The organism is Marinobacter sp. (assembly GCF_041687235.1).
Taxonomy (GTDB): domain Bacteria; phylum Pseudomonadota; class Gammaproteobacteria; order Pseudomonadales; family Oleiphilaceae; genus Marinobacter.
Genome location: NZ_JAWLCH010000001.1, coordinates 57672 through 173014, shown reverse-complemented (window position 1 = coordinate 173014; position 115343 = coordinate 57672). Strand labels below are relative to the sequence as shown.

The following is a 115343-nucleotide window of genomic DNA, read 5'->3' as shown; positions in this document are numbered from 1 at the left end:
GGGACGATGAATACGGCGGCTCTATGGAAAACCGCCTGCGTTTTGTTGTCGAGATTGTTGAGGCGGTGCGCCACCGCGTCGGGCCTGATTTTCCGATCATGCTGCGGTTCTCCCAGTGGAAGCAGCAGGATTACGAAGCCAAACTGGTTAATAACCCTGAGGAACTCGAACGGTTCCTGAAGCCACTGGTGGAAGCCGGTGTGGATATTTTTCACGCCTCCACCCGCCGTTTCTGGGAGCCGGAATTTGAGGGCTCGGACCTGAATCTCGCAGGCTGGACCCAGAAGCTATCCGGCAAGCCGACCATGTCCGTGGGCAGTGTCGGGCTGACCGAAGATTTTATCAGCGGCACCTTTGCCAGCAAGCAGGAAGCCGTTGAGAAAGCCGGAATCGATGAGCTGGTGGAGCGGATGAATAACCACGAGTTCGAGCTGATTGCCGTTGGTCGGGCCCTTCTGCAGGATCCCGAGTGGCTGATCAAGGTAAAAGAAGGCCGCCTGAACGAGGTGGAATCTTTCGCCAAGAAGTCCCTCTCCAAGCTTTATTGATCGCCCCTTCGATCGAAACCTGCCGCAGCGCCTCCGGGCCTGCGGCTTTTTTTGTTTCAGAATCCTGTCGTCTTCGTAATCGTGTCTGAACAGAGACGCGTTATGATGGGTGAAATTCACCCGAATATGAGGGATCCGTATGTCGACGATTGGTTCAATCAAAGCGCTGTCAGTGGCACTGGTCGTGGCGGCCATGGTCGGCTGTGCGACCGTCGGTAAAGACTTCGCCACCCACAATGTGGACCAGATCCAGATTGGGGAAACCACAAGGTCGGATATCCAGGAGATGTTCGGCGAGCCCTGGCGCACCGGGATCGAAGACGGTAAACGCACCTGGACCTATGGCAAGTACAAGTGGTCCGCCTTCGGCGAGGCGGAAACCACCGATCTGGTGGTGCGCTTTAACCAGGACGGAACCGTGTCGTCCTACGTGTATAACACCACCGAATAACTCCGGAAGTAATCAGGCGCGGGGCGACCTTCAGCCCCGCAAGCCTTCCTTTAGCCCCGCAAGCCTCCCACCAGCTTATCAATGCTGTCCTTGGCATCGCCGAACAGCATACGGGCGTTGTCCTTGAAGAACAGTGGATTCTCCACCCCGGAATAACCGGTGGCCATGCCCCTCTTGAGGATAACCACCTGATGGGCCTTCCAGACCTCCAGCACCGGCATGCCGGCAATCGGACTGCCCGGGTCCTCAGCGGCGGCGGGGTTCACCGTATCGTTGGCGCCGATGACCAGCACCACGTCGGTATCCGGGAAGTCGTCGTTGATCTCGTCCATTTCCAGCACGATGTCATAGGGTACGTGGGCCTCGGCCAGCAGCACATTCATGTGACCTGGCAGGCGTCCGGCTACGGGGTGGATGCCAAAACGCACGTTCACGCCCCGGTCCCGCAGTAGTTTGGTCATCTCGCTGACCCCATTCTGGGCCTGGGCGACCGCCATGCCGTAACCGGGCACAATGATCACCGACTGGGCGTTGCGCAGCTCCTCGCAGACATCATCGACACTGGATTCGTGCACCGCCTGGTCGGAATCCGCTGCGGCCGAGCTGCTGGTGGTCTGGCCGAAGCCACCCAGGATCACGCTGATGAATGAACGGTTCATGGCCTTGCACATGATGTAGCTGAGAATGGCACCGCTGCTGCCCACCAGGGCACCAACGACAATCAGCAGGTCATTGCCCAGCATGAAACCGATGGAAGCGGCTGCCCACCCGGAGTAACTGTTAAGCATGGACACCACCACCGGCATGTCGGCGCCGCCGATGGCCATGATCAAGTGAATACCGAGGACCGAGGCAATGGCGGTCATCAGGATCAGGGCAACAATACCCAGGGCCATGCTTTCAGTGCCCAGGAACCAGGCCCCCAGCACGACGCAGACAATGATGGCTGCCAGGTTCATCAGGTGCCGGCCGGGCAGGGTCAGTGCCTTGCTGTCGATCCGGCCGTCGAGCTTGCCACAGGCCACCAGCGATCCGGTGAAGGTCACCGCACCGATGAAGATGCCGACAAACACTTCCACCAGCTTGATAGTGTGCTCAGCTCCGGAGGTGGCGATCAACGGTTCGATATAACCTGAGAAACCCACTAGCACGGCCGCCAGACCCACAAAACTGTGGAGCAGGGCGACCAGTTGCGGCATCTGGGTCATTTCCACCTTGTTGGCGATGGGAATGCCAATGCCGGCACCCAGCAGCACGGCAATAACAATGGCACTGATACCACCGTCGACGCTGGCCAGGGTCGCCCCCACCGCGATGATAATGCCGGCGACGCCGTAGAGATTACCGCGCCGTGCCGATTCCTGGTGGCTGAGGCCGCCCAGGCTGAGAATGAAACAGATACTTGCGACCACGTAGGCCACGCTCACCAGTCCGGTACTCATATCGGGCGCCTCCTACTTGCGGAACATTTTGAGCATGCGGTGGGTGACCCGGAAGCCACCGCCTACGTTGATGCTGGCAATCAGCACCGCGACAAACGCCATGATGCCAACGGCAATATTCTCCGCCTGGGCCAGATGCAGAATGGCGCCGATCACGATGATGCCGCTGATAGCGTTGGTGACGCTCATCAGGGGGGTATGCAGAGAAGGGGTTACGTTCCAGATCACTTGCCAGCCAATAAAACAGGCCAGTACGAACACAGTGAAGTGTTGCAGGAAGCTTTCCGGCGCGTGCGCGCCCACTCCGTAGAGCGCCAGGGCCGTAACCACCAGAAGAACGCTTTTGCCAATCAGGCTGCGACGGTCTGCGTCCTTTTTGGCGGCCGCTTTTGCTTCGGCTGAAGGTTCCTCGGTGCCTGGTGCGGGTTTGGGGCTGACCGGCGATTCCGGTTTTGGGGGTGGCCAGGTGATGTCGTCCCCGTGCACCACCGTCAGACCACGGATGACTTCGTCTTCCATGTTCACCAGCGGCGTGCCGTCTTTCTCGGGTGTCAGCTCGGTGAGCAGATGCACCAGGTTGGTGGCGTACAGATCACTGGCCACCTTGGCCATGCGGCTGGGCAGATCGGTGTAGCCGATCAGGGTGACGCCATGATGATGTGCCACTTTGCCGGGTTCCGTCAGTTCGCAGTTACCACCCCGCTCGGAGGCCAGATCCACGATCACGCTGCCGGGCTTCATGGATTTCACCATGTCCGCGGTGATCAGTTTCGGCGCCGGTTTGCCGGGAATCAGGGCGGTGGTGATGATGATGTCCACCTCTTCCGCCTGCTCTGCGAACAGCGCCATCTCAGCCTTGATGAACTCGTCACTCATCTGCTTGGCGTAACCACCGCTGCCGCTGCCATCCTCGTCATCGAAGTCCAGAACCAGGAACTCGGCCCCCATGCTCTCGACCTGTTCCTTTACTTCGAGACGGGTATCGAAAGCCCGAACGATCGCGCCCATGCTGTTGGCGGCGCCAATGGCTGCCAGGCCAGCAACCCCGGCACCGATGACCATGATTTTCGCCGGTGGCACCTTGCCAGCAGCGGTGACTTGCCCGGTAAAGAAACGCCCGAAGTGGTTCGCCGCCTCGATCACCGCACGGTAGCCGGCGATGTTGGCCATGGCGCTGAGGGCGTCCATCTTCTGGGCGCGGCTGATGCGGGGCAGGCTGTCGATGGCGAAAGACGTGATCTTTCGGGCGGCCAGCTTTTCCAGCAATTCCGGATTCTGGGCCGGCCAGATGTAGCTGACCAGAAACGCCCCTTCCTTCATCAGATCCGCTTCGTGTTTGCCCAGTGCCGGATTCTCCATGGGCGCGCGGACCTTCAGGATAAAATCCGCCTCTTTCCACAGCGAGCTGGTATCCGCTGCGATGGCCGCGCCCACTTTTTCATAGGCGGCATCGGAGTAGTTCGCCGCCTCGCCGGCGCCGCCTTCGACGATGACGTCGTAACCCAGCCCGATTAATTTGTGAACAGAGGGTGGCGTCGCGGCCACTCGCCGCTCGTCCTCGAAGATTTCCCTGGGGATACCGATTTTCATTATTGGTTTGCCTCCGGATTTCCCGATCAATCACTCGTTCTTGTTATCTACATACTAGTGCAGGTTGCCAGATCTGCCCGGAAAGCGGACTTATCGGAGGTATATTAGCTCTGCCTCAGGGCGAGGCGTTCGACTTCCGTTTGCGACAGGTGATCAAGCATCGCACCCCGGAACTGCCGGTTGATGAAGTGTTCGGTTTCGGTCTGGATGGTTTCCCGCTGGGCGGGTTTCTCGATGTAATCCATGGCCCGGAACAGGATGTAGCAAATGGTCATGCGGGAGATTTCATGAATGGTCTCGGGTGGCACGGCGCTCACCAGTTGCCGCTCGATAATGTCTTCCGCCATTTCCCGGGCGCTGGCTTCAAGCTGCGATTCCAGGGCCCGGCGCAGTATCGGTGAGGGGCCGTGGAGTTCCCGCACGGCCACCGTCGTTGCCGCCGGATTGGCCAGGAAATAGTGGTACACAAACGCCACCGTATCCCGCGACGCCTGTTCGGAAGAATCCGCCATCTGGCGCAAGTCCCGGACTCCGGCTTTCATCTCCTCTGCAATGTAACCCAGTACCTGTAGCCCGAACTCATCCAGGCTCTTGAAGTGCCGGTAAAACGTGTTCGGATTCAGCCCCGCTTCCCGGGCAAGCTCCCGCAGTCCCAGCGACGTCAGGCTCCGGGTTTCGGTAATCAGCCGCAGTGCGGCCTGAATGAGTTTCAGCTTTCCCCCGGTTATTGCGTTCACTTTGTCCTCTGTCTTTGGTGGAGGTGCCGCGTTGGCGGGCGTTCCGAAAACCGCTGTGAATACGTCCCTGTACGCTTGCTCTCCGCCATCCATGGCTCCGAGCATTTTCGGAACGCCCACCAACACGGCCCCCGGGCAATGGCAAAGGCCTGTCAGATACAAACCAATGTTTAAGGGCGGGCTTGCATGAGTCTGCCGGTCGTTTGTGGGAAGGGCTTCCAAAACTGTCTCTCGCCATGGATGGCGAGAGCCAAGCGTCACAGGGATGTGCCGCAAGGAGCGTGTTTTGGAAGCCCTTCCCACAAATGACCAGCCCCCAGCCAGAGCCCGCCGCGGAGGCCAACGATCAGTCACCTGAGGCCAATCACCCAACCAAGAGTATACGGTTGTATACCAACCTGTGTATACATGTGTCTACCGGTCATCATGACCAACTGGACAACAACAGACAAGGCCAGGCGGGCCAACGTAGGAGTGCAGCAATGAAACAGAACACACAGATCGCCATCATCGGCACCGGCTTCTCCGGCCTGGGCATGGCCATCAAACTCAAGGAAGCCGGCTACAACGACTTCGTGATCCTGGAGCAGAGTGACGACATTGGCGGCACCTGGCACCAGAACCACTACCCGGGGTGTGCCTGTGATGTGCAGTCTGCACTCTACTCCTTCTCCTTCGAGCAGAACCCGAACTGGAGCCGGATGTACGCCCAACAGCATGAGATCAAGGCCTACCTGAAGCACTGCGCCGAGAAGTACGGGCTGATGAATCACATCCGGCTGAACACCCATGTGGCCGGAGCGCGATTTGACGAGAACCGCCAGCGGTGGACCCTTGAGACCTGTGAAAGCCCGGCGCTGTGGGCGTACATGCAGGAGAAGGGCGTGAAGCCGGGAGACCGGTTGGATCGCACCGATAATAGCCTGCCGGAATTCAACACGTTGAGGGCGGATATCCTTGTTTCCGGGATGGGAGGCTTGAGCACCCCGGCCTATCCAGAGATCAAAGGGATCCAATCCTTCACGGGCAAGCGTTTTCATTCCCAGGACTGGGACCACGACTACGACCTGCGCGGCAAGCGGGTGGCGGTGATCGGTACCGGCGCCTCGGCCATCCAGTTTGTTCCGGAGGTGGCGAAGCAGGCGGCACGGGTAGACCTGTACCAGCGCACGCCGCCGTGGATCATGCCCAAGCCGGATCGGGCCATCAGGCCGTTGGAAAAGCGGCTGTTCCGGATGTTCCCGCAAACACTCAATGCCTTCCGTCAGAGTATCTATTGGTCCCTCGAGGCGCGGGTGCTGGGCTTTGTGGGTAACCCCCGTATTCTGAAGCTTGGTGAACTGCAGGCCCGCCGGCATATTCGCAACCAGATTCCGGACAAGGCGCTGCGCAGGAAGGTCACCCCGGATTTCCACTTCGGCTGCAAGCGGGTGCTGATTTCCAACAACTACTATCCGGCGCTGGCACAGGATCATGTGGAGGTTGTGACCGAGGGTATCCGTGAGGTGCAGGGCAACACCGTGATTGATGCCCAGGGTAACGAGCGGCAGGTGGATTGCATCATCTACGGCACCGGTTTCCGGGCCCAGGACCCGATCCCCGCAGGCATGATCTTTGGGCGAAATGGTCAGGAACTGCTGGACGCCTGGAAAGACGGCGCTGAGGCCTACAAAGGCACCACCGTCAGTGGCTTTCCGAACTTCTTCATGCTGATGGGACCGAACACCGGTCTTGGCCACAGCTCCATGGTGTATATGATCGAAAGTCAGATCCAGTATGTGCTGGATGCCCTCCAACAGATGCGCCAACAGCAATGGAGCAGCATGGAAGTGAAGCCGGACGCCCAGAGCCTCTACAACGCGTCCATTCATGCCAAGCTGGGTGATTCGGTTTGGCAAACCGGTTGCAAGAGCTGGTACGTCAACGAAAACGGCAGGAACACCACCCTCTGGCCGGGTTTTACCTGGCAGTTCCGGCACCAGACACGGCGCTTCGACGCAGAGCAGTACCTGTGTAAAGGCGCCAGTGACAGCGTTGCCGAGAGTGAGCCTGCCATAGCCGTCTAGCACCGGATCAGCGGGGGCATGCAGCCGGGTTTTAACGGTGGATAAGTTGCGTTTTGCCCCGGATGGCCGATACTTGAGGTAACGGTCTTGCCGGTATCGGCCAAGGATGTCCCCCAATGAAGCTGTTTCACTGCGGCCGATGCGCCAACCTGCTGTATTTTGAAAACAGTCGTTGTACTAATTGCGGGTCTGGTCTGGGCTTTGCGCCCGATGTTATGGACTTGCTGGCTATCGAGCCAAAGGATAATGACACCTGGGCGGCCGTCGCCCAGGGAGACCTGTACCGGCTTTGTTGTAACTATCAGAACCAGCGCGCCTGCAACTGGCTGGTGACGGCTTCCGATCGACACGCCTTCTGCGTTGCTTGCCGACTCAACCGCACCATTCCCGACCTGAGCACCTTCCGGAACCACGATCTGTGGGTGCGGCTGGAGAAAGAGAAACGTCGCCTGGTCTATTCACTGCTGCGCCTGAAGCTGCCTTGCGAGCCCCGGCAGGAAGACCAATACGGCCTGAACTTCGATTTTCTGGCCGACCAGCCGGCCATGTTTGATGAGCGGGCGAAGGTAAAAACCGGCCACGCAAATGGCGTGATCACCATGAACATTTCCGAGGCCGACCCGGTGGAACGGGAGCGGATGCGAAGCCAGATGGCCGAGCCCTATCGCACTGTTTTGGGGCATTTCCGCCACGAATCCGGTCATTATTACTGGGATCTCCTGGTGCGGTCCGGGCCATGGCTTGGGCCGGTTCGGGAGATGTTTGGTGACGACACGAGGGACTACAGACAGGCTATGGACCAGCATTACCAGTACGGCCCGCCCGGTGACTGGCAGAGCTGGTACATCAGCGCCTATGCCAGCAGCCACGCCTGGGAAGACTGGGCAGAAACCTGGGCACACTACCTGCATATGGTGGATACATTAGAAACAGCCTGGCAGTTCGGGATGCGCGTGAACGCCCGACAGAGCCCGGTAATGAACAGCGAACCAGACCCTGCGTTCGATCCCTACCAGGCCGACGATTTCGATGCCCTGATCAAACACTGGTTGCCCCTGACACTTGCGCTCAACAGCCTGAACCGAAGCATGGGGCATGAGGACGCCTACCCCTTTGTGCTCGCGGCTCCGGTGGTGAAGAAGCTCCGCCTGGTACACCGAATAGCTCACGGTGGTTAACGAAAGGACCCCAAATGAAAAAGAACAAATCGATTGACTGGAAAAACTACGACCCGAATGACTTCTACGATGAATTGATTGCCGCCAAGGGGCGTCCCCGGGCGGCAGCCACTGCGATAACCGATTATCTGGGCAATTTGGGGTCCGAGGAGATCCAGGCGCGGCAGCAGGCTGCTGAATTGGCCATATTGGAGATGGGAATCAGCTTCACCATCTACAGCGAGGGCGAGAATATCGACCGAGCCTGGCCCTTCGACATCATTCCCCGGGTGATCTCGCTCCGGGAGTGGGAAACCATCGAGCAGGGCCTGGCGCAGCGCCTGACGGCCCTCAACATGTTCATCAACGACATCTATAACGACCAGAACATCGTCAAGGACAAGGTCATCCCCAAGTACGTGTTCGCCAACTCCAAGAATTTCCGCGAGCAGTGCCGGGGATTTACGCCGCCACTGGGAGTCTGGGCGCACATCTGCGGATCGGATCTGGTGCGGGACAAAGACGGCACCGTGTATGTCCTTGAGGATAACCTGCGGGTTCCCTCTGGTGTCTCCTATATGCTGGAGAACCGCCAGCTGACCAAGCGGGTATTCCCGGAGCTGTTCGATAACACCAGCATCCTGCCGGTGGATGACTACACCAACCAGCTGTTCGACATGCTGGCGTCGATTTCGCCCCGGCCACAGGACCATCCGAAAATTGCGGTGCTGACGCCCGGTATTTTCAACTCCGCCTATTTCGAGCACTCCTTCCTGGCCCAGCGGATGGGCGCCGAGCTGGTGGAGGGTGCCGATCTGGTGGTTGGTGAGGATGATTGTGTCTACATGCGCACGGTTGAGGGTCTGGAACGTGTGGATGTGATCTACCGTCGCATTGATGACGATTTCCTGGACCCGGAGGAGTTCCGCGCCGACTCTACCCTCGGCGTACCGGGCCTGATGCGGGCCTGGCGCAACGGCAAGGTTGGCCTGGCCAATGCACCTGGGGCCGGCGTGGCCGACGACAAGGTCATCTACGCGTTCGTTCCGGACATGATTCGCTATTACCTGGACGAGGAGCCCATCATCCCGAACGTGCCCACCTGGATGTGTGTGAACAAGCAGGACCAGGAGTATGTTCTCGAACACCTTGATGAACTGGTGGTCAAACCGGCGAACGAGTCCGGGGGCTACGGCATGCTGGTTGGGCCGCATTCCACCAAGAAGCAACGCACCGAGTTTGCCCGGCTGATCAAGAAGAACCCGCGCAACTACATCGCCCAACCGACCCTCAACCTGTCCGTGGCACCGACCCTGTGCGACGAGGGCCTGGCGCCCCGTCATCTGGATCTGCGGCCCTTCGTGCTGCAGGGCGTCAGAACCTACGTAACGGCCGGAGGACTTACACGGGTGGCGATGCGAAAAGGCTCCCTGGTGGTGAATTCTTCCCAGGGCGGTGGAAGCAAGGATACCTGGATCGTGGACGAGGAGAACTGATGTGCTGTCACGTGTAGCGGAACGACTGTACTGGATGGCCAGATACCTTGAACGGGCCGAGAACAACGCCCGGATGATCATGGCCTTCAATTCCCTGGCCCTGGATATGCCGCGGGAAACGCAACTGTCCTGGAAGAGTCTGGTAGCGGTTACCGGAATGGAAGCCCTGTTCGATCAGCACCATCAGAAGGCAGATGAGCGCAATTGTGTGAAGTTTCTGATGGCCGATGGTTACAACCCGAGTTCCATCGCCTCCTGCATCAAGGCGGCCCGGGAGAATGTACGCACCACCCGTGACCAGATACCGACGGACGCCTGGGAGGTGATCAACGAGCTCTACCGGTACATTCTGGAGCATATAGACCAGGGGATCGGTAAACGGGCGAGGTACGAATTTCTGAACGAGATTGTGGGCCGCTGTCAGATGCTCAATGGCCTGCTGGCCGGGTGTATGAGCCACGATGCCGGGTACGACTTTATCCGGGTCGGGCGCAACCTTGAACGGGCGGACATGGCCACGCGGCAGATCGAAGTCGGCGCCCTGCAGTTCCTGGATGGCTGGGACGGCACCGAAACCTACGGCGGGCTGTTGTGGACCAGTGTGCTGCGCTATCAGAGTGCTTTCCAGATGTACCGTCACAACGTGCGGCGCAAGGTCAGCGGGCCGCTGGTTATTCGCTTCCTGCTGCAGAACGAGCCGTTTCCACGATCGGTGCTGCACAGCCTCAGCGAAGTGGCGGGCGCCCTGGGCCGCCTGCCGAGGAACGAGATCCCGTTACGCACCGCGTTACAGGCTGTACGCCACACCCGCGAGGGCGACGTGGATGCGCTGATCCGCAAGGAAGACGTGATCCTGTTCCTGGAAAACCTGCAACTGGAAATCGGTGAGCTTCACGAAGATATTGCAGAGACCTGGTTTCCTGTCTACGAGACAGCCTGAAACTCCCAATTTTATTCGCCTGCGAGATAGGTTCCATGTCGATTCACGTTGCGCTTAGTCATACCACCCACTATCGCTACGAGCGCCCGATCACCCTGGGGCCGCAGATCGTTCGTCTGCGCCCCTGTCCGCACGCGCGAACCCGCATTCTCAGTTACTCGCTGAAGGTGGAACCAGAAGGCTATTTCCTTAACTGGCAACAGGACCCGCAGGCCAATTATCTGGCCCGTCTGGTGTTCCCTGAAAAAACGGGCGAGCTGAAGATCACGGTGGACCTTGTGGCCGAGATGGCCGTGATCAACCCGTTTGATTTCTTCCTGGAACCCCGGGCGGAGACCATTCCGTTCGACTACGAGGAATGGCAGACGGCAGAGCTTGCCCCCTATTTGCAGAAATTGCCGGAGACACCGGAGTTCCGGAAGTGGATGGCCTCCATCGACCGCACGGAAACGCCAAGTGTGGATTTCCTGGTGAGTGTGAACCAGAGCCTTGCCGACCGGATCGACTACCTGATCCGGATGGAGCCTGGTGTACAGACCCCGGAACAGACCCTGAAAAAAGGGTCCGGCTCCTGTCGGGATTCCACATGGTTGCTGGTCCAGACGCTCCGGCACCTTGGGCTGGCGGCGCGGTTCGTATCCGGTTACCTGATTCAGCTGAAAGCGGATCAGAAAGCACTGGATGGCCCGTCTGGTGCAGAGGAGGATTTTACCGATCTGCATGCCTGGTGTGAGGTCTTCCTGCCGGGTGCGGGTTGGGTCGGTCTGGACCCGACCTCTGGCCTGTTTGCCGGGGAAGGGCACATTCCGCTGGCCTGCAGTCCTGATCCGTCCTCGGCGGCGCCGATTACCGGCATGGTGGAGGAGTGTGGAGTCGAATTCGAGCACCAGATGAGCGTCCAGCGCATCTGGGAAGCACCCAGGGTGACTAAACCCTACACCGAGGAGCAGTGGCAACGCATTGTCGGGCTGGGCCATGACGTGGACCAGCGTTTGACGGATCTGGATGTACGTCTGACCCAGGGTGGTGAACCCACATTCGTGGCGAATCATGACCGGGACGAACCGGAGTGGAACACCGAGGCGATGGGCCCGACCAAGCGCAAGAAGGCCATTGAGCTCTATCACCGGATGCGGGACCGGTATGGTGCTGGCGGGCTGGTGCACTTCGGCCAGGGTAAGTGGTATCCGGGAGAGCCGCTGCCCCGTTGGTCTCTGAACTGTTTCTGGCGCAAGGATGGCGAGCCCATCTGGCACGATGAGCGCTGGCTGGCGGATGAACGCGCCGCGGGCAAGGCAACCCCGGAAGCGGCCCGCCGGTTTCTCCAGGGATTGGCGAAACAGTTGGGCGTTGATGAAGAACAGCTGTTCCCAGCATTTGAGGATGCCTTTTATTACCTGTGGCGGGAACGCCGGTTGCCGGTCAACGTCGATCCTTTTGATGCCAAACTCGAGAATGCCCTGGAGCGGAAGCAGCTCCAGCAGATTTTCAGCCGGGGTCTGGATGAGCCCGTTGGCTACGTGCTCCCTCTACGTATCTCTGAAAAGGAACAGGCGTGGGAGACGGGCCCCTGGTTCCTGCGCAGCGAGCGCTGCTACCTGATTCCGGGCGGCTCTCCCATGGGCCACCGTCTGCCCCTGGATAGCCAGCCCTGGGTGGAAGAAGCCGATTACCCCTGGATACACGAGCAGGACCCCTTCGCCCCCCGTGGCCCGTTGCCCGCCAGCGAGGAGATCCGGCAATGGAACAGCCGGGGACAGACCGGGCAGGCATCGCCGGAACTGGAGCCGCCGAAAAAAGGCAAGTCGGCACCCGAGATTGTCCGCACCGCCCTCTGTGTGGAGCCCCGGGATGGCATTCTCCGTGTTTTCATGCCGCCGCTGGAGGAGCTTGAGCCCTACCTGGCATTGGTGTCAGCCATCGAGAAAACCGCTGCCACTCTCCGGCAACCGGTCTTGCTGGAGGGCTACGAGCCACCCTCGGACCACCGGATCACCCATTTTCGGATCACCCCGGACCCGGGTGTCATTGAAGTGAATGTGCAGCCGGTGCGGACTTGGGATGAAATGGTGGAGCAGACCGAATCCCTTTACGCCGACGCCTACGAATGCCGGCTCACCTCCGAGAAATTCATGATGGACGGCCGTCATACCGGCACCGGTGGCGGCAACCATTTCGTGCTGGGCGCCCAGAAGGCAGAGGATTCGCCCTTCCTGCGACGTCCAGACCTGTTGCGAAGTCTGATCAGCTACTGGCATAACCACCCCAGCCTGTCCTACCTGTTCTCCGGCCTGTTCATCGGCCCCAGTTCCCAGGCGCCGAGAATCGATGAAGCTCGTAACGATCACGTGTTCGAGATGGAGCTGGCCTTCAGGGAAATGGAGCGGTTGTGCCCGGTGGGCAAAAAGGTCGCGCCCTGGGTGGTGGACCGGCTGCTCCGGGATCTGCTCACGGATGTGACCGGCAATACCCACCGGGCGGAGTTCTGTATCGACAAGCTTTATTCCCCGGACGGCCCCGGTGGCCGCCATGGGTTGCTGGAATTGCGGGCCTTCGAGATGCCGCCCCATGCCCGGATGAGCCTGACCCAGCAACTGCTGTTGCGTGCACTGGTGGCCCGATTCTGGGAACAACCCTACAAGCCTTCCGGACTGGTTCGCTGGGGCACCGAACTGCACGACAGGTTCCTGCTGCCGCACTACGTCTGGCAGGACTTCGAGGACGTCATCGACGATATGAAGGCCCAGGGCTACCCGCTCGAGAGCCAGTGGTTCGCGCCCCATTTTGAATTCCGTTTCCCCCGGATCGGCGACTACCAGGTCAAAGGCATAACCCTTGAGCTGCGCTCGGCCCTGGAGCCCTGGCACGTCACCGGTGAGCACGGTGCGATTGGCGGCACGGCCCGCTATGTGGATTCGTCACTGGAGCGCTTGCAGGTAAAAGTGCGTGGTGCTGCCCCGGATCGGTACCAGATCACCTGCAATAAAGTGCCTTTGCCTCTGCAGGCCACCGGAATGGTCGGGGAATTCGTTGCCGGCGTGCGCTACCGGGCCTGGCAGCCTTCCCAGTGCATGCATCCGACCATTGGTGTGGATGGCCCGCTGGTGTTCGATATCGTGGATACCTGGAACGAACGCAGCCTCGGTGGTTGCGAGTATCACGTAACCCACCCCGGTGGCCGGAATTTCGAGACGTTGCCGGTGAATTCGTTCGAGGCGGAAGGCCGGCGTATGGCGCGTTTCTTCCGGATGGGTCACAGCTCCGGACAACAACCCCTGCGGCCGGTTCCGGAGCATCGGGAGTTCCCGTTCACCCTGGATCTGCGATATCACAAATAACACGCGGGAACTTACCGTTTGATACTGGCCCGGGAGACTGCAAAGCGGCTATGCTTCCAGCTCACTGACCAATGGAGCCTGAATTCACGGTGGCGAAGCAGCATGCAGTAATTGACATCCTCCGCCAGTACCACCCGGTGCCGGATCGGTTTGATGAGCTTGGCTCCATTGGCTCCGGACCGAAGTCCCATTGGCGGCCATTGCTGCAGCAGCTCAACCTTGAGTCGGTGGACAGTCTCAATATCAGGGCTCAGGCTGTCGCCAACGCGATCGCCGAAGACGGTGTCACTTATAACGTTTATGAGGACCCTCTTGGAGATTCCCGCCCCTGGGAAGTCGATCTACTGCCGCTGGTGCTGGGCGCTGATGAGTGGCAGTGGCTGTCCAAAGCGGTGGCTCAACGGGCAGAGCTGCTGGACCGCGTTCTGGCCGATCTGTATGGCGAACAGTCGCTGCTAAAAGAAGGTTTCATGCCTCCGGCCCTGGTCTATGGGCAGGCCGGGTTCCAGTGGCCCTGCCAGGGGATTGAGCCCGCCGGCGGCCGCTTCCTTCACCTGTACGCCGTGGATCTGGCGCGGGCGCCGGACGGCGGCTGGTGGGTGATGGCGGACCGCACCCAGGCGCCTTCCGGAGCGGGCTACGCCCTGCAGAATAGGCTGGTGATTTCCCGGGCTTTTCCGGCGCCATTCCACAACCTGCCGGTGACCAACCTTGCGGAATTCTTCCAGGGATTCCAGAGCAGCCTGGCGGGCATGTCGCCAGTCGGAGCCGAGTCGCCGCTTTGTGTGCTCTTAACACCCGGCCGTTTCAATGAAACCTATTTCGAACATGTCTTCCTTGCCCGTTACCTTGGGTTGCCGTTAGTTGAAGGGCAGGATCTGACCGTACGGGACGACACGGTCTACCTGAAAACGCTCCAGGGCTTGCGTCGGGTGCACGCCATTTATCGCCGGCTGGACGATGGCTTCTGTGATCCGTTGGAGCTGCGCGCCGATTCCGTACTTGGCATTCCCGGGCTGCTGGGGGCGGTGCGGGCAGGCAAGGTGCTGATGGCGAATGCGTTGGGCTCAGGTGTGCTGGAGAGTGCCGCGTTGTTCGGTTTCCTGCCGGAGATCTCGAAGAAACTACTGGGCTCGCCACTGGTGATGCCGTCGGTAGCCTCGTGGTGGTGCGGAGAAAAACCGGCCCTGGACTACGTGTTAAAGCACCTGGACGAACTGGTCATCAAACCGGCATTCGCGAGCATGCGAATGGAGCCGGTGTTTGGCTATCAGGTGAAGGGCGCGGAGCGGGACGCCCTGATCAAGAAGATGCACGCCCATCCCCATGCCTTTGTGGGGCAGGAGCTGGTGCACCTTTCCCAGGCGCCGGTCTGGAAAGGTGAGCGGGAGCAGCCGTTGGCAACCCGGTCCATTGGCCTGCGGCTGTTCGCTGCGGCTACCCCCTCCGGCTGGCGGGTTATGCCCGGGGGGTTGACCCGGGTAGCGATGGACGAGGGTGTGGAGGTTATCTCTATGCAGCGGGGTGGCTTGTCGAAGGATACCTGGGTACAGGCCCGCTACACCGCACCTTCCACATCGCTGATCAAGAAGCGGTTGCAGGTGTCTGATCTGCTCGATGGTGAGAGAGATACGCCCTCGAGGGTTGGTGAAAACCTGTTCTGGATGGGCCGGCACTCGGAGCGGGCCGAGGGAACCGCGCGGCTATTACGGGCGGCCTTCAACCGCTTGTCGGGCCACGATCAGGCCAGTGAGGAAGCCCTGTTGGGGCTGCAGCAGGCAGCCGAGCATTTCGGGACGCTGCCGGAAACGGAAGAGGATGCGGTGCCGGAGCCGCTTCCCGGAATGTTGCTCAGGGCGGTCAGCGATCTGAAGTTTCCGGGCTCGATCGCGTCCATTCTTCAGGCCTTGTTGTTCAATGCCAGCCAGGTCCGTGACCGGCTTTCCGCCGACAACTGGCACACGCTCAATCGGGTGGGCAAGCCCCTGAGCCCGGCGCCAACCACCCCGGACCAGTCGATCCGGGCGTTGAATCTGGTGTTGCTGGACTGCATCTCGCTGGCCGGCTTTGCGATGGATGATATCACCCGGGATGCCAGCTGGGTTTTCCTGGTGATCGGTCGGCGTCTGGAGCGCCTTGCCAATCTCTGTACCCTGATCTGCGTGCCCTTGTTCAGTGACCGGTTCAGCCGTCATGCCATGCTTGAGTGGCTGCTGGAAGTGGCCAACTCGGAAGTAACCTACCGCACCCGATACCGTAGGACACCGGAGCTTCTTGGGGTACTCCATACCCTGGTGATAGACGCGAGTAACCCCCATTCGGTGATGTTCCAGCTGCGGCAGCTGCAGAAAGATCTGCCGGAGATGGGCCTGAAAACCGGACAATTGTTTCCCCCGGATCTGGGCGAGTCGCTCCAGCGGCTGCAAGCGGTTGATTTGCATCCGTTTGAGCGAAAACGCCCGGACAAAGCCTGTGAGGCATTAGCGGAGCTGTTGTGCGACATCCGTTCCGAGGCCTATCGTGTATCGGATGAAATCCAACGGCAGTCTTTTATTCACACCCGGTATTCCGACCGGCCGGTGAAACCGGATTGAGGCGTCTTTCATGACATTTGTCCGTTACCATGTGCGTCATGAGACCCTCTACCAGTACGATCAGGTGGTGGGGGAGTCCCATCATTTGCTGAGACTTACGCCACGGGAGCTTCCCTGGCAGAGGAATCTTGAGCATCACCTGGCAATCTCTCCGGAACCTTCGGCGAGGCGTTCTTTCCTCGATTGCTTTGGTAACCGGATTACCAAGATTCATTTCACCGCCGACCACGAGTACCTCGAGATCATCAGCGAGTTCTGGGTGGAGCTGCGTGATCGTCCGAAACCCTCGGCATCCGCTGCAAAAGTCCCCTGGGAAACGGTGCGCGACCGCCTGCGGTACCGGGCAGACAGGAAGTTCCCGCCGGACCATCTTCAGGCCACGGCGTTCCGGTTTGTCTCCACCAATGTGCCCATTGATTCGCAGTACGCTGCCTATGCCCGGGAGGCCTTTCTTCCCGGCCGGCCCCTGGTGGAGGCGGCGGACGCCCTGATGCGGATGATTCATCGCGACTTCCGCTTCGATGCGACGGCGACCGAAACCTTCACTCCGGTCGAGCAGGCGTTCAAAGCTCGGCGCGGGGTCTGCCAGGATTTCTCCCACATCATGATTGCCTGCCTGCGCTCGGTGGGCCTGGCCGCCCGTTACATGAGTGGCTATATCCTCACCCATCCGCCCGAGGGCAAGGAGCGATTGGTCGGAGCGGATGCCACCCATGCCTGGGTGGCTGTGTTCGTGCCGGATTTTGGCTGGCTGGAGCTGGATCCCACCAATGCCCTGAGGCCGGATCTGGAACACATCACCCTTGGCTGGGGCAGGGACTTCTCCGATATCACGCCGATGCGGGGCGTGCTGCTCGGCGGTGGCGATCATGAACCGGAGATTGCGGTCACCGTGGTGCCCGAGGAGGAGTTCGCCTCGCTCTACGCCGATGGCGAAACCTACCTGGAAGAACTCTCACCAGGATGACCGCGGCTTTCTGCTAAGGCATCACGCCCGGCCCAGACCTTGCAACACCGTTTCCATGACCATGGGACTTGAGAGAATCCGATGATGGCCAAGACCACTGGTGCGCAGAAGATCTGCCTTGGCCCAGGTGTCAGCCACACGTTGGCTCTCTTCCGGTAAAATGGACGTGTCGGTGTCGTCAATGGCAACCAGGCCGGACTGGTTCAGCCCGCGGCACAGGGTCTCGAGATTCAGCTTCTCCCAAATGGAGGGGCCGAACCGGTCTTCCATGAGTTCCAGGTGAACGGCCAGTACTTCAGGGCTGAGGGCCAGCTGCCTGCCAAGGTTCTCCATAGCGGCCTTCAGGCTGACCGGTGGTGCCAGCATGGCCAGGTAGCCGGTGTGAAGCCCGTTGGTGATGGCCCGCGCTGCTGCGATACATCCGAGGGAATGCGCCAGTACACCTCGGACACCGCCCACGCTGGCAGACACGTGAGCTGTCACGTCTGCCATTTCGAGCAGATCTGTGCTCTCCCCCTGGGCCCGGCCATGGGCCGGGGCATCGAAGAGAACCACCCGGTAACCGGCTTCAACCAGCGGTTCAATCCAGGCGCCGAACTGAACGCCCGCACCTCCCCAGCCATGGACCCCCAGAATCACCGGGCCTTCTCCCCAGGAATAGACGGGGATGGTTCGGGCGCCGTGTTGAAGCTGGGTATAGCCGTCGGTGTTGTCCAGCCAGTGCTCGTAGCGAACGGGCAGAGACAGACGGGACGGCCTGAAGGCCATACGGTTCACCAGTTTTCCGGCCTTTTGCGGTGATACCCGGGCATAGAGTTGCAGCGCCAGACGAGTCGCGGAAAGCCCCGCAGTGGCGGGTTTCCCGGATTGGCTTGAGTGGCGTGGAATTTGTGTCTGTGTATTCAGTTGTGAGGTCATGGAGAAAGTCCTTCTTCGTGCTGTGGTGGATGACAGTTTCAGGTTAGGGCTTGCCGGCTGTCAGCAGGAGTGTCATATTTGACATATAAAGTGCGGAAAGGGCCATTTCCCCATGATGAATATTGCCATCGTTGCCTTGCCTGACTGCCATGCTTCCGGTGTACACGGTGTGATGGATTTCTTCACAGTGGCGAACTATTGCGCTCGCTTACCCGGCGTCCGCAGTGATCCCCTGTTCAACTGTCAGGTGGTGACCGTAGATAATCAGCCGGTCCGTGGTTACAGCGGTGCTCTGGTAACGCCAACGGTCTGTCGTGAAAGCTTCCGGCCAGACCTGATTGTGGTTGGCTCGTCCGTAGAAGCTGCTGTCAGCGCGGAGCTTTTGGAACGAACCCTGGCGCCAGCCATACCTCTGTATGGCTGGCTAAGGGAGGCCTTTGAGCAGGGTGTTGTGGTGGCAAGCGTGTGCACGGGCAGTTTTGTGCTTGCGGAGGCTGGCTTGCTGGGCGATCAGGTGGCCACCACACACTGGCGGGCAGCACCGCTTTTTCGCGGCCGTTACCCGGATATTCGGCTGGATGAAGATCAACTGCTGGTGGATAACGGCCAGATTATCTGTGCCGGTGGTGCGACGGCGTTTGTGGATCTGTGCCTTTACCTGGTGGAACGTTTTGCCTCTCCTTCCGTCGCCCTGGCCTGTAGCAAGATGCTGGTTCTGGATGGTCGCCGGGTGGAACAGACACCGTATATGGCCTTCTATAGCCGGAAGGCTCACCAGGATGATGCCATACGCAAGGCTCAAACCTGGCTGGAACATCATTACTCCGACCCGGTCAGCATTGATGATGTTGCCGATGTCGCCGGCTTGGGTACGCGTACCTTCAAGCGCCGGTTCAAGGAGGCGACCGGGGAAACGCCCATCGGCTATCTCCAGCATCTGCGAATTGAAGCCGCCAAACACAAACTGGAATCCAGCCGTGAGCAGACCGCCCGCATTATCTGGAGCGTGGGCTATGAGGATGCCAGCTCGTTCCGGCGTTTATTCAAGCGAACGGTGGGCTGCACAATGGAACAGTATCGTAAGCGCTTCAGTTATGTGACACCGTTGGCCGTGTGATTCGAAGAGCCGTCATACGTCCACTTCCTTACGGCAGAAAACGTGGTAGCAAGCTATGCTTGCCCGCTTTCATTGACCGCTGGACTACCCGGAATGCTTGAAACCTTTTTCTCCACCTACATCAGCAGCACCATTCGCTTCTTGTTCCTTTTGGCGCCGTTTTTCGTGGTGACCATGTTCCTGGCGCTGACCCGAGGCCTGCCGGCAACCGAGAAGACATCAATTATCCGCCGTGCCTGTGTTTCGGCGTTTATGATGGGCGTGATTCTGTTCTTTGCCGGCCCGCTGCTGTTCAGTGCCATTGGAATCACGCTTAATTCTTTCAGGATCGGTGCCGGTAGTCTGCTGTTTCTGACCGCCATCAGCCTGGTAACCAGTGGCACCCGCAATCACGCCACCGGTCTGCCCGATGAAGATCGCGATGACATTGCTGTTGTGCCTCTGGCCATTCCGGTGATGATTGGCCCGGCCACCATTGGTGCGATCATGGTGTACGGTGCCGAACTCAACCGGGTATCCGAAGTGGCCGGCGGGCTCCTGGGGCTGGTATCGAGCCTGTTGATCCTGGCGGTACTGCTGCATCTGTCAGGCTACCTTGAGAAGGTGCTGGGCAAGACTGGCCTGAACATCCTGTCCAAGATCAGTGGTCTGATACTCTCGGCCATGGCGGCTGAAATCGTGCTGACGGGCATTGCGGGTTTTATTGCGTCCACCTAGAGTATTCCCCGTTCCGTTTTTGCAGCAGGGTGTCTGATGTCTGCCAATACCATTGAGCACAATCGCAAACGATACGATTTCGCCGGCGTTGAGTCGGTCTGGCTGTTTGGCTATGGTTCCCTGATCTACAAGGTCGATTTTCCCTTTCTGGAGCAGCGCCCGGCGTCGATTCGGGGCTGGGAGCGTCGGTTCTGGCAGGGTTCTCATGATCACCGGGGAACCCCCGAGTCGCCGGGCCGGGTGGTCACCCTGATAGAGAAGCCGGATGCTGTCTGCAAGGGCATGGCGTTCCGGGTGTCGCCCAGTGTGTTCGAACATCTGGATGTCCGGGAAAAGAACGGCTATCTGCGCCTGAGCACCAGGCTCACCTTCGACGATGGCAGCCATGCCGAGGGCCTGGTTTACATTGCCACCGAAGACAACGAGGCCTTCCTCGGCCATGCGCCGGATGCGGATATTGCCCGCCAGATCGCCTCTGCTTCGGGCCCCAGCGGTCCCAATGCCGAGTATCTGTTGAGGCTGGCGGAATCCCTCCGTGCGCTTGGTGCAGAGTGCCCACACACCTTTGCCATTGAATCCCACCTGAAGTCTGCCTCTGAAAACGACACGCTTGCCCGCTAGAACGTCAAGCAGACCGGGCGTTTCGTAAAGATCCTGCAAAGCCCGCTTCGGGGCGCTGACATTCTCTCCCGGTTCGATAATCTGGGTTCAGAGGCATCCGGCACTGGGTCCGGATGCGAGATCTGTCTCTGAACAGAACGGGAGAATCATCATGAAGCGATTGTTGATCGGAAGCCTGATAACGGCGTTCCTGATGGTGTCTGCTCCGGTGATGGCTGATGATGAACGCCGGGGTCAGGGTTGGCAAAAGCACCATGAACGGGGCAAAGCCTTACCTCCGGGTCATGAGAAAAAGTTCCTGCAGGCCCATTACCGCGACAGCCATTACGATCGGCGCCATCACAAGCCCCGGCACTACAAGCAGCATAAGTGGGACCGCAAGCACCACAATCGTTATGATCGCCACCGCTACCATGGTGACAAGCGCAAATGGGGCAAAAAACATAAGCGCGATGTCTATCGCGACAGGCATGACCGCCGGCGTGACTGGCATCGCCACCATTCAGGCCATTACCGCATCGAACTGGGCTATGGTGACGGATTGCCGCCGGAGACCAGGATCGGTCGGATCATCCACGACACTCACGTGCTGATTGATTCTTCCCGGCACTGAGTGAAGCGCCCCGGTTCCGGAGCACCTGTTGTTTCCGGGGCCGGATTAAAGCCCCTGGCAGGTCCCTTGCGCCGGTGCTTCAGGCCAATCAGCAGCAGGGGTACGACAATCATCAGGCTGCCGGCCAGGAACCAGAGGTCAGGCACTTCCCCGAACCAGATCCAGCCAATCCCCACGGCCCAGATCAGACCGGTGTATTCAGCGCTGGTGACCTGGTTGGCGTCCACCTGGCGGTAGGCCAGCAATACGGTGATGTTGTAGCCCAGAATGAACAGGGCCGAGCCCATGGCGCCGATCAGGATGCCCGAATCCCATTGTGCGCCTTCCCACCAGGCCAGGGCCCCGGCCGCTGGCAGAATCAGCAGGTAATTGAGGAAAAGCTTGTGCACGGTGCTCTGCTGCTTTGGCAGTTTCCGGACCAGCACGGCGTTGATGGCCAGGGCAAAGGCCGAGCCAAGGGCTGCCACGGCCGCCCAGTTGAATTCCACTGGCCGTAGAATGAGCACGATCCCGGCAAAGCCGCTGAAGACGGCGGTGACGCTCAGGGGTGTCAGCTTTTCCCGGAACAGGAATACCGAGAGCACCATCACCAGGATGGGCGCGGCATAGAAGACGGCGTTGGCGGTTGCCAGCGGCAGGTTACCCAGGGCGATCACCATGCACAGGAGGCCGGCCAGGTGGATGTGGGCCCGGAAGGTGTGGATTTTTAGTCCGGCGAACAGGTTTTTCCGGTCCAGTTGCCCGGCCAGTGGTAGCAGTAGGCCCAGGGTGATCAGGCAGCGCAGAAACGCAAACTGAAATACGGGTGCGCCGGGCTCCAGGAGTTTGATGAACACGTCAGAGATCAACGCCATGGCGTTGCCGATCACCAGCAGCAGGATGGCGCTGTTTACGGTTTTTCCTGACATGTTTTTCTCCTTTGGTTTTCAAGCTCTGGTGCAAGAGCAAATCGTGTGGCTCCCTCCGAAAACCGCTGTGAATACGTCCCTGTACGCTTGCGCTCCGCCATCCATGGCGGAGAGCATTTTCGGAGGGAGCCACACAATCTGCTCCCGTAACATGGAGGGCAGTCTAAGCGGGTGTTAATATCCGATAAAATGATCATTATTCACTACCTATTAGAAAAATAGATAATGAAACTGCCACCCCTGAAAGCCCTGCCCGTATTCGAAGCCGTTGCCCGTCTCAACAGCTTTTCCCTCGCTGCCGATGAGTTGGCGGTGAGCCAGAGCGCCGTGAGCCACCAGATCAAACAGCTGGAAACCTACCTTGGGGAGCAGCTGTTCTGGCGCAGTGGCCGGACGCTGTCGCTGACCGATGAGGGACGGCAGTACCTGGATGCGGTCAGTTCAGCGCTGTTGCAGATCGAACGGGCCAGTGAGCAGTTGTTGGGGCATGAGGAGGCCCGGCTGCGGTTGTCGGTGTTCAGTTCGTTTGCAGTGCGCTGGCTGGTGCCACGGTTGCCGTATCTGCAGCGGCTGCATCCCCAGCTGGATCTGGCGCTCGAGATGAGCAGTGGGAACCCGGTGTTGTCGGACCGGGTGGCGGATTGTTTTATTACCATTAGCACTGACGTGCCTGCTTTCAGCTATGACAAGCTGTATGAGGAGCGGCTGTTTCCGGTGTGCAGTCAGGATTACTGGAAGCGTATGCGTCGCGAGCTGGGGCGGGATGATCAGCCGGAGCAGCGGGATGAGGCGCCGTTGTCGCCGGAGGAGCTGGCCCGGTTTCCGTTGTTGTCGACCCACAGTATTTTCGACCGTGCCACCGGGGACTGGCAGGCGTGGTTTGAAGCGGCGGGCGAGCGCCTGCCGGGTGCTGTTCGGGTGCAGCATTTCAGCCATATGCTGCTGGCGCTTGAGGCGGCTCGGTTCCATCAGGGGGTGGCCCTGACCAATGACTACATGCTGAGTACGCGCCGGGATTCGGAAGATTTTGTGCGGCTTCCGACCCATTCGGTGATGACCGGTGACACCTTCTATTTTGCCTGGAAAACCAGCCGGCGGCAGGAGCGGGGGATCCAGACGCTTCGGCGCTGGTTGGTGGATGAGGCCATCAGGAGCCGGCTTTTGGCGGCGCCTTCGGGCTGAAGGCGCAGCGGTCCGGTTTTATGTCCAGTAGTGGCGTGCCGTCCAGACAGTCCAGGCCGCGCACGATCAGTGTTCCCTTTTCGACGCGAACCAGTTTGATCATGGACGTGCCAATTGGATTGGGCCGAACCGGGGAGCGCAGGGCAAAGGTGCCGAAGGTCTGGCCGTCGCTTCTGGGGCTTTGCCGGACCAGATCGCGGCGGCTCTGGTCCAGCCAGTAGAGCACTTCGATGGTGTCGTAATCTTCGAGCCCCGCCAGCGCGTCGTGCCAGACAGGATCCAGAACCAGCTGGCATTCCGGGCCGTCCAGGTCGCCCTGGCGCGGGCAATCCTTGCGATCGCGCCAAGGGGTCCGGATGGTACCGATGAAACGCAACGTGGCATCAGAGGCCGGTTCGAGTTCGACGGCCTCCTCGTTGGGGCGCAAATCGCCAGGGTCGGTCATAGGTTGAGCTGCGCCCTATTTTTCTTCTCTTGGCGGACGTTCGACCACCTTGCGCTTGCCTTTGGCGCACCGTGACAGCGCTTTCAGACCATCGGCATCGAAGGCATCCACACGAATAACATCGTAGAGAGCTTCCAGAGCTTCGAGCAGCTTGTCGCACTCCTCTTTTTTCACGATGCCCTGGTCACAGGCCCAGTCCACCAGTTCCTTGCGCTCATGGCCCATCAGCAATGCAATGCCGTCCAATTCGTCCTCATCGCGGTTGCGAATGGCCTCATGCAGCCGGCTGCGCATCTCTGCCGTTTCGTTGGCCAGCTTGTAGGCATTGAGTACCCGTCCCAGCGGATCCTCCGGATCCATGGTGGTGTAGGCACCGCGGCTGATGCGCTGGCGCACCGGGGTGTCCTTGACGATGGATTCCGCGACCTTCGCGCCCAGCTTGTCATCGGGGCCGTTGAGGCCGGTGGCTCCGAGCGGGAACACCAGCAGACGCAGGGGCCAGCGCAGGGCCGGCACCGGGAAGTTGATGATCGCCTCGCGCATGGAGCCCTGCAGGTCGTGCAGGCAGGTCTTCAGACACCATTCCACCAACGGCCGCTGGTCATCCGGGTAACCCTCTTCATGCCATTGCTTGATCACGGCTGTGGCGTAGTACAGCTGAACCAGGCAGTCGGCCATGCGGCCGGAGAGCCGTTGGCGGGCCTTCAGGCCGCCACCGACCGTGAGCAGGGTGACATCGGTCATCAGGGCGAAAGCCGCCGAGAACCGCGCCAGCTGTCGGTAACAGGGTTTGATATCGCCTTGACGTGGTACCGATTCGATCCAGCCCCGGGTAAGGCCCAGCAATAAGGCACGTAAAGCGTTGCGGGTGGTGTGGGCCAGATGGCGGTAGAAGATGGCGTCGAATTTCTTCGCTGCCTTGTCTTCATCCTCCATACCAGCCGCTTCGATCTCCTCAACAATAAACGGATGGCAGCGGATAGACCCCTGGCCGAAGATCATCAGGCTGCGGGTGAGAATGTTGGCGCCTTCCACAGTGATGCCGATGGGCACCGCCTGGTAGGCCCGGGCCAGGAAGTTACGGGGACCGGTGATGACGCCACGGCCGGCGACTACGTCCATGGCGTGGTTGATCACTTCCCGCATGAGGTCGGTATTGCGATATTTCAGCACGGCGGACGGCACCGACGGCCTTACGCCACGGTCCAGCATGCCGGAGGTCAGCAGCCGGGCAGCGTCCATCATGTAGGTATAGCCGGCAATAGGTTCGAGGGCTTCCTGTACACCCTCAAACTGGCTGATGGATCGGCCGAACTGCTCCCGGGTGTAGGCATAGGAGCCGGTAGCAAGGCTGGCCACCTTGCCAGCTCCGGTGCCCAGGGCCGGCAGGGAAATGGAGCGGCCGATGGAGAGGCACTCCAGCAGCATGGTCCAGCCCTTGCCGAGCATGTCCTGGCCACCAATGACCTGATCCATGGGGATAAAGACATCGGTGCCCCAGGTTGGCCCGTTCATGAATACCGTGTTCATGGGCAGGTGCCTGGCCCCCGCGTTGACACCCTCAGTCTCCCGCGGCACCAGCACGCAGGTCACACCGATGTCATCGGTGTCGCCCAGCAGCTTTTCGGGGTCATAGACCTTGATGGCCAGGCCGATCAGTGTCGCTACTGGCGCGAGGGTAATGTAACGCTTGTTCCAGGTGACTTTCAGGCCCAGCACTTCCTTGCCGTTCCATTCACCTTTGCAGACGATGCCCTTGTCCGGAATGGCCCCGGCGTCGGAACCGGCCACCGGGGAGGTCAGGGCGAAACAGGGAATCTCATCACCACCGGCCAGCCTTGGCAGATAGTGCTGTTTCTGCTCATCGGTGCCGTAGTGCATCAGCAACTCACCAGGGCCGAGGGAGTTGGGCACCATGACTGTGACGGCGGCAGAGACACTGCGGGTGGAAATCTTCATCACGATTTCAGAATGGGCGGTGTTGGAGAAGCCGAGGCCACCGTCTTCTTTCGGAATCACCAGGCCGAAAAAGCCGTTTTCACGGATAAACTTCCAGACCTTGTCCGGCAGGTCGTACTGCTCATGGGTGATTTTCCAGTCATCCAGCATGGCGCAGAGTTTTTCCACCGGGCCGTCCAGGAAAGCCTGTTCCTCGCTGGTAAGGTGTGCCGGTTTTGCATCCAGCAGTTTGTTCCATTCCGGTTTGCCGGAGAAGAGCTCGCCGTCCCAGTCTACCGAGCCGGATTTGAGGGCTTCGGCTTCGGTGTCTGAGAGTTTGGGCAGGCGGCTGCGAACCCAGCCAAGCAGCGGCCGGCTGAGTTTGTCCAGGCGCAGGTCGCCGGGGATAACAAGGATCAGAGCCAGCGCCAGCAGAACACCCCCGCACAGTATGCTGAGCAGATGCCATTCATCCTGGAACAGACCCACGACGGTCGCAATGGACATTACCGCAGCGGCCGTGGTGCCGCCGATGCCCAGGTAGATCAGTGCCAGGGCACTGATCAGCAGGAGAAGTACACTCATGGGGAGACCTCCGTATCGTGAATGCAATCAGTCAGAATCTGCTTTAACCATCGGTCAAAGTGCCTGCAGTTGCAAGGGATCCCGGGCCGGGATGTAAAGATTGATTGCAGTAATGAAAAGTATTGTCAAAAAAGGAGGGTATGCGGGCTATTGATTGATCCAGACTGCCACTTTCGGAGAACACATAGGTTCATTTAATAAAAGCGTCTGGAGTCTATCCATGTTTGGCCAGCTCACCGTTGCGAAACGCCTAGCCCTTGGTTTTGGTCTGATCCTGTCACTGATGATTGCCATCAGTCTGATTGGTAACCAGCGGGTCGGTTTTATCGACAGGACCCTGACCGAGGTGGGTGATGGTGCCGCCGTCAAGCAGCGCTACGCCATTAATTTCAGGGGCAGTGTCCACGACCGGGCCATCGCCATTCGCGATGCGGTGCTGGTGGAAAATGATCGCGATCTGCAACGACACCTTCAGGATATTGAGCGTCTGAAGGCGTTCTACCGGGATTCTGCCGGCCCGATGGATACGATGTTTCGGGAAGAGGGGGCGAACGACCGGGAGAAGGAACTGTTATCGGCGATAAAAGAGATAGAGCGCAGAACCCTGGCACTGACCGATGAACTCCTGGAATTGCGCCTTGCTGGTAACGTTGATCAGGCGAGGGCTTTTCTGCTCAGCGATGTATCCAGCGCGTATTCTGAATGGCTCAAACGGGTGAACGCGTTTATCGATTACCAGGAAGATGTGGTAACCCGCGGTGTTGATGACGTGCGTGAGGCTGCGAGCACATTCAACGCGCTGAACCTGTCTGTCACGGGTCTCGCGGTGGTTCTGGGGGCCCTGGTGGCCCTGGTGATAATCCGCAGGTTGAAGAGGATTCTTGGGGGTGAGCCCGAGGATGTTGCCCGGGCCATTCGTCAGCTGGCCGATGGTGAGCTGGACCAGGAACTCCAGACCAGGTACCCGGATAGCGTGATGGGTGCGCTGCAGGACACTGTGGAGCGATTGGGCGGCATTATCCGGGAAGTGAGGTCTGCCGCAGAAGAGCTCTCTACTTCCTCTTCTGAACTTGAAAGCACTTCGGATAACAACAGCCGACAGATCCGTCTCCAGGCTACCGAGGCGGAGCAGATGGCCACCGCTGTTAATCAGATGGTTGCCACGGTGAATGAGGTCGCCGGTTTCGCGGCCAGCGCCGCAACTGCAACCCAGAAAGCCGACTCCGAAGTGGAGAGCGGGAATCGCGTGGTACAGGAAACCACAGCGTCCATCGGAGAGCTGGCGGAAACCCTGGAGCAGGCAACGCAAACGGTTCATCGGGTGTCTGAAGACAGCGCCAATATCGAGAAGATCATTGAAGTGATCAACGCCATTGCCGAGCAAACCAACCTGTTGGCGCTGAATGCAGCGATCGAAGCGGCCCGGGCGGGAACTCATGGCCGAGGATTCGCCGTAGTGGCCGACGAGGTACGGTCATTGGCCTCCAGGACCCAGGATTCGACCCGTGAGATCCAGGAGATGATCGGTAACCTGCAGACTGGCGCCGGCCAGGCCACCGAGGTAATGGAAAGCAGTCGGGAGCTTGCGCGCACGACCGTGGACAAGACCAGAGAGGCGGAGGCCGCCCTGGCAAGAATCCGCAGTGAGGTAGGCGCGATCAATGATATGAACGCCCAGATTGCCAGTGCCTCTGAAGAACAGAGCTCTGTTGCGGAAGAGGTCAACCGCAATATCAGCCGCATCCATGATGCCACCGTTGAGACCTCAGCGGGGTCGGAGCAGGTGGCTGGGGCCAGCCGTGATCTCGCGGTGCTTGCCGGACAGCTTCGTTCCCGAGTGAGTGTGTTCCGGTTTAAAGGCTGAGCCCGCAGATCAATAACGCCAGGGTCGCCAACAGCACCGCGACATTGACACCGAGAACGGCATTGAGATGTCGGGGGCACTCGAGAGCGCGCGGCAGCCTGGCGCTTACCCAGACGGCTGCCGGCAACGGTGCCAGAGCGAGAGCTGCCCAGGCTGGCAGCCAGCCGATCAGAATCGCGGAGATCAGAACGCCGTAACTGCCCAGCAACAAAACGCCCACCAGACCGGCGGCAGCTGGCTGGCCCAGTGTGATCACCAGATGCCGACGGCCGACTTTCCGGTCTGCCTCGGCATCGGGGATCTGATTGATCAGCAATAACTCGCTAACCATCAGAAGTCCAATGGCGGAAACGGCGAGGGCGGTTGCATCCAGCCGGGCCCCGAGGGCTATCAGGCTGCCCAGAATCATGACCGGACCGAACCCCAGCCCTGGTGCCAACAGGCAAATCACCGGTGAGCGGGTAATCCAGCGGGTGTAAGTCAGCACTAACACAACGCCGGCGGCGCCGAGCACCAGCATGGGCAGGCCCCGAAGCCAGAGAAAGTAGAGGCCGACGGCCACAACCAGCCCCAGGGTACCTAAAGCCGCCAATAACACGTGCCTTGCGGCGGAGGGAACCTCCGGTAATGCGCCACTTCCCCCGGAAAACGGCGTGCGGCGGGTGATCAGATCCAGCCCGGAAACAAAGTCTTCGTATTCGTTAAGCAGATTGACCGCAGCATGAGCCAGCAATGCCCCGATCAGGACCAGGAGGGTGTCGAGAAGGGCTGGTGGCTCGCCCTGGTGCCAGGCCACCGCGACGCCAAGGCCGGCACACAGTGGTGCGAGTACCAGAAAATTGGGGCGGGTGGCGCGTACCACTGCAATCGTTTCAGACATCGGGTCCTTCCTCGGCTCACAGAACGGGCAACGGGGTAGCTGATCAAACGTAACCGGCAGCGAACACCAGCCCGAGCACAACCGGCATCACCACGAGACTGCCCAGATTGCTCAATAATACCAGCGAGGCGACCTTGTGTGGCTCCTGGCGGTACTGTTCTGCCACCATGTAATTCAACACGGCCGGTGGCAGGGCCGCGAATACCCACAGCGCCGCTACCTGCATCCCTGGAAGGTCGAGAAGGGCGATCATCGGCCAGGCCAGTATCAGGCCGCTGGCGGGGCAGGCGATGGCACCCAGCATGCCGAGTTTCCAGTCGCTGAAATCCACATCAAGCATACGTACGCCCAGAGCGAACAGCATCAGGGGAATGCAGACACCGCCGAGCATGTTCAGGGTCTCCAGCAGCCACTCCGGCAGGGGCACACCCCCGAGGTTGACCGAGAGCCCGGCAATACTGGCAAACACGATGGGTAGCTTGAGGCGTTTGATGATGGAGGTATGCGGGTCAAGCATGTACAGACCCACCGAAAAATGCAGCAGCATTTCCACGATAAACAGCACAATGGCTGCCGGCAGCGCCGCATCGCCAAAGGCCAGGACCAGCAGCGGTATGCCCATGTTGCCGGAATTGTTGAACATCATCGGAGGCAGGAAGGTCTTCAGGTTCAGTTTCAGAGCCTTCGCCAACGGGTAGAGGACGATCCCCGAACCGAGCACCACCACGGTGGCGGCCAGCGCGAGCCGGGCATAATCCTGCAGCGGAGCCTGCTGGTCAGCGAGTACCGCAAAAACCAGCATGGGCACAAACAGCTCCATGTTGAGAACGTTCAGTCCCTGGATGTCTGGCGTCCGGTATCGCCCATAGAGGGCGCCGCATCCGGCGATCAGGAAAACCGGCAACATCGTGGACAGAATCTGGCCAATCATCGAACAGGCTCCGGGAAACGGTTAGGTGTTGTTATTGAATAAACCGTTAGGTTCGCAAGTATCGGCCCGCTTGGGCAAGTGTTAATCGACGATGTTCGACCAAAGCCGGAGATCAACGCAATGGCAGCCTTCGGGGGCGGCGGTTGCGATGGGCGTTCGTGCCCACCACAATAGGTTCTTTAATGTCCTGATCTGTCCTGGAGAGTACCTGTGTCCAGCCCGTTTGATCGTCCCGTTCACCGGGAAAATACCGGTTCCGTCAAATTTGATGCCCGCAAGGCGGTTTTTGGCACCGAGAATGTGATACCGGTCTGGGTGGCCGATATGGACTTTGCGGCACCGGAGGCCGTCACCCGTGCGTTGAGTGAGCGGGCCGCCCACCCGGTTTACGGCTACACTCTGTTTCCCGACAGCCTTTACCAGTCGATGATCGACTGGTTCGCCACCCGGCACGGCTGGGAGATCCGGCGGGAATGGATACTGATGGCGCCCGGGGTGGTGCCATCAATTAACGCCGCGTGCATGGCCTACGCCGGACCTGGCGAGGGCGTCATCATCCAGCCGCCGGTTTATCCGCCGTTCTTCAGTTCGGTGCGGCACAGCGGCCGGGTGGTGATCGAAAACCCCTTGGTGCCGGAGGACTCGGAAACCGGAGACCCGGGCCACTACCGCATGGATCTTGATCACCTGGAACAGTGCGCGGCCCGCCCCGATGCCCGGATCCTGCTGCTGTGCTCGCCCCATAACCCGGTTGGCCGCGTGTGGTCTGAAGAAGAGCTGACAGCAGTGCTGGACATCGCCCGCAGGCAGCAGCTGGTGGTGGTCTCGGACGAGATCCATTGTGATTTGACGTTCCGGGATAAGCCCCGGCACAGTATGCTGGCAAACCTTGCCGAGCCCGATGACGCGCTGGTAACGGCGATTGCCCCCAGCAAAAGCTTTAACATGCCCGGGCTGGGCTTGTCGGCTTTGGTGATTCCCGACGCCGACCGGCGGAATGCCCTGAAGGCGGTGTTCGAGTCCATGCATCTGCCCCAATGCAATCCGTTCAGCATTGCCGGGTTTGAGGCTGGTTACCGTCACGGCGGCCCCTGGCTGGACGACCTGATGGCCTATCTGCAGGCAAACCGGGATTACGTGGTAGAGGCGGTTGCCCGGTGCCTGCCCGGGATTCGGGTGTCGGCGCCGGAGGGTACTTACCTGATGTGGCTTGATTGCCGCGAACTGGGCCTGGACGATGCCGGACTCAAACGCTTTTTTGTCCGGGAAGCCGGTGTGGGCATGAATCCCGGACTCTCCTTTGGTGACCCGGGCAGTGGCTTTATGCGCCTGAACATCGGCTGCCCGAGATCGGTCCTGGAAGAGGTCATCGGCCGTATTGAAGCGGCCCTCTAGTTTTCCTGGCCCGGTTACTGTCCCTTCAAGGCACAGTGATCCTCCACCAGCTGCCAGCGTGGAGGCTTGTTCATGCCGGGCATATCACCGTTGGTTTCACGGATTGCCTCCCAGATCTGACCGCCATGGCTGACCAGGCTGCCAACCGTGTAGCTTCTGGAGAACTGCCATGGGTCTGGCCGGACGCACATACCGGATGCTGTCTCGCCTCGTTTGGGCTCGCCCTCTGTTTCGCTGGTTCCGGTTTGCGTCTTTTCCGGTTTATCCCCCGTCTGGGAGGGTTTGACCGTTTGCCGCCTGTCCTTGCAGTCCGGCACCGAATCCAGTTTGATCCAGTCGAACGTAATGCCCGGCTCCAGCCCCTCGTGCAGTTCCCGGGATTCATACCACTGCCCCTTGTGGAAAACCGCAGCGCCCGCCGGGTAGTAACGGGTGGGCACCCACCTGGATTCCTCTGGATCGCAGGGTTCCGCGGCAGCCGGAGCAGACAGGCCAGCGGTTAACAGGACCAGACCGAGGCAAAAGAAGCCGCGAATGTTCCTGACGATGTGTTCAACCATGGTTGTCTCCTTTTGCTGGCTGCTCTGGGGGGTGGTAGTTGGTGCGGTTTCGGGTTTGTGTGGCCAGAACCAATCCGGCAAGAATCAGCAGGCCACCGATAACGTGAAACAGCCCGAGGGATTCGGCCAGGAAAATGCCAGCCAGAACGGAGGCGAAGACCGGTGTCAGGTACATAAAGATAGCTGCCCTGGCCGGGCCAATTTTATGCACACCGTGGTTCCAGAAGCCATAGGCCAGGATCCCCGGGAAGATTGCGAAATACAGCAGCGGCATGGCGGTGCTTTCCGAAAGCTCGAAGCCACCGGAGAAGAAAAGCAGATCGGCCAGGTAGAACGGCAGTATGACCAGCGTTCCGAGAAGGATCTGGGTGGTCAGGAAAGTCAGTGCCGGCAGCGGTACCGCTTGTCGCCGCAAGAGCACCGAAAAAAGCCCCCAGCTGAATACCGCTGCCACCATGATCAGATCTCCGGGCTGGGCCTGCAGGCGGGTCAGCACCGAGAGATCACCTCGGGCCACCACGGTAACAATGCCGGTTATGGCCAGTGCGATCCCGATCGCCTGGATCGGGCGAGTCCGGTCGCCCAGAAGAATCCAGGCCAGCAGCGCCACGAAAATGGGAATCGTGGCATTGATCAGGGCAATGTTGGTCGCCGTGGTTGTCGTTGCCGCCAGGTACAGCAGTGAATTGAAGGCGCCCACGCTGAAGGTGGCCAGTGCCAGCATGGATCCGAACCGCTGGCGGATAACCTGGCGGTGGCGCCACATCCCCGGAAGCCCGAAGGGTAGCAGGATCGCCAGGGCAATGATCCAGCGCCAGAAGGACATGGACATCGGTGGGATATTCTCTACGGTACCCCTGGCGACAACCGCGTTGCCGGCCCAGAACAGGGGCGTAAGAACCAGACCGACGTAGGCGAGACCTGGAATTCGCGATAATAATCCGGCGTTCTCCGACGACACACAGGCTCCTGTTGGTTTGGTGGTGTCCGAAAAACGCCTAGCATACTACTCTCCCGGAACTTCTGCCTCCGTACCAATGTGGTAGGCGGCAAATCCTGCCATGACGACCTGATCCACCGCCATACCAATAACGCGGCCGTTGCTGGAAGACCGGATGGGGTGCTGGGCATTGGTGATCGGATCGGAGACGTAACCGAGAACCTCGCCTTCCGAGACTTTTGCCCCCAATTCAATCTCGCTGAACAGGATGCCTCCATGTTCGGCCCGCACCCAGGTGGAATCGTAATAGACCGGTTCCGGATCTCCCCAGACAAACATTCTTGAAATCATTCCGTGCTTGTCCATCAGGCTGTTGAGGCTGTTAACACCGGCCTCAATCTGATGCTCCTGGATTCTCAGGGATTCCCCGGCTTCAAGTGTTACCGCGGTGATTCCGGCTTCCACGGCGGCCGTGCGGAGCATGCCGGCAGAGCCGGAGCTGTGAACCACCGCCATTCGATCGAAGCCCCGGGTGAACTCGGCAACATCGGCATTGTTCATGTCTGCTCGAAGTTGTGGAAGATTGGTGCGCTTGAGTGAGCCGGTATGGATATCCACCAGCATGTCGCACTGACGGATAACATTTTCGAACAGGGAATAGGCCACCCTGTCAGCCAGATTGCCGTTCTCGCGGCCCGGGAAATACCGGTTCAGGTCCCGGCGATCGGGCAGGTAGCGGCTGCCTTGCTGGAATCCGGTCAGGTTGACAATGGGCACCCCAATGACGCGCCCGGTCAGTTTTTCCGGATTGAGGTCGTACATGGTTCGCCGGATGATCTCGATGCCGTTGAGTTCGTCACCGTGAATTGCCCCGGTCAGGCAAAGCGTGGGCCCGGCATTGACGCCGTTAACGACCAGTACCGGGGTAATCTGCGAGAGGCCCGCAATCTGTATTTCCGGAGACCACGCCAGACGCGTTGAGGTCCCGGGAAGAATCTCCTGGCCCAGCAGGGTAAAGCTCTCTGCGGGAACGGGTACCTCCGGCTGTTCGGCGTCCGGGGTGATTTCTTCTTCGCCTGGCTGGGTATCCGAACCTGCTTCGGTTTCCGTATCCGCTTCAGGCCGTGGCGTGACTTTTTTAAGGTCAATGTTTGGAGCAATTTTGAGTTTTTCCGGCGTATTTTCATCCCGCCGGAGTTCAGTCGCCGGCGAGTCGCCCCCGGAGCCAGGCTCGCGACCTTCTCGGGGCTCGGAGCGAACCACATCTTCCACATTCTCATCTTCGGCAAGCTGGGCAACGATCACATCGCTGTTCTGCTCATCGTCACTGTTTTCTTCAGCTGACATCAACCCTGGCAGGGTCGCCGCGACCATCAGGAACGGAAGAGACCGGAAAGTGGCGTTTTTGAACCTTCGAAACAGCATAAGTCCTCTCGTACCTCACCAATACGCCCAAGAATAGGGGGCGATCGGGTTTATGAATACGGGTCTTTTGCGAATTCTGGTTACGATTCTGTCACTGCCCTGTCACTTCGCGTGTACCACATGCCACAGATCATTTTCCCGGAAGGCCCGGTGCTCGGCTTCCAGCTTCAACAGATGTGCCAGGGCCGACCGAGATGCCAGGCCGTGGATTGCTGCCGGTACGTCGTCGTAGGCTTTTGCCGTCAGGGCCTTGAGGTCCACAGGAGCCAGTGCCTCAAGCGCCCGGGCCACCTTGTGCTCCCGGGACAGACGATGAGTGATCAGAAAATCGATCACCGCTTCCGGATGCCCCATCAGAAACCCGTGGGCCGGAGCAATGTAGCGGACGGATTCCGCCAATAGATCGTACAGCGATTCAATATAAGCCTTCATGTCCCCATCCGGCGGATTAATCACCACGGTGGAGCCCTGCATGATGTGATCCCCGGAAAACAGCAAATCCTGATTGGCCAGAAGATAGCAAAGGTGATTGGACGCGTGCCCAGGCGTGTGAAGGGCCTTCAGCACCCCCGCCTCGGTCACAATCAGATCGCCGTGTTCCGGTTCATCATCCGGCCTGAACGTCTGGTCCTGCCCTGCACCGGGAGGTGCCGGCCACCCCAATACACGGCAGCCGGTGTGTTCCTTCAGCGCAGCAACGGCCGGCGAATGATCCTGGTGTGTGTGGGTTACCAGAACCTGATCAATCACCCCGCCGGTCACCTCCAGAATCCGCTTGATATGGGACTCGTTGGCGGGGCCGGGATCAATCACCGTGAAGCGCTCGTGGCCCAGAATGTAGGTGTTGGTCCCGGGCCCGGTCATCATGCCCGGGTTGGGCGCCGTCAACCGGATGACCCGGGCAGCGACCTCAACCGCTTCTCCGGGAATAATCTCTGCATGAGTCGAACCTTCACCTTCCGGATCCAGCTTCGCCGCCTCATCATAGGCCGGCGCTCCCGGTTCCAGCGTCACCGGCTCGCCCTTTTTGACCGCCGGCCAGGGCTGGCTCGGGTAAGGTTCCGGAGGATTGGCGTGGGCATAACGCATCAGCGCATCGGTGCTATCAAAATCACAGAGCACCCGCAGCGTACGGATGGTGGGCAGCCCCAGCAAACGTTCCCCCTGACGATGGTCTGCAAGCGCCTGTTCCGGGCGAATCCAGACATGATCAATGGTCTCCACCCCGTCATGACCGGCCAACTGGCCTTCCGGAGCGGGCGCCACAAAAAACCGCGTATCAAAACGCCGTGGCGGTCCTGGAGGCGTGATCCAGTGGCCCAGATACGCCAGCCTGTCCAGGGGAATGGCCAACCCATGTTTTTTGCACAGACTGGCCAAAGACAGATCGCCATCGAACACCGACTTCCGGTCAGCATGTGCCGGATGATCTCCGGATATCGGGCTGCCCTGTTTGTCCACCGCAAGCAGAACCCCGGACTCTTCAAAACACTCCCGAACCGCCGCCAACATATAGTCGGCACCGCCTTCATCGACACTCATGGTCTGACTGATCTCGGCGTCTCCGGGCCCGATAATATGGTCCTGACCGTGAGTCTCGTTTTCCTCGACCCGCCCGCCGGGGAACACAAAATAGCCGGGCATAAACACGGCGTCCCAGGTACGTTGCAGCAGCAGGACTTCAAGGCCTTCGGCAGTATCACGAACCAGAACCAGTGTGGCAGCAGGGCGAATATCCATAAGACTCCATCTTAAAATACTTGTTGTTGGTGCGCGGGAGTAATACGAACGATGGCAGGGAAGGGCCTTCCAAAACTGTCTGGAGCCAGGGATGGCGACAGTCAAGCGCCACAGGGATGTGCCGCCAGGAGCGTGTTTTGGAAGGCCCTTCCCTGCCGTCGCTCCACCATAACTCGAGGCGCATAGCGAACTTCCAATAGCAAGATAACCGATTTGGGGCTGGACGTCTTGAGATGAACACTAAAGTCGAACAGCGTATGATTCGCCCCAAGATCCCCAGTGAAAACAGGAACCCCCGTGGCCCGAATCAAACTCTCCTTCCCGGACGACGTCTTCTCCTTCGAAACCAGAATGCCCGTCAGAATCACCGACATCAACGGCGCCAACCACCTCGGCAACGACGCCCTGATCTCCATGCTCTCTGAAGCCCGGGCCCAGTTCCTGGTCAGCTACGGCATCCAGGAAGCGAGCAAAGACGGCACCGGCATTATCGTTACCGACCTGGCCACCATGTACCAGTCGGAATCCTTCTTCCCGGAAATGCTGCGTTTTGAAGTGGGCCTTATGGACTTCAACAAGTATGGCGGGGATTTTGTGTTCCGGGTCACCAAGGCCGAGAGCGGCCAGCCGGTGGCACTGGCCAAATACGGTTTTGTCTTCTTCAACTACCACCGCAAGGAAGTGGTGACAGTGCCCGAGAGCTTCCGCTCACGATTTGCCTGAAGATACCTCGGCCTTCAAACGCGTCATGCCGGCCCGGTAAAAGCTGTAAGCCATGGCGCCGGCGAACAGATTGCCCACCAGCGCACCACTCATAAGGCCGAAGACGCCGTTGAGCTGGCTGCCCAGCCAGAGCAGCGGCAGGAAGCACAGGAACAGGCGCAGGGTGGACACCAGCAGGGCCCGCATCGCCAGGCCGAGGGCATTGCACACCGACACCATCAGCATACACACGCCCAGACCGCTGTAACTGAGCGGTACCCGCACCAGATAACCGGCAAGAACCTCCTGAACATCACTGTCGCTGGAGAACAGCTCGGATACCAGTCCCGATGCCACCACCCAGGTCAGGCCGATGGCCAGCTGCCAGACCACCACAAACCGGACCGCAAGACGCACCAGTTTGCGAATCTGCTCGATTTCCCCGGCCCCCAGCATGCGGCCAATCATCGGCGGCATCGACATGGTCAGTGCCAGTACCACCACGATGGAGAAAAATTCCAGGCGGGTGCCCAGACCCCAGGCAGCCACTGCGGCAGAACCGAATCCAGCCACAAGGGCCGTCGCCAGCATAGCCGAGACAGCCGGCATCAGCTGGCTGACCATCGCCGGGGCCATGATGCCGGTCAACTGTTTCAGGGCCTTCCAAAGGGCGAGCTCCCGAAGATCGAACCGGATCCAGTGGCGTTTCAGGAGTTTCGGGTAGATTACCATGCAGCCAATACCGAACGACGTTATGGTGGCCCAGGCGGCACCCGGCAATCCCCAGCCGAAAACAAAGATATAGAGCGGGTCCAGGGCGATGTTGGTCAGGCTCGTGGCCACCATCATGTACCCCGGCAATTTGGTGTCGCCGTGGGAGCGGCAAACGCTGTAGCCGAAGTACAGGAATGCGCCGGTCCAGGCTGCCATTAACCAGGGAACCCAGTACTGCCGGATCAGGGGCAGTAGTGAGTCTTCCGCGCCAAGGGCGGTCATGATGGGCCCCTGTAGAAACCAAAGCGCCACGCAAATGACGAAGACAAGGCTGCCGCCAACGCTAATGATCAGGCCGCCCAGACGGTAGGCGCGCAGTTCATCGCCGGCACCCAGTGTGCGGGAGACGATCGCCGTGGTCGCAATGCCCAGCCCCACCTGAAGACCGATGATCAGCTGCTGCATCGGCAGGGTAAAGCCCAGCGCCGCCAGTGGATCCCGGCCCAGCTGACCGACGAAGGCACTGTCGGCCAACTGGAAGGTCATCAGGGACAGTACCCCGAAGAGCATGGGCCAGGTCATGGTGTAGAGCTGGCGGGCCATGGATGGGTTCTGGGCGGTGGTCTGCACGGGGTGTTGTGGGCCTTCGGTTTGGCTTGGGGGCGAGATTCTAACAGGTCTGGCTTTTGGTGTTAGCAAAGGTGCCGGAACGACTTACCAGGAGACGCCGTGAACCCTTCCCTGGGGGCTTGGCATTGCCATCCCTGGCAATGCACACTCCTGCTAAGTCGTTCCGGCACCCTTGCCCAGACCGTTGGTGGTGTTTCCAACTGCTGGGCTTTGATTTTGCGCCCTTAAAGAACCTTCAACGCCGCATCGTAATCCGGCTCGTTCTTGATCTCATCAACCAGTTCACTGTGTAGAACCTTGTTGTTCTCGTCCAGCACAACCACTGCCCGCGCGCAGAGACCGGCCAGGGGGCCGTCTTGCATGGCCACGCCGTAGTCCTGCTGGAAGCTGTAGTTCCGGAAGGTGGACAGGGTTTCAACGTTTTTCAGGCCTTCGGCCCCGCAGAACCGGGCTGCCGCGAAGGGCAGATCCGCAGAAACGACGAGGACCACGGTGTTGTCCAGGCTGCTGGCTTTTTCGTTGAATTTGCGGGTGGAGGCGGCGCAGACGCCGGTATCGATGCTGGGAATGATATTCAGGATTTTACGTTTGCCGGCCCAGTTGTCGAGTTTGACTTCCTCCAGGCCGCTGTTGGTAAGCGTAAAGGGCGGCGCGTTGTCTCCGGTCTCGGGAAATTTGCCGCTCAATTCAATGGGATTGCCGTCCAGGTTAACACTGCTCATGGTATTTGCTCCTCGGTGTCTGGTTTAGAGTCTTACGTACTCTGTGTAGACCACTTTGGATGATTTTGCCTTAATTGCCGGTCGCACTTTGTGGTTCGAAACCTTTCGCAGGATAACGCTGAACCAGCAGCAGATAACAGGCCATCGCAAGTGCTGCGCAGGCGGCAATGATCAAGGCCATGACCAGTGAGGTGCCGTCGTGCAGGTGGCCGACCAGCATGCCAGCAACAGCGGCAACGCCCATCTGGGTGAAGCCGAACAGGGCAGAGGCGGAGCCTGCCATGGTGGGGAAGTTTGCCAGGGCGCCGGCCATGGTCTGGGGCAGGACCATCCCGGTGCCGATCATGAACAGGGCCTGGGGCAGAATGACTGCCCAGACGTTGAACACTTCACTCAGTGCAAGCACGGCCATCAGGCTGCCGCCAGCCACGGCAATGATCAGGCCGCGCACCAGAATCTGGTCGGGCACCAAGCGACGGCCGAGACGGACGGCAGTCAGGTTGCCAACAATGTAGCCGGCCACCATACAGGCAAAGTACAGGCCGAACTGTTCTGTCGGCACGCCCAGGAAATCAATAAGCACGAACGAAGAGCCCGACAGGAAGGCGAACAGCCCGGAGAAGATCAGGGCATTGGTCAGGGTGTAGCCCAGGAAGCTGATGTCTTTCGCAATCGTGCGGTAGTTCCGCAGCAGGCTGCCGATTTTCAGGGACTGGCGATGCTCCGGACGCATGGGCTCGGGAATACCAAAGGCCACCACCACGGCCATCACCAGGGCATAGCCACCCAATGCCAGGAACACGGAAGCCCAGCCCAGGCTGGCCGTCAGCAGGCCGCCAATTGTCGGCGCGACTGCCGGCGCCAGGGCCATGATGCTGGCCAGGATGGCGAGAATCTTGGCGGCTTCGCGGGGCGTATAGATATCCCGGATGGCCGCCCGGCCCAGAACCGGACCGGCCGAACCGCCAAGGGCCTGCAGGAAACGGCAGAGAATCAGGGTTTCGATGTTGGTGGCCAGTGCACAGCCAATGCTGGCAATGGCGAAGAGCACGAAACCGCCAATCATGATCGGTTTGCGACCAAAACGGTCTGCCAGAGGACCACACACCAGCTGGGCAATCGCAAAGCCCACCAGATACAGGCTCAGCGTCAGCTGAACCTGATCGGTGCCGGTTCCAAAGTCTGAACCTATTTGTGGCAGTGCCGGCAGATACATATCAGTCGCCAGCGGCCCAAGGGCCACAGCGGCGGCGAGAAGTACCGTTGTCCACACACTGGTTAAAGTCAGCATTTGATCTCTTCAGCGTTATCTCGGGGTTATGACAGGGCGGGTTTGGGATGGCTTTCCAAAACTGTCTGTCGCCATGGATGGCGACAGTCAAGCGTCACAGGGATGTGCCGTAAGGAGCGTGTTTTGGAAAGCCATCCCAAACCTGGCCGTCTGACGAATGCCTGCAGTCTAGGTGAGAGGGGGGAAGAAGATAACGCCAGCAAAGCTCATACAACCTATGAGAAAAACTAATTGATTAACTTTTCAGACCGTTGAGCGTAGCGGCAACCGCATTCACCTGATTGCGCAGCCACTTGTGGGCGGGGTCGTTCTGATTACGGCGGTGCCACAACATCAGCAGGGTAAAGGGTTTGAAATCAAAGGGCAGGGGAACCCACGCAAAGTCCCGGAGTAAGTGTTTGCTCATGCCTTCCGGCGCCGTGGCCAGCATATCCGTGCCCCGCAGGAACTCCGGCAGACCGGAAAAGTTGGAAACCGTCACCACGTTGCGGCGAACCAGGCCACGAGTCTCCATGGCAGTTTCCACAGTCGGTTTTTCACCCGTGGCAAACAACAGGGCGATATGGTCCGCCTTCAGGTACTCCGGCAGATCCGCGGGCGCTTGCCGGTATTCGGGATCGTAGAACACCACCATACGATCGGCCATCAGGCCCCGCTGCATAATATCTGTCGCCTCCGGCGCGTGCGGAGAAATCACCAGATCACAGACATCCTTTCGCAACAGGTCGGCCCGGGGAATGCCCGAGGGAATCACCTGGAGACAGATGCCAGGAGCCTCCTGTCGCAACGTGCGCACCAGACCGGGCAGAAGCAAGTCCCGCTGGTAGTCATTGGCCGCAATGGTGAACGTGAACTCGGCCGTGGCGGGGCTGAACGGCGGGCCTGACGACAGGGATTGCAGATCGTCGAGGATCTGCCGTACGTGAGGGCCGGCCTGCAAAGCGTAACGGGTTGGCACAATGCCCCGCCCTGACTTCACGAACAGAGGGTCTCCCAGAGCCTGACGCAGGCGCTCCAGAGTGTGGCTCACCGCAGACTGGGTGACGCCCAGCTTTACTGCCGCACGGGACACGCTGCCTTCATCAAGCACTGCCAGAAAGGTGCTGAGGGCCCGGAAATCCAGGTTAAATGTATCAATCGGGTTCATGAATGGCAGTGTAACCCGTGGTCAACCCCAAGCGCTATGGCGGCCTCATGCATCCGTATTGAGTGATCGTTCAATATTCGATAGTGTGGTTGGATAACACAACATTAACCCCCTTTCGGAAAAGGACTGCCCACCATGACCATGACCCTCGCTTTCGACGTCTATGGAACCCTGGTCGACCCCATGGGCATGTCCCGCCTGCTGGTTGAGGATGCCGGCGATAAAGCCGAGGCGGTCGCCGCGCTCTGGCGGGAGAAGCAACTGGAGTTCTCGTTTCGCAAGGGCCTGATGAAAGTCTACGAAGACTTCGGTGTCTGCACCCGACAAGCCCTGCGTTACGCCATGGCCACCCACAAACTGACCCTGTCCGAAGAGCGCGAAAATGCCCTGATGGCAGCCTACCTGTCTCTGCCCGCGTTCGATGATGCCTTGCCGGCGTTAAAGAGTCTCCGAGGCGAATATCCGCTTTTCGCATTCTCCAATGGTGGTTATCCAGCGCTGGAGAAAGTGCTCGGGCACAACGATTTGCTCGACCAATTTGAAGGCCTGGTATCGGTAGACGATATCAAGAGTTTTAAACCCGATCCGGCTGTGTATACCTATGCCCGGCGTGCAACCGGTTCCTGGGAAAAACCACTGTGTCTTGTGTCCAGTAACGCCTGGGATGTGATTGGTGCCCGAGCTGCAGGATTACTCGCAATCTGGGTACAGAGGGATCCGAACAAGGTATTTGAAGACTGGGGGATTCAGCCCTCAGCAGTAATCAAAAGTCTTTCAGAACTGGAGGAAACACTGAAAAACCTCTGAAGTAAGAGGAGGCAGGTGTCGGGGAGGGCTTTCCAAAACTGTCTGTCGCCATGGATGGCGACAGTCAAGCGTCACATGGACGTGCCGCTAGGAGCGTGTTTTGGAAAGCCCTCCCCGACACTTGCCGGCAAACTCCAGGCTCAAAAACTCAGTCCGACCGCAAAGCAAGCCACTCCGCCAACTCCAGCCAACTCTGCCCCGGAGCCTTACTCCCCGCAAGAATGCCCATATGCCCACCCGACACAACCCGGAAGGTCTTGTCCGTAGAGCTCACATGATCCATCACCCGCTTGGCGGCACCCGGCGTCACGAGCGTATCGTCGCCGCCGGCGATGGCCAGTAAGTTGGCATTCACATTGTCCAGCCTGGCAACGTCTTCACCGATCTGGATTTCCCCTTTCGACAACTGGTTGTCGATCCAGACCCTCACAACCGTGTCCTGAATGATCCCGCCGGGATAGGCCACCATACGGTCCAGAAACGCCGAGGTGGTGGCGTGACTGGTGACAAACTCCCGGTCACCCAGACGGACGATCAGCTCCCAGTAACTCATCACGCTGGCAACCGGATTGGTCAGCTTGAACCCGATGGTATTGGCCCAGCCGGGGGTATGAAACCAGTGAGGTTTCACATCATGGAGTCGGAACCCGGTACGTTTCCGGATAAAACCGGCCACGTCCGCCATGCGCTGGTTCAAAAGCCCAAGGATCCCGGATGCGTGACTGTCGATCGGAGAGCCCAGCACGATGGCATTGCGAACGTGCTGGTCGTTGCTGAGCGCGGAATAGAACAGCGTGAACATGCCACCCATACTCCAGCCATGCAGCGACAACTCCTGTTCACCGCTGTGCTCCCGAACCCGGTTCAGGTAGGCCGGCAGCAACTCGGCCACATAGGTATGCAGGTTGTAGTGACTGTGCTCCCGCGTTGGCATGCCCCAGTCAATCAGATACACCTCGAACCCTTTGGCACGCAGAAACCGAACCAGACTGCGCTGGGGGAACAGATCATAGATCAGCATATTCACTGCCAGGGGCGGTACGATCACAATCGGTGTCTTATGGGCCGTGCGCTCAACCGCAATGGTCTCACCTTCCAGCTCGATGAAATCCTCGGCCAGTGGCGGGTAGTAACGCAGGCTGACCAGTCCGTCGGAATACAGGGTTTCGAACGGTGTCTGCCCGGCCTGAACCAGGCTGGCGGCACGGAACACCCGGTCGAAGGCATTGCCGGCATAAAGGGCCGTTTGCCGGGTAACGCCTGCCGCCCGGTCAGCGGCGGATTTGAAGAGATTGGGCATGGGAATGTCCATGGAGAATTTGACGCTCACTATACGGATTACCGAACTTCCAGTTTCACAGCCTGGAAACCGGGATTATCCATGGTGAGTTGCAAAGCGCCATGGCAGAAGTGTCCAAGCAGGTGGGCAAACCGGTCACTTCAGGCCACTGCCCAACGAGGCCCGTGGTTGTTATCATTAGGCCCCCATTTGGAAAGAACAACCAGAAAAACAGGACCGCCATGCTCAGCTTCCTCCCTGCCCCCTTGATCGGCGTACTCAATTCCATCCTGCTGGGAATCAACACCCTGTTCTGGTGCATACTGCTTTACATCCCGGCCATCCTGAAACTCATCATCCCCATCCAGGGGTTCCGGGTTCTGTGCACCAAAGTCATTATCTGGATTGCCGAAGCCTGGGTGGCCTGCAACACCGGCTGGATGAAGCTCACCCATGGCACAAAATGGGATGTGAAAGGCGCGGAAAACCTCAAGCGAGAGAGCTGGTACCTGGTGCTGGCCAATCACCAGAGCTGGGTGGATATCTTTGCCATGCAGCGGGTCTTCAACCATCGCGCCCCGTTTCTCAAGTTCTTCCTCAAGCAGCAGCTCATCTGGGTGCCGGTGATCGGCCTCGCATGGTGGGGCCTGGATTTCCCGTTCATGAAGCGCTACACCCGTGAATATCTGATCAAACATCCAGAAAAGCGGGGCGAGGATCTTCGGTCTACCCGCAGGGCCTGTGAGAAGTTCCGCTATACGCCAGTAAGCGTGATGAACTTTGTGGAAGGCACCCGGTTTACCCAGGCCAAACACGACAAACAGAAGTCGGCCTACAAGCACCTGCTGACCCCCAAGGCTGGCGGTGCTGCCTTCGTACTCGACGCCATGGGCGACTCGATCCAGACCCTGGTGGATGTGACCATCGCCTATCCGGACGGAGCACCCACCTTCTGGGAGTTTATCTGTGGCCGGGTCAAGGAAGTCAAAATGGAAATCCACACCGTTGATATCCCGGACCATCTGAAAGGCCGGGATTACTCAACGGATGCAGAGCATCGTCGGAACGTGAAGAACTGGTTGGGAGAGCAGTGGCAGGCCAAGGATGAACGTCTGGAGCGGATGCTGGCTCGCTGAGTGCCGGCAGTCAGCTCTCGGAATCGTCCTCAACCTCATCGGGATGCTCTTTCTTGTACCGCTCCCATTCTTCCCAGTCGTGGGGCGTTCCCGCATGGGGCCGGCGCAGGTGTTTGGCGTGCTCCATGGCATTGTGGCGGAGGCTGTGGTCCCGCTCTTCTTCTTCCTTGTCGAAACCGTATTTTTTAAGAAACTCGTCAGGGCTGATGGGCATGGCGCACCTCCATCAATGGATCGTGTCCTTATAGGTACGATGCGCCTGCCACTGTGGTTTTTCAACCCTCGGCAGAACGGGGCCCGGTCGGGACTTCCTGCGCTTCCACCAGTTTGAAATTGATCTGCCGGCGCTCTTCGTCCACCCCTGCAAAACTGACGGTTACCGGCTGCTCCAGTTGGAAGATGCGTCCGTTTTTGTTGTGGATCAGGCGCAGGGTGACCGGGTCAAAGCTGTACTTGCCGTCCAGGTCCTTGCAGCTGACAAAGCCTTCCAGTCCGTTGGCATCCAGGCGCACAAAGAAACCGGCCGGAACCGTACGGCTGATAACACCGGCCATGGGTTCCTCGCCAAGTGTCTTGGCAAAGTCACTCTTGAGCCAGGCTTCGAGGCTGTTTGCCGCCTGGCGGGCACGGATCTGGGTAACCTGCAGGGCTTCCAGTTGATCCTCGGTCAGGGCCCTCATGGGCACATCCCACAGGGCGGCCTTGATCAGCCGGTGTACGTAAAAATCAGAGAATTTGCGCAGTGGAGAGGTGAATGTGGTGTAGGCATCCAGGCCCATGCCCTGGTGAGGTGCGGGTTTGAAACCCAACTCGGCCCGGGCCAGCTGCCGTGACAGTATCGCCTTGACCGGCACCTCGGCCTCCAGGGCGTCGGTTTCCTTCATCAGCTTCCGGAAGCCCTCGGCCTGATGGGCATCCACGCCGGACAGGTGCGGTGCATGGCTGTCGATCAGAGCGCGGATGTTGTCGGCGCGATCATCCCGCAGTCCGGGGTGCTGGATGAACAGGCCGGCGGTCTGGTTGGTGAGGAAGTCCGCGGCGCAGCGGTTGGCGGCGACCATGCATTCTTCCACCAGGCGGTGGGCCTCGTTCTGAACGGACGGTTCGATCAGGCGAATGCGCTTGTTCTCATCCAGCCGCAACCGGAATTCTGCACGGTCACCGCTGAGCAGAGCGTGCTCGCTGCGCCATTTTCGCAGGGCTGTTGCCGCCTGATGCAGCTGATCCAGACTGTTGGCGACGGCTTCCGGCAAGGCTTTGATGTCGTCGTCTTCCCGGCCTTCGATGAGGTTGGATACCAGCTCGTAACTGAGTTTGCCCCTGGACTGGATAACCGCCTGGTGAAAGCTGTAGTCGCCGAGGCTGCCGTCGTTATTGACCTGAAGATCGCAGACCAGCGCCAGCCTTTTTACGTCTGGCATCAGGGAACAAAGGCGGGTGCTGATGCTGTCAGGCAGCATGGGCAGGGGTTCGCCGGGAAAGTAGATGGCGGTGGCCCGGTTGAACGCTTCCTGCTCCGCCGGGCTGTCTGTTTCGATCATGGCAGTCGGGTCGGCAATGGCGATCGAGAGAGTCCAGCCGGTGGCATTGGGCTCGGCCAGCAGGGCGTCGTCCATGTCCTGGGTGCCCGGGCTGTCGATGGTCACATACGGGCGGCCCGTGCGGTCTTCCCGCCCGGCTTCCCGGGATTCGATATCGCTTTCGCTGAGGCCATCGGCCTGCTTCTGCACGGCATCTGGCCAGGTGTCGGCCAGGTCAAAGGTTGCCAGGGTGAAAGAGCGCTCAATACCGGGCTCCCCGGCCTTGCCGATGACCCGCAGTACTTTGGCCTGGCCCTTGCCGTCCTTGATGGGGTGCTTGTGAATCTGGCAGTAAATGAAGTCATCCTGCTGGGCGTTCATTCGCTCTTTGGGCGGAATGAAGATCCACCGATTGATACCGGGAGTCTCCGGCACCACAAAATGCCCCTTGCCTTTGACAAGGTAACGGCCAACAAACGTGTTCAGCCGGGTTTCCAGCAGTTCGTCCACCACACCCTGGGTTTTGCCTTTTTCCACTTCCTGCTCGGTGACATTCACCCGGTCGCCCGGCAGCACCTTCTGCATCTCTTCGGGGGGGAGAAAAACATCCCGGCCTTCATCGAGCGCAACGAAACCGAAGCGGCCATTGGTGGCTTTGACCGTACCGGGGAAGACCACCTTGTTTTCCTTGATATCCGATTTCAGCTGGCGCAACTGGCTGAGGGCGTCGGCATTGAGCATGAAGTAACCTGGCTGGTAAAAATGAATGATGGGCCGGAGTATAACGGTTATGGCGGAATGAGTCAGACCCGTTACGCGGGGTTAATCTCCGGGTCTTCCGGTGTGGTGATACAGACCCGGTTCCGCCCCTCCCGTTTGGCCTGGTAGAGCGCGTGGTCGGCATGGCGGAGAATGGTGTCACTGTTGTCTCCGGGCCTGGCAAAGTAACCACCGACACTGACGGTGACTGCCGTCCCGGTTTTTCGGCTTTCCTGTTCCACCGACTCTCGGATACGAAGGGCAATACGGTCCAGGGTTACCGGATCGCAGGGGGAGAGCAGAACCACGAACTCGTCGCCACCCCAACGCCCGGGATGGTCGTAAGGCCGAACGCCGGCTTTCAGCCAGAGCGCCACCCGGCAGAGAATCTGGTCGCCGGCCTGGTGGCCAAGGGTGTCGTTGATGGACTTGAAGTGGTCAATGTCTAGCCAGATCACGCCAAAACCGGTTTCCTGGCGGCGGGCCCGCTGGATTTCCTCATCCAGAACTTCGTCCAGGCCCCGACGGTTTTTCAGTCCGGTCAGGGGATCGATCCGGGCCAGTCGGTTTAGCTCGTCGGTGCGCTGTGCCACCTTTTGTTCCAGTTCCCGGGTGGAGTGGCCCAGGCTCTGGGTCATTTTCTCGAAATGATCGGCCAGCCAGCCGATCTCATTATCCGGCTTGTCCAGCCGTGGCAGATCGAAGCTGCCCTCCCGGACTTTTTCCACCGCGTGCTCAAGGCTCATGATGGGCTTGAGGATCCGCGACTGGATAATCAGGTGGAACAGCACCAGGGTGACCAGAAGCGTACCGAGGAAGACTGCCACCAGTGGCCACAGGTAACTGGTGGGCAGGAGGGTATTGAGGTCGAGAAGGGTGATTTCAAACCAGCCTATGGCGGGCAGGAAGGCAACGCCTGCCAGATGTTTTCGGCCATCTACGGTGACAAATCCGCTTTCCACCTGGCCGACCTGGTCGCCCCGCTTCTTGAGAAGCTGCAGCATGCCCAGGATCTGTTGTTTGTCCTGGGGTTCATCAAACAACAGGTCGACGGTGTTTTTCTGACCTTCCGGCTTGATGATGCTGGCAAAATCGATGTAATTGCGGTTCCGATAAAGCTGTATGGCACCGTTGTAGTCCACGAACAGGGTGGTGATGCCCTCCTGACCGATGTCGACGATGTCCTGCAGGAACGCGTCCAGACTCAGGCCGGTCCCGACCATGCCGACAATCTCGCCCGCCTCGTCGCGCATCAGGACATCGATCCAGAGTTTGGTTACACCCAGCTCCGTGTCCGGGTTTACATTGAGGTGAAAGTCCCGGCCCTCCTCAATCAGCTGGAAAAACCAGGCGTCATCCGGCTTGTTTTGATCCAGAACGTAGCGAAACTGGCTGCCGGCGTATTCGTTATCCTCGTTGTTGTAGTAGTAATGGCCGTTTTTAACGAGGGCAACGAAGTAATTGTTGTCCCGAAAATTGGAACGAAAACTCTCCATCTGGCGAATGGCTTCGGACTCAAGAGCAGTGTCATCGGGACTGCTGGCCCAATTAAGCAATGCGGACGAATTGGCCATTTGCCGGGCCAGACCGATTTCCCGCTCCAGGGACTGCAACAATCGCGCACTGTCGTAGCGCACCTGGATTTCCGCAACCTGTTGGCCCCAGCGCTCAATGATGCTCTCTGAGAGCTCCCGGTAGGCCAGCCACGAGGCCAGGGATGCCACAATGATAAGGCTGGCGGCCAGGCCAAGGATGCGGGTTTTAAGGCTCAACGAGGGTCCCTCTCGGTTTTTCTGGGTTTCTGGGCGTCAATGATAGAACACTGGTTAACCAGAGTGTAGAAAAAACCGACAGGGTTGAGGGGGACAGAGGAAAAGATGGTCGCAAGGGCCGGCTAGTCACGGCCCCTGCGGATTGCTCTGTGTTAATTATGCTCGGCAAAGATCCGGGTCTGGCCGGTTTCGTTAAACAGGATAACCTTGTAATGATCTTTCTGATCGCCCATTTCCATGCCCGGTGAACCGATTGGCATCCCGGGCACGCTCAGGCCGGTGGCCTTCGGGGCTTCGCTGATCAGGCGTTTGATGTCGTCGGCCGGAACATGGCCTTCAATGACATAATCACCGACAAACGCGGTATGGCAGCTGCCAAGGCCCGCAATCAGGCCGGCATCGGCCTTGATCTTGCCCATGTCATTGGTGTCGGTGGCTTCTACCTCAAAGCCATTCTCTTCCAGGTGATCGATCCAGTCATCACAGCAGCCGCAGGTGGGCGATTTGTAGACATGGATACTCTGGGCCGCGCCACCGGCCAGGGCCGTGGTGCTGAATCCCAGGGCTGCCATCAGGCCGAGAGCCAGGGTGTGTTTTTTCATGGCGTAGTCCTCAGTGGTGATGTTGATGTTCACTTGAGCCTTTGTCGTCGGAACCGGAAAGCCAGAACCACCAGACGATGGCAGCCATCAGGGCCAGTCCTCCGGCGTTGACCAGAAGTGTTTCCATCAGTTCCGCTCCTTTTGCTGTTTCGGATCACTGTTGGTGCTGTCCTGCGCCGGGCGGTGGCTGGTTTTGAACAGCCTCAGGCGGTTGGCGTTCGAAACGACGGTTACCGACGACAGGGACATGGCAGCACCGGCCAGAATCGGGCTCATCAGTATTCCCCAGACAGGGTAGAGCAGGCCGGCCGCCACCGGAATACCCATTGTGTTGTATACGAACGCACCGAACAGATTCTGGTGAATGTTTTTCACCGTGGCCCGTGAAATCTCGATGGCATCGGGTACGCCGTGGAGAGAGCCTCGCATCAGGGTAATGCCTGCACTTTCAATAGCCACATCCGTACCAGTGCCAATCGCAAAACCGACATCCGCTGCTGCCAGGGCCGGGGCATCGTTGATGCCATCGCCGACCATGGCCACGATATGACCCTTACCGCGCATTTCGCTGACCACCTCGGCCTTGTCTTCGGGCAACACTTCCGCACGGTAATCATCAATGCCCGCTTTTCTGGCAATGGCCTTGGCCGTGGCGTCGACATCGCCGGTGACCATCATCACTTTGATACCCGCGTCATGGAGTCTAGCGATGGCGGCTTTGGAATCCGGTTTGATCGCATCGGCCACACCGATGACCCCCAGGGCCCGGTTGCCCAGCGCCAGGAACAGGGGCGTGCCCGCTTCATCCGTAATCGTGCCGGCGGCCTCGGCCAGGTCAGCCAGGGTCACCCCTTTTTCTTCCAGCCATTTCCGGTTGCCCAGACGCAGGGTCTCGCCGTCGAATTCGCCTTGCACACCTTTGCCGTTCAGGGCTTCAAAACCGGTCACCTTTTCGGCCTGGACGCCTTCCTCCTTGGCCCTGGCCAGAATGGCCTCAGCCAGAGGATGTTCAGAGTGTTGTTCCAGCCCGGCGGCCAGGGCCAGCAGGCGCTGTTCATCACCTGCGCTGACATGCACCCGGGTCACCGCCGGATGACCTTCGGTGATGGTGCCGGTCTTGTCCAGAATTACCAGATCCAGCTTGCCGGCCGTCTGCAGGGCGTCGCCCTGGCGAATCAGCGCACCGTATTCCGCCGCCTTGCCAACGCCAACCATCACCGACATGGGAGTGGCCAGCCCAAGGGCACAGGGGCAGGCGATAATCAGCACCGTGGTGGCAGCCACCATCATATGAACCACCGCCGGTTCCGGCCCGACGTTGTACCAGACCAGTGCCGCAACCACGGCGATCAGCATGACCGTGGGGACGAATACCGATGAAATCCTGTCGGCCAGGCGGCCGATGGCAGGCTTGGAACCCTGGGCTTTCTTAACCAGCTTGATGATCTGTGCCAGTGCCGTTTCACTGCCTACCCGGGTGGCCTCGTACACAATCGAGCCATGGGTATTCAGGGTGCCGGCAGACACCTCATCGCCTTCCGATTTGCTGACCGGCATCGGCTCGCCAGTCAGCATGCTCTCATCAATGCGGGTAGAACCTTCGGCAATCACGCCATCGACCGGCAGCTTTTCCCCCGGCCGAACCCGGATGTGATCGCCCTTGCGAACCTCCTCCACCGGAATGTCCTGCTCTTCACCGTGACGGATCACCCGGGCTGTTTTTGCCCGCAGATCCAGCAACCGTCGTACAGCCTCCGAGGTCTTGCCCTTGGCCCGCAGCTCCAGAGCCTGACCCAGGTTGATCAGACCGATGATCATGGCCGAGGCCTCAAAATACACATGGCGGGCCATCTCCGGCAACGCGCCGGGAATACTGGCCACCACGATGGAATAGAGCCAGGCGGTGCCCGTACCCAGGGCAATCAGGGTGTCCATGTTGGCGTTGTGATGACGGAACGCCTTCCAGGCACCTGTGTAGAAGTGCCTTCCGGTAGCGATCATTACCCCGAGCGTGAGAATGCCCAGGTTCAGCCAGGTGAGCTGATTGGCATCCGTCACCATCATAGTGCCAAAACCCATTCCGTAGACCATCAGGCCCAGGCCCAGGCCCAGACTCACCGCCATCTTTACCAGCAGTGTCTTGTACTGTTTTCGATCTTCCTCCTGCTTGCGGTCGTCGGCTTCGTCCTCGTCCTCGATCACGCTGGCGCCATACCCGGAGCTTTCAATCGCCTTCACCAGCGCCTCGGGATCGGCATTCCCCGTAGCCGTGGCAGTATTGTCCGCCAGGTTCATATGGGCATGGCTGATACCGGAGACCGACATCAGGGCCTTTTCAATGGTATTGACACAAGAGGCACAGGTAGCGCCGGTCACTGACAGATGAATCTGTTCGTCCGCACCGGCTGCTGCCCCAGAACCAGTCGGAGCAGAATCTGCATCGGTTGCCTGATCTTCCGAGTTGTCGGCGGGATCGGTCTCATCCTTATTCCCTGAAGAGCAGCAACTGGCCGGCTCGGCGTCTTCCTGGATAGGCTCGGCCGGGTAGCCGGTCTCGGTAACGACCCGAGCCGCCTCATCGGCATCCACGCCCTCCGGCAGAGCCACGGTCTGCTTTTCCAGATCGACTTCAACCAGTTCAGCATCGCCTGTCAACGGCTCCAGGGCGCTGCGAATCTTTTTCACACATCCCTGGCAGGAAGCCCCGGAAATGCTGAGAGTGGTTTGTAAAACAGATGTGTCAGTCATCCAGAATCACCCCTCGTTCTGTTCAGTTGCCCCGCAACAGGGCGCCGGATCATCCCAGTGTTCGATCAACCGGCAAATGGTATGGCCATCGGGCGTGCCATCCGGCATGTCCTGCCAGGCAGCCAGGGCTGCGGTCATGCGCTTGCGCAACTGCTGCAGCTCCCGAATCTCCCGCTCAACCTCCGCCAACCGGTGTTGAAACACATCCCGAACCATCGGACACGGCGAATGATGATCGTCCGCCTGATCCAGAATCTGCCGTATTTCAGGCAACGAAAATCCCAGCTGCCGGGCCTTACGGGCAAACCGAAGCCGTCGAAGATCCTCGGCATCGAACTGCTGGTAGTTATTGTCCGGATTACGGGTCGGTTTGAGCAGGTTCTCGCGGGTGTAAAACCGAACCGTATCCGGATTGACGCCAGCGGCTTCTGCAAGCTCTTTAACTTTCATTAGCCTCAACTCCCCAAGAGGAGATTGTCAGGAATATATCGCTAAAGTTGGCGGAGTATTGGTGCGGGGTGGGCTTCCGAAAATGCTCTGAGCCAGGGATGGCTCAGCGCAAGCGTACACGGACGTACTTGCAGCGGTTTTCGGAAGCCCACCCCGCACCGATACGGCGAACTCCAAACCAATCAAGAATAGACTAAAACCTGTGAGCAACTCACAGGTCAAAGGTTTTCTTGAGGAGGGAAAGTCGAAGGTGGGCTATCAATCCCGCGAGCGAAGAAACGTACCGCAGGCCTTGCACTGATCCGGCGCCATCAGCTTCGCCTGCCAGCCAATCTTTTGCCCACAGGCCGGACACGCCAGCTTAAGCTGCAGAACAATGATGGGCGTGATCAGGGCGGCGATCAGAACACCCAGAGGGCCCCAGCTGTCACCACTGGACAACCCCAACTGAGAGCTGAACACCAGAATGATGGTCAACGCCACGAAGGCAAAGATGAAATAGTTCCGGTTCCAGCGCTCCCACTGGCGTAGTTTATCGTCCTGTTCAGGAGTCAGGTATTGCGCGGCCATAGAATCTCACCTGGAGGATTTACTGGTATCTTGGGGATGGCCCGAGGCAATTACAATCCGGAATCGGCCGTAATGCCGGCCACCAGAACGCCAGCGGCAAGGGCCTGCTCAAGATCGGACACCGGAATCGGCCGGCTGATCAGATACCCCTGGGCAAAGTTACAACGGTGATTCTTCAGGAAGCTCAGCTGTTCCTCGGTTTCGACACCCTCGGCGACCACCTGAATGCCCAGATTGTGTGCCAGATTGATCACCGCCCGCGTGATCACAGCATCGTCATGGCGCTCAGTGACCTCCGTGATAAACGAACGGTCGATTTTCAGCAGATCGACCGGGAAGTCCCGAAGGTAACCTAGAGACGAATAGCCCACCCCGAAGTCATCAATGGCCAGATGCACACCCAATTGATGCAGGCGGGATAGCTGATTCAGGTTGTGCTCGATGTTCTGGATAAAGATCTCTTCGGTAAGCTCAACCTCCAGGCGGTCCGCCGGTACATTCTCCGCGGCGAGCGCCTCCCGGATGTGATCCACCAGGTCTTCGTCGTCCAGTTCACGGCCGGAGAGATTGACCGCAATGCGCAGGCCTTCCTGGGGGGTACCTTTCCAGGCCGCGAGCTGCCGACAGGCGGCCATGACCACCCAGCGCCCGATATCGGTGATCCGACCGCTCTCCTCCGCCAGAGGGATAAACTCCACCGGCGGCAGAAGACCGCGGCGGGGATGTCGCCAGCGGATCAGCGCTTCGACACTCTGGATTTCGCCGGTGTCCAGATTCAGCTGAGGCTGATAGAAGAGTACGAACTCGTTGTTGGCCAGGGCCTGACTCAGATCCTTGTCCAGCTCCAGGCGCATGACTTCCCGTTCCTGCATACCCTCGGTATAGAACTGGTAGGTGTTCCGTCCCTGTTCCTTGGCCCGGTAGAGGGCAATATCGGCATTGCGGAGCAGGGTGTCGGCGTCCAGCCCGCTCTGGGGATAAACGGCCACGCCCATGGTGGCGGTAATGCTATGGGACTGTCCCTGAACGTCGAAGGGCTGATCAAAGCACTGTTTGATCTGACCCAGCAGGTGAATGATGTCGTCAATGTCGTCCACCTGTTGCTGGCAGAACATGAACTCATCGCCCCCGGAGTAGGCCACCAACAGTCGTTCATTGCTGAGACCGTTCAGTCGCTCCGACACCTTGATCAGCAGTTCATCCCCGAACTGGTGGCCAAGGGAGTCGTTGAGCGTCTGGAACCGGTCCAGGTCCAGCATCACCAGGCCCACCTGGCGCATCTGGCGATCGGCAATGTTCAGGGTGTGGGACAGATCCTCCATGAAGAAGCGGCGGTTCGCCAGGCCTGTCAGCGTATCGGTGGATTCCAGTCGGGCAAGGTCTTTCTGGATGGCGGTGCGTTGTTCGATCTCCTGGTCCAGTTCCCGGCGGGTCTTGAGGAGGGCGCGGTTGCGCTTGAGAATGAGCTGCACCAGCAGCGTGGTCAGGCTGGTCAGCAGGCCCATCAGCAGGAAGGTTGCAAAGGTCATTCCCGGCCAGTAGCTATACTGGTTTTGCACCCACTCATTGGAAGGACGCAGGGTCAGCGTCCAGTCGAGTGTTGGCAGATCAACGGTCTGGGTATGAGAAAAGTCGCGGTTAACCGATTGTGACTGATTCAGCTCATAGCTCACTTCACCGGCCTGGCGGATCTCGACCCGGAAAGACTCCAGTACACGATTGGTGAGCAGCTGTCTGGCCAGCACTTCCATTCTGAACACGCCGGCCATGAAGCCGTTGTTGTCAGACCCTGAGCCAACCGGCGCATAGATCACCATGCCTTTTCCGCCCTGGCGTAAGTCAATGATACCCGAAAGATCCCAGTTACCGGAGGCCTTCGCCAGTTCCAGTGCCTGTCGGCGTTCATCGTTAAAGGCCACGTTGTAGCCGATGACCTCTTCATTGTCGGTTATTGGCTCCAGCCAACGGATAATGTAGTCCGGGTCAATCCACTCGATGGCCTGGTAGACGCCGAAGTCGTCCAGGTAGTTACGGGCGTCCTGCCGCCATTCCTGTTCGGTTTTGTTCGGGTCCGCCTCCAGTCGCTTGGCCATGCGGCGGATGGCTTCGGCATGGACCAGGAACTCCCGCTCAAGGTGATTGGCCATGGCGCGGGCTTCGTTGGCAAGATTGGCTTCGATCTGACTTTTGTCCTGTTGAACCAGTCCGTAGCGCAGGCCCATTGCCAGGCCCAGGAAAACCAGAAAGATCACCACCGGAAACGCCGGACTCAAAAGGCCCGAAACGACAGCTTTAGGGGGTGATGCAGGTTGATCCACAGGTTACTCCGTGTTGTGTAACGGTGGTGCCAGCCAGTTGGCAACGCCAGCGCAATTATGAGGCATTTTGATCGGCTACCGCCATCAGTTGCTTGATTCTATCTTGCAGCGAAACCCCAAACGCGCCATCCGACAGGGGCCGGGCAATAACTGGTGCGTTATGGCCGGGTTGAGAATCAGGCGCTGCCAGATCTACGATCCTGGGTTCTATCGGCTGTTTGGCGCTATCCAGCAACACCTCCACCCTGGGTTTGAGCTTACGGCCCGGGTGAGTCGCCACCACGATGGCCACCTCACCAGTAGACAGTTCTACCAGACTGCCGGGCGGATACACACCGATCATTCGTATGAAGGCTTCCACCATATTGGCGTCGAATTGCTGGCCACGGTTCCTGTAGAGAATCCGGATGGCCTCGGACGCAGGAAGCCCGTCCCGATAGCATCGGTCGCTGGTGATGGCGTCGAAGGCATCAACGATGGAAACCAGCCGGGCGAATCGGCTTATCTGCCATTCCGCCAGTTGTTTCGGATAGCCGCGACCATCGATGCGTTCATGGTGGTGGCAGGTTACATCACTGATGATCGGATCAAGGTGCGGGTCGGCCCGCAGCAATTCGTAGCCCAGCGTCGTGTGCTCGCGCATAGTGCTGTGCTCTTCAGGGGTCAGCGCGCCGGGTTTGTTGAGGATCTCATCTGGTACCTTGAGTTTGCCAAGGTCGTGAAGCAGTCCGCACATGCCAACGATTTCCAGATCCTCATCCGGCAACCCCAGAAATCGTGCAAAGGAAACACAGAAAATGGCCACCCGCAGACAGTGCTGCGCGGTATAGGCATCCCGGGATTTGATCCGGCTCATCCAGAACATGGCGCTGGGATTCGCTTTCACGCTGTCCACACATTCCCGGATGATTGGGCGCGCGCTCTGGAGATTGAGTTGGTTGCCGGCTTCGATCTGCCGGGTGACTTCCTCCACAAAGGTCTGGGTTCGGCTCCAGGTTGCCTGCGCCCTGGGCAACTCCTGGCGGAGAGAGCGGGTTTCCGGCAAGGGTTCGTTGGTGCGGCGCTTGAGCACGGAAATCTGGTCGAGCACTGGATTCAGACGCTCTTCCTCATCTTCCACCAGTACCCACTCGCAGTACTGCCGAAGAATCCGGGACTGGTTGTCATCCGTGAGGGTAAAGCCCTGAAACAGAACCGGTACCTGCGTCCACGGCCGATCCAGGCTTACAATCCGCATACCGGGCTGCAGAAGGTCCACAGGCAGTCTCACCCTCTGGAGAGTGGAAACCGGTGTGTCTGGATTGGCAGCGAGCGCCGTTGGCGCCGATACCGAGTGTCGGTGCTGTTTGCCGGATTTACGTCGGAACCACATGGCTCTACCAGGCTTCTGCTTATTTCCTTTGATTATGTCAGACCTGTAAGGCCTGTTACAGCAGAGTGCCGGAAGTGTGACGCAGTTCCTGATTCAGGTCAGGTTTCAGGGACGTTCAGAAACCCTGGGAATGCCCAGGCGGGGAATTTCCTGTTTTGGACAGCGATCCATCACCACCTTCAGCCCGGCGGCCTCTGCCCGGGCAGCGCCTTCCTGGTTGATGACACCAATTTGCAGCCAGACGACCGGAATATCGAGATCGATGGCCTGGTCAATGAGCGCATCGGTGCGTTCCGGCGCCAGGAACAGATCAACCATGTCCACCGGTTCCGGCAGGCTGTTCAGATCGGCATACACGGTTTCGCCAAGCACCGTCTGCCCTGCCAGCCGCGGATTCACCGGAATTATCCGATAGCCATGCCCCTGCAGGTACTCCATGACTTCGTGGGAGGGCCGGCTGGTTTTTTCACTGGCGCCAACAAGGGCGATGGTTGTTACAGATTCCAGAATCTGACGTATCTGGTCAGGCGTATTGACTGGCATGGTATCGGGTTGCCCTCTCTGGGTTAACGATGTGCCTCGAGACACACGGACACGGATTCCGCGTAGCGTAGCGCGTGGGGCTTGTCGATTTCCACCTGGGCCCACTGTACTGCTTCGTGTTCCATCACGATGGTCAGAACCTCATGGGTCAGGCGCTCCAGAAGGGCAAAGCGGTTGCCGTCCACATGATGGATAATCTGCTTGGTGATGGTTCGGTAGTTGAGTGCCGCCGAAATTTCGTTGCGGTTGACCGCTTCGGTAGCATCGTAGGTCAGGCACACGTTGATCAGCACATCCTGCTGATTGTTGATCTCCTCTTCCTTGATACCAATATACGCCCGCAGGAGCAGGTCCTTGATGCGGACTTTTGCCTGGTGATTCCCGATAACCTCTGTCATACCGCCTCCCTCAGATCCAGATTCTTCAGCGATTGCTGCCGATGAGATTCAGAAATTCGGTACGTGTTGCCTGGGATTTCCGGAACTGTCCCAGCATCATCGAGGTTTTCATGCGTGAATTCTGTTTTTCCACGCCACGCATCATCATGCACATGTGCTGGGCCTCAATGACCACCGCCACGCCCTTGGCATCGGTGACGCTCTCGATGGCTTCGGCGATCTGCCGGGTCAGGTTTTCCTGGATTTGCAGGCGACGGGCGTACATATCAACGATGCGGGCAAACTTTGACAGGCCAAGTACCTTGCCCTGGGGCAGATAGGCGATGTGACACTTGCCAATGAACGGCAGCATGTGGTGCTCACACATGCTGTACAGCTCTATGTCCTGAACCACCACCATTTCGTCCATGGCGGATTCAAACACGGCATTGTTGACCAGGTCGCCGAGATCCTGCTGGTATCCGCGAGTCAGGAACTGCATGGCCTTGGCCGCGCGCATTGGGGTGTCTTGCAAACCTTCACGGTTGGTATCTTCGCCCAGTCCGTCAATAATGGCCCGGTAGTGGCCCGCGAGGTCGTCAAGGAGTTTGGTCATAGTCGTTTCCGGTTAACTGTGTGTTACGGGGGCCAAAGCTTAAGGCAATTTGCCCGCCATCTCTACGGTTTACGGACCCATTGCCGGAAAAGACCACTTTGGCTGTCACGCCCTTTGTTCGAGGCTGCAGGGCTATGGCAGCGGGAGCCGGTTTGTTCTACAGTTTCAGGCTGTGAATGTTCGCCGGGGACAATGCATGGAACAGGTGATACCCAACGTCGGTGGCGCGTCTGCCGCAGGGCGCGAGGCAGCCTCCCTCGAAGGGTGGCAACAGGGAGGTAAGTGGTTCAGTTACGAGGGCCATGCCATTTTCAGCCGGATGGCGGGCTCGGGGGAACCCCTGGTACTGATTCACGGATTTCCTACCGCCAGCTGGGACTGGAACCGTCTCTGGCCGATGCTGGTTCAGCAGCACAATGTGCTGACTCTCGACATGCTGGGTTTTGGTTTTTCCGACAAGCCTTCCCATTATGATTACAGCATCGAAGACCAGGCCGATCTGTTCCAGGGCTGGATTGAGGGCCTGGGACTGCCGTCCGTGCATCTGTTTGTCCACGATTACGGCTGTAGTGTCGCCCAGGAACTTCTGGCGCGGGAACAGGAAGGTGGACTGCCCTTCCGGATTGCCAGTGTGTGCTTTCTCAATGGCGCCCTCTTTCCGGAAGTTCACAACCCGTTGCTGATTCAGAAGCTTTTGAGAAGTCCCCTCGGTGGTCTGATTAGCCGGGGCCTTACCCGCCGGAGTTTCGAGCGCAACTTCCGCCGGTTGTTCGGAGACCAGAATCCGCCGGACCGGCAGGATATGGAAGACTTCTGGCACCTGCTGACCTACAACAACGGGCGGGGCATCCTGCATCACCTGATCCAGTTCATGGAAGAGCGCCGTTGCCACCGTAACCGGTGGGTCGGTGCCTTACAGAAGGCCAATCAGCCGATACGACTGATTTCGGGTACGGCTGACCCGGTATCCGGTGCCGGCATGGCGCGCCGTTACCGGGAACTGATACCTGATGGTGATGTGGTCACTCTGAGGAACATCGGGCACTACCCGCATTTTGAATGCCCCTGGGAGGTCTTCAGCGCCTACAGGGAATTCCGCAAGCGTTGCGATGGTTAAAGGCCACGGATTGATGCGCGTCAGCCCGACGCGGAATCGGGCATATCGTCGGCACCCCGGCCCACCACCGGTAGCGGTCGGGCGGCATTGACCACCTGGTTGCGGCCCCTGGATTTTGCTTCGTATAGCGCCTGGTCTGCCCTGTTCAGCCAGACCGACCAGGTCTCGCCCTTGCTGACTTCTGCCACGCTGGCGCTGGCCGTCACCTTGATGTCCTCCAGGAAGGGCCGGGCACTGATGCTGGTCAGGAGCTGGTGGGCGAGCACATCAGCGTCTTTCTGGCGGGTTTCCGGAAGTACGATCATGAACTCCTCACCACCAATCCGGAACAGCTGGTCGCTTTCCCGCAGGCGGGATCGCAGACGCAGTGCCATTTCCGTGAGCACCTTGTCGCCGGCCAGATGGCCCCACTGGTCGTTGATGGTCTTGAAGTAGTCCAGGTCCAGCAGAATCAGACTGGACACCCGTTCGTATCGCTCCCGCATCTGGATCTGGCTGTTGAGAATGTCCGCCAGCTGCGAGCGGTTCAGGCAGCCGGTCAGTGGGTCGGTGGTAGCCAGCCGCGTGAGCTCCTGCTGGAGTTTGCCCACCAGAAAGGCAAAAATCATGGCAAACAGACAGGTCAGCCCGAGGGAAAAGGTTATTCGCCAGAAGTCAGCTTCGGGAAAGCGCAGGAAGGACACGACCGCCATAACCACCACAAAGATGATGTTGCTGCCGATGGCCTCCCTCAATGGTAAAAGAAAGAACAGGGCGGAAGCCGCCGGATAGGCCCAGTAGAGGCCGGCGTGACCATTGATGTGCGTGGAGTAGGCGGCACTGACAACGGCAAGCAGCGGAAACAGTCGACCTTTGAGAAAATAGGTGCCGCGGAACCTGAGAAAAGCGATAACCAGCAGGGCGTTGGTGCAGAACAGGAGGAGTATCGCAGACAGCAGGTAATGAGACTGCTGCCATTGCACCATGACCAGGGGCGCTACCGCTATGAACGCCCAGAAGTGCAGGTGATACACCAGTTGGCGTTTAAAACCCAGCACCGCGAGGGTCGGGTTGCTTGCAAGGGTCGAGGGTGGTACCGAAAAATTCACAGCATACTCCCGCTGTCTGAGTCGTATCCGCCCGCGTCCTGTGCCGGGACAGTCTTGAAGTCTAGCATGGCCATTTATCCAATGAAGCAGATAGCGTCGTTTATGACCACTATTAGTTTTGTTCAGTTGGCCCGGCCTTGTCCACTTCGCTAAACTCCGCGGGAACGATTCAGGGACACAGCCCAGGGACCACCCTATGACTGCTATTCACACCCGAGAACCGGCCCTGACCATTCGGGCCGGCCGGCGAGCCATGCAACGCCTGAAGGAGAAACCGCTGTCGCCGGAAGACATCCACGTTATTCCGGGCGCGGCCGGTGGGCCCAAGGCACTGGGCATAAGCGGTCTGGACAAGGCTATTTTCGGCGACTGGTTGCCCCGGGTTCCTCAGGAACGGTCCCTGATAGGCTCCTCCATCGGAAGCTGGCGTTTTGCTGCCGTGGCGTCCTCCGATAATCCGAAAGCCCAGCTTGCCAGGCTGGCTGAGTTGTATACATCCCAACGGTTTGCCAAAGGTGTCAGCGCCGCCGAGGTGAGCCGCAAGAGCGTGCTCTTCCTGGAGGAACTGCTCGGTGGCCGGGAAGATGCCATTCTGAACCACCCCTGGTATCGGCTCAACGTGGTGGTTGTTCGCAGCCTTGGCATGCTGGCGGAGGACGCACGGGGCAGATTGGGCCTCGGCCTGATGAGCGCCATCAGTGCCAACATGGTCAGCCGGCGGCACCTGGGCCGGTTTATGGAGCGGGGAATCATCCACGATGCCCGTCTGAAAGCGCCAGTGTCCAGGCTGGTTGATTTCCCCAGCCATGAAGTTGAGTTGACCCGCGAAAATCTCGTGCCAGCGCTTCTGGCATCGGCCTCCATCCCTCTGGTGATGTCCGGTGTCCGCAACATTCCCGGCGCTCCGGAAGGTGTCTATCGCGACGGGGGGCTTCTGGACTATCACCTTGACCTGCCCTACCAGCAGCCCGGGGTAGTACTCTATCCGCACTTTACCGACAAGGTGGTGCCCGGCTGGTTCGACAAGTCTCTGCCCTGGCGGCGGGGCGATGCCACCCGGTTGCAGGACGTGCTGCTGGTTGCGCCGTCGAAAACCTACCTGGAATCCCTGCCTGACCGGAAGCTCCCGGACCGGAAGGATTTCGAACGCTACGTTGGCGATGACGCCGGCCGGGAACGGGCCTGGCGATCGGCCATCGCCGAGAGTGACCGGTTGGGGGATGAGTTTATGGAACTGGTCGAAACCGGACGCCTGCCGGATACCGTCAGACCCCTCTGAATCCGGAGAGTCTATACTGGTTCAGAACGGTCATGACTCAGGGAGCAAAACATGTCGGATGAAAAACCGGTAGTCGCCAGCAAGACACCTTTTTCTGTGCTGGTGGAGGCGGGCAAGAACTACTTCTGGTGTGCCTGTGGCCGAAGTGGGAGCCAGCCATTCTGCGACGGATCCCACAAGGGAACCGGCTTGTCGCCGGTCAAGTACGAGGCGGAGAAGAAAGAGTGGATCTGGTTCTGTGGATGCAAACAAACGGGTAACGCACCTCTTTGCGATGGCACCCACAAGCACCTCGACTAGATCCGATCCGGACTGGCCACCTGGTGCAGCGTACTGACCCGGAAACCCGAGAGGCCGTGAACCGGATCTTTCAACGCCCGGACCCGAAGCACAACCGGAATCTCGTTTTCCTGATCCCGGTGGAGCAGGAGTAGGTCGATCCGTTCAATGGAACTGTCACTGCGGGCGGCCTCCAACGCTCGCCTGAAATTGGCCTGAAATGCGGGCGCAACCAGACTCTCCAGCGGCTGTCCGACCAGATCGGCGGGGGCGCGGTCCAGAAGTTCGGCGATTTGCGGCGAAACAAAGCCAATCCTGGCGTCTTCATCCAACTCCCAGATAACGGCGCCGGACAGTGCCACCAGATCCCGGCTTCGTTGCTCGCTGTCGTTCAGCGCCTGCCGCAGTATCGATTTCTCCACCTGAAAGTTGGCGATCTGATGATCGGCCCCGATTTCCCGCTGCTCCAACCCGCTGATGTGCAGCGCCTGACGGTGCAGGCGCCGGTTAAGCAACAGGATCAGCACGGCGACGACGGCACACAGGGCCAAACCGGCAATCCAGACAGTTCGCCGGGCCGCGTGGGCGACTTTTTCGAGGCTCTCGGGCGAGGGCACGGTAGTGAGAATCCAGTGGTGGTTCAGGGGGGAGACCTCGGTACGCAGGGCCCGGGTCGGGTCCACCGGCCCGTTGGTGCGGATCTCCAGCAAGGGCATCTTGGTATGACGTTCGAGTGTATCGATACGCAGGCCGAGGGAGTCCGGCAAGGTGTCGTCAAACAGTGTCTGCAGCCAGGCCGAGACGGGCTGCTGGTTGCCTTCTTCCGGCCCTGATCGATCCGGCACGTTGGCCAGCAGGTGATTGACCAGAGCCTGGTGCTGGGCATAGTAACGGGCTTCGGCGAGGGCCATGGCCCGCTGTGCTTCTTTGTTTGCAGTCAATCCGGTTACCATCAGCCCGATTGCGACCAGAAGCAGGGGTATCCAGAGCCCTGGCCATAATGTCGGCTTACGGAACCGGCCGGGTTCTGAGCTTTCCATGCCGGGCGTCCTTTGCGACAGGGTTTGCACCCCGATAGAGGCAACTGCCTGTGTTCCTACACTCTAGCCCAGCTCCCGGAGACAGTGAAATACTCAGGCCCGGGCTTTGCCCGCTGTACCGTACACCATTAGGAAAACGGCAAATGCCGTTACCACAACGGAAGGGCCGGCTGGCGTGTCCAGGTGCCAGGACAGGCTGAGACCGCCGGTTACGGCGACGACTCCGAAGGCAATCGCCATGGCCACCATCATTTCCGGATTCTGGGCCAGTCGTCGGGCGGTCGCCGCCGGAATAATCAGCAAGGCGGTAATCAACAGCACCCCGACGATTTTCATGGCGACGGCAATAACCAGCGAAAACATCAGCATCAGAACCAGCCGGAGCCGCTCCACGGCGATCCCCTCAACGCGGGCAAGCTCTTCATGAATCGTGCTCATCAGCAAACCGCGCCAGAGCACCGCCAGAAGCGACAGAATCAGTGCCGCACCGCCGTAGATCCAGAGCAGGTCTTCCCGGCTCATGGCCAGCAGATCCCCGAACAACAAGCCGGTGAGATCTACCCGTACGTCGGGCATGAAGCTGAGTGTTACCAGGCCGATGGCCAGGGCGCTGTGGGCCAGGATGCCAAGCAGGGTATCTGTGGCGAGAGTCTGGGTGCGGGATAACAGTACCAGGGCCATGGCCAATACCACACAGGTAATAATGACACCAAGGTTCAACGGCACGCTGATCAGGAAACTCAGGGCGATGCCCAGCAGAGCTGAATGCGCCAGGGTATCACCGAAATAGGCCATTCGACGCCAGACCACGAAACAGCCCAGTGGTCCTGCGACCAGGGCCACGCCCAGGCCGCCAATCAGGGCGCGCCAGAAGAAATCGTCCAGAACCGCATCAATGATGGGCATGATCGCACTCCGTATGTTCGCCATGACCCCTTGCCGGGTCATGGGATTCACCGGCGACCACATCCCCATGCAGGTCATGGCTGTGGTTATGGTGGTGATGGTAAACCGCGAGAGATTCGGCCACTGGTCGCCCGAAGGTTTCGATAAATGCCGGATCGTGGGAAATGTCTGCCGGGTAACCACTGCAGCAGACATGCTGGTTCAGGCAGATGACCTTGTCGGTGGCGGCCATCACCAGATGCAGGTCGTGGGAAATCATGATCACGCCGCAGTTCAGATCGTCCCTTAGCTGGCGGATCAGGTCATACAGCGATGCCTGGCCATTGATGTCAACGCCCTGGGCGGGTTCATCAAGTACCAGAAGATCCGGTTTTCGGGCCAGGGCCCTGGCCAGCAGCAGCCGCTGTTTCTCACCGCCGGACAGATGGTGCACAGAGGCGTGTAACAGGTGACCGACGCCCGTCCGGGCCAGTGCGGACTCACATTCGCTCAGGGATCGGCCGCTGAGCAGCATGAATCGCTTGACGCTCAGGGGCAGCGTGGCTTCCAGGGTCAGGTGCTGTGGGACGTAGCCAATCACCAGGTTCTTTTTGAGAGACACCTGGCCGGCGGAGACCTTCTGGATGCCCAGAACCGCCTTGATCAGCGTGGTTTTGCCCGCCCCGTTGGGACCGATAATGGTGATGATGTCGCCACGGTGAACCTTCAGGTTGACCCGGTCCACCACGGGGCGCTCGTCAAACCGGACAGTGAGATTATCCAGGCTAACCAGAGGGTCAGTCATGGCCGGACTCCGCCTGGCAACGGGGACACAGGCCGGCAATCTCCAGAGTGGTGGTTTCGGCCCGGAAGCCCTCCTCGGAAGCGGCCTTGCACACTTCTGTTGAAACGTCCGGTGCGGTCAGCTCGAGGACATTGCCACAAGCCCGGCAGATCAGAAACATGCCGGTGTGGTTCTCACCCGCATGAGTACAGCCGATAAAGGCATTGAGAGACGCAATGCGATGAACCAGACCATGCTGCTGAAGGAAGTCCAGCGCACGGTAAACCGTGGGCGGAGCCGCGTTGTGGCCATCCGACGAGAGTTCCCCGAGTACATCGTAGGCGCCAAGGGGCTTATGTGATTGCCAGATCAACTCCAGTACCCGCTCACGAATGGGCGTCAAGCGGGCGTTTTGTTTCTGGCAGATGGCCCTTGCGTCAGTCAGGGCCTGACTGACGCAGGCGTCGTGATTGTGTGGCCGATAGGGAATGGCTCGAGCGGACATGATCGGGATCCTGCAAAATTTGTAACATTATAACATTTACAGGGAGGCCTGCCATGCCCGGCAGTGGAGCGAAATAGTCGGTCAGTGTCGGGACTGCAAGACGAGAGATTCCAGGAATTCGAGATTGGGGATCCAGGCATTCTCGCCGTCGACCTCAACCTGCATCAGGTCGGCGGGGCCGGGCTCGCCGTCCAGCTTCCTGACCTGCTCCTCGGTCAGACGGGCCTGGCTTGGAATGCCCTGGGTAACCAGCGCCATAAACGGAATGTCCTGGTGATGGTCCCCGATGGTGTTGAGCACAACAATGCGGCCACGATTGTCGCCGGGTACCGTGAGGGCAGCGCCGTTGGCCGCATCATAGGAAATCACCGGAAGTTGAAGCCCCCGCCAGTCCAGGTAGCCCACCAGCCATTCCGGTGTGTTGGCGCCCGCGTCAGAACTGACGTAGTCGACCACTTCCGCAATCGAGACGTTTGGCAGCAACAGTTGCCGTCCGGTCATCGGAATCATGACGCAGGAGAGGGATTGGCTGTTGTCATTCATTGCTTGTTACCTCAGGCGGAGTCCCGTTTCTGCCGGCTCTTGAGCAGGCAGGATTCTTCAATGGTTTTTACCAGTTCCCGGGCCAGTTGCTCCGGGGTGCCACAAAAGCCGCTGCAGCCGGTGGCAGCCACGGATTCGGGCATAGAACTGTTGCCGCAGCTTGTGCTCTCCTGAACCCAGATCCGGCTACCGTAGGCTTTCAGCAGGGGCGCGGCAATAGCGCCATCATTACCCATGCCGGAGAAGAGAATAGCATGGCAGCGTTGCCCGTAATGATCCGCAACGTTCAGCAGTACCTGGTCAATGGACGGACCATAGGGCCCGGGCCAGGGGTTGCTGGTTTCAGTGAGGGCGCCCTGCTCTGTCAGCTTCCATTCGTGCTCCACCGGCATCAACACCACATCACCGTTCTGAACCTTGTAACCCTCTTCTGCGCGCTTGAGTTGGTAGTGGGCATGGCGGCCCAGCACCCGGGTCAGCACCTCGGTAAAATTGCCGTCAATGTGCTGGGCATAGATAAAGCCCACGGGCAGATTCGGCGGAAGATGGTCCAGAAACGTCTTTACTGCGGCCGGGCCACCCAGTGAGGCGCCCAGAATCCAGACTTCCTCGGCCAAAGACCCTGGCACTGCAGGTGGAATCCAGTGTGGCAGGTCCGGTGAGGGACGTGAGGCCGGCGCATCCTGCTCAAGCTGCGCCAGCGTCGCCTCGGAATCCAGCTCTTCCAGATGCCCCAGTTGCTGTTCCAGCTTCCCCAACAGCCGTCGTTCCCAGCGGAAATACTCGGTACTCCCGGGCTTGGGTGCCTCGTCCAGCCCGAACAGTACCGGTGCCTCGGTGTTCTCGAGCAGGTGATCGAACAGCAACGGGTGATCGGCCTCGTCCTCCAGGGTCACCAGCCAGAGGCTGGCATCCGGAAATTCCGGATAGCCCAGCAACCGGTCCGGATCCCCCGAAAAACGCACATCAAGACCGAACTTGGCGGTGGCGGCCTGCAGGCGATGGCGCTGCAGGACCACATCCGAGACGATCCCGACCTGCGGCCGGCCAGATTGGCCGGTCATCACTGTCTCCCGGTTAGCCGCTCAATGGTCTCAAGCAACTCGGTTTCCTGGAACGGCTTGCCGAGATACTCGTTGACACCAATGGCCAGCGCCCGCTCGCGGTGTTTCTCGCCGGTCCTGGAAGTGATCATACAGATCGGGGTTTCCCGAAGGTTATCATCGTGGCGCACAAAGCTGGCCACTTCGAAGCCGTCCATACGAGGCATCTCGATATCCAGCAGGATGATGTCCGGTTTGTGATCCTGCAACTGGGCCACAGCATCCAGCCCGTCTTTTGCGGTGATGACTTCCATGCCGTTGCGCTCCAGCAGTCGTGAGGTAACCTTCCGGACCGTGACCGAGTCGTCCACCACCATAACCACGGTGGCCTGCTCTTCGTAACGGGCAGACTCGCGGGCTTTCTCGAGGTTGGCCAGGCGTTGGCGCTCGGACAGGATGTCGGAACGGATCATGGCCGGCAGGTCGAGAATCACCACCACGTTACCGTCACCCAGGATGGTGGCACCGGAGACACCCCGGACCGAACTGAACTGAGGGCCGAGGGATTTAACAACAATCTCCCGGCTGCCCATCAGGTTGTCTACCTGCAGGGCCATGGGTTGCTCGGCACCGCGAACCAGAATGACCGGCAGCGGTAGGGCCTGGCCCTGCAGCTTGGGATGATGGTCACTGTTCAGCAGGCTGCCGAGGTACTGAAGCCGGTATTCCTGACCGGCATACTCGTACATCGGCGCATCCGGTTTGTAGTATTCCTCAAGCTCGTAGGTGCTGACCCGGACGATACCCTCGATGGTGTTCAGAGGGATAGCGTAGAAGTCTTCGCCGGTGGACACCATCAAGGCCCGGTTTACGGAAACGGTGAACGGCAGGCGTACGGTGAAGGTGGTACCGCGACCCACGGCCGAATCGATATCCAGGCTGCCACCGAGCTGTTTGATCTCACTGGCGACCACATCCATGCCCACGCCTCGGCCGGAAATCTGGGTTACCTGCTGGGCGGTGGAGAAGCCGGGCTGCAGGATAAACTGCAGGACTTCCCGCTCGGACAGGTCTTCATCTTCCCGCAACATACCCTGGCGAATGGCCTTGTCGCGGATCACCGAGGACGGAATACCGGCACCATCGTCGATCATGCGCAGGACAACATCACCACCTTCACGGGTCAGCGACAGAGTCACTTCGCCGGTTTCGGGCTTGCCTGCCTTTTTGCGGTCCGCCGGGCTTTCGATACCGTGGTCCAGAGCGTTCCGGAGCATGTGCTCCAGCGGCGCGATCATCCGCTCGAGGATATTCCGGTCCATCTCGCCTTCGGCGTTGCGGACATCGAAGTCCACTTTCTTGCCCAGTTCGCCGCTGATCTGGCGGACGATCCGGCGCAGGCGAGGGACCATGGAGGCGAACGGAATCATTCGGGTCTTCATCAGACCCTCCTGGAGTTCCGTGTTGATCCGCGACTGCTGAACCAGAAGGGTTTCTGTGTCCCGTACCCGGTCAGACAGGGTTTCACGAAGATCAGCCAAGTCCGAGGAGGATTCTGTCAGCGCCCGGGAAAGCTGCTGGATGGACGAATAGCGGTCCATTTCCAGGGGGTCGAAGTCGTCGCCGTAATCCGGGCCGTGTTCCTTTTCGGCGCTGAACAGGATCTGGGCTTCGGTTTCGATTTCCATCCGGCGCAGCTGCTCACGCAGACGCTCAATGGTCGCGGCCATTTCATCCAGGGTGTGGCCAAAGTCACTGGTCTGCTGCTCAAGCCGGCCACGGGTGATACTGGTTTCACCGGCCAGGTTGACCAGTTCGTCCAGCAGCGGTGCCGATACCCGGATGGTTTCCTGGGCAGCTCGCTGGGCTTCGGCCGCCTGTTTGCGGGCCTTGGCCGGAGATTTTCCAGGCTTGGGCGCAGGTGCTGCCGGTTTTTCCGCTTTGGCGGGCAGGGTCGGCTCTTCGAGTTGCTTCGGTTCTGGCGTGGCCGGGGCCGGTGATGGCTGTTCGGCCTTTGCAGGCTCCGGCACGCCAGAGCCAGATTCATAGCCTTTCCGAATATCCGCGACCAGCGCAATGATGGCGTCGTGATCTTCGGTGATGGCCTGCCACTGCGCTTCGTCCGGGGCGTTCCCGCCCAGATCAATCAATCGGGTTTCAAACCCATGGGCCCGGTCACCAAGCTGGGTGAGCTGGGACAGACGGGCGCCACCCTTGAGGGTATGCAGTGCCCGTTGGGCTTCCTGGTTGAAATTGTGGTTCGCCGGGTCCTTGCGCCAGTCATCGAGCAGCTGCTCCAGCTGGTCCATGATCTCACCGGCTTCTTCGAGGAAGATTTCCAGGACTTCAGGATCGATGGCTTCCTGCTCGGACGCTTCCCGGGGCGCGGCGGTTTCTTCGGCGGCAACCTCATGGGCAGCCTGGAAGTCTTCGATGAGCCCGGTATCCGGATCAGGTTTGTTACCCTCTTCCAGACGGTTGAGCATGGCCTTCAGGCTGGCCAATGCCCGGTCACTGAGGCTGAGCAAGGTCTTCTGATTGTTGGACCCGGAGATCAGGGGATCGAGGGCGTCGGACCAGGCCTCGGCCAGATTGGCAATCGGATCAACGTCGGAAAGCCTCGCACCGCCCTTGAGGGTGTGCAGCTCCTGCTGCAGCTGGGTCAGGCCGGTCAGTTCCTCCGGTTCGTCGCGCCACTGGTCGAGACACTCACTGATGGCATCGTAAATCTCCAGACCCTCGTCGAGGAAGATGCCGATCAGGTCGTCATCACTGGCCTGGGTCAGGGTCTTGCTGAGGCTGGCAGGTTCCGGAGTTTCTTCGGCCGGGGACGCCGCCTGCTCATCCGCCGCTGGTGCTTCACCGCGAACGTCAGCGGGCATCGACTCGCCCCTGAGTATCGACTCTACCCTGGCAACCAGCTCATTGGCCGGAGGGCAGGGTTTCTGGGTAGCTACCTGTTCGACCATCTGGGCGAGCCTGTCATGGCAGGCAAACAGCAGGTCGTTCATGGAGTCGCTGGCTTCCAGCTGACCTTCCGCAACCTTTTCGAACAGATCCTCCAGCACATGGGTCAGGTCGCCAATGGCTTCGACGCCGGCCATGCGGGCCCCACCCTTGAGGGTGTGGACATCGCGCTGGAGTTCAGCGGCGACGGACCGGTCGGAAGGATCTTCAGTCCAGGTGTGCAAGGCACTGCCGGTGGAGTTGATCAGGTCGTAGGCTTCCTCCAGGAAGATGCCCACCAGTTCCGGATCCAGGTGAGAGAAATCGGCAACACCTTCTTCCAATTCGGCGGCATGATCGGACTCTTCCGGTTCATCCACCTCAGGGAGGGGGGCCTGCTCCGCGATGTCGGCATCCGGCTCAGATTCATCATCCTGACTGGCTACGTTGGTGACCGGCCGCGTTCCGGTGGCGCTGTCCATGTAGGCCTGGATTTCGCCAATCAGATCCGGAGCCGGGCGTGGCGGCTCTTTGGCCTCCAGATTTTCCACCATGCCGGCCAGACGATCGTGGCAGCGGAACAGCAAGTCGGACAGCTCATCGTTGATAGACAGCCGTTGTTCGGTCAGTCCTTCAAACAGATTCTCCAGTTCGTGAGAAAGATCACCCACCGCTGGAATGTCCGCCAGTCGAGCGCCGCCCTTGAGGGTATGCAGATCCCGTTGCAGCAGGCGCAGAATGTCCAGATTACCGGTGTTCTCGCTCCAGCTCTGGAGGGCTTCGGCGGTGCTGTCGATGAGGTCGCGGGCTTCTTCGAGGAAGATTTCCGCCAGCTCCTCATCCATCTCTTCATCCGATTCCGATGTTTCCGGGAGCGGCGGTTGCTCCTCGGTTACGGCCTCTTCGAACGATGGTGTTTCGGTGTCATCCATCTCGAAGCTGAGATCGATTTCCTCAAGGTCGCCGGTAAACTCCTGCTCGAAGGCGTCCGGTTCCTGGTTTTCCGGGGCAGGAGCCTGTTTCAGTCCTTCAAGGGCAGCGACCATGTCGTCGCTTGACTCAGTGGCAAGTCCCGCTGCCACCTGGTCCATCATGTTGATCAGCTGTTCGTGAGCCGCCCTGACGGTTTCGAAGAAAGCCTCGTTCGGCGCTTCGTCGTGTTTCGCGGCCTCGTCATAGGTTTCCTTCAAGGCACCCGATAGCGCAGCAACGTCTCCGAGCCCGGCTTCGGAGGCGCCGGAGGTCAGTTGCTCCAGTTCGGAACGCAGCGGGTTCAACGAGTCCATTGCGCCGGGGTTGTCGGCCCAGCGGTCGAGGATCCGGTCGGCATCAAGAACAATGTCGAGCCCTTCGTTCAGGAACAACTGAACCAGCTGCGAAGGCGCCTGCTGCGGATGTTGGCGCGGGGCCTCTTCACTGTGGCCGCGGAAGGTCTCATCCGTCAGACGGTCCAGCTTCTCAAGGAAGGCCTCGGTACCCGGCAGAGAGGCTTGCGGATTCTCACGAATCTGGGCCAGTCCCTGGGTCAGGAAATCGCAAGCGGAGTCGATCAGCGAGAGAACCTCGCGGTTCGCCCGCTTGTTCTGCGCACGGGACTCCTTGACGAACCGTTCCAGGGGCGTAATAACGGCAGCGATCGGTGCAATGCCTGCCGTATGGGCACTGCCCTTGAGGGTGTGCAGGGCCCGGGAAAGGTCGTCGGTATAGGTAACGGAAGTCTTGTCACCGGCGGCCGAGAGGAAGTCCTTCAGCGTTTGCAGGTGGGTTTCGGTCTCGCTTTCAAAAATATCCAGCAGTACCGGATCGACGGCATCCTCGTCGGTGGGCTCAGACTCTGATTCAACTGTTTCGGTGTCGGCTTCCGCACCGTCGGATTCGGCGGCGGGCATCATGCTGGCGTCCGGAATCTCGCCGTTGGCCAGGGCATTGGCACGGGCTTCCAGGTTGCTGGTGTCGACCGACGGGCCACGGCGTTTTTCAAAATCTTCGACCAGGGCCGGCAGATTGGCGGTGACATCCTCCAGCAGGCTGGCAATGTCATCGTTCATGAAAATGCTGCCGTCGATGACGCGGTTCAGCATATTCTCCACGGACCAGGCCAGTTCACCGACAACCAGCGCGCCGACCATACGGCCACTGCCTTTCAGTGTGTGGAAGGCACGGCGAACTTCCGACAGAGCGCTGCGGTCATCGTGCTGACGCAGAAGCATCGGCAGGTATTCGCGAATGGTGTCCAGCACTTCCCCGGCTTCTTCAACGAAGATCTCGAGTATTTCATCGTCAATCAGATCGTCGTCATCGGCGGGTTCGTCAGAAACGGCCTCAGTGGTGGCGGTTTCCTCTTCAGCTGTGTCTGTTTCCTGCTGCTCCTGTCGCTCTTCGGTGGTGGTGTCTTCCACTTCCGGCGATTCCGTTTCCGCCAAAGCTTCGTCGTCCGTGCGGCGGGTGGTTGCCATGGCCTCGGCGCGGCTGATGAGTTGCTCCACATCGCCAGCGGTCTGGCCTTCTTTGAATTCGCGGATCAACGACGGAATGCGGGCATTGACCTCGTCCACCAGGGTAAACATGTCGTCGGTGGGGCGAATGGTCTGGTCGATTACCCGGTTCAGCAGGTTTTCCACCGACCAGGCCAGCTCACCAATGCTGGTAGCGCCCACCAGTCGACCGCTGCCCTTGAGTGTGTGGAAGGCGCGACGAACTTCGGTCAGGGCTTCACGATCATCGTGATTCTGTCGAAGACGGGGGTAGAATTCATGGATGGTTTCGAGAACTTCCTCGGCCTCTTCAACGAAAATACCGAGAATCTCGTCATCCAGAAGGTCCGAATCGGAGTTTTTGGCTCCGTCCGGAGCTGATGCCTCGGTTTCCGGCTGCTCTTCCGCCGTTTCCACCACGGGTATCTCCTCCGCGGCGGTTTCCGTCCAGGTGGGTTCAGCGCCTACCGGGAAGCCAAGGGAGGCCAGGCTGTCTTCCGCGACCCTGAGTATCGAGTCGTTTTCGCCAATCCCCTCGGCAAGCCGCTCGAGGTAATACTCGATGCTGGTGACCGCATCGGCCAGGATGTCCAGCTGTTTCCAGTCCGGCACCTGTTTGCTGCCCATCAGCACGTCGGTAATGTAACGTTCGGCCGAGGCCAGCATGCCGGCAACGCGGTCCAGCGGGATCAGGCTGAGGCCACCGCGAATACTGTGCAGCAGGCCGGGGACATGCTCGATTTCCCGGGTATCCCACTGCGACGCAATGAAATTCACAATGGCGGATTTAACCTGCTCCAGGGTGTTGCGGGATTCCCGTAGCAGCGCACCACTGGCTTCGCCCAGCTCCCGGGAACCAAGGTTGACCGGTGTATCGGAAGCCTCATCGGCGGACGATTCCTGTTGTCCTTCCCTGTCCAGGCCGGCGAGGCTGGCTTCGACATAAAGCAGCGCGCCGGCGATGTCCATCAGAGTGCCGTCATCGACCTGCTCGGTCTGGGCGCTGAGTTTCTCTACCAGCTCGACCTGCTCAGTGACCACTTTCCGGGGGATGCCGAGCCCCAGTACGGCCAGGGTATTGGCTACCTGGCGGAGGCCGGGCAACAGGTCTTCGAGCTCACTGTTCTGGCGCAGCTCTGACCGCACATAGAGGTCGAGCTGATCCTTGAGTTTGGCGAGCTCTTCGTTGAGCGCGCCAACGACCGAGTGAATCGCGTCCCGGCCGGGGCCGGATACCCGGCTGCGAGCGGCGTCGACATCGTCTTCTGAAGGCAGTGCCTGATTCAGTTGGTAGGCGTCCCGCAGGGCACTGACCTGGGGTGAGTCCAGGTCGCGGGCGCGGGCCACGTAGTAAAGCAGGTGTTTGAGCAGCGCTTCCGGTGCCGGTTGCTGGAGAATATCCGCGTGCTCGTCGGTCAGTCGGCGAATTTCACTGTCCAGCTCCCGGAGCAGGGATTTAACCGCCGCATTCACCGGATTGACGTGTGCTTGAAGTGTTTCAACGAACGCACTGGCCGCTTTCCAGAGTTCGCCCCGGGGCGTTTTCTGGCACAAACGGATGAGTCGCTGAATCACCTTCTGCATGTACTCGAAATGGGCATCCAGATCCGCTTCCCGGATCACGCCGGCCAGCGCAAACTGGTACATCTGGCGCAGCTTGCGGATGTGACCGAGGACGGTCGGATCCTGAAGGCGTTGGGAGACCTTCCCGGTCACGGTCATTCGCGACGGACTCAGATCCGGCTTGAACAGAGACGTATCAGACAGCAGGGATTCGCCACGGGCGGCCCGAAGGTCGTTAAGCAGCGGCAACAGCACCATCGGAAAATCGTCCTGGCTGCTGGCCAGATGCTCCAGGTACTGGGGCAACTGCAGTATGGCCTGCATCAGGACCTCAACGGCTTCGTCGGTATTGGCAACGGTTTCGTTGAGCACGGCCTGGGTGAGCTTTTCCATTTCTTCGGTGAGCAAGGCTGCACCGTAGAGCTCGACCATTTGAAGGGTGCCATGTACCTGATGGAGATAATTCAGGCAGAAGCGCAGGCGCGCGGTGTCGTCACGATTCTCGACATACGCTTCCAGTGCATGCTGACCCTGGGTCAGCGTGTCCTGTATTTCTCCCCGAACCCAGTCGAGGGCGATGCTGTCATGGTGATTGCCCATAACCACTCCGGTTATTCTTCGTCAGTCTGGCGTTTGATCCACGCCAGCACATGTTCCGAGGGGACTCTCTGTAACCCTGGAGGCTGCCAGTCGGTCAGCTCTCCCTGGCCCAGAACCAGCAACCCCCCGGGCGCCAGCCGCTCTGCAAGTCGCTTGACAATTTCCCGCCGGCGCCAGCGGCGAAAATAAATCAGCAGATTCTGGCAGAAGATAATGTTCATGCCGTGCATGGGTGCCTTGTCGAGATCCAGAACATTCAGTCTGGTAAAGCACACCCTGTCACGGATGCTGTTCACAATTTCCACGGTATTCCGCTCGGCCGGGCGGAAATACCGGGATTTCATGTCTTCGTCCATTCCCAGCAGTTTGCGGGGGTTGAACTGGCCGTTCCGGGCCTTTTCGATCACAGGCTTGCTGATATCCGAGCCGGTGACTCCAAACAGTGGCTGTAATGCCAGCTGCGCCATGCACTCGTTCAGCACCATGGCCAGGGTGTACGGCTCCTCGCCGGTGGAACACCCGACACTCCAGGCCTCCAGTGGGCGCTTTTTCAGCTGTTCCCGGGGCCTTGTCAGGACGTAGTCGGAGACCAGCCGGAATGCATCCGGATCCCGGAAGAACCGGGTTTCCTGAACCGTGAGCCGATCCACCAGCGTTGACCATTCCCTGACGGCATCCGGCCCGGATACGATTTTCTCGTAATAGGCCTGATAGCTGCTGCAGCCGATTTCCCGCATCCGGATGCCAAGATTGGTTTCCAGAAACGAACGGCGCTCGGCCGACAGGGTTATGCCGGTTCGGTGTTCCAGCAGGGTTTGCCACTGGCTGAACTGCGCCTCGTCCATATCGGGGAGTCGGCGCAGTGACCAGATGCCCTCGGCAGGTGACAGGTTGTTATGCATTTGCGCCATAAACCGTCAACAGCCCTGGAACGGAAATCAGCCCACCACCGGAACGTCGCTGTCTTCCTCTTCTTCCTGATCAGCCACGTCTTCTTCCGGCAGGGTGAAGCCGGCAACAGAGGACCGAAGCTCGGACGCCATTTCTGCCAGGTTACCGATAGACTTCGCAGTGGCGTTGGTGCCGGAGGACGTCTGGGACGTGATTTCCTGGATAACGTTCATGGTGTTGGAAATGTGCGCTGCGGACGACGACTGCTGACGCGCGGCGTTGGAGATGTTCTGGATCAGTTCTGCCAGAGACATGGATACGTTCTCGATTTCCTCGAGGGCGATACCCGCATCCTGGGCAAGACGGGCACCACGGACCACCTCGGCGGTGGTGTGCTCCATGGAGATAACCGCTTCGTTGGTATCCGACTGGATCGTTTTCACCAGCGCTTCAATCTGCTTGGTCGCCGCGGAGGAACGTTCCGCCAGTCGCTGAACTTCGTCCGCAACAACCGCGAAGCCCCGGCCCGCGTCACCGGCCATGGAGGCCTGGATCGCGGCGTTCAGGGACAGGATGTTGGTCTGGTCGGCGATGTCGTTGATCAGGGATACGATGTCACCGATTTCCTGGGAGGATTCACCCAGACGCTTGATCCGCTTGGAGGTTTCCTGGATCTGTTCACGAATGTTGTCCATGCCGCGGATGGTGTTCTGTACCACTTCCGCGCCTTTCTTCGCGATCGCAACCGACCGCTCCGCAACCGCAGAGGATTCAGCAGCGTTCGAGGATACCTGATCGATGGATACCGCCATTTCGTTTACAGCGGCAGAGGCGCCTGCAATTTCCTGGGCCTGGTGCTCGGAAGCATCCGCCAGGTGCATGGCTGTGGCCTGGGTTTCCTGGGCGGCTGATGCTACCCGTACCGCGGTACCACGAATCGCCTGTACAAGGCCGCGCATCTGGTCGATCGCGTAGTTGATGGAGTCGGCGATGGCACCGGTGAAGTCCTCGGTTACCGTGGCCTCAGTGGTCAGGTCACCATCGGCCAGGTCGGCCAGTTCGTCCAGCAGTCGCAGGATCGCGTTCTGGTTCTGTTCGTTCTGCTCCTGGGTAGCGGCCAGTCGGGCCTGGGCTTCCCGGTACAGGGCCAGACCGATGAACACGACAATTGCGACCATGGCGGCCAGGATGATAAAGGCCAGGGTCGGGCTGATCAGTCGCGAGCCGGACTGGGTCCGGAAGTTCTCGGCCAGGACCGAGAGCTCTGAAAGCAGGATCTCGGAATTCTGGAAGATGTCACTTGCAGCGGTACGAACCTTGAAGAGGTCGGGAGAAGCTTCAAGGATCGCGTCCACGTTCTGGGAAACAAACTGGAACAGTTCATCAACGGCTTCGAGACCGTAGATGGCGTCTTCATCATTGACCTGAGAAATGCCCATGGCCGGGTTGCCGTTCAGCTGGCCTTCGAGCACCCGCCCGAACAGGCTGGCGTCGCGGCCGAAACGGTCGGCGGCGATAACCGCGTCTTCGTCACCGGACAGTACGTTGTTGACCGAGCGGACAATCCGCTCCGCCAGCAGTGACTGGCGCTGGGCCAGTGCAATCTGCTCGGCAGGCGCGTTGTTATCCAGCAGGATCTGTACGATGTCGTCGTACTCAACCTGGAGCTGCGGGATGGTTTCGTTCAGGGTCCGGGCTACCTCATGCAGGCCGAGTACCGCGTCCTGGGTGGAGAGGATGCTGTCGGCATTTTCCCGTACGGTGTTCCAGTTCTCCTGGACACCGCTTTGCTGAGCCAGCTCACTCGGTGGCAGACCGGTTTCCGGATTACCCTCGGTGACGTTGGTCCAGAGTTGCTGGAAGTCTTCGCGGGAGCGGCGCAGCTGGTTGAATGCTTCGGCGGTGCCACCGGCAGCCTCGGTCGCGTTCTTCGCAATCTCCTGAGAGAGCACCCTCAGCTCGGCGGTGTTGGCGATGTATTCCTGATCGTTCTGGCTGTCTGTATTAATAATGAACAGCACCACAACGAGCAGGATGGTGAGTGCGATCAGCGCGGCGATCAGGCCGGCAACCAGCTTGTTGCCTCCCTGTCCCATACTGAGTCTTCCGGCTCTGTTCTTCATTTTCTGGCTCCCGGCCTCTTCAAGAAATTGGCAAGTTTGTTTTTTCGGGTTTCAGGCGGTCAGGGTGATGTTCCTGCCATTGTCACCACCCTTACCACTGTGCGACGTCCAGAAAGCGTTCGTCTTCGAGCAACTCGACCGCCGAAAACACTTTCCAGACTTCCTCGTTGCGTTCGTAGCCGCCTGAGACAAACGGTCGAACGTTTTCAGGTACGCCCTCGGGCGAATCCTTGAAACTGTCAGTTGCGAAGTACTGCATGCCAAGCACGCTGTCGACCACCAGCCCGCTGAAAATATCGCCCTGCTCGACAACCAGCACCCGCCGCTCCCGTTGGCTTCGGGAGGAGCGGGGAATATCGAAAAAGCCGGCAAGATCAACCAGGGGCAGGAGGCGACCGCGAACGTTGGCCGCACCAAGCAGAAACGGGCGCACACCCGGGATGTGGGTAAACCGGGGTACATGGAGGATTTCTGTGACTTCGCCCATGGGGGCAACGTAGCGCTCACCTGCCAGAACGAAGCCGATGCCGTTCCAGAGTTCAACGGCTTCCTGTTGTTCCGGCAGGCCGGCGGCCATGGACCGGCTGCGCTCGGCGATATCCGTCAGAACGGCAAAAGGGGCGGCCTGGGCGGACATGCGTACTCCACGGTTGGGGATCAGGCAATCAGACTGTTGATTGTTTTGATCAGGTCGTCTTCGTTAACCGGCTTGACCAGATAACCCTTGGCGCCCTGGCGGGTGCCCCATACGCGGTCAGTTTCCTGATCCTTGGTGGTTACGATCACCACGGGGATGGACGCGGTTTCCGGTGCGCGGGTCAGTTGGCGGGTTGCCTGGAAGCCATTCAGGCCGGGCATAACCACATCCATCAGAACCAGATCCGGGGTTTCGGCACGGGCCTTGGCAACGCCGTCTGCGCCGTTGTCAGCGGTCAGCACTTCGTGTTTGTGCTTTTCCAGGATCGTGGAAATTTTCTTAACCTCGGTAGGGGAATCGTCAACAATCAGAATGCGGGCCATGGTTTCCTCGATGGTTCTTGGGGTCAGCAGGTTTACTGTTCCGCCTGTGGAACGTACTGGCGGATGGTATTGAGCAGCTCATCCTTACTGAACGGTTTGGTCAGGTACTGGTCCGAGCCGACGATCCGGCCTTTGGCCTTGTCGAACAGCCCGTCCTTGCTGGAGAGCATGATAACCGGCGTCTTTTTGAAGGAGGAATTGTTCTTGATAAGTGCGCAGGTCTGGTAGCCGTCCAGGCGGGGCATCATGATATCAACGAATATGATGTCCGGCTGGGAATCGGCAATCTTGGCAAGAGCGTCAAAGCCGTCAGTCGCGGTGATGACCTCACAGCCGACCTTTTTCAGGAGGGTTTCTGCGGTGCGACGTATGGTTTTACTGTCGTCGATCACCATGATCTTCAAGTTCTCGAAGTTGTCATCCATTGTCCAACTGCCTTGCGCTCAGCGACTGTCATTATTTTAAAACGGGGGTTTTAACACAAACCTTAAGGTTCTTCTATAAACCCCGCTCATTTATAGATTATCAATGGCCGGATAAAAAGTATTAGTTTGTGACCAAATGTACTTCTGCCCGCAACGTCACGTAACTGACTGAGGATTTCTCCGGATGCATTTGCAGCTCGGGTACAATACCATCTGATTTCACAGCATAGCACTTATTGCCTGGTCCGCTCTGCAGACCGGTTCGTGTTTTTAACCCTCAGGAGTGCAGGAACGCCCATGACCGTCAGACTCGGGATCGTGATGGATCCGATTGAAGATATCCACTTCAAGAAAGACAGCTCACTGGCCATGTTGCTGGCTGCCCAGAACCGTGGTTGGGAAATCGAGTACATGGAACTGCCGGACCTGTATCTCGATGGCGGTCGGGCTATGGCCCACACCCGGGATCTGACAGTCCACATGGACCCCGAGAACTGGTACAGCTTCGGGCCGGGCCAGGACCGGGCGCTGGGCGATCTGGATGTCATTCTTATGCGCAAGGATCCACCGGTAGACCGGGAGTTCCTGATGGCCACCTATATTCTGGAGGCCGCCGAGCAGCAGGGCGCGCTGGTGGTCAACCCGGCATCCACGCTTCGCGACTGCAACGAGAAGCTATTTGCCACCCAGTTTGAGGACCTGACACCACCGCTACTGGTCAGCCGGTCGGCAAGCCGGTTCCGCGAGTTCTATGCCAGGCACGGTGACGTGATCATGAAGCCGGTGGACGGTATGGGCGGGCATTCAATCTTCCGTATCCGGGAGAACGACTTCAATCTGGGTGTCATTATCGAAACCCTCACCAACTATGGCTCTCATCAGGCCATGGCCCAGAAATACATTCCGGAAATCAGTGACGGCGACAAACGCATCCTGCTGATCGACGGTGAACCGGTGCCTTACGCCCTTGCCAGAATTCCCTCTCACGGAGAAAATCGGGGCAATCTTGCCGCTGGCGGGCGGGGTGAAGGGCGTGAGCTGACCGCCCGGGATCGTGAAATCTGCGAGCGTGTGGCGCCTGTGATCAAAGAAAAAGGCCTGATTTTCGTCGGCCTGGACGTGATCGGTGATTATCTTACCGAGATCAATGTCACCAGCCCGACCTGTATTCGGGAACTCGACTCGGCCTTCGGTATCGATATTGGTGGCATGCTGATGGATGCGATTGCAAAACGCCTGGGCCAGGCATAATCCGGTGGCAACGACCGGGCAGGTTTAACGACAGGATCCGTATCAGGAATGGCAGTTCAGGTAAGCGACTTCGACCGGTTTTCCTTCACCCTTTTCATGGCGCTGGCGGTGCACGCCATCGTGGTGCTGGGAATTACCTTCGCGCCTGAGCCGCCCCGTTCCTCGGCACAGACCATGGAGATTACCCTGTCCCAGTTTGATGACGAGGAGGCACCGGAGAAAGCGGATTTTCTGGCCCAGACCAGTCAGAAAGGCAGTGGAACCCAGGACGAAGTGCGGGAGATGACAACGCCCAGACCGGCGGAAGTCAGTCAGCCGGAGGTGGCCCAGGTTCAGCCCGAGCCGCCGGCCCGGACCGAGCCTCAGCCGCGCCAGGAGAAACAGGTGGTGCAGACCGAGAGTCGGTCCAGCCAGAAGGTTCAGCAGCCCGAGGAGCGCACCAGGCCGGAAGAGGAACCTCTGCCAGTACGGGAGAAAAAGAGCCTGATGGAGCGCAGCCTCGAGATTGCCAGCCTGGAGGCCCGCTTTGATGCCCAGCAGCAGGCCTATGCCCGCAAGCCGAGGGTGATGCGAGTCACCGCGGCGTCCACCCTGAAGTCTACCAACGCCTGGTATGTTCAGAATTGGGTGAGCAAGGTAACGCGGGTGGGGAACATCAACTACCCGACCGAGGCGCGTCGTGCCGGGATCTATGGCACACTGAGGATGCTGGTGTCGCTCAAGAAAGATGGCACCATTAAAGAGGTGACTATTCTGCAATCTTCCGGCAGCACCGTTCTGGACGACGCTGCAATCCGGATTGTCAGGATGGCCGCGCCTTTTGCTCCGTTCCCGGACGAAATGCGGCAAGAGGTGGACGAACTTGAAATCATACGTACCTGGTCCTTCCAGCGACGGGGGCTGACATCCGGATGACAGCATCAAAACATTCTCCCCACAGCCTGCGGCACCATTTTCTGGTGGCCTCACCCTATCTGGCTGATCCGCGTTTCCATGGTGGCGTCATCTACCTGTGTGAGCATTCCGATGACGGCGCCCTGGGACTAATGATCAATCACCCGCTGGACATCCATCTGGGCGAGATCCTGGAACAATTGGATCTGCCCGGAGGCGAGCTTGATTTGCCGGTATTCAGTGGTGGACCGGTGCAGCCAGAGCGGGGCTTTGTCCTGCATCCTCCCGGAACCAGCTGGCAGAACACGGCAAAAGTGACCGACGACGTCCTGCTGACCACCTCCCGCGACGTATTGGCGGGGATTGGCCAGGGCGAGGGGCCTGAAGACTATCTGGTGGCGCTGGGATACTCCGGCTGGAGTGAGGGTCAGCTGGAAGAGGAGTTGGGCAGTAACGCCTGGCTGACTTGCCCTGCCACCACAGACATCCTGTTCCGTACCCCCTGGGAAGAGCGTTACAAGGCAGTGCTTCGTCTTATTGGCATTGATCTTAACCAGCTGAGTGAATCGGTCGGTCATGCCTGAGCCTGCAAGCCGTTGTGTGATGGCGTTTGATTTCGGAACCCGCCGGATTGGCGTTGCCGTTGGCCAGGAACTGTTGGGCTCCGGGCAACCGGTAGCGCTGATTCCGGCCCGGGATGGAATCCCGGACTGGCAACAGATCGAATCCCTGCTCGAGGAATGGCATCCGGATCTGGTTGTGGTTGGCCTGCCGCTGAATATGGACGACACCGAAAACGATATGTGTGCCCGAGCGCGAAAGTTCGGCAAGCGTTTGCACGGCCGGTATCATGTGCCGGTTGAAATGGTCGATGAACGGCTCACCAGCTTCCAGGCGAAGGGTGAGGTCATGGCCGCTGGTGGCAGTAGAGATTTTGGCCGTCATGGCGTGGACGACCGGGCAGCTGTGCTGATCCTGGAAACCTGGTTTGGCCAGCAGTCGGGCGGTGCCGGGGCGTGACAGGCGTCCGGCTTTTAAACACAGTGAGGACCAAATGACGGCATTGCTTGATATTGATCAGTTGCTGGACCAGATGGAGCACGGACTGCGTCAGGCGCTTGGGCAGCGGGGCGTCGAGTCTCCCGTGCTGATTGGGATTCGCACGGGCGGTGTCTGGCTGGCGGATGTGCTCAGCAAGCGTCTGGGTATCGAAGAACCGTATGGCGAACTGGATATCTCCTTCTACCGCGATGATTTCAGCCGCATTGGCCTGAACCCCCGGGTTACACCCTCAAGTCTGCCATTCGATACCGAAGGCCGGGATATCATCCTGATTGATGATGTCATCATGAGCGGACGGACCATCCGGGCGGCGATGAATGAGATCTTCGATTACGGACGCCCAGCCAGTATCATACTGGCCACCCTGATTGACCTGGGCGCCCGGGAACTGCCCATACAGCCTGACGTGGCTGGAAAGACAATGGCGCTGGAATCCCATCAGCGCGTCAAGCTGCGTGGCCCCGACCCGCTCCGTATTGAGCTTCAGGAAGCCGGACAATAAACCTCCGAATCAGATAACAGGCGACCCATGACCGCGAACGACGCTTCCCCGCACCACTTGCAGCTGACCCGGGATGGTCAGTTGCGCCACTTCCTCACCCTCGACGGCCTCGATCGTGCCTTGCTGACCGACATCCTGGATACGGCAGATTCCTTCATCGAGGTCGGCGAGCGCACCATCAAGAAAGTGCCTCTGCTCCGGGGCAGGACCGTGGTAAACCTGTTCTTCGAGTCCAGCACACGTACCCGAAGCACGTTCGAGCTGGCGGCCAAGCGCCTGTCCGCCGATGTGCTCAACCTGGATATCAGCACTTCGGCCACCTCCAAGGGCGAGTCCCTGTCTGACACCCTGCTGAACCTGGAAGCCATGGCCAGTGATATGTTCGTGGTCCGGCACTCGCAGAGTGGTGCGCCGCATTTCATTGCCGAGAGCGTGACCCCGGGGGTGGCCATTATCAACGCCGGTGACGGCCGTCATGCGCACCCGACCCAGGCCATGCTGGACATGCTGACCATACGCCAGCACAAGGGGCAGTTCGAGGGACTGAAAGTCGCCATCGTTGGCGATGTGCTGCACTCCCGGGTAGCCCGCTCCCAGATCCGTGCGCTGAACGAACTGGGTGCCGAGGAAGTTCGCGTGATTGCCCCGGGTACCCTGCTCCCCAAGGACGTTGAAAGCCTCGGATGCACCGTTGAATACGATATGGCCCGAGGGATGAAGGATCTGGATGTGGTGATCATGCTGCGTCTCCAGAAAGAACGGATGGAAGGGGCATTGCTGCCCAGCGAGCGGGAGTTCTACCGGCTCTACGGCCTGAATCAGCAAAAGCTGGCGTTGGCACACCCCGAGTGCATCGTCATGCATCCCGGCCCCATCAACCGGGGCGTTGAAATTGAATCGGCGGTGGCTGACGGCCCGCAATCCGTGATTCTGAACCAGGTCACCAACGGTATCGCCATCCGGATGGCGGTTATGTCCATGGCCATGGGAGGGCAGGTGGCAGAGCGTCAGCAGAAACTGAGTGAGAGGGGCCAGGCATGAGCAGTTTCAATACATCCGGAATCAGCCTGAAGATCACCGGAGGACGACTGTTCGATGGTCAGGGTGGCGAACAGGAAAACTCGGCACTGGTGATTCGTGATGGACGGGTCGCCGCAATGGGCGAAGCCGCCGCCAAAGAAAGGACCGATGAAACCATCAGCGCCGAAAACTGCGTGATTGCACCGGGCTTTGTGGATCTGTGTTGCAACCTGCGGGAACCGGGCAATGGCCAGAAAGGTAACATTGCCTCTGAAACCCTGGCGGCGGCCCATGGTGGTTTTACCACGGTGTGCGCTTCACCGGAAACGTCACCGGTGAACGATTCCAGTGCCGTCACTCACCTGATTCGTGATGGTGCTTCCAGCCGTTCGTCCATCCGGGTCCTGCCCATCGGGGCCATTACCCGGGGGCTTGAAGGCGATCTGCTCAGCGATATGGCCGGTCTGGCTGCGGCTGGTTGTGTGGCGGTAGGTAATGGTTCCCGGGGTGTGCGCAACGCCCGTATATTGCGCCGGTGCATGGCCTACGCTCAGACCTTTGGTTTGACGGTTATGTTCAGCCCCGAGAACCAGGCCCTGGCCGCCGACGGCTACGCCCACGATGGTCTAGTGACCTCGCGGCTGGGTTTGCTTGGTATTCCGGAAGTGGCGGAAACCGCTGCGGTAATGGAAATGCTGCTGCTGGCCGAGGAAACCGGCGTCCGTTTGCACCTGAGCCAGTTGTCCTGTGGTCGCAGCGTGGAAATGCTGGCCGATGCCCGTCGTCGCGGTATTGCCGTAACGGCCGATGTGGCCATGCACCAATTGGTGTTCACCGAGGAAGCCCTGGCCGGGTTTGACAGCCGGTTCCATGTCCGCCCGCCGCTGCGCAGCGAGAGCGATCGAAAAGCCTTGATCGCCGGCGTCCGTGAGGGTGTCATTGATGCTATTGTCAGCCAGCATCAGCCCCATGATAGCGCCGCCAAGCAGGCGCCCATGGCGGCCACCGAACCCGGCCTGTCCAGTATCGAGAGCGTGCTGTCTCTGGGGCTGGAACTGGTGGAAATGAATGAGCTGGCACTGCCGGACCTGATCCGGGCGCTGACTACCGGTCCGGCCTCCGTGCTTGGCCGGACGGCCCGGCTCGCGGAGGGCGAAACGGCGGATATTTGCCTGTTCGATCCCGATGCCTTCTGGACTCCGGACTCGAAAACACTGGTTTCGGCCGGTCGTCACGCACCGGTGACCGACCGCGAACTGCCGGGTGTCATCCGGCTCACCCTGAGCGAGGGTCGAAAGGCCTGGCCGCAACCGGCGGTCTGAACCGGACGTGCTTGACGAAAGTGCGGCAGAGGTTGCGTAACCTCTGTCGACACCATCACAGAATCCCCCCTTTTTGCTGAAAAACCCTTGATGGCAGGCACCTGTGCCAACGTATTCTTGTAGTCGCCGGCCTATGGTCGACCAAGGAAAGCGTGGCCTGGCTGGTATACGACCCTATACCGGTGCCCGACAATAATAATCAGGAGTCATCCCGTGAAATCAGCAAATCTCCCCCAGCGGGTAGCCTTGGCGGCTGCCCTCTGTGCCAGTCTGGTCTTCCCCTCGATGGGGCAGGCGCAGGCACAGAATGAGCCTCTGGAACGCAGTTTCTGCGTATTTGACCCGGTTGGTGCCAATGGCCCCCTGTTTGCCATTACCAAGACCTTCCAGCCGGTTGCCCTGAAAAACGGTATCAAGCTGGATCTTCGTGCTTATACCGATGAGAAGGTCGCTGCCGAAGATTTCAAGGCGGGACAGTGCGATGCTGTTCTGCTGACCGGCACCCGGGCTCGTGAGTTCAACAAGTTTACCGGCAGCCTTGAAGCCATGGGCGCAGTCCCTGGCGAAGAGGAGATGCGCCTGTTGTACAACACTCTGAGTCAGCCCAAGGCCCGTCCGTTCCTGATTGACGGACCCTATGAAGTGGCCGGAGTATTCCCGGGGGGTGCCATTTACCTGCATACCCGGGACCGCAGTATCGATTCGGTCGAGAAGCTGCAGGGCAAACGGATTGCGACCCTGGACTACGATCAGGCATCCGTCCGGATGGTTCGCCACGTAGGCGCATCCGTGGTGGGTTCGAACTCTGCTAACTTTGCCGGCAAGTTCAATAACGGCAGCGTTGATCTGGCTTACGCTCCCGCCGTCGCCTATACCCCGCTGGAGCTTTACAAGGGCGTTCAGCCAAACGGGGCGGTGGTCAAATACGCCCTCGGTTACATGAACTTCCAGGTGATCATCCACCGCGACCGGTTCCCGGACTCGGCAGGCCAGATGGTGCGTGACCAGGCCATCAAGCGCATTGATGAGGCCTACGAAATCATTGCCCAGGCAGAGGCGGAAATTCCGGAAAACGTCTGGATGCAACTGCCGCAGGAGGACACGGCGGAGTACGACAAAATGTTGCGCAAAGTGCGCCTGTCGTTACTGGAGGACGGTGTCTACGATGAGCGCGCCATCAAGTTGATGAAAGCGATTCGGTGTCGGGTCGATGCGAGTCGCTCGGAGTGTGCCTCCGTCGCCGGGACCTGAAGCCGGAGTGAAGCAGGCCCGCTTTCGCGGGCCTCTGTCTGACTAGCGGATTTCATCCTTGAGTGCCTTGCCGGCTTTGAAGCCGACCGTTTTACTGGCCGGGATGCGAATGGTCTCGCCGGTCTGCGGGTTACGGCCGTCCCGAGCCTCGCGGCTGCGGATGTTAAAGGTACCAAAACCGATCAGGGTGACATCCTCTCCCCGGGCGGCGGCGGCTGACACCTGATCGGTAAACGCGGTAATCACTTCACTGGCCTTGTCCCGGGTTAGTCCGGTTCGGTCGGCAATGGCTGCCGCGAGTTCAGGTTTGCGCATCGGATACTCCTTTTATTGTATTTCTGTTTGTTCAGTCTGGTCCTGGCCGGAATCGCATCGATTCACGGTTGCTTCAATCTATAGTGGCTTGCGGCCCATTGTGCAAACACTTGCCCGGCGGACGTGTGTGTCATTTGGCGTCATTTGCGGCATCGGTCGCATAAAAGCAGGAGCTCGTACGCCATAATGCCTGCCTGGTTACAGACTGTAACAAACCGGTTTGTCCGCCGGGGCATGGCCCGTGCGGTCCCAGCAGGACTGCATCAGAACAAAAACGCAAAAGGTGAAGAAGGTATGACCCATTTCCGGAATCCCTCCCGCAAGGCGCCATTTTCCGTGCGCCGTGCACGTAGTCTGTTGGCGGCGCTTACGGCCAGTGCCGTCCTGAGTGGCTGTGGTGTGGTCAATCACATGATTTACAAGACCACCGGGGATGTCATGCAGGGCTTTTCCCGGAATCATACGGTGCCCTTTCTGATGGAGAGCGACGACCTGGCCATGGGTTGTGCCATGAGCGAGGCGACAGCGCCCTTGCTGATGTCTTTCGGACGTGTGACCAACGAACCGGATCAGCTTGCGGTCATGCTCTATCTCTCGGCCGGCGGCTGCGCCGATGAGCAAGCCAGGGAATACGAATTGAAAGGCCTCGCAGCCTTGCATGCCATGAACGGCAACGCTGCAGAGGATGCCATGATCCAACAGAAGCGGGCGCACACAGTCGCGGCTCGCCGCTATTACACGGCATGGCAGCACCATAACGCCCACTACGGGAATCCCGCCGATGGCGAGTGCCCTGATTTTGATGACGACATGGACGAGTTCATCTACATGGCCGGCCTGCTGTCGGGTCTTCAGGCGCTCAACGCCCAGATTCAGTCTACTTCCTCCATTGGCGTTCCCGCCAATATTGGTTCCATTGCCGCCCGTGCCACCAGTTGCCTGGAAAATGACAAGTGGTGGGGCGCCCCCATGGCCTTGAGGGCAACCGTGTGGGCCATGATTCCCGGTGCCCAGCCCGATGGTGAAGACGCCTTCGAGCGGCTCGCAATCGCTGGAGAGCAGGGGAAGGCTGCGGGTGTTCGGCTGCCACATGTGTTTCATGCCATCGCGGCCCTGAACAAGGGAGACGAGGGTATGGTCCGGGAGGTGATCCGGGACCACGCCAAGTCACTTGAGAATACGCCGGTCAACGAAGAGTGGCGTTTCGTGGATGCCATGGCCACCGACATGATTGTCGCGGTCTCCGATCGTCTCTGGATCGAGAATACCGGACATCGAACGCCACTGGGCCGGCTTGGTACCTTCTGGGATGACCAGCAGGAAGCCGTTGAAACCATGGATCTGGATGATCTTCTTTAACCATTCCATACCCAGAGTAATCAGTTATGTCGAAGGGCGGTATTCATCGTAGCGGGCTGGAATGGTTTTCATCTCTGCCCGCCTGCCTGTTGTTGTTGGCGGTGGTTGTCTTCTCTACCAGCAGTGATATCCATAACCAGATGTTGCGCGGTGGCGAACAGCTCTGGAGTGGCTATTACAAGCTTCGAGTGGATCCGGCTCAACCCACCTGTAATCCGGATCGGGACGTCGAAGCGGCGGTGGCTGCCGAGATGGCCGAAAATGACGCCGAGGACCCGATGGCGGCGCTGCTGGGGGCTCAGGAAAAAGACCCGGCTGACGTCCGCCTCGCTATCGAGCGTTCCGTTGCTGACTGTCGCAAAGACCACCAGAACTACGAGAATCTCAGAGATCAGCTGACACCGGGGGTGAAAGCCTATCGGGCCGTTGAGCTGTTCATTGCCGACCTTATAGCTTTTGGTCTGGAGTCCCAGCGTTTCATTCTGGTGATCCTGGTCATGCTGTGTGCGGTGACCGCGACCCTGACCCGCCACCACATTGCCATGCGCGCCATGGAGACTCGGCTTGATTACACCGTCTCCCATACCCTGCAAACCATTGCCAATGCCATGTTGCTGGGCTCCAGCGCGATCTTCCGCCAGTCCAGCCTAGGGTCAGATACGTCGGTCTCGTCGGAAGAGCTGTTGCTGCACAATTTCTGGATTGTCGGCTTCGCCTGCCTGACTCTGGCCAGCCTCTATCGGCTGTTCCGGGTGCCGGACGATCTGCAGGAAGGTGGCAGCCTGAACAAGGCCTTTCTGGCTGTTCCGCTATATACCGTGATGTGCCTGATCTCCGGCACCTATTTCGCCTTGATCGGGCATGCTTCGGGGATCGGCATCTATCTGGGCAAGATGATGGAACTGTCCGATATGTTCCTGAACGTCGGTCTGTACGTGTGGGTGGGCATGATGCTCAAACAGACCCGCCTGGCCACCCTGGTGTTCAATGTCTTCCGGCCCTGGCGTATGCCGCCGGAAATGCTGGCCGTCGTGGCGGTCCTGGTTGCCGCGGTGCCGACGGCCTACACCGGTGCTTCCGGGATCTTCGTGATCGCTGCTGGCGCGGTGATCTACAGTGAATTGAGGGCGGCCGGCGCTCGCCGGCATCTGGCGCTGGCGGCGACCGCCATGTCCGGCTCCCTGGGGGTGGTGTTACGCCCCTGTCTATTGGTCGTTGTTATCGCCTATCTGAACCGGGAAGTTACCACTGACGAGCTGTTCGGCTGGGGTATCTGGGTGTTTGTACTGACGGCTGCCATGTTTGCGATTGTGGCCCTGAGCGTAAACCGTCAGAGCCAGTTCAACCTTGCACCGTCCTCCGAGGCGTTTCCGGCCATGACTCAGGCGCTCAAGCCTCTGATTCCCTATGTGCTGGTGATCGCCGCCGTGGTGCTGTTCTACCGTTTGGCGCTTGACGTGAGCATGGATGAATTTTCGGCACCGAGACTGTTGCCGGTGATCATGCTTGCGATCCTTGTTTATGAACACGTCAGCCTGAAAAACCGCAAAGGAAAGGCGTCCGGAGAAATCAATCATCAGGGCCTGGAGCGGAGTCTTCGTGGTGCCACCAATGATACGACGGCGGAGATTGGCGCTCTGCTGCTTTTATTGGGTCTGTCAGTCAGCATCGGTGGGGTGATCGAACGGGCTCACCTGATGGAGGCTTTCCCGCAGTCGTTTGAGAGCGCCTGGTCAGCAATGCTCCTGATGGTGGTGATTCTGGTGATCCTGGGCATGATCATGGACGCGTTCGGTGCCGTGATTCTGGTGACCGCCACCGTGGCTACCATAGCCTACTCCAGCGGTATTCATCCCATCCATTTCTGGATGGTCACCCTGGTGGCATTTGAACTGGGCTATTTGAGCCCGCCGGTGGCCCTGAACCATCTGCTGACCCGGCAAGTGGTTGGTGAAGCGGAGGTGTTGGCGGCGCAGCAGGAAGGAGGAACCTTCTATCAGCGTCACGAGCGCATCATCATGCCACTGATTGCCATGGGGATTTCGCTGGTGCTGGTCGCCTTTGTTCCGCTGTTGTTCTACGCCTGATCCGAAGATGTGGGCTGACCCTCAGCGGTTGCCCCACATCTTCGACACGGCCACATCCGAGCCCAGCGTTCCTACAACGACGCATACTCCGCCAATGCCCAGAAACACCACGACGGGAATCAGGGCGCCGGCTTTGCCTGTGAATACCAGCGCTGTGGCAGAGACGGTTGCCAGAACCAGGAACAACACGCCTACAACGTTCAGAACGGTCCGGTGTGACGCTTTGTAGTTGGGCCCGACTTTCCCGGACTCCAGGGGTTTGAGGAGGGGGGCGAAAAGTTGTCTCAGGCGCTGTTTCATGAAGCCATTTCCTTGATTGTGTTGCCCTATCATACAAAAAAAGCGCCGTGCTTTCGCAGGGCGCTTTCTGGACAGGGGTCAGATGAAAGCGTTCATCTGACCCCGTTGTCAGCTTTTCAGCTCAGCTTGGGACCGGCTTCGACGATCGAATCCGCCACGTCGAACTTCTTGAAGTTCTCCACGAATTGCGCGATCAGTTCCTGTGCCTTGCCATCGTAGTAGTCCGGGCTTACCCAGGTGTTGCGGGGGTTCAGCAGCTCGGTATCCACGCCCGGAACATGCTTGGGCACATCCAGGTTCAGGGTGGGCAGGTGCTCGGTTTCCACGTCGTCCAGATCGCCGTTCTGGATCGCAGCGATGATGGCTCGGGTGGTCGGGATACTGAACCGCTGACCTTCGCCGTAGGGGCCGCCGGTCCAGCCGGTGTTCACCAGGAAGACCTTGCTGCCAAACTCGTCCATGCGCTTCATCAGCAGTTCGGCGTAAACGCCGGCCGGACGCGGGAAGAACGGTGCACCGAAGCAGGTGGAGAACGTGGACTTGAGCTTGGACGAAGAGCCCATCTCGGTGGAACCCACCAGCGCGGTGTAGCCACTCAGGAAGTGGTAAGCGGCGCCTTCCCGGCTCAGGATGGACACCGGTGGCAGAACACCGGTCATATCGCAGGTCAGGAATACGATGTGAGAGGGCTCGCCTGCGCGGTTCTCGATGACACGTTTTTCAACGTGTTCCAGCGGGTAGGCGCAACGGGAATTCTCAGTCAGAGAAACGTCGGTGTAGTCAGGCTCCCGCGTCTCCGGGTCGATCATCACGTTCTCGACAATGGCGCCAAAGCGAATGGCGTTCCAGATGATCGGTTCGTTCTTCTGGGACAGGTCGATGCACTTGGCGTAGCAACCACCCTCAATATTGAAGACGGTGCCAGGACCCCAGCCGTGCTCGTCATCACCAATCAGGAAGCGGTGAGGATCGGCGGACAGTGTGGTCTTGCCAGTACCCGACAGACCGAAGAAGAGGCAGGTCTCGCCGTCTTCGCCGACGTTGGCGGAACAGTGCATGGGAAGCACGTCTTTTTCCGGCAGCAGGAAGTTCTGTACCGAGAACATGGCTTTCTTCATTTCGCCGGCGTAGTGCATGCCTGCCAGCAACACTTTGCGCTTGGCAAAGTTAATCATCACGCAGCCGTCGCTGTTGGTGCCATCGCGCTCGGGCACGCACTCGAAGTTGGCGGCGTTCAGGATCTGCCATTCCTGTTTGTCGGCCGGGTTGTAGCTTTCCGGGCGAATAAACAGGTTGCGGCCGAACAGGTTCTGCCAGGCCGTTTCGGTGGTCATTTTCACCGGCAGGTAGTGTTCCGGATCGGAGCCGACATGAACGTGAGACACGAACTGGTCTTTTTCGGCGATGTACGCTTCAACACGATCCCAGAGAGCGTCGAACTTTTCGGCGTCGAATGGGCGGTTGATCGGACCCCAGTGGATATCGTCCGAGGTGCTTGGCTCCTCGACAATATAACGGTCCATGGGAGACCGGCCTGTGCGGTCGCCGGTTCTTACAACCAGGGAACCGTTGGATGCCAGCTGGCCTTCGTCACGTGCCAGTGCCACCTCTACCAGTCGTGCTGTACTCAGATCATTATAAGTGTTGCTCACTTCGACCTCGCCCTCGGGATGTCTTAGTGATTGCCCAGGCCGCCCCCCAAAATTGACGGAAATCTGAGCAATCGGGTCAATTCAGGCGCGCTATTATGCCAGAGACGCCGGTAAAAAACGACTGCCCGGGAAGCCTTGCTATCAGCGGTTTCCCGGCGAATCGAACGTGCTACTTAGTGTAGCGTATGACCGGTGAAAAGATGATCAATATCATTTCTATCGAAGCGATAGTGAGCGTGACAGAACTGGCAGTCCATCTCGATGGAGCCCTGTTCTTCCAGGATGCTGTAACACTCGTCACTGCCAATGGCCTCCAGTGCGCCAAGGGTGCGCTCCCTCGAGCAGCTGCATCGGAAGGCCACCGGTTCGGCGTCGAACAATCGCACGGTCTCCTCGTGGAACAGGCGATGGAGCAGTGTCTCGCTGTCCAGTTCCAGCAACTCGCCGGCTTCCACAGTGCGGGCCAGATGGTTCACCCGGTCCCAGAGGTCTTCGTCCTCCTCCGTTGCGCCCGGCAGACGCTGAAGCATCAGGCCGGCGGCGCCGTTGTCGTCGGCAAACAGGAACAGGCTGGTGGGAATCTGCTCCGAGCGATCAAAGTATTCCTCGAGGCAGCCGCCGAGCGTGTCCTGTTCTCTGGGAACCACGCCCTGATAACGATTGCCACGGTTCGGAGTAATGGTAATGGCCATGCGGCCCTCACCGAGCAGGCTGTGAAAGCTGTCTTCGCTCACGGCATGCTCATCAAAGCGGGCCAGGCCGCGGATATAGCGGTCGTGGCTGCATTCGGCCATCAGGGTGCGCAAGGGGCCTTCGCCCTGGGCCTGGATGGACAGTGTGCCTTCAAACTTCAGAGTGCTGCTCATCAGAATGCTGGCCACGAGGGCTTCGCCCAGGAGTTCCCGAACGGTGTCCGGGTAAGGGGCCTGGCTACCGATTTCCCGATAGCTGTCCCCCAGTTGCACCCAGGCTCCCCGCACCTGGCTGTGTTCGAAAATAAAGCGTTGAAACTGGTCGCGGGATGCCATGTTGTGTCTCCTGAATGCTGAATGCCGGTCTTCGCAAGTGACTGGGGGCGGGGATAAATGAAGAGTTCAGATGCCGTTCTGCTCGCGGAAGCGTTGAATATCCCTGCGGTCTTTCTTTGAGGGCCGTCTGGCCGGAGGAAGCTGCGCTGCCTGCATGGTTTTGCGCTGCCAGGCCATTTCCTCACGTTTTTTAACGCTGTCTTCGGTTTCGTGGTAGAGCTTTTGAGCCTCCGGCGCGCCACGGCGTCGGTCGCTTATGTCGTCAACAATAACGACTTTTTCCTGCCAGCCCAGGCGCAAGGTCAGTTTGGCACCGGCTTCCACCAGCCTGCCGGGTTTGCAGCGCTGGCTGTTATAGTGGACCTTGCCACCTTCGATCGCTTCCTTGGCCAGGGACCGCGTCTTGTAAAAGCGGGCGGCCCAGAGCCATTTGTCGAGCCTTACACGTTGGTCGTCAGCCGTTGATGCCGTCATGTCTCCTCACCTGATGGGCTAGTCCTTCGATTATAACCCTGTCATCGACCGGATGGCAGGGGCGACCGCTGGCGAAGGGCCGGGAGAACTTCGTTGAAGTGATGGATGCAGGGAATGTCCGGGTGCCGACTGCGGGCCTCTTGCTGGCTATCCGGCGCCAGGACTGCAAGGCACTGGGCGATGCCGGCGCTAAGGGCGCTCTCCAGAACCGGAAAGCTGTCGTCAATCATCAGGGTATTGGCAGCCTCGTAGGGTGTCAGGCGCTGAAGGTCGTGCCAGAACGAGGGGTCTTCCTTGGGTTTGCCAAGTTGGTGACTCGAGATAATGGCATCGACCCGTGTATCAAGGCCGGTTCTCTGAAGCTTCAGGCCCAGGGGATCGGGGTGGCAGTTAGTGACGATCACCGAGTGCAACCCGGATTGCCGGAGCGCGTCCAGGAAATCGGTTACATGTGGTCGGTAGCCAATCCGGTCACCGACTTCGGCCTTCAGACCGGTGATGTCGAGGGAAAGGCGTTCGCTCCAGTAGTCGGTGCAATACCAGTTCAGTGTGCCACGCTCGGCCATGATAATCGGGATCAGGTGATCCCTGGCTTCCTGGGGGTGGAGATCGTAGTGCTCGGCATAACGTGCTGGCAGGTGCTCGAGCCAGAAATGGTTATCGAAATGAAGATCCAGAAGTGTCCCGTCCATATCAAGGAACACGGTTCTGAGAGATGACCAGTCAACCATACAGAAAAACAGCCTGAAGAATTTTCTTCAGGCTGCCGCAGTTCGCTGTCCGGGGCAAGCCGTGATAATACGGAGGCCTGCCCGAAGGAAGCGGATCAGTTGCTGGTCTGTTCAACCTTTTCCGGTTTTTTTCCTGTGCGGGTGCAGCCCAGGCAGCGTACGAAGGTCGCTTTGGCGGGACCCATCACAAGGACTTCTCCGGCCTCGTCGGCGTTACCGCCGAGCAGGGAGAACGGCAGTGACACCAGGTAAACGGCGCTGCCCACGATGGTGGTTGCCAGCAGGGCCGGGCGAACGAAAATGGCATCGCCGGTCATCGCCAGTGCTGACGGGGTTTCATCCACAGCCTGGGCGTGGCCGAGGGATGAGAATGCCAACAGGCAGGCCGCCACAGTGGCCACCAGGGTGCGTGAAATCTTGCGGGTCATCGTACTGTCTCCTGAGCTTTTTGGCCCTTGTAGGTGCTGTTTTCAGAGAGCGTGGCACCGGAATCGCATCAAGTGGATACAATCCTATTGTAAACCGTGGGCGTTAATCCTCTGTTAACTATGAATCATATTTGCGCATTTTCAAACGATTTTTCGTTGCAGAATGTGCAGTTTGGTTAGCGTTCAGCGCTGGCAGCGTGGGCAGTAAACCGTCGCGCGATTGTTCATTCGTATTTCCTTTAACGGGTTTCCGCATTCCTTGCAGGGCTCGCCGCCGCGACCGTAAACCAGCAGCGACTGGGCAAAATAGCCCGGTTTGCCATCGCTGTTCACAAAATCTCTCAGGGTGGTACCGCCCATCAGGATGGCGGCACTGAGCGTTTCCTGAATGGCTTCGGCAAGCCTGTGATAGCGATCCAGGCTTATTCGCCCGGCCTTGCGGCGTGGATGAATGCCGGATTTGAACAGGGCTTCGTTGGCGTAGATGTTGCCAACCCCCACCACCACATGATTGTCCATGATGAACGATTTCACCGGAGTGTTCTTGCCCCGGGACAGCCGGAACAGCAGAGAACCACTGAATTCCGGGGCCAGAGGTTCCGGGCCGAGATGGCGGATCAATGGGTGGTCTTCGGCGGATTCGGACCAGAGCCAGCAGCCAAACCGGCGGGGATCGTTGAAACGGAGGACGACACCGGACTGTAACGCCAGGTCGATATGGTCATGGGCCATAGGCGGCGTGTTGTCAGTGATAACCCGCAGGCTGCCGGACATGCCGAGGTGAACAATCACGGTGCCCTGATCCATGTTCAGGAACAAATATTTGGCCCGTCGGTCTATACTTCTTATGACCTGACTTTCCAGTCTCTCGGCCAGATCCGCCGGAACAGGCCAGCGCAGGCTGCCGTTGCGCACGGTTACGCGCATGATCGTTTCCCCTTCGCAATGGGGAGCAATGCCGCGGCGGGTGGTTTCTACTTCAGGCAGTTCAGGCACAGGCGGAGGTCTCCGGGGTAAGAAAGCGCCCAAGTGTAATCAGTAACAATTTTGCAGCCAAATGCTGTTGTTGGAGCTTACAGCTGTACGCTAAAGTGTCGATGTTGGCCTCGCGCCAGATATAATGATTTTGAGGATTTGCTATGTGGTTTAATGGTCTTCTTGACCTGTCGGTGATGCAACTCATTCTGGTTACACTTGGAATGACCCACGTCACGATTGTCAGTGTAACGCTCTACCTGCATCGCCATTCGGCGCACAATTCGCTGGATTTGCATCCGGCCCTTAAGCATTTTTTCCGGTTCTGGCTCTGGCTGACCACGGCCCAGAACACCAAGGAATGGACTGCCATTCACCGTAAACATCACGCCAAGTGCGAAACCGAGGAAGATCCCCATAGTCCGGTCATTTTGGGCATTCGCAAGGTCCTGTTTCAGGGGGCCGAACTCTATGCCGAGTCGGCAACCCCGGAAACGCTTGAGCGTTATGGCCAGCGCACCCCGGAAGACTGGGTGGAGCGCAATGTCTACAGCCGCTACAAAATGCTGGGCATCGCATTGATGGCGGTGATCAACCTGGCGCTGTTCGGTGTTCACGGCATCTGGATATGGGCGGTACAGATGATGTGGATCCCGGTGTGGGCTGCTGGCGTGGTGAACGGCATTGGCCACTGGATGGGTTACCGGAACTACGAGTGCGCCGACAACGCCCGTAACATTTCACCCCTGGGCCTTCTGATTGGCGGCGAGGAGCTGCACAACAACCACCACACCTATCCGAATTCTTCCAAGCTTTCACGCCGCTGGTTCGAAGTGGATATCGGCTGGGGGTATATCCGCCTGTTCCAGTTGTTCGGGCTGGCGAAGCCTAAAGGGTATCGGCCGATTGCCCACCACGTGCCCGGTAAGCTTGATGTGGATGTGGAGACCGTTCAGGCCATTGCCAATAACCGCTTCGATATCATGCGTCAATACCGCAAGCGCGTGATGGAGCCGGTGCTGCGCCAGCAGAAGGCGCTGATGGACGATGAGATCCGGCCCCGTTACCGCAAGCTCAAGCAGCTGTTGTCCCGGGAGGTCACCCTGATTGAGCCGAAGGAAAAGGAAACCCTGGAATCTGTGCTCGAGCGCAATGCAGTGCTTCGCCAGATTTACGAGAAGAGTCACGAGCTACAGGCACTCTGGCGTCAGCGTGGGCTCAAACCTCAGGACAAACTGAACGCCCTGATGGAGTGGTGCCGGGAGGCGGAAGCCAGCGGTATCCGGTATCTCGAGGAATTTGCCGAGCACCTCAGGGCCTATTCCCTGCGTCCGGCAGCATGATCCGGCGCTGAAGATTGACCTGAACCTGCTTCGACGGTGAATCCGGGGTCAGATGAAAGCTTTCATCTGACCCCTTTTTCATTCTGGCCCGGGAATGACCCGGAACAGAGAGTAGGTCACCTGTCCCGCACTCTTCTGCCGATGCAGTTGCCAGGAGGAGGGCACCGCCGGGGTTGGCAGTTCGCTCTCGTGTTCCACGTAAACCCAGCCGCCGGGGTTAATCCAGTCCTGCTCGTCCAGCAACGGAAACAGTTTTTCCAGCCAGCCCTGGCGGAATGGCGGATCCATGAACACGATGTCGAACGGCGGTCGGTTTCTCTGGCGCAGGTAGCTCTCGACCTCTGAGCATACCACCTCACCACCTTCGGATTTCAGCAGCCTGAGGTTGTCCCTGAGCGCCTTCGCCAGGGCCGGGGTGTGATCCACCAGGGTTGCTCGTGCGGCACCCCGGGACAGGGCCTCCAGCCCAAGCGCGCCGGAGCCGGCGAACAGATCCAGGCAGTCGCTGCCAGCAAGGTGAAAGGCAAGCCAGTTGAAAAGGGTTTCCCGGGTTCGGGCGGGGGTTGGCCGCACGCCGCCGGCATCCGGAAATCGCAGTTTCCGGCTGCGCCAGTCGCCGCCGATGATTCGCAGTTCACCAGTACCGGTGTTGTTGCGCGCCGCAGCCGCACCACGATTGGGTCGGTTGCTTTTTGAAGGGTTCTGGCTTGTGGGTTTTCGGCGCGCCATGGTCGCGGCTCCGGGGCTTTGCTGGGTTCTGGGTATATGCGCGCATCTTACCGGAAACCGGGACTGGCGTGATAATTCGGGCGGCCCTCACTTCATCGGGACAGTCTGCTAGAATGTCGGCTTTCTTCGTCCCGCCCATTCAGACTGATGGATTGACTTTTATGACGGCAGAGTGGATTTCAATCGGCCTTCTGGCCCTTCTTGTGCTCGTATTTGTTCTGGATATTGCTGGTAACCGCAGCCGGGCACCACGCCCGAAGCCGGTGCCACAGCGCAAGCCGGAGGTTGCCAAAGGGCCAGCACCGGAGCCGGAAACGGGCGAGACTGAAGCGCCTGCCGCCGCCGAGCGGCAACCAGAGCCGGAACCGGCACCCGAGCCTGCACCTACTGAAGAGCCGCAGAAAGCGCCGGAACCCGAGCCCCAGCCCCAGGTCAGCGTTTTCGAGCGCATCCGAAAGGGGTTGGGCAAGACCCGGGCCAGTCTGACTGGCGGTCTGTCTGACTTGTTCTCTCTCAACAAGAAAATTGACGAGGACCTGCTGGAGGAGATCGAAACCACGCTGTTGATGGCAGACGTCGGCGTTACCGCCACCTCTGAAATCATCGATTCTCTCACTGACAAGCTTGAGCGCAATCAGCTCAAGGACGGTGAGGCCCTGCGCAAGGCCCTGAGGGATGAGCTGCATGGCCTGCTGAAGGACGTCACCAAGCCGTTGCAGATCGACACCGGCAAGACCCCTTATGTGATTCTGATGGTTGGGGTAAACGGCGTGGGGAAAACCACCACCATCGGCAAGCTCACCAGGAAATTTCAGGACGAAGGCAAATCAGTCATGCTGGCCGCTGGCGATACCTTCCGTGCCGCGGCGGTCGAGCAGTTGCAGGTCTGGGGCGAGCGCAACAATGTACCGGTGGTGGCCCAACACACCGGCGCTGACAGCGCCTCGGTCATTTTTGACGCCATCCAGTCCGCCAAGTCCCGTGGCGTCGATGTGGTGATCGCCGATACCGCCGGCCGGCTTCAGAACAAGGATAACCTGATGCAGGAGCTGGAGAAGGTGGTCCGGGTGATGAAGAAACTGGACGACTCCGCACCCCACGAAGTCATGCTCGTGCTGGATGCGGGTACCGGGCAGAACGCCCTGAGCCAGGCCCAGGTGTTCCAGCAGGCTGTGGGCGTGAGCGGCATTACCTTAACGAAACTGGACGGCACCGCGAAAGGCGGTATCGTGTTTGCCATTGCCCGTCAGTTGCAGTTGCCCATCCGGTTTATCGGTGTTGGTGAGCAGGTGGATGACCTGCGCAGTTTTGATGCCGAAACTTTTGTGGATGCCCTGTTTGACGAATAGCCCGGAATCCAGCCGCGCGGAAGCCGCCCATGATTGAGTTTCGCCAGGTCACAAAGCGTTACGACAGTGATCACACCGCCCTGCGTCAGGTTAACTTTGGCCTGGAGCGTGGTGAGCTGGCGTTTCTCACCGGCCATTCCGGGGCCGGCAAAAGTACCTTGCTGAAACTGATCATGGTCATGGAACGCCCGAGTGCCGGCGAGGTGGTGGTTGGTGGACAGGTTCTGAACCGTTTGCCCCGCCGTCAGATACCCTACATACGTCGCCACATCGGGGTGGTGTTTCAGAACCACCAGCTGCTGTTTGATCGCACCGTATTCGACAATGTCGCCATGCCACTGGAGGTCATGGGGGCATCCCCCAGGGACACTGGCCGGCGCGTGCGGGCGGCCCTGGATAAGGTGGGGCTGCTGAGCAAGGAAAAAATGAACCCGCTGCAGCTTTCTGGTGGTGAGCAACAGCGGGTGGGCATTGCACGAGCCGTGGTTAACAAACCTCCGGTGCTGCTGGCGGATGAGCCGACCGGTAACCTGGATCCGGCGTTGTCCGCCGATATCATGAATCTGTTTGGCCAGTTCAGCCAGGTGGGGGTGACCGTATTGATTGCCACCCACGATATTGCCCTGATCAACGAGATGAACCGGCGGACGCTCACCCTGGATCATGGTCGCCTGGTTGCCGGTGGTGCCTCTGTCATGGGTGGAGGTGCCAGTGGCCGTTGAACCCCGCCGGAGACCTGAATCAGCCCGCGGTGCCAACAAGGCCCGCTCGCCCTGGCGCGAACAGGCTGAAAGCTATCTCACGCACCATCGCAAGGTCGCTGAGGACAGCGCCCGGCGCTTGTGGCATACACCGGTCGCCAGTTTGATGACCTGGACAGTGATGGGCGTTGCTCTGGCACTTCCGGTGGCGCTCCTGTTGCTGCTGACCAGTCTTCAAGGGGTTAGCGCGGGTTGGGAGAGCAGTGCCCGGGTAACCGCCTACATCGATATGGATGTGCCCCTTGAGCAGGCTAGGGCACTCAGAGACGAGGTTTCCGGTGACGGTCGAGTAGCCGGTGTCGAGCTTGTTGACCGGGATCAGGCACTTGCGGAGTTCCGGGCCTCATCGGGCCTGGAGGATGCTCTGGATTACCTCGGGGAGAACCCGCTGCCACATACCCTGCTGGTTACCCCGGAGGAAGGGGCCCGCTCGGCCGAGGGTGTGGAGGGGCTGGTCCGGTTTATCGAGGGGATGGAAGGTATAGAGCGGGTTCAGGTGGATCTGGGCTGGCTGCAGCGTCTGAATGCCATGACGGATCTTCTGGCTCGTGCCGTCTGGGCGCTGGCCATTCTGTTGGCTGCCGCGGTTGTGCTGGTGATTGGCAATACCGTGCGCCTTTCGATCGAGAGCCGTCGGGATGAAATTCTGGTTGCGAAGCTGGTGGGCGGTACGGACAGCTTTGTCCGCAGGCCTTTTCTGTACACCGGCGCCTGGTTCGGACTGGGTGGTGGTATTGTCGCGTTGATTCTGCTTCAGCTGTCGTTGTGGTGGCTCAGCGGCCCGATAGAGCGACTGGCAGGGCTGTATCGGAGCGAATTTTCCCTCGACGGGCTTCATATTGATGGTGCCCTGGCGTTGATTATTGCAGCGATGCTGCTAGGCTGGCTGGGCGCCTGGGTAGCGGTGAAACGTCATCTGGATGACATGGAACCGGGCGATATTACCGGATCATAATGATCCGGATAGCGGGAAAACCGTATTGTGGAAACAGGTTCTGCTGGCGTAGTGTCGGTTACAGCAAAGCCACGGTGAAATTTCCAGATAGTTGATTTAGAACGGTTTACTGGGAATTTCGGGAACTTTCAGAGTTCTTGGCGGTCTAAAGAGTAGTTGGTATATTTTAGGGCCGTTGGGTTCGGAGGTTAGAGCATGGGTACGAGTTTACAACTGGTTGACAGACTGGTTCCGGGTCAGAATCTCGAGTCTTACATTCAGGCTGCGAGCCGCATTCCGGTGCTCACAGTGGATGAAGAGCGGGAGCTGGCCGAGCGGCTCCATTACGAGGGCGATGTGGACGCCGCCCGTCAACTGGTTCTGTCTCACCTGCGCTTCGTGATTCACATAGCCCGGAGCTATTCAGGTTACGGCCTGGCTCAGGCAGATCTGATTCAGGAAGGCAACGTTGGCCTGATGAAGGCGGTTAAACGCTTCAACCCGGAATACGGTGTGCGGCTGGTTTCCTTTGCCGTTCACTGGATCAAGGCCGAGATTCATGAGTTTATTTTGCGCAACTGGCGAATCGTGAAAGTGGCGACCACCAAGGCCCAGCGCAAGCTTTTCTTCAATCTGCGCAGCCAGAAGAAGAAGCTCGCCTGGCTCAGCCACGATGAGCTGAATGCCGTTGCCGAGGATCTGGGCGTCGAGCCCAAGGTGGTCCGGGAAATGGAAGGCCGGTTGGCTTCTCAGGATACGGCCTTTGACGGTCCGCAAGACGATGATGACGATAACGCCTATCAGGCACCGGCGTATTATCTGGAAGACGCTCGCAGCAATCCGGCAACCCAGCTGGAAAACGCCGACTGGTCCGACGATTCCAATGGTCGGCTGATGCAGGCTCTGGAGCAGTTGGACGAGCGTAGCCAGGATATTCTTCGGGAACGCTGGCTGTCCGAGAGCAAGTCGACGCTGCATGAGTTGGCGGACAAGTACGGCGTGTCAGCTGAGCGTATCCGGCAGCTTGAGAAGAATGCGATGAAAAAGATTCGCATGCAGATGTCCGAAGCGGCCTGAGTTATCGTTTAGACTCTGAGGACTAGGCAACTTAAAACGCCACCACCGGGTTCCGGTTGGTGGCGTTTTTGTTTGTATAATCGCTTACCCAACCACGCCCCGAATTTTTGAGTAAGGCCCAATTAACATGACCTCGACTAATCCTCATATCGCATTTCTTGGCATCGGCCTGATGGGCGCGCCCATGACCCGTAACCTTTTGAATGCGGGTTTTCCAATGACGCTGTGGAACCGTACGCCCAGCAAGTGTGATCCCTTTGCCTCCGAAGCAACGATTGCCAATTCCCCGGCAGAGGCCGTTGCCAATGCCGATATCGTGATCACCATGCTGGAGAACAGCGATGTGGTGGAGCAGGTGCTGGTGGCCCAGTGTGCGATGGACGCCCTGAAACCGGGAGCACTGGTGATTGATATGAGTTCTATCCAGCCTTCCGTGGCCAGGCGTCATGGTGAGTTGGCTGCAGAGCGGGGCGCGGGTTATGTGGATGCGCCGGTGTCCGGGGGCACGGTGGGAGCCGCTGAGGCCCGTTTGAGTATCATGGCTGGCGGTTCGGACGCCGATGTGGATCGTGCCCGCCCGGTGTTTGAGGCGCTCGGCAGATGCACGCGGATTGGCCCGGTTGGTTCCGGGCAGCTGGCGAAGCTGGCCAACCAGGCGATTGTGGGGATTACCATCGGTGCCGTGTCCGAGGCACTGTTGCTGGCTGCCAAGGGTGGGGCTGATCCGGCGGCGGTTCGGGAGGCCTTGCTCGGTGGCTTTGCCGGTAGCCGGATTCTCGAGCTGCATGGGCAGCGCATGATTGACCGGGATTTTGCACCCGGTGCGCCAGCGCGGATTCAGCTCAAGGACATGCGGATGATTCTGGATGAGGCCCGTGCGGAAGGGTTAACCCTGCCGCTGGCCCAACAGACACACAATGAATACCTGTCGCTCGTGGCCAATGGTCACAGTGATGTTGACCACAGCGGCCTGTTGCTGGAGCTGGAACACCTGAACGGTGCGCTGCTCGGCTCTCTTGGCCGAGGCCCCAAGGAGTAAATGCGCTATGCCCCGTTTTGCTGCCAATCTCTCCATGCTGTTCACGGAAGTGGACTTTCCAGAGCGGTTTGCCATGGCTCGCGCCGCCGGCTTTGAGGGGGTGGAGTATCTGTTCCCCTACGCCTATCCCAAGGACCTGCTCAGCCAGATGCTGACCGACAATCAGCTGACTCAGGTGCTGTTTAATTTTCCGCCCGGGGATTGGGATGCCGGTGAGCGGGGTATTGCCTGCCTGCCGGACCGGGTGGAGGAATTTCGGGTGGGTGTTGATCAGGCGATTGACTACGCCCATGCTCTGGGCTGCCGGCAATTGAACTGCCTGGCAGGACTGAAGCCAGTTAGCGTTTCAGATGACATGGCCTGGCGGACGCTGGTCGACAATGTCACCTGGGCCGCAGGCAAGTTGGCCGAAGAGGGCATCACCCTCTGTCTGGAAGCCATTAACTCCAGGGTGGACATGCCGGGTTTCTTCCTGGACACCTCCGGCAAGGTGCTTGCGCTGATTGAGGATGTGGATGCCGACAACGTGCGCCTGCAGTATGACCTCTACCACATGCAGATCATGGAAGGGGATCTGGTGCGCTCCATGGAGTGCCTGCTGCCCTGGATCGGCCATATTCAATTTGCCGATAATCCCGGGCGACACGAGCCAGGCACCGGGGAGATTAACTTTTCGAATGTTTTTGAGGCCATCGATGCCATGGGTTATGACGGTTGGGTAAGCGCGGAATACCGACCCAGCGGGGCGACGGCTGACAGCCTCGACTGGTTTGCAAGGAAGGTCTGACCGTCGCCAATGGCGACACCCTCTTACAAGATCGTAACTGGCCGGGTTGCCAAGTTCTTCGTACCCTTGTCGTTACTGTAATCCGCTATCGGGAGGAGAGCCGGTGAAAGCGCTGGTAATCGAAGACGATCAGGACGTTGCAAATTATCTTGTCAAAGGGCTGAAGGAATCCGACTTCGTGGTGGACCATGCAGCTGATGGCAAGGAAGGCATGATGATGGCGGCCAGCGAAGATTACGACATCATGATTGTGGACCGCATGCTGCCGGGGATGGACGGTTTGTCCATCATCAAGACCGTTCGCGCCACCGGAAACCAGGTCCCGGTTCTGATTCTCAGTGCCCTGGGTGATGTGGACGACCGTGTTGAAGGGCTGCGGGGCGGTGGTGACGACTACCTCACCAAGCCGTTTTCGTTCACCGAACTGCTGGCCCGCATTGAATCCCTGGTTCGGCGTAATCGCCAGTCAGCGGAGACCGAGACGGTACTGCGGGTGGCCGATCTTGAAATGGATCTGCTGGCGAGAACCGTCAAGCGCGCCGGCCAGAACATTGATGTTCAGCCCCGGGAATTCCGGCTGCTCGAATACCTGATGCGTAATGCCGGGCAGGTGGTCACTCGGACCATGCTGCTGGAGAAAGTCTGGGACTATCATTTTGATCCCCAGACCAACGTGATCGACGTCCACATCAGTCGGCTGCGAGCCAAGATCGACAAGGAATTCGATACGCCCTTGCTGCAGACCATCCGGGGTGCGGGATACATGTTGCGTGAAACTGCTTAGCCAGCTCAGGACCTCGTCCTTCCAGCTCGCCCTGCTGTACATGGTGGTGTTCGCCACCTCGGTATTTCTGTTACTGGCCTTTATCTATTGGCGTACAGCGGGTTTCATGACCGCCCAGACCGACGAGACCATTGAAGCGGAGATCGCCGGCCTGGCGGAGCAGTACCGTGGCCGTGGGGTAAATGGCCTGATCACCATCATCCGCGAGCGCGTTGCCCGCGATCCCAATGCCAAGTCCATTTATCTGCTCACCACAGACGATTTCCTGAAGCTGGCCGGTAATATCGAAACCTGGCCGGAAGGCAGTCGTTCCGAGAGTGGCTGGATCAATTTCACCCTGAACGAATCGGTTGGCTGGACCGGGCCAGAACGACTGGCAAGGGCGCGCATTTTCGAGGTTCAGGGTGGTTTGCGCCTGCTTGTCGGGCGGGATGTTGACGAGCTCACGAACCTGAAACGGGTGATTGAAACCGCCATAAACTGGGGCATGGGGATTACCCTGGCCCTCGCGCTACTGGGTGGTTTCCTGATGAGCCGGAGCACGACCCGCCGTATCGAAGTCATCAACAATACCTCCCGCCGGATCATGAACGGCCACCTGTCCCTGAGGATCCCGACCCGCGGCACCGACGATGACTTTGACCAGCTGGCGGAAAACCTGAACCAGATGCTGGACCGGATTGTCTATCTGATGGAAGGCATCCGCCACGTTTCCGACAGCATTGCCCACGATTTGCGCACGCCCCTGACCCGACTCCGGAACCAGCTTGAAAACACCCTGATGTCGGTGGATAACGACGAGGCGAGGGAGCAGGCTGGCCGCGCCGTGGCAGAGGCTGACCAGTTGCTGGCCACCTTCAATGCCCTGCTGCGCATTGCCCGCCTTGAAACCCGTGGTAATGCGGCGGATATGAAGCCGGTTTCTCTGGACGAACTGGTTACCGACGCCTGCGAACTTTACGAAGCGCTGGCCGAAGATAAGGACCAGTCCTTTGAGCAGGGCCTGGAAAGCGGTGTGATGATAGAAGGCGACCGTGATCTTCTGTTCCAGATGGTCAGCAACCTGATTGATAACGCGATCAAATACACACCCGAGCATGGCGTGATTGGCGTTTCCGTTCGCCGCGAGGGTGCCGAAGCGGTGTTTGAAGTTCGGGATAGCGGTATCGGTATTCCCGATGCCGAGAAAGACCAGGTGTTCCAGCGCTTCTACCGGGTTGGCAAGAGTCGTTCGCTACCGGGGAATGGTCTGGGCCTGAGCCTGGTGAGCGCCGTCGCAGAAATTCATCAGGGCCGGATTATTCTGAGTGATACCCATCCGGGGGAAGCGTCGCCGGGCCTGACGGTGGCCGTTAAAATGCCAGCGTTTACCGAGGCCCGTAAACGGATCCGGGCGGCCCAGGCCGAACAGCCGGCAGATTCGGCGGCCGGGGAAACGCGGGCCATATCCGAATCCACCGGCGTAAATACTCACTGACTGGCGCGGAACCGGTTGATCCTCGACAGCACCGGGCCAACCAGCGCATCTTTGCGCGACTCGATCTCGTGGGTAATCCTTTCAACCTGGGAGCGGCGACGGTTCACTCGTACCTGAATGCTGTCCCATTCACCTTCCAGGTGCTTCTGTTCTGCCGCCAGAAAAGCCGCAATATTGTGGCGATTGACCTTGCCGGTGATCCCGTACTGGTCGAGCCGGTAGCCAAGGGCATCCACGCCATTAAGCGCCATGTTCAGCAGGGTTTGAGTGTTCATGTTGGTATCTCCGTGAATGGAAGCTTTGGGAATCTCGATACCCTAACGCTATGCTCCGGACCTAGAGTGTGCAACCTAATTCCGGGTTCGCGGGTCCGCAATTTCCCTGACCAAAAGGTAATTCCTCGGCCACTACCGTGTAATCAACGCTGTGCATAATGGAAACTGTAGCTTTGGAAGCCAGCAGATTTGTTGCTTGCTTCTCCCTCCAGCACAGCGCTAGCCTTACCCCGTTTTTACGGGGTTTTTTTATGCCCTTCCTATTTTCTGTTTTCCCATTGGCAGAGGACGTTGCGAGATCAATGACTCAGGTTCCCGGTAATGGCAGTCCACGCCCGAGATACATCACTCCTGACGGCGAGCGTGCGTTGCGTGATGAACTGCAGTATCTCTGGAAGGTGAAGCGGCCGGAAGTCACCCAGGCGGTGCGCGAAGCCGCTGCCCTTGGTGATCGTTCAGAGAATGCCGAGTACATCTACGGCAAGAAACAGTTACGGGAGATCGATCGTCGGGTTCGTTTTCTGAGCAAACGCCTGGAAGAGCTGACCGTTGTCGACCGGTTGCCGGATGATCGTAACAAGGTGTTTTTTGGTGCCTGGGTGACGGTGGAAGATGAAGACGGCGATGAACAGACTTATCGATTGGTGGGGGCCGATGAGTTTGATCTGAGCAAAGGCTATCTCAGCATCAACTCCCCCCTGGCAAGGGCCCTGATTGGCAAGCGCCTGGACGATGAAGTGAGCGTTCGTACCCCGGAAGGCTGGAAGTCGGTGTTCGTGGTTGGTATTCGTTATCAGGCGACAGGCGATGACAAGTGAATGATGTCACATATTTGGCGAATGCTCGGGCAGGTTGTGTGATTTGTCGATAGACTGATCGAAATTTGTCACAACTGTACGCGGACAGGATGGTCTGCCGGGGAAATTGTCATGGGTATGCGTGGAAAAGTCAGGAACATCCAGAGTACGGTGAGCAAACCGCTGGTTGCTGCGGGGCTGCTCGTGGTCCTGAACTGTCCGGGCGGAGCGTTTGCGCAGAGTGATGATCAGAACAGCGCTTTTCGGTACGAGGAACGCTCTACCATTGACACTATTCACCTGAACTCCATCAAGGAGGAAACGCTGGCCAACACGGTGATCGAAGGCGGCTTGTCGGCACCGGCTGCCGGTGTGCCGCTGAAGCCCAGGGTCGAGGACGATTTCTATCTGGATCCTCTGGGTCTGCGTCCAGGGGACAACCGTACCGACCTGGGACGTTCCCAGGTTCCGGTGGAGTTCCGGTTCAGTAATCCCAAGTCCATCCCCGGGCAGACTCACAGTAATAACTACGTGATTCGCCCACCCGAGAACCGCTCCTACGACGCCCTGAATATCAACATGAACGGGCGTTGATTCGCGCCTGTCAGGCAGCGGCGCAGCCGTTGTCACCGGCGGACGTCTTACCCAGTACATCCTCATAGAAAAATGTCAGGGCCTGGCTGGCCTGATTGAACCGCGCCCGGGATACCCGCATACGATCGCTCAGGTAGTCGAGAAACCGCTGGCGGTCTTCATTGGCAAGCGTCTCCGGATCTTTCAGATCGCTGAACAGCACGAATCGGGTGATCCAGTGAAGGTAGGTTTGCTCTGAGCGTTGATTGAGCTTGTGCTTGTGGATTGCGTCCTTGACCCGGCCCACAAGGCCTGGCTGGGATTGTTCCAGCGCCTCGGTGATGTCCATAAATTACTCTTCCTGATGAATTTGTATTGTTATTTTGCGCGCATCTTATGACAGGCGATTTACGAGCGCAAAGCTTTATACAGGAAGATTGACTCTGGTCATTTTTTGACCAGAGTCCGGGCTGGAAAAGCGATCATTTCAGGGCTTCGAGCTTGTCGATGTACTTCTGCATGGCATCGTCGCTGGACATGCCCTTCAGTTTCTCCCAGGCATCAAATTTTGCACGACCGACAAAATCCATCATCCCCGGTCGTTTGCCCGTCACGTCACCTTCGGTGGCCTGCTTGTAAAGCGCATAGAACTCCAGTTTCATCTCGTTGGATGGCTTGAAGTCACCTTCAGCGGTCTGGATATAGTTGACGGCTTCGTCGAAGCGGGTTTTCAGGTCACTCATGTTGATCTCCGTAGGGTTGCACTTTGTTCCTGTCGATTTGGCGAGTATAGCGACAGCCATGGACTCCGTCATTGACTGAATCTGCGTTTGTGGCTGGCTGAAAAGAGAGAGGTCGGGCACTCTGGCAAAAGCTTGCCCGGGCGCACATTCCTGACGAAATCTGGCCACTTTTTGCTTGAGAAAGGCAAACGATCTGTGTAGAGTTTTCGCCGTTACGCGCCAGGAGGGTGCGTACAAGGGATTGACCAATTGCAAATGATTTGCACAGGGAGCAAGCGCATGTCTTCAAAAGACGGTTCCGTCGCGCCTAAAGAGCGCATCAATATCAAGTACGTCCCCGCTACCGGAGATCAGCAGGCAGAAACCGAGTTGCCGCTAAAGATGTTCGTTGTTGGCGACTTCAAGGGACACGCCGAAGAAACCCCCATCGAAGATCGCAAGGCCATTTCTGTCGACAAGAACAACTTCCGTTCGGTCATGAAGGAAGCCGGCCTGACTCTTTCCACTACCGTTACCAACAAGCTGGATGAGGAAGCCGACGAGCTGCCGGTGAACCTGGAATTCCAGACCCTTGATGACTTCTCCCCGGACAGCGTTGCCCGTCAGGTTCCTGAGCTGAACAAGCTGATTGAACTGCGGGAGGCTCTGGTGGCCCTGAAAGGCCCCTTGGGTAATGTTCCGTCGTTCCGTTCGAAGCTGCAGGAGCTATTGGATAACGACGAAGCCCGAGACAAGTTGCTGGCCGAACTGGAACTGGCCACCGATAGCGAAGAGTAAGCGAACGCTCGCTGACAACCTCCGATTTAATTCAAAACGTACTGAAGGGATGTGGTATGTCTGATACTGCTGTGCAGCAATCTGCTGCCTCCGAATCTGTTGCAGAAGGCTCGCTCTTGGACCAGGTGATGGCCAACAGCCGCATGGCGCCGGCGGATGAGGGTTATGATGTGGCCCGTAAGGGCGTGGCAACGTTTATTGCCAACCTGCTGAAAAGCGACGAGAAAGGCCAGCCGGTCAACAAGGCGCTGGTGGACCAGATGGTGGTCGAGCTGGATCGCAAGATCAGCGCCCAGATGGATGAAATCCTGCATGCGCCCAAGCTGCAGGAGCTGGAGTCATCCTGGCGCGGCCTGAAACTGATGGTTGATCGCACCGACTTCCGTGAAAACATCAAGGTGGATATCCTCCACGCCACCAAGACTGAGCTGCTGGAAGACTTCGAGTTCGCACCCGACGTCACCCAGACCGGATTCTACAAGCACATCTATTCCACCGAATACGGCCAGTTCGGCGGTGAACCGGTCGGAGCGGTTGTTGGCAACTACGCCTTTACCCCGTCCACACCGGACATGAAGTTGCTGCAATACGTATCGTCTGTCGGAGCGATGGCCCATGCCCCGTTCCTGTCCTCTGTGGCGCCGTCGTTCTTTGGCGTCGACAGCTACCAGGAACTGCCCGCCATCAAGGAACTGAAGGCCGTTTTCGAAGGCCCGAAATACGCCAAATGGCGCTCCCTGCGTGAATCCGAAGACGCCCGCTACCTGGGCCTGACCTCGCCGCGCTTCCTGCTGCGTGTACCTTACGATCCCACCGAAAACCCGGTGCGGAGCTTCAACTACAAGGAAGATGTGTCGGCGGATCACGAACATTACCTGTGGGGCAACACGGCCTACCTGCTGGCCACCCGCCTGACCGAAAGTTTCGCCAAGTACCGCTGGTGCCCGAACATCATCGGCCCCCAGAGTGGTGGTGCGGTGGAAGATCTGCCAGTGCACCTGTTCGAATCTTTTGGTCAGCTTGAAGCCAAGATCCCGACCGAAGTGCTGATCACCGACCGTCGCGAATACGAAATGGCGGACGAAGGCTTCATCGCCCTGACCATGCGCAAAGGCAGTGACAACGCGGCGTTCTTCTCTGCCAATTCAGTACAGAAGCCCAAGCAGTTCCCCAACACCAAGGAAGGCAAGGAAGCGGAAACCAACTATAAGCTGGGTACGCAACTGCCTTACATGATGATCGTTAACCGCCTGGCCCACTACATCAAGGTGCTGCAGCGGGAGCAGATCGGCTCCTGGAAAGAGCGTCAGGATCTGGAGCGGGAACTGAACACCTGGATTCGCCAGTACGTGGCCGACCAGGAAAACCCGCCGGCGGACGTCCGTAGCCGCCGCCCCCTGCGTGCCGCGCAGGTGACCGTGTCCGATGTGGAAGGTGATCCGGGTTGGTATCAGGTGTCCCTGGCCGTGCGTCCGCACTTCAAGTACATGGGCGCGAACTTTGAACTGTCACTGGTTGGCCGACTGGACAAGGATTAATCCGTGTTCAATTACCCGGCCAGCGACGGATCGCAGGGCGGCAGCGGCAGCCTGTTCGAGAGACTGGAGCAGGCCGCCGCACCGGCCGGCCAGAGCATGGGGGAGATCACTCACGTTGTTGAATCCATCAAGCGCCACCTGGTCCGCCTGCTGAATGCCCACCCGGGCAACAGCGCCAGCGTACCGGATCTGGGCCTGCTGGATTTCAACGACGCCACGCTTGGCACCCACGATCTGAGCGTTCAGATCCGGGGCGCGATCCGGCAGTGCATCGAGAAGTTTGAACCCAGGGTCAAGCGGGTGGATGTCGTTAATCTGCCCCAGGGACCGGATCCGCTGCAGTTGCGGTTTCAGGTGACCGTGTACCTGAATGTCGGTGACAAAGACGATAAAACAACCATAGATTTGGTTCTGGATGACAAGCGTTACTACCAGGTGGTGTAACGGAAAAGATCATCAAACACCAAGGATGGCAAGAGTCGGTGGGGATGCTTTTCTGCAGGGAAAAAATGTCTGAGCGCAGCGAGTTGTTTTTTCCCGGAAGAAAAGTATACCGACCGGCTCATACGCCCAAGGATGCGGTAGTTGTATGAAGTTGAATCGCTTTTACCGGGACGAGTTAAGCTTTCTCAGGCTTCAGGGCCGGGAATTCGCGGATGCCCATCCGCAACTGACCCGGTTTCTGTCGGAGCAGAGTACGGATCCAGACGTTGAGCGCTTGTTGGAGGGCTTTGCCTTCCTGACCGGCAAACTTCGGGAAAAGGTCGAGGACGAATTCCCGGAGATTACCCATTCGCTGCTGAACATGCTCTGGCCGAACTACCTGCGGCCGGTACCCAGTTGCACGATCATGCGTTTTGATCCGCAGTTGCATGCCATCAGTGAACGCCAGCGGGTAGAGCGTCATACCGAGATCAAGAGCCGGCCCCTGGGTGATGCCACCCGGCAGACCCAGTGCCGCTTCCGGACCTGTCGGGCAGTAGACGTCTTTCCGGTGAGCGTTGCTGCGGCCCACGCCGAGCATTCAAGGGAAGTGTCCTCTGTGACCGTCGACCTGGCACTGCACACCGATCAGCCATTGTCTTCATTGGGAATGGACAGCCTGCGCTTTTACCTGGGTGGTGAAAACCATATCGCCGAAACCCTGTTTCTCTGGCTGAACCACTATCTGGAACGGATTGAGCTAGTCGTGGGCGATTCGGTCTACCGTCTGCCGGCCTCTCTGTTGCAGCCGGTCGGCTTTGGTGACGACGAGGGACTGCTGCCTTATCCAAAGAACGCCTACCCGGGCTACCGCATCCTGCAGGAATACCTTAGCTTCCCCGAGGCTTTCCGTTTCGTGGACATCCACGGCCTGGCGCGACGGCTGCCGGCCGCGCAGGCAGACGAAATCAGCCTCCGTTTTCATTTCAGCCGGATACTGCCGCCGGATGCCAAAGTGCGGGAGGACAATTTCCAACTCTACTGCACCCCCGCCGTGAACCTGTTTACCCATGAAGGCGAGCCGGTGGACCTGAACGGTCGCCAGACCGAATACCGGATTTCGCCCTCCAGTCGTTCGCCGGACCATTTCGAGGTGTTCAGCATCGAGCAGGTGGAAGGTTGGCTGGAGGGTCGGTCCGGGCGCGGTGAGCCACGCATCTATACGGCCTTTGAGAGTTTCCAGCATGAGGTCGAACGGGATCGGGGCCGAACAGCCCTGTATTACCGGGTCCGGGCCCGGGACAGCGTGCGCGGTGATGGTTTCGACCATTACATGTCGTTTGTCCGGGGTGATGAGTCCGAGTGCCTGAGCCGGCAGGAAGCGATTTCCCTGACGCTGACCTGCACCAATCGACAGTTGCCGAGTCAGCTGGCGGTGGGCGAAATCTGCATGGCCACCGAGACCACGCCGGCGTTTGCCACCTTCAGCAACATTACCCGGCCCACCGCGACCCTGCGGCCAACCCTGGACGGTAGCCTGTTGTGGACGCTGATCTCGAATCTGTCCCTCAACTACCTGTCCATGCTGGATGTGGATGCCCTGCGAACGGTCCTGCGGGTCTACGACTTCCGTGCCCTGGTAGATCGTCAGGCGGAGCGGGTTTCCCAGAAACGCCTCGCGGGTATCACCGGTATCGAAACAAGCCCGGTGGACCGGATGGTCAAAGGGCTGCCTGTGCGGGGTATTCGCTCGGTACTGGAGCTGGATGAGCGGGCATTTGCCTCTGAGGGCGATCTTTATCTGTTTGGCACGGTTCTGAGCCAGTTCTTTGCCCTTTACGCCAGTATTAACGCATTTCACCAACTGGAAGTGGTGAATACCGATAATCAGGAACGGTACACATGGACGTTACAGCAAGGTCAGCAGCCGCTGATGTAGCCGAGCTGCAACCCGTTCTGGGGAATGCGCGGCGATACAGTTTTTTCCAGTTGGTGGACCTGATTCACCGGCATCATGGCGATGATCTGGAACGCAACAGTGACGATCAGCCCCGCCAGGAACGGATCCGGTTTTCTGCTTCCGCAGGGCTGGGGTTTCCCGGTAGTGACGTGGTGTCGGCGTTGTCACCTGAGCACGAGCACGCGCCTTATCAGATGGAGGTCAGCTTTCTGGGGCTGCACGGTTCCCAGTCGCCATTGCCGGGTTATTACCTGGAGGATCTGGCCTGGGAAGCGGGCCAGAACCTGGGTGTCCGCCGCCATTTTCTGGATTTCTTCAACCACCGACTGGTCACCCTGTTTCACCGGGCCTGGCGCAAGTACCGCTACTACGTCAGGTTTCAGCCCGGTGCCTCGGACGGCTTTTCGGAACTGATCTTTGCATTGGTGGGATTGGGCGACAGCCGGTTGCGAGAGGCCACGCCGGTTAACTGGTCCAAGATGCTGGCTTATGCCGGCCTGATGGCCGGTCGCAGCCGTTCACCAGAGGTGGTGAGTGGCATCGTTGCCCACTGCTTTGATCTGGATGACGTCAGCATTGAGCAATGGGTCTTGCGCAAGGTGGCCATTGCCAGCGATCAGCAGACCCGGTTGGGGCAGGCCAACGCCTCTCTGGGTAGCGACACGCTGGTAGGGTCGGCCATCCGGGATCGCAGTGGCAAGTTCGTACTCCGGTTGCGAAACCTGAGTCGACAGCGCTTTGCGGACTTCCTGCCCAATGGTCAGGATCATCAGCGCCTGGTCAAACTGGTGGAGTTTGCAACGCGGGAGCAACTGGCCTATGACCTGGAGCTCCAGATCCGCCCGAAGGACATCCGCCCCATGCAGTTGGGCGAAGATGTGCGGCTGGGGTGGAATTCCTTTGTAACCCCGGACCGGGCAAGGCGCCGACCGGCGGTGCGTATTCAGATTCGCCGGTAGATCCGGCAGGGAAGGCAGACATGGATGAACAACGGGCGGTGAGCCTGAAGCTGACTGTAACCAACCCGACGGTTGCCGGCGGGGGTGCAACCATCGAGCACTGGTTCAGCGTTCGCGGCGGCTCCATCGGAACAGCCGCCAGTGATACCTGGCGATTAGCGTCCCAGCGAACGGGCGCGGTTCCCGGCCATGCAGAAATCCGGTTCCTGGATGGCGGTTTCTGCCTGATCGACCGTAGCGGCCGTACCTACATCAACAGCGCCAGCCAGCCCGTGGGCCGGGGGCGTCGGGCTCGCCTGAATCATGGCGATACCGTCGGTATCGGACGCTACCGGCTTCGTGCCGAACTGGCCGAGTCTGTCGGGGATCCGTTGATTGACCGTGGTGAGTCAGAACAGGCCACGGTCCTGGTTGATGTCGATGAGGGGCCGTTGGTCCGGGGACAGGACTCGATGAGCGCGAACGAGAATCCGGAACCGTTGCAAAAACTTGCACCGGCAGCCGGGGAGGCAGTCAGTGATGATCCGCTGGCACCCTGGAGTGGGCAGTCGGAAGAACAGGAGCCGGAAACCGACACTCTGATGGCCAGCGAGGCCTCCTGGTATGCCCCTCAAAGGCCTGTCTCGGATGAGTACCGAGAAAACCGCGACGTGGCGGTTGGCCTACCCGTTCGCAAAGGAGAGAGAGACAGGATGTCTGAGACCACAATGACCGGTGATCGCCGGGAGTCTGTCGACCAGAGCAGCAAACACATCAGCGGTGCGCCCCTGCTTCGGGGTATGGAAGCCGGGCTGGACTTTGCCGACAGCGATGAGATGCGCCTTTTTCTGGAAGAAGCGGGGCAAACCCTGAAGGCGACCGTTGAAGGGTTGTTGGCCCTGCACCAGGGAGAAGACAGCCGGCATCAGGCGCTGAGAACCCGTTTGCAACCCATTGAAGATAATCCACTTCGGTTGGGCGAGGGTTATGAAGACACAGTGCAGACCCTGTTCGCCAGCCATCGCAGCCCGGTTCACTTGTCGGCGCCGGCGGCGGTGCGGGAAAGCCTGCAGAGCCTGAACCATCACCAGCAGGCAACCCGTGAAGCCATCAGTGAGGCGTTGGCGGCCATCCTGCATGCCTTTTCACCCGAGGCCTTGCTGCGCCGCTTCCACGGTTATCGTCGGGGGCTTCGCCAGAATGAGGAGGAGGGACGCTGGGCCTGGGATATGTACCAGCATTACTACCGCGAACTGAAATCCAGTCGTCAGCAGGGGTTCGAGCGCCTGTTCCAGGAGGTGTTCGAACAGGCTTACGACCAGAACCTGCGCCAACTACAGAGGGAGAACCCGTTGTGAAGACCTGCAAATGGAGCTTGCTGGCCATCGTATTCGTGCTTGCCGGATGCAGCACGCCCTATAACGCGGTGACCAAAACCGCAAAAGTGCTCTGGGACCCCGATATCCCGGTGGGGTACCCGGAAGATCTCCCCAGCCGCGTGGGTCTGACCATGGTGGCCGAGCCGGATGTTAACCCGAACGAATCCCTGGCACCCACCCCCATCGCATTCCAGATCATCGAGATGCGCGACAGCTCCCTGCTG

The 115343-nt window shown here is 59.1% G+C and carries 105 protein-coding genes (2 of these 105 cut by a window edge); 50 read left to right on the top strand and 55 right to left on the bottom strand.

The genetic code is table 11. The annotated features are described in order from the left end of the window. Positions 1-548 carry the 3' end of an NADH:flavin oxidoreductase gene (locus ACESMK_RS00755; protein WP_372994288.1) on the top strand. 565 nt of this gene lie to the left of the window's left edge, so 548 of the gene's 1113 nt are visible here — the last part of the coding sequence; the start codon falls outside the window, past its left edge; its stop codon occupies positions 546-548. A gap of 139 nt (positions 549-687) precedes the next feature. Continuing rightward, entirely contained in the window at positions 688-999 is a 312-nt protein-coding gene (gene bamE, locus ACESMK_RS00750) for an outer membrane protein assembly factor BamE (protein ID WP_372994286.1), read from the top strand. 50 nt (positions 1000-1049) lie between these two features. Here the strand turns inward: bamE and pntB are convergent, their stop codons facing one another. The 3 genes from pntB to ACESMK_RS00735 form a co-directional block, all read right to left on the bottom strand. Next, positions 1050-2441, bottom strand: a complete 1392-nt coding sequence (gene pntB / locus ACESMK_RS00745; RefSeq protein WP_372994284.1) for a Re/Si-specific NAD(P)(+) transhydrogenase subunit beta — start codon at positions 2439-2441, stop codon at positions 1050-1052. A 12-nt stretch (positions 2442-2453) separates the two neighbouring features. After that, on the bottom strand, positions 2454-4031 hold the full coding sequence (locus ACESMK_RS00740; protein WP_372994282.1) for a Re/Si-specific NAD(P)(+) transhydrogenase subunit alpha: 1578 nt from the start codon (positions 4029-4031) through the stop codon (positions 2454-2456). Positions 4032-4135: 104 nt separating this feature from the next. Further along, positions 4136-4768, bottom strand: a complete 633-nt coding sequence (locus ACESMK_RS00735; protein ID WP_372995409.1) for a TetR family transcriptional regulator — start codon at positions 4766-4768, stop codon at positions 4136-4138. A 482-nt stretch (positions 4769-5250) separates the two neighbouring features. On the opposite strand from ACESMK_RS00735, the gene ACESMK_RS00730 reads away from it, so the two are divergent. From ACESMK_RS00730 to ACESMK_RS00700, 7 genes are all read left to right on the top strand, one after another. Beyond that, positions 5251-6834, top strand: a complete 1584-nt coding sequence (locus ACESMK_RS00730; protein ID WP_372994280.1) for a flavin-containing monooxygenase — start codon at positions 5251-5253, stop codon at positions 6832-6834. Between the two features lie 116 nt (positions 6835-6950). Then, positions 6951-8012: a putative zinc-binding metallopeptidase gene (locus ACESMK_RS00725; RefSeq protein ID WP_372994279.1), complete on the top strand. Its 1062-nt coding sequence runs from the start codon at positions 6951-6953 to the stop codon at positions 8010-8012. A 14-nt stretch (positions 8013-8026) separates the two neighbouring features. After that, a complete protein-coding gene (locus tag ACESMK_RS00720) occupies positions 8027-9487 on the top strand; it encodes a circularly permuted type 2 ATP-grasp protein (RefSeq protein WP_372994277.1) in 1461 nt (486 codons plus the stop codon). Position 9488: 1 nt separating this feature from the next. Beyond that, complete coding sequence (locus ACESMK_RS00715; RefSeq protein WP_372994275.1) at positions 9489-10427, top strand: alpha-E domain-containing protein; 939 nt, start codon at positions 9489-9491, stop codon at positions 10425-10427. Between the two features lie 35 nt (positions 10428-10462). Further along, positions 10463-13765 carry a DUF2126 domain-containing protein gene (locus ACESMK_RS00710; RefSeq protein ID WP_372994273.1) on the top strand — a complete coding sequence of 1101 codons (3303 nt, stop codon included), beginning with the start codon at positions 10463-10465 and terminating at the stop codon, positions 13763-13765. Between the two features lie 89 nt (positions 13766-13854). Next, entirely contained in the window at positions 13855-16359 is a 2505-nt protein-coding gene (locus ACESMK_RS00705) for a circularly permuted type 2 ATP-grasp protein (protein WP_372994271.1), read from the top strand. 10 nt (positions 16360-16369) lie between these two features. Then, positions 16370-17326 (top strand): transglutaminase N-terminal domain-containing protein, encoded by a 957-nt coding sequence (locus ACESMK_RS00700; protein WP_372994269.1) that lies wholly within the window; start codon positions 16370-16372, stop codon positions 17324-17326. A 21-nt stretch (positions 17327-17347) separates the two neighbouring features. Here the strand turns inward: ACESMK_RS00700 and ACESMK_RS00695 are convergent, their stop codons facing one another. Continuing rightward, entirely contained in the window at positions 17348-18244 is an 897-nt protein-coding gene (locus ACESMK_RS00695) for an alpha/beta hydrolase (RefSeq protein ID WP_372994267.1), read from the bottom strand. A 112-nt stretch (positions 18245-18356) separates the two neighbouring features. Here ACESMK_RS00695 and ACESMK_RS00690 point away from each other — a divergent pair, with 112 nt between their 5' ends. The 4 genes from ACESMK_RS00690 (at position 18357) to ACESMK_RS00675 (ending at position 21312) form a co-directional block, all read left to right on the top strand. Further along, entirely contained in the window at positions 18357-19361 is a 1005-nt protein-coding gene (locus tag ACESMK_RS00690) for a GlxA family transcriptional regulator (RefSeq protein WP_372994265.1), read from the top strand. A gap of 93 nt (positions 19362-19454) precedes the next feature. Continuing rightward, the gene (locus tag ACESMK_RS00685) at positions 19455-20078 is read left to right on the top strand and encodes a MarC family protein (protein WP_372994263.1); all 624 of its coding nucleotides are present in this window, start codon (positions 19455-19457) and stop codon (positions 20076-20078) included. Between the two features lie 36 nt (positions 20079-20114). Further along, on the top strand, positions 20115-20699 hold the full coding sequence (locus ACESMK_RS00680) for a gamma-glutamylcyclotransferase (protein WP_372994261.1): 585 nt from the start codon (positions 20115-20117) through the stop codon (positions 20697-20699). Positions 20700-20850: 151 nt separating this feature from the next. Next, complete coding sequence (locus ACESMK_RS00675) at positions 20851-21312, top strand: hypothetical protein (protein ID WP_372994259.1); 462 nt, start codon at positions 20851-20853, stop codon at positions 21310-21312. Here ACESMK_RS00675 and ACESMK_RS00670 read toward each other — a convergent pair. Beyond that, the gene (locus ACESMK_RS00670) at positions 21282-22220 is read right to left on the bottom strand and encodes a DMT family transporter (RefSeq protein ID WP_372994257.1); all 939 of its coding nucleotides are present in this window, start codon (positions 22218-22220) and stop codon (positions 21282-21284) included. The two genes, ACESMK_RS00675 and ACESMK_RS00670, sit on opposite strands and share 31 nt — an antisense overlap. Before the next feature lie 225 nt (positions 22221-22445). On the opposite strand from ACESMK_RS00670, the gene ACESMK_RS00665 reads away from it, so the two are divergent. Beyond that, positions 22446-23402 carry a LysR substrate-binding domain-containing protein gene (locus ACESMK_RS00665; protein ID WP_372994255.1) on the top strand — a complete coding sequence of 319 codons (957 nt, stop codon included), beginning with the start codon at positions 22446-22448 and terminating at the stop codon, positions 23400-23402. On the opposite strand, the gene tsaA is transcribed toward ACESMK_RS00665, so the two are convergent. After that, positions 23368-23847: a tRNA (N6-threonylcarbamoyladenosine(37)-N6)-methyltransferase TrmO gene (gene tsaA, locus ACESMK_RS00660; protein ID WP_372994253.1), complete on the bottom strand. Its 480-nt coding sequence runs from the start codon at positions 23845-23847 to the stop codon at positions 23368-23370. The genes ACESMK_RS00665 and tsaA overlap by 35 nt on opposite strands. Before the next feature lie 15 nt (positions 23848-23862). After that, positions 23863-26370 (bottom strand): acyl-CoA dehydrogenase, encoded by a 2508-nt coding sequence (locus ACESMK_RS00655; protein WP_372994251.1) that lies wholly within the window; start codon positions 26368-26370, stop codon positions 23863-23865. A gap of 220 nt (positions 26371-26590) precedes the next feature. Between ACESMK_RS00655 and ACESMK_RS00650 the strand changes: the two genes are divergently transcribed. Continuing rightward, positions 26591-28234: a methyl-accepting chemotaxis protein gene (locus tag ACESMK_RS00650; RefSeq protein ID WP_372994249.1), complete on the top strand. Its 1644-nt coding sequence runs from the start codon at positions 26591-26593 to the stop codon at positions 28232-28234. On the opposite strand, the gene ACESMK_RS00645 is transcribed toward ACESMK_RS00650, so the two are convergent. Both ACESMK_RS00645 and ACESMK_RS00640 read right to left on the bottom strand, forming a co-directional pair. Beyond that, positions 28224-29114 carry a prenyltransferase gene (locus tag ACESMK_RS00645; protein ID WP_372994247.1) on the bottom strand — a complete coding sequence of 297 codons (891 nt, stop codon included), beginning with the start codon at positions 29112-29114 and terminating at the stop codon, positions 28224-28226. The two genes, ACESMK_RS00650 and ACESMK_RS00645, sit on opposite strands and share 11 nt — an antisense overlap. Positions 29115-29157: 43 nt before the next feature. Next, entirely contained in the window at positions 29158-30045 is an 888-nt protein-coding gene (locus ACESMK_RS00640; protein ID WP_372994245.1) for an AEC family transporter, read from the bottom strand. Between the two features lie 210 nt (positions 30046-30255). Here ACESMK_RS00640 and ACESMK_RS00635 point away from each other — a divergent pair, with 210 nt between their 5' ends. Further along, positions 30256-31440: a MalY/PatB family protein gene (locus tag ACESMK_RS00635; protein WP_372994243.1), complete on the top strand. Its 1185-nt coding sequence runs from the start codon at positions 30256-30258 to the stop codon at positions 31438-31440. A 14-nt stretch (positions 31441-31454) separates the two neighbouring features. On the opposite strand, the gene ACESMK_RS00630 is transcribed toward ACESMK_RS00635, so the two are convergent. The 4 genes from ACESMK_RS00630 to ACESMK_RS00615 all read right to left on the bottom strand — a co-directional run bounded on the left by ACESMK_RS00630 (position 31455) and on the right by ACESMK_RS00615 (position 36105). Beyond that, positions 31455-32000 (bottom strand): carbohydrate-binding protein, encoded by a 546-nt coding sequence (locus tag ACESMK_RS00630; RefSeq protein WP_372994241.1) that lies wholly within the window; start codon positions 31998-32000, stop codon positions 31455-31457. Then, complete coding sequence (locus ACESMK_RS00625; protein ID WP_372994239.1) at positions 31993-32961, bottom strand: DMT family transporter; 969 nt, start codon at positions 32959-32961, stop codon at positions 31993-31995. Before ACESMK_RS00625 ends, ACESMK_RS00630 begins: the two co-directional genes overlap by 8 nt. A 45-nt stretch (positions 32962-33006) precedes the next feature. Next, entirely contained in the window at positions 33007-34365 is a 1359-nt protein-coding gene (locus ACESMK_RS00620; RefSeq protein ID WP_372994237.1) for a succinylglutamate desuccinylase/aspartoacylase family protein, read from the bottom strand. 102 nt (positions 34366-34467) lie between these two features. Then, positions 34468-36105, bottom strand: a complete 1638-nt coding sequence (locus ACESMK_RS00615) for an MBL fold metallo-hydrolase (RefSeq protein ID WP_372994235.1) — start codon at positions 36103-36105, stop codon at positions 34468-34470. A 297-nt stretch (positions 36106-36402) separates the two neighbouring features. On the opposite strand from ACESMK_RS00615, the gene ACESMK_RS00610 reads away from it, so the two are divergent. Then, positions 36403-36828 (top strand): thioesterase family protein, encoded by a 426-nt coding sequence (locus ACESMK_RS00610; protein WP_372994233.1) that lies wholly within the window; start codon positions 36403-36405, stop codon positions 36826-36828. Here the strand turns inward: ACESMK_RS00610 and ACESMK_RS00605 are convergent. The 4 genes from ACESMK_RS00605 to ACESMK_RS00590 form a co-directional block, all read right to left on the bottom strand. After that, on the bottom strand, positions 36814-38124 hold the full coding sequence (locus ACESMK_RS00605; RefSeq protein WP_372994231.1) for an MATE family efflux transporter: 1311 nt from the start codon (positions 38122-38124) through the stop codon (positions 36814-36816). The genes ACESMK_RS00610 and ACESMK_RS00605 overlap by 15 nt on opposite strands. 251 nt (positions 38125-38375) lie before the next feature. After that, positions 38376-38873, bottom strand: coding sequence for a thiol peroxidase (gene tpx, locus ACESMK_RS00600; protein WP_372994229.1), 498 nt, complete (start codon positions 38871-38873; stop codon positions 38376-38378). A 70-nt stretch (positions 38874-38943) separates the two neighbouring features. After that, complete coding sequence (locus ACESMK_RS00595; RefSeq protein ID WP_372994228.1) at positions 38944-40164, bottom strand: Bcr/CflA family multidrug efflux MFS transporter; 1221 nt, start codon at positions 40162-40164, stop codon at positions 38944-38946. 235 nt (positions 40165-40399) lie between these two features. Then, a complete protein-coding gene (locus ACESMK_RS00590) occupies positions 40400-41311 on the bottom strand; it encodes a LysR family transcriptional regulator (protein WP_372994227.1) in 912 nt (303 codons plus the stop codon). Between the two features lie 135 nt (positions 41312-41446). On the opposite strand from ACESMK_RS00590, the gene ACESMK_RS00585 reads away from it, so the two are divergent. Beyond that, positions 41447-42118 (top strand): haloacid dehalogenase type II, encoded by a 672-nt coding sequence (locus ACESMK_RS00585; RefSeq protein WP_372994225.1) that lies wholly within the window; start codon positions 41447-41449, stop codon positions 42116-42118. A gap of 148 nt (positions 42119-42266) precedes the next feature. Here ACESMK_RS00585 and ACESMK_RS00580 read toward each other — a convergent pair whose 3' ends face one another. Continuing rightward, on the bottom strand, positions 42267-43418 hold the full coding sequence (locus tag ACESMK_RS00580; RefSeq protein ID WP_372995407.1) for an alpha/beta fold hydrolase: 1152 nt from the start codon (positions 43416-43418) through the stop codon (positions 42267-42269). Positions 43419-43639: 221 nt separating this feature from the next. Here ACESMK_RS00580 and ACESMK_RS00575 point away from each other — a divergent pair, with 221 nt between their 5' ends. Next, positions 43640-44533 (top strand): acyltransferase, encoded by an 894-nt coding sequence (locus ACESMK_RS00575; protein WP_372994223.1) that lies wholly within the window; start codon positions 43640-43642, stop codon positions 44531-44533. 10 nt (positions 44534-44543) lie between these two features. On the opposite strand, the gene ACESMK_RS00570 is transcribed toward ACESMK_RS00575, so the two are convergent. The 12 genes from ACESMK_RS00570 to folE form a co-directional block, all read right to left on the bottom strand. Further along, positions 44544-44747 carry a hypothetical protein gene (locus ACESMK_RS00570; protein ID WP_372994221.1) on the bottom strand — a complete coding sequence of 68 codons (204 nt, stop codon included), beginning with the start codon at positions 44745-44747 and terminating at the stop codon, positions 44544-44546. Positions 44748-44808: 61 nt separating this feature from the next. Then, positions 44809-46794: a ribonuclease R family protein gene (locus ACESMK_RS00565; RefSeq protein ID WP_372994219.1), complete on the bottom strand. Its 1986-nt coding sequence runs from the start codon at positions 46792-46794 to the stop codon at positions 44809-44811. A 71-nt stretch (positions 46795-46865) separates the two neighbouring features. Next, positions 46866-48584 (bottom strand): sensor domain-containing diguanylate cyclase, encoded by a 1719-nt coding sequence (locus tag ACESMK_RS00560; RefSeq protein ID WP_372994217.1) that lies wholly within the window; start codon positions 48582-48584, stop codon positions 46866-46868. Between the two features lie 152 nt (positions 48585-48736). Next, a complete protein-coding gene (locus tag ACESMK_RS00555) occupies positions 48737-49186 on the bottom strand; it encodes a DUF411 domain-containing protein (RefSeq protein WP_372994215.1) in 450 nt (149 codons plus the stop codon). Between the two features lie 126 nt (positions 49187-49312). Further along, positions 49313-51934, bottom strand: a complete 2622-nt coding sequence (locus ACESMK_RS00550) for a heavy metal translocating P-type ATPase (protein ID WP_372994213.1) — start codon at positions 51932-51934, stop codon at positions 49313-49315. 6 nt (positions 51935-51940) lie between these two features. Then, positions 51941-52384, bottom strand: a complete 444-nt coding sequence (locus ACESMK_RS00545) for a MerR family transcriptional regulator (RefSeq protein ID WP_372994211.1) — start codon at positions 52382-52384, stop codon at positions 51941-51943. 258 nt (positions 52385-52642) lie between these two features. Next, entirely contained in the window at positions 52643-52954 is a 312-nt protein-coding gene (locus ACESMK_RS00540; RefSeq protein WP_372994209.1) for a hypothetical protein, read from the bottom strand. A 50-nt stretch (positions 52955-53004) separates the two neighbouring features. Continuing rightward, complete coding sequence (locus ACESMK_RS00535) at positions 53005-55272, bottom strand: EAL domain-containing protein (RefSeq protein ID WP_372994207.1); 2268 nt, start codon at positions 55270-55272, stop codon at positions 53005-53007. 55 nt (positions 55273-55327) lie between these two features. After that, positions 55328-56644 (bottom strand): HD-GYP domain-containing protein, encoded by a 1317-nt coding sequence (locus ACESMK_RS00530; RefSeq protein ID WP_372994205.1) that lies wholly within the window; start codon positions 56642-56644, stop codon positions 55328-55330. A 105-nt stretch (positions 56645-56749) separates the two neighbouring features. Next, positions 56750-57187 (bottom strand): CoA-binding protein, encoded by a 438-nt coding sequence (locus ACESMK_RS00525; RefSeq protein ID WP_372994203.1) that lies wholly within the window; start codon positions 57185-57187, stop codon positions 56750-56752. A 23-nt stretch (positions 57188-57210) separates the two neighbouring features. After that, the gene (folX, locus tag ACESMK_RS00520) at positions 57211-57585 is read right to left on the bottom strand and encodes a dihydroneopterin triphosphate 2'-epimerase (protein ID WP_372994201.1); all 375 of its coding nucleotides are present in this window, start codon (positions 57583-57585) and stop codon (positions 57211-57213) included. A 25-nt stretch (positions 57586-57610) separates the two neighbouring features. Beyond that, positions 57611-58180 (bottom strand): GTP cyclohydrolase I FolE, encoded by a 570-nt coding sequence (gene folE / locus ACESMK_RS00515; RefSeq protein ID WP_372994199.1) that lies wholly within the window; start codon positions 58178-58180, stop codon positions 57611-57613. 196 nt (positions 58181-58376) lie between these two features. Here folE and ACESMK_RS00510 point away from each other — a divergent pair, with 196 nt between their 5' ends. Beyond that, positions 58377-59297: an alpha/beta fold hydrolase gene (locus ACESMK_RS00510; protein WP_372994197.1), complete on the top strand. Its 921-nt coding sequence runs from the start codon at positions 58377-58379 to the stop codon at positions 59295-59297. Positions 59298-59317: 20 nt separating this feature from the next. Here the strand turns inward: ACESMK_RS00510 and ACESMK_RS00505 are convergent, their stop codons facing one another. Beyond that, positions 59318-60385, bottom strand: a complete 1068-nt coding sequence (locus tag ACESMK_RS00505) for a GGDEF domain-containing protein (protein ID WP_372994195.1) — start codon at positions 60383-60385, stop codon at positions 59318-59320. 196 nt (positions 60386-60581) lie between these two features. Between ACESMK_RS00505 and ACESMK_RS00500 the strand changes: the two genes are divergently transcribed. After that, on the top strand, positions 60582-61664 hold the full coding sequence (locus ACESMK_RS00500) for a patatin-like phospholipase family protein (protein WP_372994193.1): 1083 nt from the start codon (positions 60582-60584) through the stop codon (positions 61662-61664). Between the two features lie 51 nt (positions 61665-61715). Then, positions 61716-61964: a CDGSH iron-sulfur domain-containing protein gene (locus ACESMK_RS00495; RefSeq protein WP_372994191.1), complete on the top strand. Its 249-nt coding sequence runs from the start codon at positions 61716-61718 to the stop codon at positions 61962-61964. Here ACESMK_RS00495 and ACESMK_RS00490 read toward each other — a convergent pair. The 12 genes from ACESMK_RS00490 to pilG all read right to left on the bottom strand — a co-directional run bounded on the left by ACESMK_RS00490 (position 61961) and on the right by pilG (position 78785). Continuing rightward, on the bottom strand, positions 61961-62983 hold the full coding sequence (locus ACESMK_RS00490; RefSeq protein ID WP_372994189.1) for a PAS domain-containing protein: 1023 nt from the start codon (positions 62981-62983) through the stop codon (positions 61961-61963). The genes ACESMK_RS00495 and ACESMK_RS00490 overlap by 4 nt on opposite strands. A 93-nt stretch (positions 62984-63076) precedes the next feature. Then, entirely contained in the window at positions 63077-63889 is an 813-nt protein-coding gene (gene znuB / locus ACESMK_RS00485) for a zinc ABC transporter permease subunit ZnuB (RefSeq protein ID WP_372994187.1), read from the bottom strand. Next, positions 63876-64673: a zinc ABC transporter ATP-binding protein ZnuC gene (znuC, locus tag ACESMK_RS00480; RefSeq protein ID WP_372994185.1), complete on the bottom strand. Its 798-nt coding sequence runs from the start codon at positions 64671-64673 to the stop codon at positions 63876-63878. The genes znuB and znuC overlap by 14 nt, the downstream gene beginning before the upstream one ends. Then, on the bottom strand, positions 64666-65157 hold the full coding sequence (locus tag ACESMK_RS00475) for a Fur family transcriptional regulator (protein ID WP_372994183.1): 492 nt from the start codon (positions 65155-65157) through the stop codon (positions 64666-64668). The genes znuC and ACESMK_RS00475 overlap by 8 nt, the downstream gene beginning before the upstream one ends. A gap of 81 nt (positions 65158-65238) precedes the next feature. Then, positions 65239-65700, bottom strand: a complete 462-nt coding sequence (locus ACESMK_RS00470; RefSeq protein ID WP_372994181.1) for a chemotaxis protein CheW — start codon at positions 65698-65700, stop codon at positions 65239-65241. Between the two features lie 11 nt (positions 65701-65711). Then, positions 65712-66764: a chemotaxis protein CheB gene (locus tag ACESMK_RS00465; RefSeq protein WP_372994179.1), complete on the bottom strand. Its 1053-nt coding sequence runs from the start codon at positions 66762-66764 to the stop codon at positions 65712-65714. Further along, complete coding sequence (locus ACESMK_RS00460; protein ID WP_372994177.1) at positions 66764-74326, bottom strand: Hpt domain-containing protein; 7563 nt, start codon at positions 74324-74326, stop codon at positions 66764-66766. Before ACESMK_RS00460 ends, ACESMK_RS00465 begins: the two co-directional genes overlap by 1 nt. Positions 74327-74337: 11 nt before the next feature. After that, positions 74338-75237 carry a CheR family methyltransferase gene (locus tag ACESMK_RS00455; protein ID WP_372994175.1) on the bottom strand — a complete coding sequence of 300 codons (900 nt, stop codon included), beginning with the start codon at positions 75235-75237 and terminating at the stop codon, positions 74338-74340. Between the two features lie 27 nt (positions 75238-75264). Further along, complete coding sequence (locus ACESMK_RS00450; protein ID WP_372994173.1) at positions 75265-77340, bottom strand: methyl-accepting chemotaxis protein; 2076 nt, start codon at positions 77338-77340, stop codon at positions 75265-75267. A 91-nt stretch (positions 77341-77431) separates the two neighbouring features. After that, the gene (locus ACESMK_RS00445; protein WP_372994171.1) at positions 77432-77977 is read right to left on the bottom strand and encodes a chemotaxis protein CheW; all 546 of its coding nucleotides are present in this window, start codon (positions 77975-77977) and stop codon (positions 77432-77434) included. Positions 77978-77997: 20 nt separating this feature from the next. After that, positions 77998-78360 carry a twitching motility response regulator PilH gene (gene pilH, locus ACESMK_RS00440; RefSeq protein WP_011787171.1) on the bottom strand — a complete coding sequence of 121 codons (363 nt, stop codon included), beginning with the start codon at positions 78358-78360 and terminating at the stop codon, positions 77998-78000. Between the two features lie 32 nt (positions 78361-78392). Beyond that, positions 78393-78785: a twitching motility response regulator PilG gene (gene pilG / locus ACESMK_RS00435; RefSeq protein ID WP_008175635.1), complete on the bottom strand. Its 393-nt coding sequence runs from the start codon at positions 78783-78785 to the stop codon at positions 78393-78395. Between the two features lie 297 nt (positions 78786-79082). Between pilG and gshB the strand changes: the two genes are divergently transcribed. The 8 genes from gshB to ACESMK_RS00395 all read left to right on the top strand — a co-directional run bounded on the left by gshB (position 79083) and on the right by ACESMK_RS00395 (position 86087). Further along, the gene (gene gshB / locus ACESMK_RS00430) at positions 79083-80036 is read left to right on the top strand and encodes a glutathione synthase (protein ID WP_372994169.1); all 954 of its coding nucleotides are present in this window, start codon (positions 79083-79085) and stop codon (positions 80034-80036) included. Between the two features lie 48 nt (positions 80037-80084). Continuing rightward, a complete protein-coding gene (locus ACESMK_RS00425) occupies positions 80085-80951 on the top strand; it encodes an energy transducer TonB (RefSeq protein ID WP_372994167.1) in 867 nt (288 codons plus the stop codon). Further along, positions 80948-81514: a YqgE/AlgH family protein gene (locus ACESMK_RS00420; RefSeq protein ID WP_372994165.1), complete on the top strand. Its 567-nt coding sequence runs from the start codon at positions 80948-80950 to the stop codon at positions 81512-81514. The genes ACESMK_RS00425 and ACESMK_RS00420 overlap by 4 nt, the downstream gene beginning before the upstream one ends. Then, positions 81507-81950: a Holliday junction resolvase RuvX gene (ruvX, locus tag ACESMK_RS00415; RefSeq protein WP_372994163.1), complete on the top strand. Its 444-nt coding sequence runs from the start codon at positions 81507-81509 to the stop codon at positions 81948-81950. The genes ACESMK_RS00420 and ruvX overlap by 8 nt, the downstream gene beginning before the upstream one ends. Before the next feature lie 34 nt (positions 81951-81984). Beyond that, positions 81985-82494, top strand: coding sequence for a bifunctional pyr operon transcriptional regulator/uracil phosphoribosyltransferase PyrR (gene pyrR, locus ACESMK_RS00410; protein ID WP_372994161.1), 510 nt, complete (start codon positions 81985-81987; stop codon positions 82492-82494). Between the two features lie 27 nt (positions 82495-82521). After that, on the top strand, positions 82522-83535 hold the full coding sequence (locus tag ACESMK_RS00405; protein WP_372994159.1) for an aspartate carbamoyltransferase catalytic subunit: 1014 nt from the start codon (positions 82522-82524) through the stop codon (positions 83533-83535). Beyond that, the gene (locus ACESMK_RS00400; protein WP_372994157.1) at positions 83532-84836 is read left to right on the top strand and encodes a dihydroorotase; all 1305 of its coding nucleotides are present in this window, start codon (positions 83532-83534) and stop codon (positions 84834-84836) included. The genes ACESMK_RS00405 and ACESMK_RS00400 overlap by 4 nt, the downstream gene beginning before the upstream one ends. A gap of 285 nt (positions 84837-85121) precedes the next feature. Next, positions 85122-86087, top strand: coding sequence for a putative solute-binding protein (locus tag ACESMK_RS00395; RefSeq protein ID WP_372995405.1), 966 nt, complete (start codon positions 85122-85124; stop codon positions 86085-86087). Positions 86088-86129: 42 nt separating this feature from the next. Here ACESMK_RS00395 and ACESMK_RS00390 read toward each other — a convergent pair whose 3' ends face one another. Further along, a complete protein-coding gene (locus ACESMK_RS00390) occupies positions 86130-86402 on the bottom strand; it encodes an HU family DNA-binding protein (protein ID WP_372994155.1) in 273 nt (90 codons plus the stop codon). A gap of 294 nt (positions 86403-86696) precedes the next feature. On the opposite strand from ACESMK_RS00390, the gene ACESMK_RS00385 reads away from it, so the two are divergent. Both ACESMK_RS00385 and ACESMK_RS00380 read left to right on the top strand, forming a co-directional pair. Continuing rightward, complete coding sequence (locus ACESMK_RS00385; RefSeq protein ID WP_372994153.1) at positions 86697-87761, top strand: hypothetical protein; 1065 nt, start codon at positions 86697-86699, stop codon at positions 87759-87761. A gap of 26 nt (positions 87762-87787) precedes the next feature. Beyond that, on the top strand, positions 87788-89848 hold the full coding sequence (locus ACESMK_RS00380) for a TRAP transporter large permease subunit (protein WP_372994151.1): 2061 nt from the start codon (positions 87788-87790) through the stop codon (positions 89846-89848). A 21-nt stretch (positions 89849-89869) separates the two neighbouring features. On the opposite strand, the gene ACESMK_RS00375 is transcribed toward ACESMK_RS00380, so the two are convergent. The 7 genes from ACESMK_RS00375 to mutM all read right to left on the bottom strand — a co-directional run bounded on the left by ACESMK_RS00375 (position 89870) and on the right by mutM (position 95457). Next, complete coding sequence (locus ACESMK_RS00375) at positions 89870-90148, bottom strand: hypothetical protein (protein WP_372994149.1); 279 nt, start codon at positions 90146-90148, stop codon at positions 89870-89872. Between the two features lie 116 nt (positions 90149-90264). Next, positions 90265-91800, bottom strand: a complete 1536-nt coding sequence (locus ACESMK_RS00370) for a phosphoenolpyruvate carboxykinase (protein ID WP_372994147.1) — start codon at positions 91798-91800, stop codon at positions 90265-90267. Positions 91801-91973: 173 nt separating this feature from the next. Further along, positions 91974-92828: an Hsp33 family molecular chaperone HslO gene (hslO, locus tag ACESMK_RS00365; protein WP_372994145.1), complete on the bottom strand. Its 855-nt coding sequence runs from the start codon at positions 92826-92828 to the stop codon at positions 91974-91976. A 66-nt stretch (positions 92829-92894) separates the two neighbouring features. Further along, positions 92895-93302 carry a ribosome-associated heat shock protein Hsp15 gene (hslR, locus tag ACESMK_RS00360; RefSeq protein WP_372994143.1) on the bottom strand — a complete coding sequence of 136 codons (408 nt, stop codon included), beginning with the start codon at positions 93300-93302 and terminating at the stop codon, positions 92895-92897. A 41-nt stretch (positions 93303-93343) separates the two neighbouring features. Next, complete coding sequence (yrfG, locus tag ACESMK_RS00355; protein ID WP_372994141.1) at positions 93344-94033, bottom strand: GMP/IMP nucleotidase; 690 nt, start codon at positions 94031-94033, stop codon at positions 93344-93346. A 95-nt stretch (positions 94034-94128) separates the two neighbouring features. Next, positions 94129-94461 (bottom strand): hypothetical protein, encoded by a 333-nt coding sequence (locus ACESMK_RS00350; protein ID WP_372994139.1) that lies wholly within the window; start codon positions 94459-94461, stop codon positions 94129-94131. Positions 94462-94644: 183 nt separating this feature from the next. Beyond that, positions 94645-95457 carry a bifunctional DNA-formamidopyrimidine glycosylase/DNA-(apurinic or apyrimidinic site) lyase gene (mutM, locus tag ACESMK_RS00345; protein WP_372994137.1) on the bottom strand — a complete coding sequence of 271 codons (813 nt, stop codon included), beginning with the start codon at positions 95455-95457 and terminating at the stop codon, positions 94645-94647. A gap of 143 nt (positions 95458-95600) precedes the next feature. Between mutM and ACESMK_RS00340 the strand changes: the two genes are divergently transcribed. Further along, complete coding sequence (locus tag ACESMK_RS00340) at positions 95601-96779, top strand: fatty acid desaturase (protein ID WP_372994135.1); 1179 nt, start codon at positions 95601-95603, stop codon at positions 96777-96779. A gap of 78 nt (positions 96780-96857) precedes the next feature. Here ACESMK_RS00340 and rsmD read toward each other — a convergent pair whose 3' ends face one another. Then, on the bottom strand, positions 96858-97508 hold the full coding sequence (rsmD, locus tag ACESMK_RS00335; RefSeq protein WP_372994133.1) for a 16S rRNA (guanine(966)-N(2))-methyltransferase RsmD: 651 nt from the start codon (positions 97506-97508) through the stop codon (positions 96858-96860). 161 nt (positions 97509-97669) lie between these two features. Between rsmD and ftsY the strand changes: the two genes are divergently transcribed. The 8 genes from ftsY (at position 97670) to ACESMK_RS00295 (ending at position 105716) form a co-directional block, all read left to right on the top strand. After that, positions 97670-98857 (top strand): signal recognition particle-docking protein FtsY, encoded by a 1188-nt coding sequence (gene ftsY / locus ACESMK_RS00330; protein ID WP_372994131.1) that lies wholly within the window; start codon positions 97670-97672, stop codon positions 98855-98857. 29 nt (positions 98858-98886) lie between these two features. After that, complete coding sequence (gene ftsE / locus ACESMK_RS00325; protein ID WP_372994129.1) at positions 98887-99579, top strand: cell division ATP-binding protein FtsE; 693 nt, start codon at positions 98887-98889, stop codon at positions 99577-99579. Next, positions 99569-100573 carry a permease-like cell division protein FtsX gene (gene ftsX / locus ACESMK_RS00320; RefSeq protein ID WP_372994127.1) on the top strand — a complete coding sequence of 335 codons (1005 nt, stop codon included), beginning with the start codon at positions 99569-99571 and terminating at the stop codon, positions 100571-100573. Before ftsE ends, ftsX begins: the two co-directional genes overlap by 11 nt. Positions 100574-100768: 195 nt before the next feature. Further along, positions 100769-101629 carry an RNA polymerase sigma factor RpoH gene (gene rpoH, locus ACESMK_RS00315; RefSeq protein ID WP_372994125.1) on the top strand — a complete coding sequence of 287 codons (861 nt, stop codon included), beginning with the start codon at positions 100769-100771 and terminating at the stop codon, positions 101627-101629. 127 nt (positions 101630-101756) lie between these two features. Next, positions 101757-102668 carry an NAD(P)-dependent oxidoreductase gene (locus ACESMK_RS00310; RefSeq protein ID WP_372994123.1) on the top strand — a complete coding sequence of 304 codons (912 nt, stop codon included), beginning with the start codon at positions 101757-101759 and terminating at the stop codon, positions 102666-102668. 7 nt (positions 102669-102675) lie between these two features. Beyond that, positions 102676-103455, top strand: a complete 780-nt coding sequence (hyi, locus tag ACESMK_RS00305; RefSeq protein WP_372994121.1) for a hydroxypyruvate isomerase — start codon at positions 102676-102678, stop codon at positions 103453-103455. Between the two features lie 103 nt (positions 103456-103558). Continuing rightward, the gene (locus ACESMK_RS00300) at positions 103559-104239 is read left to right on the top strand and encodes a response regulator transcription factor (RefSeq protein ID WP_008175694.1); all 681 of its coding nucleotides are present in this window, start codon (positions 103559-103561) and stop codon (positions 104237-104239) included. After that, positions 104226-105716, top strand: coding sequence for an ATP-binding protein (locus ACESMK_RS00295; protein ID WP_372994119.1), 1491 nt, complete (start codon positions 104226-104228; stop codon positions 105714-105716). The genes ACESMK_RS00300 and ACESMK_RS00295 overlap by 14 nt, the downstream gene beginning before the upstream one ends. Here the strand turns inward: ACESMK_RS00295 and ACESMK_RS00290 are convergent. Next, entirely contained in the window at positions 105710-105991 is a 282-nt protein-coding gene (locus tag ACESMK_RS00290; protein WP_372994117.1) for a hypothetical protein, read from the bottom strand. The two genes, ACESMK_RS00295 and ACESMK_RS00290, sit on opposite strands and share 7 nt — an antisense overlap. Positions 105992-106293: 302 nt before the next feature. On the opposite strand from ACESMK_RS00290, the gene greB reads away from it, so the two are divergent. Both greB and ACESMK_RS00280 read left to right on the top strand, forming a co-directional pair. Further along, positions 106294-106809, top strand: coding sequence for a transcription elongation factor GreB (greB, locus tag ACESMK_RS00285; protein ID WP_372994115.1), 516 nt, complete (start codon positions 106294-106296; stop codon positions 106807-106809). 111 nt (positions 106810-106920) lie between these two features. After that, on the top strand, positions 106921-107382 hold the full coding sequence (locus tag ACESMK_RS00280; RefSeq protein ID WP_372994113.1) for a hypothetical protein: 462 nt from the start codon (positions 106921-106923) through the stop codon (positions 107380-107382). A gap of 10 nt (positions 107383-107392) precedes the next feature. On the opposite strand, the gene ACESMK_RS00275 is transcribed toward ACESMK_RS00280, so the two are convergent. Together ACESMK_RS00275 and ACESMK_RS00270 are read right to left on the bottom strand one after the other, a co-directional pair. Further along, positions 107393-107710: a site-specific integrase gene (locus tag ACESMK_RS00275; RefSeq protein WP_372994111.1), complete on the bottom strand. Its 318-nt coding sequence runs from the start codon at positions 107708-107710 to the stop codon at positions 107393-107395. Positions 107711-107843: 133 nt separating this feature from the next. Next, on the bottom strand, positions 107844-108104 hold the full coding sequence (locus ACESMK_RS00270) for an acyl-CoA-binding protein (protein WP_372994109.1): 261 nt from the start codon (positions 108102-108104) through the stop codon (positions 107844-107846). Positions 108105-108383: 279 nt separating this feature from the next. Here ACESMK_RS00270 and tssB point away from each other — a divergent pair, with 279 nt between their 5' ends. From tssB to tssJ, 7 genes are all read left to right on the top strand, one after another. After that, the gene (gene tssB / locus ACESMK_RS00265; RefSeq protein ID WP_372994107.1) at positions 108384-108881 is read left to right on the top strand and encodes a type VI secretion system contractile sheath small subunit; all 498 of its coding nucleotides are present in this window, start codon (positions 108384-108386) and stop codon (positions 108879-108881) included. Between the two features lie 56 nt (positions 108882-108937). Then, complete coding sequence (gene tssC, locus ACESMK_RS00260; RefSeq protein WP_372994105.1) at positions 108938-110419, top strand: type VI secretion system contractile sheath large subunit; 1482 nt, start codon at positions 108938-108940, stop codon at positions 110417-110419. A 3-nt stretch (positions 110420-110422) separates the two neighbouring features. Continuing rightward, positions 110423-110863, top strand: coding sequence for a type VI secretion system baseplate subunit TssE (tssE, locus tag ACESMK_RS00255; RefSeq protein ID WP_372994103.1), 441 nt, complete (start codon positions 110423-110425; stop codon positions 110861-110863). A gap of 145 nt (positions 110864-111008) precedes the next feature. Next, positions 111009-112781 carry a type VI secretion system baseplate subunit TssF gene (tssF, locus tag ACESMK_RS00250; RefSeq protein WP_372994101.1) on the top strand — a complete coding sequence of 591 codons (1773 nt, stop codon included), beginning with the start codon at positions 111009-111011 and terminating at the stop codon, positions 112779-112781. Then, positions 112745-113761, top strand: coding sequence for a type VI secretion system baseplate subunit TssG (gene tssG, locus ACESMK_RS00245; protein WP_372994099.1), 1017 nt, complete (start codon positions 112745-112747; stop codon positions 113759-113761). The genes tssF and tssG overlap by 37 nt, the downstream gene beginning before the upstream one ends. A gap of 20 nt (positions 113762-113781) precedes the next feature. After that, the gene (tagH, locus tag ACESMK_RS00240) at positions 113782-115098 is read left to right on the top strand and encodes a type VI secretion system-associated FHA domain protein TagH (protein WP_372994097.1); all 1317 of its coding nucleotides are present in this window, start codon (positions 113782-113784) and stop codon (positions 115096-115098) included. Continuing rightward, on the top strand, positions 115095-115343 hold the start of the coding sequence (gene tssJ / locus ACESMK_RS00235; protein WP_153634063.1) for a type VI secretion system lipoprotein TssJ. Its footprint extends 285 nt past the window's final position; only the first 249 of its 534 coding nucleotides appear in the window; it begins with the start codon at positions 115095-115097; its stop codon lies beyond the right edge, outside the window. Before tagH ends, tssJ begins: the two co-directional genes overlap by 4 nt.

Coding starts and splice junctions, on each gene's coding strand:
- hslR (WP_372994143.1), bottom strand. CDS start 93,302: ATGACGGCATCAACGGCTGACGACCAACGTGTAAGGCTCGACAAATGG.
- ACESMK_RS00380 (WP_372994151.1), top strand. CDS start 87,788: ATGTCGAAGGGCGGTATTCATCGTAGCGGGCTGGAATGGTTTTCATCT.
- tpx (WP_372994229.1), bottom strand. CDS start 38,873: ATGAGCAGTGTTAACCTGGACGGCAATCCCATTGAATTGAGCGGCAAA.
- rpoH (WP_372994125.1), top strand. CDS start 100,769: ATGGGTACGAGTTTACAACTGGTTGACAGACTGGTTCCGGGTCAGAAT.
- pilH (WP_011787171.1), bottom strand. CDS start 78,360: ATGGCCCGCATTCTGATTGTTGACGATTCCCCTACCGAGGTTAAGAAA.
- ACESMK_RS00340 (WP_372994135.1), top strand. CDS start 95,601: ATGTGGTTTAATGGTCTTCTTGACCTGTCGGTGATGCAACTCATTCTG.
- ACESMK_RS00395 (WP_372995405.1), top strand. CDS start 85,122: ATGGGGCAGGCGCAGGCACAGAATGAGCCTCTGGAACGCAGTTTCTGC.
- ACESMK_RS00565 (WP_372994219.1), bottom strand. CDS start 46,794: ATGCTCAATGCCGACGCCCTCAGCCAGTTGCGCCAGCTGAAATCGGAT.
- ACESMK_RS00675 (WP_372994259.1), top strand. CDS start 20,851: ATGAAGCGATTGTTGATCGGAAGCCTGATAACGGCGTTCCTGATGGTG.
- bamE (WP_372994286.1), top strand. CDS start 688: ATGTCGACGATTGGTTCAATCAAAGCGCTGTCAGTGGCACTGGTCGTG.
- hyi (WP_372994121.1), top strand. CDS start 102,676: ATGCCCCGTTTTGCTGCCAATCTCTCCATGCTGTTCACGGAAGTGGAC.
- ACESMK_RS00710 (WP_372994273.1), top strand. CDS start 10,463: ATGTCGATTCACGTTGCGCTTAGTCATACCACCCACTATCGCTACGAG.
- tssF (WP_372994101.1), top strand. CDS start 111,009: ATGAAGTTGAATCGCTTTTACCGGGACGAGTTAAGCTTTCTCAGGCTT.
- ACESMK_RS00580 (WP_372995407.1), bottom strand. CDS start 43,418: ATGCCCAATCTCTTCAAATCCGCCGCTGACCGGGCGGCAGGCGTTACC.
- ACESMK_RS00645 (WP_372994247.1), bottom strand. CDS start 29,114: ATGTCTGAAACGATTGCAGTGGTACGCGCCACCCGCCCCAATTTTCTG.
- ACESMK_RS00615 (WP_372994235.1), bottom strand. CDS start 36,105: ATGGATATTCGCCCTGCTGCCACACTGGTTCTGGTTCGTGATACTGCC.
- ACESMK_RS00390 (WP_372994155.1), bottom strand. CDS start 86,402: ATGCGCAAACCTGAACTCGCGGCAGCCATTGCCGACCGAACCGGACTA.
- rsmD (WP_372994133.1), bottom strand. CDS start 97,508: ATGGCGCGCCGAAAACCCACAAGCCAGAACCCTTCAAAAAGCAACCGA.
- ACESMK_RS00680 (WP_372994261.1), top strand. CDS start 20,115: ATGTCTGCCAATACCATTGAGCACAATCGCAAACGATACGATTTCGCC.
- ACESMK_RS00475 (WP_372994183.1), bottom strand. CDS start 65,157: ATGTCCGCTCGAGCCATTCCCTATCGGCCACACAATCACGACGCCTGC.
- ACESMK_RS00665 (WP_372994255.1), top strand. CDS start 22,446: ATGAAACTGCCACCCCTGAAAGCCCTGCCCGTATTCGAAGCCGTTGCC.
- ACESMK_RS00630 (WP_372994241.1), bottom strand. CDS start 32,000: ATGGTTGAACACATCGTCAGGAACATTCGCGGCTTCTTTTGCCTCGGT.
- pilG (WP_008175635.1), bottom strand. CDS start 78,785: ATGGATGACAACTTCGAGAACTTGAAGATCATGGTGATCGACGACAGT.
- ACESMK_RS00445 (WP_372994171.1), bottom strand. CDS start 77,977: ATGTCCGCCCAGGCCGCCCCTTTTGCCGTTCTGACGGATATCGCCGAG.
- znuB (WP_372994187.1), bottom strand. CDS start 63,889: ATGCCCATCATTGATGCGGTTCTGGACGATTTCTTCTGGCGCGCCCTG.
- ACESMK_RS00640 (WP_372994245.1), bottom strand. CDS start 30,045: ATGATTGGCCAGATTCTGTCCACGATGTTGCCGGTTTTCCTGATCGCC.
- ACESMK_RS00460 (WP_372994177.1), bottom strand. CDS start 74,326: ATGGGCAATCACCATGACAGCATCGCCCTCGACTGGGTTCGGGGAGAA.
- ACESMK_RS00405 (WP_372994159.1), top strand. CDS start 82,522: ATGACCGCGAACGACGCTTCCCCGCACCACTTGCAGCTGACCCGGGAT.
- ACESMK_RS00280 (WP_372994113.1), top strand. CDS start 106,921: ATGGGTATGCGTGGAAAAGTCAGGAACATCCAGAGTACGGTGAGCAAA.
- ACESMK_RS00465 (WP_372994179.1), bottom strand. CDS start 66,764: ATGACCGGCCAATCTGGCCGGCCGCAGGTCGGGATCGTCTCGGATGTG.
- ACESMK_RS00685 (WP_372994263.1), top strand. CDS start 19,455: ATGCTTGAAACCTTTTTCTCCACCTACATCAGCAGCACCATTCGCTTC.
- ACESMK_RS00570 (WP_372994221.1), bottom strand. CDS start 44,747: ATGCCCATCAGCCCTGACGAGTTTCTTAAAAAATACGGTTTCGACAAG.
- folX (WP_372994201.1), bottom strand. CDS start 57,585: ATGACAGAGGTTATCGGGAATCACCAGGCAAAAGTCCGCATCAAGGAC.
- ACESMK_RS00605 (WP_372994231.1), bottom strand. CDS start 38,124: ATGGCCCGCCAGCTCTACACCATGACCTGGCCCATGCTCTTCGGGGTA.
- ACESMK_RS00470 (WP_372994181.1), bottom strand. CDS start 65,700: ATGAATGACAACAGCCAATCCCTCTCCTGCGTCATGATTCCGATGACC.
- ACESMK_RS00545 (WP_372994211.1), bottom strand. CDS start 52,384: ATGAAAGTTAAAGAGCTTGCAGAAGCCGCTGGCGTCAATCCGGATACG.
- ACESMK_RS00500 (WP_372994193.1), top strand. CDS start 60,582: ATGACTGCTATTCACACCCGAGAACCGGCCCTGACCATTCGGGCCGGC.
- ACESMK_RS00690 (WP_372994265.1), top strand. CDS start 18,357: ATGATGAATATTGCCATCGTTGCCTTGCCTGACTGCCATGCTTCCGGT.
- ACESMK_RS00740 (WP_372994282.1), bottom strand. CDS start 4,031: ATGAAAATCGGTATCCCCAGGGAAATCTTCGAGGACGAGCGGCGAGTG.
- gshB (WP_372994169.1), top strand. CDS start 79,083: ATGACCGTCAGACTCGGGATCGTGATGGATCCGATTGAAGATATCCAC.
- ACESMK_RS00555 (WP_372994215.1), bottom strand. CDS start 49,186: ATGAAAAAACACACCCTGGCTCTCGGCCTGATGGCAGCCCTGGGATTC.
- ftsE (WP_372994129.1), top strand. CDS start 98,887: ATGATTGAGTTTCGCCAGGTCACAAAGCGTTACGACAGTGATCACACC.
- ACESMK_RS00400 (WP_372994157.1), top strand. CDS start 83,532: ATGAGCAGTTTCAATACATCCGGAATCAGCCTGAAGATCACCGGAGGA.
- ACESMK_RS00585 (WP_372994225.1), top strand. CDS start 41,447: ATGACCATGACCCTCGCTTTCGACGTCTATGGAACCCTGGTCGACCCC.
- ACESMK_RS00530 (WP_372994205.1), bottom strand. CDS start 56,644: ATGTGGTTCCGACGTAAATCCGGCAAACAGCACCGACACTCGGTATCG.
- ACESMK_RS00655 (WP_372994251.1), bottom strand. CDS start 26,370: ATGAGTGTACTTCTCCTGCTGATCAGTGCCCTGGCACTGATCTACCTG.
- ACESMK_RS00730 (WP_372994280.1), top strand. CDS start 5,251: ATGAAACAGAACACACAGATCGCCATCATCGGCACCGGCTTCTCCGGC.
- ACESMK_RS00575 (WP_372994223.1), top strand. CDS start 43,640: ATGCTCAGCTTCCTCCCTGCCCCCTTGATCGGCGTACTCAATTCCATC.
- pntB (WP_372994284.1), bottom strand. CDS start 2,441: ATGAGTACCGGACTGGTGAGCGTGGCCTACGTGGTCGCAAGTATCTGT.
- ACESMK_RS00495 (WP_372994191.1), top strand. CDS start 61,716: ATGTCGGATGAAAAACCGGTAGTCGCCAGCAAGACACCTTTTTCTGTG.
- ACESMK_RS00650 (WP_372994249.1), top strand. CDS start 26,591: ATGTTTGGCCAGCTCACCGTTGCGAAACGCCTAGCCCTTGGTTTTGGT.
- ftsY (WP_372994131.1), top strand. CDS start 97,670: ATGACGGCAGAGTGGATTTCAATCGGCCTTCTGGCCCTTCTTGTGCTC.
- tssC (WP_372994105.1), top strand. CDS start 108,938: ATGTCTGATACTGCTGTGCAGCAATCTGCTGCCTCCGAATCTGTTGCA.
- hslO (WP_372994145.1), bottom strand. CDS start 92,828: ATGGCATCCCGCGACCAGTTTCAACGCTTTATTTTCGAACACAGCCAG.
- ACESMK_RS00385 (WP_372994153.1), top strand. CDS start 86,697: ATGACCCATTTCCGGAATCCCTCCCGCAAGGCGCCATTTTCCGTGCGC.
- ACESMK_RS00620 (WP_372994237.1), bottom strand. CDS start 34,365: ATGCTGTTTCGAAGGTTCAAAAACGCCACTTTCCGGTCTCTTCCGTTC.
- znuC (WP_372994185.1), bottom strand. CDS start 64,673: ATGACTGACCCTCTGGTTAGCCTGGATAATCTCACTGTCCGGTTTGAC.
- ACESMK_RS00420 (WP_372994165.1), top strand. CDS start 80,948: ATGACAGCATCAAAACATTCTCCCCACAGCCTGCGGCACCATTTTCTG.
- ACESMK_RS00510 (WP_372994197.1), top strand. CDS start 58,377: ATGGAACAGGTGATACCCAACGTCGGTGGCGCGTCTGCCGCAGGGCGC.
- ACESMK_RS00455 (WP_372994175.1), bottom strand. CDS start 75,237: ATGGCGCAAATGCATAACAACCTGTCACCTGCCGAGGGCATCTGGTCA.
- ACESMK_RS00290 (WP_372994117.1), bottom strand. CDS start 105,991: ATGAACACTCAAACCCTGCTGAACATGGCGCTTAATGGCGTGGATGCC.
- tagH (WP_372994097.1), top strand. CDS start 113,782: ATGGATGAACAACGGGCGGTGAGCCTGAAGCTGACTGTAACCAACCCG.
- yrfG (WP_372994141.1), bottom strand. CDS start 94,033: ATGGTTGACTGGTCATCTCTCAGAACCGTGTTCCTTGATATGGACGGG.
- pyrR (WP_372994161.1), top strand. CDS start 81,985: ATGACGGCATTGCTTGATATTGATCAGTTGCTGGACCAGATGGAGCAC.
- ACESMK_RS00725 (WP_372994279.1), top strand. CDS start 6,951: ATGAAGCTGTTTCACTGCGGCCGATGCGCCAACCTGCTGTATTTTGAA.
- ruvX (WP_372994163.1), top strand. CDS start 81,507: ATGCCTGAGCCTGCAAGCCGTTGTGTGATGGCGTTTGATTTCGGAACC.
- ACESMK_RS00375 (WP_372994149.1), bottom strand. CDS start 90,148: ATGAAACAGCGCCTGAGACAACTTTTCGCCCCCCTCCTCAAACCCCTG.
- ACESMK_RS00670 (WP_372994257.1), bottom strand. CDS start 22,220: ATGTCAGGAAAAACCGTAAACAGCGCCATCCTGCTGCTGGTGATCGGC.
- ACESMK_RS00490 (WP_372994189.1), bottom strand. CDS start 62,983: ATGGAAAGCTCAGAACCCGGCCGGTTCCGTAAGCCGACATTATGGCCA.
- tsaA (WP_372994253.1), bottom strand. CDS start 23,847: ATGACCGACCCTGGCGATTTGCGCCCCAACGAGGAGGCCGTCGAACTC.
- tssG (WP_372994099.1), top strand. CDS start 112,745: ATGGACGTTACAGCAAGGTCAGCAGCCGCTGATGTAGCCGAGCTGCAA.
- ACESMK_RS00700 (WP_372994269.1), top strand. CDS start 16,370: ATGACATTTGTCCGTTACCATGTGCGTCATGAGACCCTCTACCAGTAC.
- ACESMK_RS00450 (WP_372994173.1), bottom strand. CDS start 77,340: ATGAAGAACAGAGCCGGAAGACTCAGTATGGGACAGGGAGGCAACAAG.
- ACESMK_RS00720 (WP_372994277.1), top strand. CDS start 8,027: ATGAAAAAGAACAAATCGATTGACTGGAAAAACTACGACCCGAATGAC.
- ACESMK_RS00275 (WP_372994111.1), bottom strand. CDS start 107,710: ATGGACATCACCGAGGCGCTGGAACAATCCCAGCCAGGCCTTGTGGGC.
- ACESMK_RS00540 (WP_372994209.1), bottom strand. CDS start 52,954: ATGGCCGCGCAATACCTGACTCCTGAACAGGACGATAAACTACGCCAG.
- greB (WP_372994115.1), top strand. CDS start 106,294: ATGACTCAGGTTCCCGGTAATGGCAGTCCACGCCCGAGATACATCACT.
- tssB (WP_372994107.1), top strand. CDS start 108,384: ATGTCTTCAAAAGACGGTTCCGTCGCGCCTAAAGAGCGCATCAATATC.
- ACESMK_RS00425 (WP_372994167.1), top strand. CDS start 80,085: ATGGCAGTTCAGGTAAGCGACTTCGACCGGTTTTCCTTCACCCTTTTC.
- folE (WP_372994199.1), bottom strand. CDS start 58,180: ATGACCAAACTCCTTGACGACCTCGCGGGCCACTACCGGGCCATTATT.
- ACESMK_RS00310 (WP_372994123.1), top strand. CDS start 101,757: ATGACCTCGACTAATCCTCATATCGCATTTCTTGGCATCGGCCTGATG.
- ACESMK_RS00550 (WP_372994213.1), bottom strand. CDS start 51,934: ATGACTGACACATCTGTTTTACAAACCACTCTCAGCATTTCCGGGGCT.
- ACESMK_RS00350 (WP_372994139.1), bottom strand. CDS start 94,461: ATGACCCGCAAGATTTCACGCACCCTGGTGGCCACTGTGGCGGCCTGC.
- ACESMK_RS00590 (WP_372994227.1), bottom strand. CDS start 41,311: ATGAACCCGATTGATACATTTAACCTGGATTTCCGGGCCCTCAGCACC.
- ACESMK_RS00695 (WP_372994267.1), bottom strand. CDS start 18,244: ATGACCTCACAACTGAATACACAGACACAAATTCCACGCCACTCAAGC.
- ACESMK_RS00270 (WP_372994109.1), bottom strand. CDS start 108,104: ATGAGTGACCTGAAAACCCGCTTCGACGAAGCCGTCAACTATATCCAG.
- ACESMK_RS00595 (WP_372994228.1), bottom strand. CDS start 40,164: ATGCTGACTTTAACCAGTGTGTGGACAACGGTACTTCTCGCCGCCGCT.
- ACESMK_RS00525 (WP_372994203.1), bottom strand. CDS start 57,187: ATGCCAGTCAATACGCCTGACCAGATACGTCAGATTCTGGAATCTGTA.